Source organism: Paraburkholderia sp. WS6 (genome assembly GCF_030464835.1).
GTDB classification, from domain to species: domain Bacteria; phylum Pseudomonadota; class Gammaproteobacteria; order Burkholderiales; family Burkholderiaceae; genus Paraburkholderia; species Paraburkholderia madseniana.
Map to the genome: position 1 here is coordinate 57,672 of NZ_JALQCK010000009.1, position 115,343 is coordinate 173,014.

Below are 115,343 nucleotides of genomic sequence, written 5' to 3' on the forward strand. Positions count from 1 at the left end.
GTTGCGTCGCGGTTCTGCACGGGTTGCGTCGCGTAGGCGATAAAGCGCCACTTCTGGTATTCGTAGTCAGCCCAGAGCGCGTCGTACGTCTGGCGCACGTTCGGGCCGTCGCGCACGGAGATGAAACGCTGCAGGTCGAATGCCATCTCCTGGCGGCCGACACGAAACTTGAAGGTGCCGCCGCCGAGCGCGCCGGTGTAGGTGACAAACGCCTGTTCGAGATCGAGCGGGTTCTTGTCCACCGGGGTGACCACGTTCTTGCCCCACACGCGTGCATCCTCGATCTGCACGAAGAACTGCCAGTGCTCGCCGAGATGCGCATCGGCATGGACTTCGACGCGTTGCATCAGATACGTATCCGATTGCGTGCCGATGCCGAACAGCGGTGCGTTATTGGTTTCGACGCGCTCGCGCATATTCACGCCGAGCGACAGATACGATGCCGGGTCGCCGCCGAACGGAATGTACTTGAGGCCGTCGAGCGGTTCGTGCGGCACGCACGGATTCGCGAGCACCGACCAGTCTTCCTGCCAGCGGTTGAACATGACGACGGGCCGCTTTGCATTGCAGGTGCCTGCCGATGTGCTGCCGCTCGCAGGCGCTACCGTATCGGCGGCATCCGCCGCGAGGCTCATCCCGGTTGCGGGTTGCGCGACCGTATCCGCGAAGCTCGCGTCTGCACCCGTCAGCAACAGACCCGCGAAGGTCAGGGCATTGGCGGTCTTTTCGAATCGACTCCCCCGCATTGCAGTCGACACCATGGTTCCCCTCGCCATTGTCCGCGTGGGCTTATGTCCGGCCACCGCTCCGACTACGAATGCAACGCGTCATTGCGCCGATTTCGCGTGAATCTCGGCGATATAGCCGCCCGGGAACTCGACGATCGCGGCGTCGCGCCCGTCCGAAGTAAACGGCGGCACGAGCACCTGCACGCTCGCGGCCTTCGCCTTCTCCAGCGTCGCGGCGAGATTCGGCACTTCGTAGCCGGTCACTTCCCGCCCAAACGGATAGGGCAGACGGCCATCAGTCACGAGCACGGTCATCTTGCCGAAGCCCGACTCGATACGAATGCGGCGATACGTGTCGTTCGGCCGGCCGATTTCGATACCGGGCGCGTTGCCCACATCGGACACCACCCGGCCGTGCGAGAACTTCACGAAAGCGTGAACCAGCTTGCGCATGTTTTGCGGCGACACATAGACACGGTTCTCGGGAATGGTCTGCAGCGCATCGTAGTGCGGCGCCTGGGTATGCCAGTAGAGCTGCATTTTAAGGCCGCCAGGCCACGAGATGATGGCGTCGCGGCCGATCGGATCGGGGAACGTGTCGACGATCACGTCGGCGCCGAGCGCGCGCGCGGACTTCATCGCCGCGTCCATGTTGGTCACGAGGTAGCCCGTGCGCTCCTCGCCGAAAGGATACGGAATGGGCGTCTTGAAGCCGAACACGGAGATCGTGCCCGACGGCGTAAACACGAGCTGCGACATCGTCTGGCTCGGCGTTGGCGTGACCTGGAATACGCCCTGCTTCGACTTGTTGCCGCCAAACGTCGCGACGAAGCTATCGGTGAAGCGATCGAAGTCTTCCGCCGCAACGTACACGTGCGTCGTATCGTACTGCGGACCGACGGCGACGTACGGCGGCAAGACGGCCGGTGGGGGTGGCGTCGCGAACGCAACCGGCGCGGCGACAAGACCGCTCGCGATCAGCACGGCGAGCAACGCAGAGCGAATCGTTTTCATGACGGAATTTCCTTGTTGTTTCATCGTTCTGTCTGATCAATCAGGTGCGGCTGCCGCCGGCCGCACCTTTCGTATCGCCGAGCATGGTCGCGAGCACAAGCGCCGCGATCAGTCCCAGATGCTCGAAAAAACTGTTGAGCGCCATGAAGCTCGCGGCGCCGGTCTGGTTCCAGAAGTCGTTGGCGACCAGCATGGCGACGACGGTCAGCACACCGAGGCCGCCCGCGCCAATCCACGTGAAGCGGCGAAATACGACGCATAGCGATCCGCCTATCTCGACCGCGACCGCCAGCGCTGCCCAGAGCGCGGGCGGGTGCAGGCCGAAATGCGCCTGCTCCGCGATTGCACTGTCGAAATGCAGCGCCTTGTTAAAGCCGCCGATCAGCCAGGCCGATACGAGCGCGAGGCGCACGAGCGGCCCGACCCATGCCTGCGCAAGCAGCGTGCGGACCCATGCCGGGTCGCTGCGGCCGGAGAATGCCGTCACGTCAGATGGCCCAGCAGGAGCAACCGAGCGCGCCCCAGAAGCCCTTCGCATCCGCGGTCGGCAACGCGCGGCCCCATGCGCGCGCGTGTGCGTGGCCGTGCACATTGCACGCGCTCGCGCATCCGCACATCGCCGCGGTGGCCGCGCGCTGAAGCGGCGCGCCTTCGCGCTGCTGACTTACATCCCCACGACCCCAGCCGCCAAAGCCGCCGTACTGCCGCACCGGCGACCAGTCCGGCATCGCGGCCGGAATCGGCGCATCGTGCTGCGAGAACGGGCCCGCGCCCCAGACAATCTTGCCTCCCACCACCGTGAGCAACGCGGTGGTGCCGGCGATGTCGTCCTCGGCGCATGCGAAAAAGTCGCGGTCCGGCACCATCAGGTCCGCGAGCTGGCCGACTGCGATGCGGCCTTTCCTGCCTTCTTCGTTCGAGAACCAGGTGACGTACTCAGTCCACATGCGCAGGGCCGTCTCACGGTCGAGCAGGTTGCGCTGCGGATACATCCGCAGACCCGCGACCGTCTTGCCGGTCACCAGCCACGCAAGCGACACCCAAGGGTTGTACGACGCCACGCGCGTCGCATCGGTGCCGGCCGAGACCTTGATGCCCTTCTCCAGCATCTTCGCGACGGGCGGTGTGGCTTGCGCCGCCTCTGCGCCATAGCGCTCGACGAAGTACTCGCCCTGGTAAGCCATCCGGTGCTGCACCGCGATGCCGCCGCCGAGCGCCGCGATACGATCCATCGAACGCTCGGAGACGGTTTCCGCGTGATCGAAGAACCAGTTGAGGCCGGCGAGCGGAATGTCCTTGTCGACCTTCTCGAACACGTCGAGCGCGCGGCTGATGGTTTCGTCGTAGGTGGCGTGCAACCGCCACGGCCAGCGATTCTGCGCGAGCACGCGCACCACGCCTTCCAGTTCGCCCTCCATCTCGGGCGCCATGTCGGGTCGCGCCACGCGAAAGTCCTCGAAGTCGGCAGCCGAAAAGACCAGCATCTCGCCTGCGCCGTTGTGGCGGAAGTAATCCGTGCCGTCGTGATACCGGGACATGCTGGTCCAGTTCACAAAGTCTTCCTTCTCGGCCTTCGGCTTTTGCGTAAACAGGTTGTATGCGACTCGAACCGTCATCTCGCCCGCGTCGTGCAGCTTGCGGATGACTTCGTAATCCTCCGGGAAGTTCTGCGAGCCGCCGCCCGCATCGATCGCGCCGGTCACGCCAAGGCGGTTGAGTTCGCGCATGAAATGGCGCGTCGAGTTGTACTGGTACTCGGGCGGCAGCTTCGGTCCTTTGGCAAGCGTCGCGTAGAGAATCGATGCATTTGGATTCGCAAGCAGGAGGCCGGTGGGATTGCCCGCGCCATCGCGCAGGATCTTGCCTCCCGGCGGCTCCGGCGTGTCCTTCGTATAGCCGACCACACGCAGCGCGGCTGCGTTGAGCAGCGCTCGGTCGTACAAATGCAGGATGAACACGGGCGTATCGGGCGCCACCGCGTTGAGTTCCTCGATGCTCGGCAGGCGCTTCTCCTCGAACTGGTGCTCGGTAAAGCCGCCCACCACGCGCACCCATTGTGGCGCGGGTGTGATCGCGACCTGCTGCTTGAGCATTTCCATCGCCACGGCGAGCGAGCTCACGCCGTCCCAGCGCAGCTCCATGTTGTAGTTGAGGCCGCCGCGGATCAGATGCAGGTGATTGTCGATCAGGCCGGGCAGCGCGGGCCGGCCGCCCAGGTCGATGACCCGGGTCGAGCCGCCCGCGAGCGGCATCACATCGGCATCGCTGCCGACCGCGACGAAGCGGCCATCGGTCATTGCCACCGCGGTGGCGACCGGGTTCGAACGGTCCAGCGTCGTGAACCGTCCGTTATGCAGAATGAGATCGGGTTGGGTGCCGGTAGCGCTCATGTGCGTCTCCTCACTTCGCTCAATTCGCAAAATTCGTTTGATTCAATCAAAGACCGAGCAACTGCTTGAGCGTCGGGACGGCCAGAGCGCCGATCAACATGCCGAGCAAGCCGATGAGGGCAATCAGCGGCGGCGCAGGCGAGCGGACCTTGATCACGCTATAGATCACGCCTATCAGCACGCCCGCACCCAGTGACACCAGATACGGTTTCATATGATCACTCTCTCTGACAAATTAGCGTGCGGAACCGGGCGGTTCAGCTGTCCGGCGAAGCCAGGGCCGGCGCAAGCGAGGCGTCTGTGCTCAGGTGCTCGAGCCGCACGGCGTCGTGCGCATGAACACCCCGATGTCGTTCGGGTTGGACATGTCGCACTGCGCGCGTCACGGCGTTGCTCGACCTTCTCGTTGAGCATCTCGCTCACGTTCCGCAGACGGTGCGTGAGCGCGTCTTACTTCGCCGGCACGGCCGGCAGCGCCTCATGCGGCGTAGCCGTGCGCTGCGGCGCCTTGTGGACCATCGTGTAGGCATAGTCGATGCCCATGCCGTATGCGCCCGAGTGCTCCCTCGCGATTGCCATGATTTCGTCATAGGTCTCGCGGCGTGCCCAGTCGCGCTGCCATTCGAGCATGACCTGTTGCCACGTGACCGGCACGACGCCGGCCTGGGCCATGCGCTGCATCGCGAAATCGTGCGAATCCTTCGACATACCGCCCGACGCATCGGCCACCATGTAGATCTCGTAGTCGCCTTCGAGCATCGCGCAGAGCGCAAATGTCGTATTGCAGACTTCCGTCCACAGACCCGACACGATCACCTTCTTGCGCCCGTTCGCGGCCAGCGCGTCACGCACTTTCTGGTCGTCCCACGAGTTCATCGACGTGCGCTCGAGCAGCTTCATGCCCGGAAACACGTCGAGCAGTTCGGGATAGGTAAACCCCGAGAAGCCTTCCGACTCGACGGTCGTGATCGTGGTCGGAATCTTGAACACCTTGGCCGCCTTGGCCAGCCCGACGACGTTGTTCTTCAGCATCTGGCGGTCGATCGAATGTACGCCGAAGGCCATCTGTGGCTGCTGATCGATGAAGATGAGCTGGCTGTTCTGCGGGGTGAGTACTTCAAGCTTCGGATTGCTCATGACATGTATCTCCTTCGGTGCGGAGAAAACAAAACCTCGCCTCGCCGGCGTGACCGCGAGGAGTCCGATATCCATTGCGCTGGGGCATGCGTCGTCCAGCGTTAACATTTAATACTAAACCCGGCAAAAGAACACCCCGAAAAATGAGTGCGATTCCGAGAATTGCACCTTTAAGTGAACTTAACTACTCTTCCCTTACTCGATCAGACCCGAAACGCTTGTGAACAATCTGTTGAGCTGCGCCTGTCGCCGGCCGACCGTCAAGGAGACTCGCATCATGAAGCCGTATATCCTCTCGTTCCTTGCCGGAATTCTTGCCGGTATCGTTTACAGCGCGATCGGCGTGCAGTCGCCGGCGCCGCCCACCGTGGCACTGGCGGGCCTGCTCGGCATTCTGGCCGGCGAGCAGATCCTTCCCGTCGCACGTCGAATGCTATTGGGCGTCAAGCTCAAAGCGGCATGGAGCGAAGCGAAGTGCAGCCAGCACATGTTCGGCCCACTGCCCGGCGGCCACGTTTCCGATGTAGCCGCAAAGGACAAGCAACCATCTTGACCCATCATCCTTCACACAATTCCGTGCTGCACAATCTGCCTGCACGTGGATGAGCAACGTCGAGCTCTTTCATTACCTGCTGTTGTTGATCTGCGGCGCGGGCGCACTCACCTGGCTCGCCGAGCGCGTTGCGATCCCGCCCGCCTTCGTGCTGCTGCTCGGTGGCTGCGTGATCGCGGTCGCGGGCAAGCGCGTGCCCGAGATGGACCCGAACCTGATGCTCGCGGCCGTGTTGCCGCCGCTCTTGATGTCGAGTTCGTTCTACACGGCATGGAAGGAATTCCGCGAGGAGCTCGGCACGATCGTTTCTCTTGTGCTGGGCGCAGTGAGGGTCACGACCGCCGCGGTCGCCGTTGCCGTGCATGCGTTCAACCCAGGTCTGCCCTGGGCCGCATGCTTCGCGCTCGACGCGCTCGTCTTCATCCTGATCGGCCTCGCGCTGCACGGCATCCTGGCGCGCGTGAATTACGACGTCGCCGTCTTGATGGCCGGCTTGCGTGTCGCGCTGCCTGCAACAGCGGCTGCGATTGCGGTCCGCCTCCTGTGGGTGTGTGCTGCAATCTGGTTGCCGAGCCGCATGCTCGCGAAGCGTACGGGCAACCCGCCGTGGTCGGCCGGCGAAGCCGTCGTGCTGGGATGGTCGGGCATGCGCGGCGTCGTGAGTCTCGCGGCCGCTCTCGCGTTGCCAGGCAATTTCCCGGGCCGCGACCTGATCGTCTTCAGTACCTTCCTGCTCATCATTGCGACGCTCGTCGTGCAGGGCGGCAGTCTCGCGCCGCTCATCCGTCTGCTGAAGCTGCGCCCGGTCGCGCGACAGACCATGTCCGAGCACGAGACGCGTGCGCGCACCTTTGGGGCTTCGCTCGCCGTACTCGAAGAGATGGGCAAGCACGCGTCCGGCATCGAACGCGCAGCGCTCGAGCGGCTGCTCGCCGAATACCGGATCCGCGTCACGGCGAACGAAAACGCGCATGCGCTGGGAGTGGAACGGATCGAAGACCGCGCGCACTTTCTGCGTATCGAACTCAAGCTGGTCAGCGTGTCGCGCGAGGCGCTCCTTGGCCTGCATCGCGACGGCAAGGTCGACGATGGGGTCTTGCATCGCATCGAATCCGAACTCGATCTCGAAGAGCTTCGCCTGTTGCGCCTGCTCGAACCGTAAAGGCTGCGCGCCGGGCGCGTCGCCTTCGAAGCTTCAATTCACGGCATCCCGATCGATGCGCGATCCGCCACCCGTTCAACCCGCCGCACCTGATTCGAATCACCTGAAGCGAGAAACAAAGCAGCTTTGGCAACTTCGTCGGCTTCCCCCATGCGTCCCATCGGGATGGTAAATAAAATCCTCGCAATAGCGTCCGCAGGCTGCTGGCCAATGATCGGCGTATCAATTGGCCCCGATGGCCCTCACGGCTTCGTCGAGCTCTTTCTGGCGACGGCCGGTGATGAAGACGTAGGCGCCCTCGGCGACAAGGAACTTCGCGTGGGTCAAGGAAATCGCCTCAATGAAACGAGGCGAGCCTGGGAGCCGCGAATATCCGCTTGTCATATCGGTCACATCGTTAAAATAACTTTGCCAAACGGCCGATCCTCTATCAGGTGACGCAAGGCTTCGCGCGCTTCAGCGAGGGGATAGACCCGCTCGACGATCGGCTTGACTGATCCGCTTACGACTAACGGAATGATGTGCTGCCACGCAGTGGCGATCGCGGCCGGTGACTGGGCGAACAGGGAGAAGCCGGCCATCCGCGCGCGCTTCCAGATGAGATCCGTGACATCGATCGTGGTTTTGCGTCCTGCGGAATAGCCCAACGTGATCAGGACACCGCCGTGACCCAGGCTGCTCAACGCCTCACTCGTCACAGCGCTGCCGATGCTCTCGATGACGATATCGACGCCCTTGCCGGCCGTTATTCGACGAACGCCGTCAGCGAGACCTTCCTCGGTGAGGTCAATCACATCCTCAAAGCCAAGCTCGCGCGCTCTCGCGGCTTTCGCCGCGCTGCCCGCCGTGGAGATCACCTTGCCGGCGCCCTGCGCCCGTGCGAGCTGATAGGTCGCGTTGCCGACCGACCCGCCGATTCCTGGAGCCAGCACCGTCATGCCCGGCTTGAACCCGGCGTCGGTGAGGCTGATCTGTGCGGTCAGATAAGCCACCGGCATGCTGGCCGCGACGACGTCGCCGATCGAGTCAGGCGACGCCAGATGTTCCGGTCTCACCAGCAGCCATTCCTGCCATGCGCCATTCTCGCTAACGCCGTAGGGCCCGGTGAACATCACGCGGCTTCCCACCGCGAGCCCGGAGTCGCCTGCGTCCTCGACGACACCGACGCCCTCGTTGCCGAGCACCAGCGGCGCCTTGGCTCGAGGGTGTCCACCCGACAGGAGCGTGTATTCGAGGGGCGTGACACCAGCAGCCGTCACACGAACCAGCACCCTGCCCTTCGCCGGTTGCGGCTTGGGTAATTCAATCTGCCGCAACCCGTCATAGCCCGAAAAGGTTTCCGCTTCGATCACACGCATTGGTATATCCTATAAAGTAACAGACCTGTAACTTCATACTAGGTACCGATCTGTTACTTTGTCAACCAGAAAATCGAATCAAAGGAGTTTGCGGATATGAAGGCAGGAGCCAGACCTCGGCGGGGAGCCCCGCCCAAGGGCGAAGTGAGCGCGCGCGAGCGGATCCTCGCGACGGCAAGCGATCTGTTCTACCGCGAGGGCATACGTGCCATCGGCGTCGACACGGTCGTCGAGCAATCCGGGGTGTCGAAGACGAGCCTCTATCGCGTATTCGACTCCAAGGACGCTTTGATCTGCGCTTTCGCCGCCGAGAAAGATCGGTTGTTCTGGGCGTGGTGGGATGACGTTGAAAAGAAGCACGCCGATGACCCGCGCGCTTTGCTGCAGGCGCTGCTATCTGGAATCGCGAAACGGATTGCGCACCCCGCCTTTCGTGGCTGCCCCTTTCTTAATCTGATGGCGGAGTTTCCCGACGACAACCATCCTGGCCGGGTTATCGCCCGAGACAACAAAGAGGAAATGCAGGCGAGGCTCGCAGCGATCGTCGCCAAGCTGGGTGTTAGTAATCCCAACCGCACCGCGTCTCAGATAGCACTGGTCATCAACGGCGCGTATGTCACTGGTTCGATAGCGGAGTCGGCCAATCTGAAGGGCGACCTTATTGATGCCGCCACGAAGTTGTTGGCCTAGTCGAACGCCATCACTCGCTGGAATCGGTTCTTGCCTCGAATGCGTGAACGACGGCCGCCATGTCGGATTGCCCGTGCCCCAACGCCAACGTCTCGCCGAATAGCGCGTAGCAGACATCCAGTAGCGGTGACGCGACTCCGCCTGCTCTGGCCGCATCCGCAATCAAGCGATTATTCTCCAGCACATTGACGATCGACGCCTGCACTTCTTCGAAATCGCGTGTCACCAGCTTGTGTATTTTTACGCGCGAGATGCCGCTCGCCATCTGACCGGCGTCGACGATAGTGCGGAACTGCTGCATGTCGAGGCCATACCGTTCGGCAAAATGAGCCGCTTCCGCAAGGCCGGTGACTGTGGTCATTAGAAACAGGTTCACCGCGAGCTTCATGAGAAGCCCGTTCGGAACCGGACCGCACACCATTGTCTGCTGGCACATTGGCTCGAGCAAAGGGCGGACGCTTTCGATGGCCGCGTCTTCGCCTGCCAGCATCGCCAAGAGCTGCCCCGCTTCGGCGGGCTTGCGCGAGCCCGAGACGGGCGCTTCCACGTAGCTGCCGCCGGCTTTGCGAATGTCGGCGTCGAGTCCGCGCGAGTAGTCGGGCGAGGTCGTCCCCATGTGGACGATCGTGTGGTGCGCAACGTTCGCGCCGAACTGCGATGTGCCGCGGCCGAGGACGGCGTCCATTGCGTCGCCGTCGACCAGCATCAGGAATACCACGCGGCTCCGTATAAATATCTCGGCAGGAGTCGTCGCGACGGTTGCGCCCGCGGCTCGCAAAGATTCGCATCTGTCAGCGGAGCGATTCCAGACAATGAGTTGTGTGCCAGCGCGGGCCAGATTGAGTGCCATGGGCTGTCCCATGACGCCTAAGCCGATGAAACCGATGTCCATGAATATCCCGCCTTCCGGTATCAAGACGAATGGTGTTTCCGGCGCGGCACAACCATGTTCACGACATGCACGAGCACGGCCTCGTCGTCCTGGTTCAGCGTGGTCGTTCGGAGCTTGATCAGGCCCTGCTCCGGACGAGACTTTGACGGTCGCACCTCGATCACCTCGCACTCGACGCGCAACTCGTCACCGGGGCGCACGGGCCGGGGCCAGCGGCACTCGTCGAGGCCGGCGCCAATGAAGCCGCCAGCCGGCTTGAGTTCGGTCTCGATCATCAACCGCATCGTCACGGCGGCGGTGTGCCAGCCGCTGGCGGCCAGACCACCGAAAATCGAGTGGCGCGCCGCCGCCTCGTCGAGATGGAAGGGCTGCGGATCGAACTCGGCAGCGAACGCGAGGACCCGCTCCTTGTCGATGCGTAGCCGCCCTGAGCCGAACGTCTGCCCCACTGCAAAATCTTCCAGATAGCGCTGCTCGTTCAACTGATCCATGACCTGCCCACAATAAAGCGACTAACCTGTAACTAATTTTAATATTACGGACAGGTCTGTCACTTTGTCAAGCGAGAAATCGGAACGAGGGAGCATGCAGGCATGCCCTCTCCTGCCATGCCCAAAACGCATGCCGCCCTGCTTACAAGGTCTTTGTCGCACCCGTCACGGAAACCTACAATCGTTGCAGCAACATACATCGAACATTTGTACTGCAAATCTATTTTTTGATTCAGTGACGCGGTGAATCGCTCACGCATACTCCAGGAAATCAAATGTCTGAATTAGCCCAAAAAGTAGCACTCGTTACCGGTGGCTCACGCGGCATCGGTGCGGCAATCGCGAAACGTCTGGCCGCGGATGGAGCGAGTGTGGCCTTTACATATGCGAAGGACGCCAGCGCGGCATCGGCGGTGGTCAAAGAGATCGAACTCAATGGCGGAACGGCTATCGCGATCCAGGCGGACGCTACTGACGTCAAAGCTGTCGAAGCCGCGGTCGAAAAAACTTTTGCGACCTTCGGCCGGCTGGATGTGCTGGTGAACAATGCCGGCACGGCCATTCCGAAACCGTTCGAAGACACGACACTGGAGGAGATGGATAGAGTAATCGACATCAACATCCGCGGCGTTTTCGCTACGACCAAGGCGGCGCTGAAGCACCTGAGTGATGGTGGGCGCATCATCATGATCGGTTCGGCGGTGGGCGAGCGTGCTATTGCGCCCGGGCTGGTGCCCTACGCAGCCACGAAAGCGGCCGTCAGGATGTTCACCCAGGCGCTGTCCAGAGAGCTGGGAAGCCGGGGCATCACGGTCAACAACGTCCAGCCGGGACCGATCGATACAGACTTGAATCCCGCCTCAGGCGATTGGGCGGTGCCGCAGAAGGCCGCCACAGCGCTCGGCCGCTACGGGCGCGCTGAGGAAATCGCCGCAATGGTAGCGTTCGTCGCCGGCCCAGAGGCCTCGTACGTTACCGGGACGAATCTTACGGTTGATGGTGGGATGAATGCCTGAGCGCAATCAATTACTCGACCTACGGATTTGAAGAAGGTCAACGTCCGTGTGGACGCAACGGAGAGTTGATGAGCTAACGCAGTCGGCTCTCCGTTAAAGATCCCGCAAGGTGACCAGGCCGCGCCGATGCAGGTCGCAGGCGCGACCTGTGTCTGAGTCGCTTATCGCGAGACATGAGTTGGACTCAACTAGCGAGCACCGTGTTTGTTCACCCGGAAGATATCATTGTGGCCTTGCGGGGGTGCACGCCAGTATGACGGCGGTGCGTCGACCGACCCACCAAGAGCAAAGGCGGCGTGCCATGGCCATCGCGGATCGTAGAGCATGCCCCTTGCAAGTGCCACAAAGTCTGCCTCGCCATTACTAATGATCTGGGTGGCCGAATGAGGATCGGTGATAAGGCCAACTGCGATCGTAGCTATCCCGACCTCGCGTCTTATCCGCTCAGCGAAAGATGCCTGATAGTTCGGCCCTACCGGGATCTTCTGCTTCGGCGAGATCCCGCCAGAAGAGGCTGTGATCCAATCTGCGCCGCGCTCTTTAAGGCGCTTGCCAAGCTCGATGGTTTCGTCGACGCGCCAGCCACCCTCTACCCAATCTGTCGCCGAAACTTTAACGCCGACAGGTTTTTCGTCTGGAAAGGCAGCACGGACCGACTCGAATACCTCAAGTGGAAATCTCAGCCGATTGGCAAGCGCCCCGCCATAAATATCTTCGCGTCGATTGGATACCGGAGATAGAAATTCATGCAACAGATAACCGTGCGCGGCGTGAATCTCCAGTCCGTCGACACCGATCTCGGCGGCGCGTCTGGCCGAATCGGCGAAAGCGCGCGCAATCCTCTCGAGCCCCTCAGGACACAGTGCGTCTGGCACTTCTTCGCCGTCGATCTGCGGCAACGCAGAGGGCGCAAAGGTCGCCCAGCCGCTGTCAGCCTTCGATATCTGCTGACCGCCGTTCCACGGCTCACGGCTTGAGCCCTTTCTTCCTGCATGGCCAATCTGGAGGACGATCTTCGTATCGAAGGTTTTCCTGACGAACGAGACGACTTCTTCAAGAGAAGCCTGTGTTCTGTCGTCCCAGAGACCCAGGTCGCCGGGAGTGATACGTCCGGCTGGTTCGACAGCGGTGGCCTCTAAAAACAACAGGCCCACGCCAGAGGCCGCCATAGTGGCGTAATGAGCCTGGTGCCACTCGGTGGCCTGCCCGTCCTTTGCGACGTACTGGCACATCGGCGAAACAGCAATGCGGTTGCTGGCCAACACCCGTCTGAATTGATATTTGGAGAACAATGACGTCATAGCCATTCCTTTTCAAAGACTCAAAGCGACTTACACCTGGTAGCCACTCGCTCAATCCGCTCGCCGTTCTGCATACCTGCGGAACACCGGAAATGGGCGCGAGGCAGAGAGCCAGAAACTAACGAACCCGAGCGCGACGATGGTGAACGACGCCGTTGTAACAGCCTCGGCGAGTCCCCAGGTCCTCGCCATCCCGCCCAATACAAGGGCGAACATACCCATCGAGAGATACCCGATCAGATAAAACGCGGAAAGAATGCCGCCGCGATGCTCGGCCGGCGCGGAAGAGTTCAATACAGAAAGCGCTCCCATGAACAGGAGTGCATAACCGCCTCCGGCGAGCGACGTAGAGGCGAGGAGCATCGACAAGCTGACCCAGCTCACCGCGAGCCACAACAGGAGTAGCCCAAGTGAAGCCGTTATCGCCCCCAGAAGGAGCAGCAGCCTGGGGGACAGCTTTCTGCAGAGAACTGTGATTACAGCAGATACGATTGCGAAGCTTGCCAGGATCGCACCGTTCGTGAATGCGTTGACGGACCCTACCAGGTCATGCGCCACCTGGCCACCGAGGGATAGCAGAATCGCGCCCGATGCGAACGCAATGACAGCAGCAAGCGATGCGATAGCGAAAGCGTTCCGGCAATCTGCGGGAACGCGCGGCATGCGCACGGACCATCGCGTGTCTTGTCCGCCATGACGTGGCATGAACCAGACTCCGACGATCAGAACGACGATGACGACAGCAAGCACAAGGAAGTTCAACTGCAGAGGCCACGGCGCATACTGAATCAGCGCTCCCCCGAGAAGCAGGCCCGTCGCGAAGCCAATACCCTGAGCGATGTTGGTCGCCGCAGCCGAGCGCTCCGGATCTTCGTCAGAACTGAACTCTAAAATGGCTGCAGTTGACGAACCACTGCCAAGTCCGACACCGATCCCCATCAGCGCGCGTCCAACGAGAAGCCATCGGATATCGGGCGCGACGGTCATGACGAGCACACCGACGAGCGAACATGTGAGGGCAATCAACATCGTCATGCGACGACCGACCTGGTCGGACAAGCCACCTAGCAGAACGAGCGTACTAACAACGAAAATGGGATAGATGGTGAATACCCCGGCGGTGTCCACCAGCGAGAGATTCCACTTTTGCGCGTAGAGCCGATAGCTAAGCGCGGGTGCCGCACTCGTCCATAGCGTATGAGTGCTGACACCAAACGATACCCAAAAACTCGCCCTGCGATCCAGAGTTCGGCTACGTCGAGCTGCGGTGTTCTGCACATGTCCGTCACTGGCCTTTGATCTGATCACTCGAATCATCCTATTCACTCGCACTGAAGCTTGTTGTGTCGACATGGCCGTCGATCAGCGCGAACCACAGCTTGTAGCCGTCAGGCCTCACTTTCCTGCGTATTAGCCATGACCGATATAGAACTTCCCAGTTGGCTTCGAGATGAGCAGTCGGCAGCGCGCCGAGCAGGCTCGCTGAATATACGAGTGGGAACCCGGTGTTGAAAAAGACTTTGTTTATCTACCGCGATGCCTCAGAGGCATGCAATTGGCTCTGGCGGAAGACAGCATTTCGCGCGCGTGTCGAAACATCCGTCGGCGCCGGAGGGCGAGCTTTGAGTTCTGAAGGGAGCGAAAATGCGTATGAGCGAGCGTCGCTGTGTCGTGGCAGCTATGCCACGGATGCTTGATTTTCGGCCGCTATCGATCTGCAGCGGGCGAGTAGATGGTCGATTCTGGAAAGAAACAAACTCAATATCGGCGAAGTGTTGGCCCGGCTATAGCCGATGACCAGGTCGATAGTCGGCGGTTCAACAGCAAGTGGACGGCTTGTCACCGACGAAGGAAGGAAATTCCTGGCGTAACACGGAAGCAACGCGAGACCGCGCGTCGATGCCACCATTGACACCGCCATCGCGAGGTTATCCACTTCGTAGCTTGCACGTATGTCGAGGCCTGACTGCAGGATAAACTCGTCGATGACGGTCCGGACAGTAGGAGCCGTGTGCGAAACGGTGATGAACGTCTCGCCGATGAACTGCTGAAGAGCGATCTTTTCGCAAGCTGCGAGAGGGTGATCACTTGGCAAAACCACAAACAATGGCTCCTTGACAACAAGCCGGTACTCCAGGTCCGGTACGTTTGGCTCCGGTCGCATGAATGCGAGGTCGAGATCGCCTTTCACCAGGGCATCGCGAAGCGACGGCGAGTATTGGCTGGAGACCGTAACCTCAATTTTCGGGAGTTCGTCGCGGAGAACCCGCATCGCCTCCGGCAACCACTCTATCTCCTGCCCAGTAAGGAATCCAAGCGCAAATACGGGCTTTAAACGGTGCGCCGCCCGTCGAGCCGCTTCAATGGCGGACTGCGCTTGCGCTAACGTTCCACGAGCGTGCTCGAGGAAAGCCTGACCTGCCGCTGTCAATTCAACTCCGCGGGCGCCGCGTATCAGCAAATCGACACCCACCTCCTCTTCAAGATCGCGGATCTGACGGCTGAGGGAGGGTTGGGCCGTATGCAGCCGCTGTTCGGCCGCCGTCGTGAAGCTACCCGTCTCCGCGACAGCGACAAAGTAGCGAAGATGTCGAAGCTCCATTGTTCTCTCCCCATGCCTGCCGAATATGGCTCCAGATATACAAAGTCTTATTCCGAGCCGCCGAAACATTCTACGCTTAAGCCACATCTGAGTTTCAACCCAGAATTGACCGCGAATTTGGCCAGGTGACGCCATGCGAACCCGAGCAACAACGGTCAACCCATACCTCTGAGGACTTAACGTGACGAATCGTGTTGTTCTAATTACCGGCGCCCTGACGGGAATTGGCCGGGCCGCAGCGTTCGCTTTTGCGCAGGATGGGGCACGGGTGGTGATTTCCGGTCGCAGGAAGGCCGAAGGCAAAGCGCTGGAAGAAGAATTGCGCCGCCTCGGTGCCGAGGCCGAGTTCGTCATTGCTGACGTACGTCGCGAGGACGAAATGAGCGCCCTCGTTGACAGGGCGGTGACGCGCTTCGGCCGGCTCGATGTCGTCGTCAACAATGCGGGCGTCGAGGGCAAGCCAGGCCCTGTTACCGATGTATCTGCCGACGCCTACGCAGCTTTGTTCGACACCAACGTGCTGGGAACGCTATGGGGGCTCAAACACGCTTTACGCATCATGCAGCCGCAGGGCAGCGGGAACGTCGTCAACATCTCATCGACGTTCGGAGAGCGTGGCGCCGCCAACTTCTCGCTCTACGCGGGCAGTAAGCACGCTGTGGAAGGAATCACGAAGTGCGCCGCGATCGAGGCCGCGGCTTACGGTGTCCGCGTGAATGCGGTGGCTCCTGGGCCGACCGAGACAGCAATGCTGGACCGCCTCACTGGTTCAACCGAAAAGAGTGCGGCGTTCTACTCCGCCGTACCGCTCAAGCGCGGCGCCACGCCTGAGGAAATCGCCGATGCGGTCGTCTTTGTCGCGTCAGACAAGGCAGCCTTTATCACCGGACAAATCATCAGAGTAAACGGCGGCAAGACGGCGAGTTGACGATAATCGATTCGATTCTGACGCGCCTGGAAAGCGTCGCTGCCAACGTTATTTACAGGAACTTGTATGTCAAAGCTTTTCTCACCGATCCGCATCGGCGCGGTCGAACTGTCGCACCGTGTGGTGCTTGCGCCGCTTACGAGAATGCGGGCAGACGTCCCCGGCAACGTGCCAGGCGACCTGATGATCACATACTACGAACAGCGTGCATCTCAAGGAGGGCTTCTGATAGCGGAGGCTACGTTCATCACGCCAGCAGGGAATGGGGGTTATGGATCACCTGGAATCTATACCGACGAACAGGTGGCAGGATGGCGGAGAGTTGTCGACGCAGTACACGCGAAGGGTGGACGGATCTTCCTGCAACTTTGGCACGTTGGGCGACAATCGCATGTCGATCTTCAGCCAAACGGCCAGGCACCGATTGCGCCGTCCGTGACCCATGCCGAAGTTCGGGCCCTTCTGGCGAGCGGCCCTAGTGCCGCGTCTGTTCCGAGAGCAATCGAACTCTCCGAAATACCGGGGCTTGTCGACGACTATCGTCAAGCGGCCCGACGAGCGAAAGAGGCCGGCTTCGACGGTGTAGAACTACACGCCGCGAATGGCTATCTCATCGACCAGTTTCTTCAGGACAACTCCAATCTACGTACAGATGCATACGGTGGCTCTGTAGAAAATCGCGCCCGCTTTCTCCTCGAAGTTGTCGATGCAGTGGCAAGCGTCTGGGGTCCTGATCGTGTCGGTGTTCGCATTGGACCAAGCAACAAGTTCGGTGGCATGGGCGACAGCTCACCCGCAGTGACTTTCCCTTACGTTGCCCGCGCGCTATCGGCATATGGGTTGGCTTATCTTCATGTCATTGAACCGCGGGTCACAGGAAACGTCTCAGACGACTCGCAGAGCCCTGTGGCGGCCGGGCAACTCCGACCTCTATTCGGTGGTCCGGTGATCGCCGCTGGCGGCTTTGACGCAACCGGTGCTGAAGCAATCATTCGAGCGGCCGACGCGGACCTTGTCGCGTTCGGCAGGCACTTCCTCGCAAATCCGGATCTTCCCGAGCGGATGAAGCGCGATCTCCTACTCAATCCCTACGACCGCGACACGTTTTACTACGGTGGGAAAAAGGGCTATGCCGATTACCCGATATACGAGGCCAAACATTGACCAAGGAGATCAGATGCGTCGGCTTTCGCAAGCTCGCGGCACGCGACGCCGACGCCGACGCACCTGGATCAGAAACTCGAGCGTGGCCCGAGTGTGACCTTGGCCAGATGCCCTGGAACTAGAGAATGATCTTCGATCACCGTACTTACACCATCAAGCCGAACCGGCTCGCCCGATTCCTGGAGACCTACGAGCGCCTGGCGTTGCCGCTTCAGCGAAAATATCTCGGCGAGCCCTATGGTTTCTTTGTGACCCATATCGGGCCGCTTAGCCGGGTTGTTCATCTCTGGCAATACGATAGTTTGGCGGATCGCGAGCAACGCCGCGACGCCATGGAAGCAGATCCGGAGTGGCAAGCATACCGGCGCGTCGCGCTAGAAGAAGACACGCTTGTCGATATGGAAAATCTGATTCTTAAGCCTGTTCCCTTCTTCCAACCTCGTTCAGTCACAAGTCAATAGCTGGCCTTCTCCGACTATATCGTCGCCCCCGACGATGCAACTTCAGTATGCCGAAATGGACCTTTCCATGGTGCACGACTTCGACCCACCAACGTCCGTTACCTCATCAGACATAAGGGATTGACAAAATGCCAATCGAAACACCTCTCCTGTACGAGTCTAAAGGCTCACCAAACGCCCGTCGTGTTCGTGTCTTTGTCGCCGAGAAGGGTATCGAAATTGCACAACGAACGATTGATCTTGGTAGCAGAGAGCAATTTTCAGACGCTTTCAAGGCGGTGAATCCGCGAATGCAGGTTCCTGCGTTGCAACTCGCCGATGGAACAGTAATCACTGAAGTGCCCGCAATTTGGCGCTATCTTGAGGAAACCTATCCACACAAGCCCCTTCTTGGTGCGACAGCCAAGGGCAAGGCACTCGTCACCATGTGGGAGCGACGCGCGGAGCTGGATGGTTTCGCCGCGGTCATGGAAGCCGTTCGAAATGCTCTGCCCGGGTTGAAAGGACGAGCATTGTCTGGGCCGCACGATTACGAGCAGATTCCCGCATTGGTCGAGCGTAGCAAGCAGCGCGTGTTGAACTTCTTCGCAGATTTCAATGCACGACTCGAAAGTGCCCCGTTTGTCGCTGGCGACGAATTCTCAGTAGCAGACGTTACGACCCTCGTTACCGTCGATTTCGCGGCAAATGCTCTGAAAATGCCGATTCCCGAATCTCACCAATCGTTCAGGCGCTGGTACGAAAGCATCTCGTCCCGGCCGGCTTCGAGCGCATGATCGCGACATCGCCGACAGTTCAGATTCAGGGCAAGTTCGTGCGTAAGCCTCAATTCTGAACACTACTCGAACGTAGAAATAATCCTTTTACTTTGTCAGTGTTGCGTAAGTCCTCCTGGGCCAGTATGGGATTGCTGAACGCGGTCCGCTGGCCGCCTCTTTCGTGCCTGAGCGTGTTCTATTAGTCAGTCTGACGACCTTAGGCCAATGCTGCATCGACTTGCTGCGGACTGAAGGTTGACCGGGTCCCGTGGCAGCCGAAATCGTCGCCGCTTCCTCAAACAATCAACAGGAAATCTCCATGCGTTTGAAAGTCACCCCAAACGTCAGCGCCAGATACTGGGCGGCGATCATGCTTGCGAGCATCTGCGGAACGAACTTGGGTGACATCATTCCCGACGTCCTCAAGCTGGCACCGGCCAAGGGCCTGATCGTGCTAGCGCTTATGTTTGCGATATTGGTGCTTGTTGAGCGTGCAAGCGCCAAAGGCAGCGAAGCCTTTTACTGGATCGCCATACTCCTTGTGCGAGCGGCAGCAACCAATATCGCGGATTATTCGATAGACCACGCGCATCTCACCTACTTCGACGTTGTTACCGCCTTGGTGATAGTCTTCATCGGAATTGTGATGCTACGACGTCGATCGACACTCGAACAAACAAAGGGCGCATTGCAAACAGACGGCTTTTATTGGCTGACTATGCTGATCGCGGGAACCCTTGGAACAGCAACTGCGGACGCAATTGGCCACGCCTTCGATTCAGTCAGGATCGGCGTTCCAATATCCGCGTCAATCGCAACGCTAGCACTGCTTCTGATCCTGATTGCGAGAACACGCTTAATGAAGTTCGGTGCCACAAGCTACTGGGTGGCTGTCGCCGCCATCAGATGGTGGGGCACCAACGTCGGCGACATTTCGGCATTTTTTCTTTCGCTGATCCCAAGTGCTGCAATAAGCGGGTTTGCGCTCTGGGCCCTGTTGTCAGCTTCGGCCATCATTTCTTCAGTCGCGACCAGGCGCGAGATCGAAGAGCATTCGTAACACGCCCGCCATCGTCCGGATCAGCAGTGGGTGCAAGGATTGCACACGCCAAAATTACACGCGGGAGCTTACTTTAAAGATGGAAACAGTCTCGTCGAGGCGCGTCGCCTGTTCGTCGAGCGATTGCGCAGCGGCCGCCGCCTCTTCGACCAGCGCCGCATTTTGCTGTGTAACCTGATCGATCTGACCGATGGCCACGTTCACTTCCTCGATGCCATGACCCTGCAAATCCGACGCCGCAGCGATTTCTTCGACAATGCCTGCGACCCGGCGTATCGCCTGCTGCACCTCAGCGGTAGCGCGCCCCGCCTCTTGCGCCTGCTGCGAGCCCGATCGAATCGTTGCTACTGATTGCTCGATTAGATCCTTAATCTCCTTCGCAGCAGACGAAGAACGTTGCGCAAGACTGCGCACCTCCGCCGCGACAACCGCGAAGCCCCGCCCTTGTTCGCCCGCCCGCGCCGCCTCAACCGCCGCATTCAATGCGAGAATGTTGGTCTGGAAGGCGACTCCTTCGATCATCGATATGATTTCCGCGATCCGCGAGGAACTCGACGCGATTTCATTCATCGTGTCGACCATCCGTTCGACCGCCATATTTCCTTCATCAGAGATTCGAGTCGTGCTGATAGCAAGCGCGTTGGCCTGGCGCGCTGCGTCGGCGTTTTGCTGCACTGTTGCCGTGAGTTCGCCGAGGTTGCTGGCCGTCTGTTGCAGCGACGCGGCCTGCTGTTCGGTACGCGAAGACAAATCGAGGTTGCCGGCGGCAATCTGTTTCGACGCCACACCGACCGCATCGCTCGATGAACGCACCTCCGCGACGACGCCGGCCATCTGCTCAAGCAGGCTGTTCAATGCCGTTGCCGTGTGACCGATCTCGTCCATTCGCACAACGCTTGCACGCTGCGAAAGATCCAGTGACTGGCTGACCCGCTGAAGCGTTTCCTGCATCTGGCGCATACCCTGGCTGATAAGCGCATAGAGGCGGCTCCCCAGTACCCCGGTCACCACGAGTGCTGCGCCTGCAACGGCGAGCATCAGGCCGAACGCGAATCGGTAGGCATTTGCGTTTTCTTCGCGCACGAGGTTGCTGCGAGCGATGTCCTCGCTCAGATGCTCGTGCAGCCCATCGTTCAGCGCCAGCGCAGCGTTATGAACGGCGCCGCTGTCGTGAAGCATCGCGAGGGCGCCATCGCGCTCGCCCACCTGCATCTTCTCGAAGAACGTTTGACGGGCGTCGCGATACGCGGCCATGCGAGTGCGATCCGCTTCGAACAGTTTTCGATCGACGTCGTCGGAGACTTGGTGAGCCAGCGCGCGAGCAATCACATCGTCAAACTGACGGTCTGATTCGGCAATTTCCCGTTTCATGCCTGACCGGCTGGCATCGTCGACGCCGTCGACCACATAGCGGTAAACGGCAAGCCGCATTGCGGCAACGTTATCAAGCGCGGCTGATATCGATTTCAGGCTCGGCACCGTGCGCGTCTCCAGCCCTTCGATACGCTGATAGGATGCGCGAAGTTGCATTAATCCGTAGCCGCTGACCACCGCCAGCGCGAGCAACGCGCCACCGAGTGTCATAGCGAGCCAGCGAACAATCGTCATTTTTTTCATTATCCTTACGCCCCCTGCGATTGCGTGCGGTGGATCCCGAGAGCATCGTTGTATAACGGCTCACCGCGGACGATTATTCAGCGCTGCCGGCATCAAATTAATCAAAAGGCGCGATAGATAAAAGTTATGTGTTGCGCACGAGCGGGCGCTGCTGCACCGGTATCAACTTAAACCAACCCGTCTTCACGATTCCCGGGGCGGTGCAGTTGGCAGCAGGTCAGGCGGCAACGCCTCATTCGCCTGTCGTTCTGGCGATGGCGTCCAGTTGATAGAGTTCCAGCTTGCGATATAGCGTGCTACGCGAGACACCCAATGAGCGGGCCGCCTGGGCGAGATTGCCGTGAGCATCCTGCACCGCCCGGACGATGGCCAAACGCTCCGTTTCCTCCAGACTGCCCGATTGCTTGTGCACAGGCAGTACAACGCCGGCGGTGCCGGTTTCGTCGAGCAGCTCAGCAGGCAGCTCATCGAGCGTCACCGCCTCTTCGCTGGACGTCAGGAGCAGATTTTCGATGACGTTGCGCATCTCCCTGACATTGCCGGGCCATGAATAAGCGCGTAGCACCGCCATGATTTCGTCGCTTAGTCGTCGCTCGGGCACTGCGTGGCGTTGCGCGAGTCGCCGGTTGAAAAACGCGACGAGGAGATCGATGTCGATGTCCCGTTCGCGCAGCGGTGGAATGCGGATGCGCGTCACGCTGATGCGGTAATAGAGATCGCGTCGGAAGTGGCCCGAGTCGACCTCTTCGCGCAGATTGCGATTGGTCATTGCCAGCAGGCGCACGTCGACGCGCCGCGGCTGAGTGTCCCCTAGCCGGTAAATGACGCCCTCCTCGAGGGCGCGCAGCAGGACCGGTTGAAGTTCGAGCGGCATCTCTCCGATTTCGTCGAGACATAGCGTGCCGCCGTGAGCCAGTTCGAATCGGCCCGGCCGCCCTTCGGCAGTCGCGCCCGTAAAGGCACCACGCACGTGACCGAACAACTCGCTGGCGATCAGTTCTTTCGACGCCGCTCCGCAGTTGTACGCGACGAAAGGCCCGCCGCCTCCTTCTTCGCCATGTATGGCGCGCGCGAAGAGTTCCTTGCCGACCCCGGTTTCGCCCTCGATCAGAACCGGAACACGCCTGCGGGCAAGTTGACGACCCCGGTTGATGGCGGCCAGCATTGCTGCACTTTGCCCCTGGATCTGCGCGAAGCAACTGCGCTGCGGATCGGCCTCGCCACTGCGCTCGGCGATCCGGGCGTTGATGGGTTGCGATCGCACGGGAACAACGAGCATGGCGCCGATCGTGTTGCCATCGACCACAACCGGGTTGAGCCAATCGGCATGCAAGCCTTTGGGCAGATGTTGCGCCCAGTCCTCCACCGCGGAGGTCTCATCCATACCGGGGAAGCGTTCTCCGATGCTGACCGGCAATGGCACCCGGCCGGTGGTATGCACAAGCCGCCCGGCCCGATCAATCGCGATCATCCCGGTTGCATCGGACGACGACAGGCGCTGCAGACAGAAGGCCAAGAGGCGCATATGCTCGCGAGCCGCCTGCTCGGCCAGCACCATTTCAATCTGACGCGCGGCCGTTACCGCCAAGGTGAGGTTGTTGATCTGATAGGTGGAAGGCGGCCCGGAAATGTCGAGCACGCCGAGAATCTTGCCGGTGCCAGGTTCGCAAATCGGCGCCGCCGCGCAACTCCACGACTTGATCCCTTCGCAGAAGTGCTCGGAGCCGTGGATATAGGTGGGGTGGCCGGTGGCGAGCGTGGTGCCGATGCCGTTGGTGCCGGCCTGGCCTTCACGCCAGTCGCCGCCCATCGTCAAATGAATTTTTTCGCCGGCCGCCAACGTCCGCAAGTCTCCCGCGGCCTTGAGAATCACGCCATCCTGATTGGTGAGCAGCAGGATCGAATGCGAATCCGCAAAGAGATCAGCGGTCACGGTGAAAAGACGATCAGACGCCGCCAGCAACTCCCGGTGCCGCCAACGCAGCGCCTCGACTGCGTCGCCATGAACCGCGAACGGTGCCGATCCCGCAGTGGGATTGACCCCGGATTGCAGACTGCGTCGCCAGGAGTCGATCAGGGCCGAAGGCGCGGACGTGGACGGCTCGCCCGCGAGAAAACGCTCCCAAGCGAGCATCGTGACTCTGTCCGAGTGACGGTCGTTCGCACGCTGCGCGTTAGCCACTACCCGGCGCATAGCGGCCTGATTGCCAAGACCCGACATGGTGCTGAGCTGCTGTCTCGTCACAACTCTCCTCCTATGCGATGGGTCAGCCCGGAACCTGCTCTGCGGCTGGCTTCGGCGTGACTCGCAAGTATGTCGCGGCGTGCTTTTTTGTTCGACTGTCAGTCAAACCCAGCGGCGCGATCGCTGATTAGTATATGCCTGCAACGCGAATTCAGCCTGGCAAGCCAGGAATCTCGACGCCGAACGTTTGCAGTATCAACACGACATTGAACAATAAGACCACGAATGCCGCCAGCGTGGCGATCACGGCGATGAACGCGCGATTTTTGTATATGCCCATCACGTCCTCGTGGCAGGTGAACCATAGCAACGCGGCCATCGGCAGCGGCAACGCGAGGCTCAATACAACCTGACTGAGGACGAGCGCCTGAGTCGCATTGACCCCAAGCGCTACCACGACAAAACTCGGCACCATCGTGACGGCCCGGCGCAACCATAACGGAATGCGAAAGCCCACGAACCCTTGCATGATCATCTGACCCGCCATCGTGCCGACCACGGAACTCGATATGCCCGAAGCGATCAGCGACAACAGAAAAATCCCTGCCGCCCCAATGCCTAATAGCGGCGCCAGCGTGTGATAGGCCGTTTCGATCTCCGCCACCTCAGGATGCCCGTGATGAAATGCACCTGCGGCCATGATAACCATCGCCATATTGATGAGACCGGCGATGGTCAATGCGATAACGACCTCGATATTCGAGAATTTCAGCAACGTTGCCCGCTCGCGCTCCGTTCTCGCGGGTGCTCGCCGTTGCGTTAGCCCGGAGTGCAGGAAAAGCGCGTGCGGCATCACCGTTGCACCCACGATACCGACGGCGATCGTGAGCGCATTCGCGTCGGGCAATTGAGGGGAAAACGTATGGACTAAGACACTCGGCCATGCGATCGGCGCAATGAACAGCTCGGCAAGGTAGGACAACCCAATGATGCCGACGAGTGCCCCGATCGCCAGTTCAAGGGGACGGAAACCGGCGCTCTCGAACAACAGCAGGCCGTAAGTCACTACCGCCGTGACCGCCATACCGGCGAGCAAGGGCATATGAAACAGTAACGAGAGTCCGATCGCGCCGCCGAGAAATTCGGCCAGATCGGTTGCCATCGCGGCAATTTCGCTTACCCCCCACATGATCAGCAAGACAGGTTTCGGAAACCGTTCGCGGCATAGCTCCGCGAGGTTTCGCCCCGTGACGATGCCGAGCTTCGCCGAGAGTGCCTGAAACAGCATCGCCACAAGGTTTGCCAACAGCACCACCCAGAGCAACGTGTAACCGTATCTGGCGCCCGCCTGAATATTCGTCGCAAAGTTGCCCGGATCCATATAGGCAACAGAGACCACCACTGCCGGTCCAGCAAACGGCAGCAGCATCAGTGCGCCGCGCCGGCGGCCTTCCAATACCTCTCTGACCGCAAGCGTTGTGCGCTCGGTTCTCGTCGCCGGTCTGGCTGCCTTACGAACGCGATCATCCAAGCTCTGGCTCCTTGCTCATGAAAATGACAGGCGTGCCCGATTTAACGGGCAGGCATGGCATTCACGGCATCGCACTGCTGATTGCACCGAATATGCCTCGCAACAGCGGAGCGGCCGCCGTGCCCATATCGGACACAATAATCAATGTACCGCAGAATGTGATTGTCCCCCCCGACGCGAGCTTGAGCAGGCGAATCGAGGACATTGCACCAAGGTACCGAGCCGCCATCGCGACGGCATTGAATCGGGGAGTCGCGCCGATATCCATTGTTGTCTCCGTCTATTGATGGCCGCCCGAAACACGCCGGCAGCGGCCGTTTTTTTGCCGGTCCTCGACCCGACGACCGGTTGTAGTGTCACTATTTCCGGCCGAGCAATTCGGCGCCGGCGCCAAGCGCCGGGCCGGCGGTCGGATCGATCGTGTCCGGCTTTTTGGCAATCAGTGTCTGGGTGGTCAGAATCAAGCCGGCGACCGAAGCAGCGTTGCGTACCGCGCTATAGCTGACCTTGACCGGATCGATGATGCCCGCCTCCATCAGGTTGACGAACTTGCCCGTGCGGGCGTCTAGACCCACGCCCGGTTTCGCACGCACCGCCTCGGACACGATCGCCGCGCCGTCAAGGCCGCAATTGGTCGCGATGTGATAGAGCGGCTTCGCCAGCACGCGCTGCAGCAATCTCGCACCCTGTTGCACACTGCCGTGGGTCCGCGCAATCACGCCTTCGAGTTCGGCGGACACGCGCAGCAGCGCCATCCCGCCGCCTGGCACGATGCCCTCGGCAATCGCCGCGCGTGCCGCATTGATTGCGTCCTCGATCAGATGAAGCCGGCGCTTCTGTTCGACCGGCGTGGCGCCGCCGGCGAGGATCATCGCGGTACCGCCGGACAGCTTGGCGAGACGCACCTGAAATTTGTCGCGCTCGACATTCTCCGGGGCCATCTCATACTGACGCGCGACCTGCTGACGGCGTGCGGCAACGGCAGCCGGATCGCCGCCGCCAGCGGTAATGATGGTCTGGTTCGACGAGATGCGTACCTGCCGTGCGCTGCCAAGATCGCGCAGTTCCGTGGCTTCTAGCTTGCCGCCCAGATCACGGGCGATCACCCGCCCGCCTGTGACGATAGCGATATCCTCGAGCATGGCCTTGCGCCAATGGCCGTACTCCGGCGGATGAATCGCCGCCACCGGCACCCCGCCGTTGTCCCGCCACGCCAGCAGGGCCATGACACAGGCGGGGGCAACCTCCTCCGCAATGATCAGCAGCGGGCGTTTGCTGTGTGCCGCAAGCGCCTGTAGCGCCGCCACTTCCTCTGCCGACTGCAGCCGCTGATCGGTCATCAGAATGAGCGGATTGTCGAGCACCACCTGCATTCTCTCGATGTCCGTAACCATATGGTGAGAGAGGTAGCCGCGATCGAACGCCATCCCATCGACCACTTCGAGACGGGTTTCGACCGTCGTGCCGTACTCGACGTCGACGATGCCATCGGGACCCACTCGCTCGAGCGCTTCGGCCACCATCGCGCCGGTGACCTCGTCATTGGCGGCGACCACGGCCACGGCGCGCACCTCTTCGCTCCCGCGCAGCGGTGTCGCTGCCCGCCTGAGCGCCGCGATCACCTCGTCTACCGCGATCTCCAGCCCCTGAACCAGTTCAACGGGGTTGGCGCCGTCTGCGAGACTGGCGAGACCCTCCTGGACCAATGCATCGGCCAGCACGGTGGCCGTGGTGGTGCCGTCGCCGGCGACTTCATTGGTCTGCTTCGAGACTTCGCGCACCACCTGCGCACCGATGTTTTCGAACGGATCTTCCAATTCGATCTCGTTGGCGATGCTCACACCATCGCGCGAGATGATCGGCGTGCCAATCGGGCGGTCGATGATCGCATTCATTCCGCGAGGGCCGAGCGTGCCTCGTACCGCTTTGGCCAGTTTGGCGACACCGCGGCCGAGCGCCATGCGGGCCTCGTCGTCGTGCAGCATGATATTCGGCATGATTCATCTCCTCCTGTTGGAATATTCTGGATTGCTACATTTCGAACTGATACCGCAGTGTTGCCGAATTACGCCGGCCCGACGGCCCTCTTCCAGTCGCCGACAGGCACGAAGTGCACGGGCTTGATCTCGACTTGTGGCGCGGCTGCGGCTGCGTCCGCCTCGCCGTACCGCGCCGCCAGCAAGCCGCGACACAAAGCACTGTTGAATTCCGCATTGACGCCGACCCGCCGCAAGGCACGCAGGTAGGCGCCAAGCCCATCCGCATCGAGCAACGCACCCTGGCTGTCGACGAAAGCTGCTTCGTCGGCGTGGGCGGCACCATTGGCACAGCCTCTGACGACGAAGCGCCGCTCCAGGTAGCGTTCCACGAGTCGCCGGCTTACCGAATCGTCAGGCAAGCCAGCGAGTTCAGCCACGCTCATGCGCACGAGCCGCGCGGGTTCAAGGCCGCGTTCGAGCAGTGACGTCAGGAGCGCTTCCTGTCGCCGCTGAAAAGCCTTGACCATGAAGGTCCGGCGGATGTCCTCGAGTTCGCCGCTGGCCTCAGCGCCAAAGGTGTCCTGGAATGACCGCCCGGCCGCCACGCCACGGTTGATCTCGTCGGCATACATATGTTCGCCGAGTCCGATCGTCACCTTCGTCACCCACGGTAAGCCCGCGACAGCAATGCGCATGTCGTCGGCCATCAGGAAGGCGAAGTTGGCGGCGCACCAGTAAGTCGGCAAGCGGAAGCCAATCTGCACGCCGCCGCCTGCGTCCACCTCCACGCGGGTGACGAAACCCAGCTCGGTCACCGATTCGTCGAGTTCAGGGTCGGCGACCGATGCGAGTTGCGCCCACACCTCGGCGGTCCGATCGACGGCGGCCGTTGCGGCTTTCGCGTTCGTGGCGGCCATGGTATTCATGCCCCGACCGCAGCCGGCTGCCGGACATCCTTCAGCAACTTCTTCTGCGCCTCGACGTCAATACCGTACAACCGCGCCGCGTTGAGCCCGAGAATCTTCTTCTTCGCCGTCAGCGACAGTTGCACACCGGTTTCCTTGCTGACGGACTCCGGCAATTCGAAGGCCATGAACTTCTCGATCAGCCATTTGGGCGACCAGATGCCATAGTCGCTGCCGTACAGGATCTTGTCTTCGCCGATCCAGAACAGCAGCTCCGAGATCACATGCGCGAAGTACTCCGGACGCGTGTGAATGAACGGCAGCACCACCGCAAGACCGCCGTAGACGTTCGTCTCCTGGGTCGCGATCCAGCAGAAATCGTCCAGTCGCGGCAGACCGCAGTGCTCGACGATGAAGTTCAGGTTCTGGAAGCTGGTCGCTGCGTCGTCGACATCGGCAACGTCGAAAGCGTCGCGATTCAGCGGCAGGATCGTCGGACCCTTGTGGACGTGGATGTTCTTGATGCCGAGCTTCTCGCAGCGTTCCAGGTACTTCTGCACGCTGGGGTCCGACAGCTTGTAACCCTTGCTGTCACCGCGCCACTCCGCCGTGTAGAGCTTGACGCCCTTGATCCCGTACGTCTCGGACAGCTCGTCCAGGTAGTCGAGTCCCGCCTCGCCGTCGCGCGGATCGAACGCGCCATTGACGATGAAACGGTGCGGGTGTTTTTTCTTCAGCTCGTAATTTTTCTCAGTCGTGTTGAATCCGTTCTTGTAAAAGTCCGTGAGGTAAGTCGGCTGGCAGATCGCCATGTCGTCGTAACCTTTGACGAACAGGTCGTCATACATGGCTTCCGGGCCGTAGTTGTCGAACTTCTCCTTCGGCCACAAATACTCCTTGGGACTCAGGTTCGAGTGATACGCGTAAAAGCAATCGATGAACTGCTGGCCATGCACGTTCTTCAAGTTGGCCTTGCTGCCGTCCCATAGATGGACGTGTCCGTCGATGATGAAGATGTCTTCACCGTCCGTGGTTCGATACATGGCATGTGTCTCCGTGGTTGTTGCGAGGGGTGGCCACCCGTCAGGGTGGCCGGACGCCTCATCAGATAGCAGGCTGCACGATCATTCGTAGGCCATCGCGTCGTCCATGTTGCCGAACAGCACGACGGTCTCGTCATCGACCATCACCATCCGCCCATAGTGAGTCGAGGTGGATATCTCGAACAGATGCGGGGTCATCTCCCGGCCCAGCGCTTCGCTGATCTCGCCCATTTTGAATTCGATCTTGCCCTGCCCATCGATCCGGATCATGGCGGGCAGATAGGTCACCGTGATGCCGGGCTTATGGGTCATCAATTCGGCGATAGCACGAGCCTCGACGCTGTCGTTCATCGTGACGCCGCACTGATGGGAAATGGTCTGCTCGAAGCGAACATCTTTCATCGACTTGAAAATGTTGTCGTTGTGCACTGACATTGCGTACTCCTCTTCGCGGTTGGGTTGTGCGGTTGGGTTATGCCGTTAGCTTGCGCGGTTGGATCAACTGGGCAAGGAACCCGTCAGGCCTGGAGTGCCAGCGGAAAGTGGACGCCAATCTCTCTGGCAATCATCTCCGCCCGCTCGATCGAACTGTTCAGGCAGTCATTGAACTGCGCCGTCTTCACATGCGGAATCGACCAGATCGGCTGCAGGTGCTTCGCTGCTGAGGCGGCAAGCGCACCGTGCTTCTCCAGCCACTCGCCGAACAGCTTCCGATTGGCCTCGCCGTGCCTCGGATCGTTGGCCAGCATGTGAAACAGTTCAACCGCATTGGCCAGATTGCGCTCGTAGTCCCCCTCCGCTGCGGACACGACCGTGGGCGTCAGGAAGTCGTTCTGCGAAGCGGCGACCTGCATGATGAAACCGCTGCGGAACAGGTCCGCCACCATCGGCTCGAACACGACATTCACCGCAAAGTACTTTTCGAGGAAATCGGTGGCGCCGCCGATAGCCTCGACGGCCCGACGCGTTTCCTGCCAGATGGGATCGTTCAGCCAATGCTCCTTGCCGGCGTCTAGATCCATATTCGCCAGGTCCAGTGCGATCTCACCCAGGTAGAGCGTCAGGTCCTGAGCGAAGCGCAGCTTGTAGGAGGCGTTGGTCAGGATCGCGCTATTGATCATCTGCGTATAGCCGTAGCGCTGGGCGTGCATGGTGGCGGTGCCGAGGCCGAACTCCGCATGCTTGTACGCGCCAAGATGCTGCTCCAGCACCTTGACCCAGGTCTTATCGAAGCGCTTCACCGCGCCCGAGCGCCGCGCGTTGTTGACGGCGCCGGTGATCATGCCAACGATCGTCGACTGACGCTGGTAATGCGTGCGTTCCCACTCCTCGTCGACCGCACGGAATTTATGCCAGTCCGTGCTTTTGACTGCCGTCCACGTTTCCGAATAGGTCGGCGTACCATCCGCGAACGCGAGAATCCAGTCCTGAAGCAGATAGCGCTTCGGGTCCGGCTGGACATCGACGGTCATGTCCTCGTAGTGGGTCGCCTTGCGTCCCTTGGGTTCGAAGTAGTTGTATTTGCGGCTCTCCGAGCCCGCAAACTGGGCCGCGCCGGCTGCGCCTGACTTCAACGGTGCGACTTCCTGTAGCGACGTGCTCATGTTGCTCCTCCTTCCTCTTTCGGTTATCGGACTTTCGATCTGGCGCGATGCCTTGGCTTCCGTCAGCGAATAGCCTGGGTAAATTTGTCGAAATAGAGCCGCTCGGGCGCGACGCCCGCCATCTGCAGGACCGGCATCACTGCGTCGATCATCGGCGTCGGACCGCATGTGTACGCGTCGATCTCACCGTCCAGCGATTCCTCGCGCAATGCGCGGCCCAGCACTTCGTGAATGAAGCCGGTCGCGCCGGTCCAGTCATCGCCCGGCTCGGCGTCGGAAAGCGCCGGAATAAAGCGGAAATCAGGCAGCCGGTCCTCCAGTTCCTCGAAATCGTCGAGATAGAACAGATCGCGACGGCTGCGAGCGCCGTAGAAGAAACGAATCGGTCGTTCTTCGCCGCTTTGCACGTGATCGTTGAGGATCGACCACAGCGGCGACATCCCCGACCCTCCGCCTACCAGCACCAGTGGCCCCGGTTGGTCCTCGCGCCGGAAACATGTGCCGTACGGTCCCTTCGCCACCAGCCTGTCGCCCGGCTTCAGACCGCCGTCCAGTTGCGACGAGAAGGCGCCGTTGGGATACTTCTTGATGATGAATTCGAGCTTTCTCTGACCGTTTGGCGTGCTCGCCATCGAGAACGATCGCGTAATGCCGAGGCCCGGAATCGTCAGGTCCACATACTGACCCGCCCAGAAGCGCAGCGGCCGGGACAACTCCACTTCCAGCAGCCTGATGTCATGCGTCAGCGCGGTGATCTTCGTTAGCGTTGCGTCGTATTCACTCACGGCTATCGAACGGCGCATGAGGTCTTCGTCGTAGTTCAGCAGTTCGACTGTCAGATCGCTGAAGGCGAGCGCCCGGCACAACAGGATGTGATTGGTCTCGCGCTCGTAGTCAGGCAAAGCGAAGGTCGAGTACTTCTTCATTTCGACATCGCCCTCGATCAGCAAAGACTTGCAACTGCTGCACTGCCCCTCCTTGCACCCATGCATCACCGAGATACCCTGGCGAAAAGCGGCATCGAGCACGGTCTCGCCCTCCTCAACCGTCATCTCCACGCCGACCGGTTCGAATCGCACGGTATGAAGTACCTTGTCCTCTTCTGCGTCCGGCATGTCGGCCCTCTTCTCTTGCGTGTCACTCATGTCCATGTCGCCCACCTCACGCTTTTCGTTCGTCCGGGGCAGCCGCACCGCTGCCGCCGGACGACATGGCCTCGTCAGTTCACCGGATTGATCTTGAAACCGGCGCGATACTCGGCGATGTGCTTCTCGCGCTGTTCCGGCGTCATGTTGCGCAGCAAAACGATCGGGCTCTGGATCGTGTGGCCGCGAACATCGTCGAGCGTCCACATGTTCCTGTCGTCGAACCGCAGATGCGGCTGTGGCACCAGCGTCTTGCCGTCACTGCGCACGAAGCCGAGATCCTTGATGCAATCGGCCAGATCCCAGCCGTGGTAGCACTCTTCCCATTCGCGGCGTCCGCTGAAGCGTCCCATTGCCGGAGTCGGCCGCCCCTCGTATTCCGAGGCGAACGCCACCTTGTGAGTCCAGCGGCACAACTCCGAGCAGTACGTATAGAGCTGACCATCGACCTCGTCGACCACGAAGTCTTCACGGATCAGGCACGGCACCAGACAGCTCCAGCAGCGGTGCGGATACACATAGCCGTTCTCCTGGTCGAACAGCATGTTGGTCTCGCCGGGCACGCTCTTCTTCGCGTACCACTTCCAGAAGTCGCCGAATTCGGCGTACCAGCCCGGGTACTTGTGCTCGAACCACTCGAAGTCTTTTTCGGTCTGCGCTTCGATGCGCCAGAAGTTGACCGGCCAGCCCACGGCAAAGAACTGCGCGACCTTGTGGACATAGTTCTGTTTGACGATCCGATCCCACGCGGCGGCGACATCGTCGTGATGGATCTTGATACCGTACTTTTCCAGCGGCAGCATGTAGGTACGGTAGTAATCCTCATAGATCCACCGGTGCCACAGCTCGGCATACGATTCCTTGTTCTTGTCGCGATCCGCGGTGCCGTATTCGATGAAGGTGCCGATGGCCGCGTCGACGATCGCGTGGTTTTGCCAGAAGGCGTAGCGCAGGTCGCGCTCGAGCAGCAGGTGGTTGTCCGGGTCGTTGATGATCGACATCACCAGCGAATGGCCATTGCCGATGTGCCGGCTTTCATCGGACTGCACCGAAAGAAACACCGTCGGCAACGCATAGTCGCCGTTGCGTGCCGCTTCCGACGGCATGGCAACAAACAGCGTATTGGTGAATGCCGTTTCAGCGACCACCTGCAGAAACACGTTGGCCGCCGTGACCGCATCGCCGGTGAGGAAGCCTTCGGCGAACTGACGGCCGATGGTGGTGGCGTAGCATTTGCCGAATGCCGCCTCGGTAATATCGAACCCGGCGGGGTCGATATAGTTCTCCATGTACCACTTCTTCAGATTCATCTGGATCGTCGAGTGCCGGAACTCGTCGACCATCTGCATCGTGAAGCCGGTTCGCAGTTCTTCGCCGGGCGCGAGCCGTCCAAGCATCGCCATCGAACGTGCCGCCGAGATTTCCGGGAACGGGATGATCGCAAGGAACAGCTTCATCCACTCGACCCAGCGCGGCTCGACATTGCGGAACATGTCGCCGCGCAACGCCGCGTCGAGTGCGCCATAGACGCGGTTATCCTTTTCCTCCTGCATCGGAAAATACGAGCGCAGCACCTGCTTCATCGGGTCGCGCGGCGCCTTGCTGATCTTGTAGTCGGTCGGGAAGGTCATCGCTTCCTGGACGTAACTGGGTGTCCAGCCGAGATCGGCGACGCGACGGGCCGCCTCGCCGATACTGATCCCTCGCTGCGAGGTGATCTTGTTTAGCGTTAATCCATCAGACATTGGGCTCTCCTTGTTCCATTTCACGATAACCGTCGTACGGCGACGCTTCGGGGCAGGGCTGGCTCGTGCCGCGGCCAGAGTCAACAACGCGGGTGTAGTCGAACCACGCTAGCGAAAATTGGCGGGAGCAATGCTGAAGGACGTATGTCCAGATTCGTTCTTCATGAACGTGTCTCCTGCCATTTCTGCTTTGCGCTTCGGGACTGCAACGCTTTCCTTGTGACTTGCCTTAATAGAGCGATAAGCGTGCCAGGCAACGTTGGCTCAGGGTTGATGAGGCTGAGCCGTGCAAACAGGTCTTTGTGAAGCCATCAGCGCAAGTGTTCTGTTGTGTTATGCGACATTCTTGTTCGACGGACCTGTCCGATATTGGGACGCATCCTCTGCCGAATAAATAATCTGGTGTACTTATCTAACTTCGTGAATGACGGCCAGAGGAACCGCAAAAAATTCAGGTGCGAACTGCTACTACAGGCCGATCCCCCCGTGACTCTCGCCCTTATAGATCACGCTGGGAGAGTTATCGCCAGGCGGCTTGCCCTCGGCGACAAAGCGCGCGGCGAGGATCATGGCGCCCATGGCGAAATCTTTGCCATAGGCCGCGATCATCGCGTCTGCGAGCGAGCCTAACCGCTCGAAGAACTGGTCCTTGGACGGGTATTGCTCATTCATAGCTGCCTCCTTCCTGGCATGTGATGAATCTCGTTACACGCTCATCCCGGACTTCTGAAGCGGAATAACAGGTCCGGCAAGAACACGAGCGCAAGCTCGCCGGCCTCCGTGCCCAACGCCAACCGTGCGCCGTCAGGGGACCATGCAACGGTGCTGACCGGACTGCTGCCGGAATGCTTGATGACCAGGACATCGCCGCTGCCCGGCTGGCACAGCAGCACCGCACCGCTGTGGTAACCCACTGCAATCAGCGGATGCGTGGGATGGCAGGCGACCTGGCTGACCGGCGTCTTGCTGGCCACGCCGCATTCGTGCGGCTGGTCATCGCCGCCGGGCGGATCGAACCGCCAGCAGACGGGCCGCAGACCACCGCTCGTCGCAAGAAACCGACTGTCCGCGGAAAAAGATAGCGATCGGGGTTGCCCCGGGTACCCTCCCATTTCGATGTCGCCACCGTCGGAGAGCCGCCAGCCGTGCAGCGCGTTTTCTTCCATACCGCTCACCAGATAGCGGCCGTCAGGGCTCCACGCGACGGTGCGGTGATAACCGGGCCACGCCAGATGACGTTGTTCATGGGTGTCAGCGGACCATAGCGTGACTCCGCCCTGATGCGAGATCGCCACTTGCGTGCCGGTGGGATCGAAAGCGAGGGCCGTCGCAGAGCCGGGTAGTGTCAGACTGCCGGGCTTCGTCCCCAGCAAGTGGACCCGGCGGCCGGTTGCATAGGCGCGGACGCCTGCAGGACTCGCGGCGACCAGGTCGATCCACTCGCCGGCCTTGTCCACGAGGACTTGGCTGGCGCCATCGACGGCCAGGTGGACTAGGCGGCCGTCGTCTCCGCCGCTGAGAAATCCTCCTCCGGGGTCGGCGGCAAGCCCAAGGCAGGTGCTCTCGTGGACGCTAAAGCGCGCCAGTGGCGTGGGCGGCGCTTGCGCCTGCACGAACTCGACACCGCCGCTCTCGCGCGGCGTGAGCCGTGGCCCGCCTTCCCATGTGCCGGTTGCGAGCGCCAGCGTGCCGTCACCCAGCGCGAAGCCGGCGTATAGCCCGGTGGCATCCCAGACGGCCGCGACGACGGGCGCCTCCGCCACCCAACGCGCGCCGAGCAACTCGATCAGAGGCGGGGGCGCATTCATGAGTCGATCTCACAGTGTCGGATGCTCTCGCGCAAGCCGCGCCGATCAAGATTGCGCCCGATGAACACCAACCGGCTATCGCGATGTTCGTCCACTCGCCAGGGCCGGTCGAAGTCCGTGTCCATCGTCATGTGCACGCCCTGGAAGACGAAGCGGCGCTCCGATCCGGCCAGATCGACGATGCCTTTCGCCCGCAGCAGATCCTGGCCTTGCTCTACCACCAGTTGCTGCAGCCACGAGAGGAAGCGGGTGCGCTCGAGGGGCTTGTCGACGCGCAACGACACGCTGTCTATGTCGTGACTGTGCCGTCCGCGATGGATGGAAGCGCGAGAATCAACGCGAGAGTCGACGGGAACATAGCGATAGCTGCGGTCGCCACGCGGCAACGCGCTACCCTCGTCTTGCGACGGGGCGAGATGCATACGCTTGAGATCGAACGCACCGCGATCGAGCAGCGTAGCGAGTGGCACCGCACATCTGACACTGGGTAGCAGTTCCGCGGTCGGGTTGATGCGCCGGATTTCCTCCTGTATCGCCGCGAGCCCAGCCATGTCGACCAGGTCGGTCTTGTTGAGCAGCACGATGTCCGCTTGCGCGAGTTGCTCCGCAGCCTCGCGACTGTCGGAGAGGCGCGCTTGCAGGTGGCAGGCATCGACGACGCAGATCACGCTGTCGAGACGCGTGTGCTGCCGGATGAGATCGTCGATAAAGAATGTTTGCACCACGGGCGCGGGGTCCGCCAAACCGGATGTTTCGATCAGGATTCCATCGAAACCGCCCTTGCGTCTGACGAGCCCCGACACCACGCGAATCAGGTCGCCCCGTACCTTGCAGCAGATACAGCCGTTATTCAGCTCGACAACTTCGTCTTCAGCGCCCACGACTAGATCGCCGTCGATACCGATCGCGCCGAATTCATTGACGATCACCGCATAGCGCCGGCCATGCTGCTCACGCAGAATGCGATTGAGCAGCGTGGTCTTACCCGCGCCGAGAAAACCGGTGAGAACAGTGACCGGGATTCGATTCATTGCCAGCCCCCCTGGTTTGCGCCCGGAAGCGTCGCATCGAGATTGACCAACTCGTCTTCGAGCCGGGCGCGCTCGGATTCGATCGCCTGCAACGCGCGTTCGGCGTCGCTCAGCCGTTCACGCAATTGCGCGATGTTCCGCGTTCCATCGGGTGAGACGCCGTCGCGCTTCTCGCTTGCCAGCGCGCACGCCAACTCGATCTCGGCGCCCGCACGCCGGCTTTCGCCGCGCAAGTGGTGGGAGTTGACCTCAGTCAGTGCGATGACCAGTCGCATGCGCTCAAAGAGCCGCATTGCGTCTTGCTGCGCCACGGTGTTCTCCCTTCCGGCCGAAGCCGATCCGCTACGGAATCAGCACCGCACGGCCCTTGATCTTGCCGTGGTGCAGATCCTTGAGCGCCTGGTTCGCGTCGCTCAAGCGATATTCCCGGGTCGCCAGATGAACCAGTCCACGGTCGGCCAGCGCCATCAATTCGACCAGCTCGGGATAGGTGCCGACCAGATTGCCGACAATCGTTTTCTCGCTGGTGATCATGTCGATGGTCGGCAACTCGATCTTCCCGCCATAGCCGACGATGTAATAGAACCCGGCGTTGCGCGTCATGGCGAGTCCCTTGGCGATCGCGTCGCCTTCGCCGACAAAATCGATGACCGCCTCCGCGCCGTTGCCGCCAGTCAACTCAAGCACGCTCTCGACTTCGTTTCCATCGCCCTTGACGGTATGGTGCGCGCCGCATTCCTTCGCAAGCTGCAGCGCGGTCTCAGACCGATCGACCACGATGATTTCCGCCGCGCACAGTGCGTTCAATACCTGAATGCCGATGTGACCCAGGCCGCCGGCGCCGATCACGACCGCGAACTGGCCGGGAAGCAGGTGGCGCGACGCCTTTTTTGCCGCGCGATACGCCGTGAGTCCGGCGTCGGTATAAGGTGCGACGTCTTTAGGCGCGAGCGACTTCGGTAGCTGAATCAGCGAGCGTTCGCCGGTCAGCAGATACTGGGCATAGCCGCCATTCGCATTGATGCCGGGAAACCGGCTGTCGGTCGCGTGCATATCGTCGCCACGGCGGCATGCAAGACAATGGCCGCTCGTCACCAGCGGATGGCAGATCACCGGATCACCCACCTTCACGCTTTCGACGCCGCGTCCGACCGCTTCGACCCAGCCGGCATTCTCATGGCCCATGATGTAGGGCAAAGCCACGTCGACCTTGCTGCGCCATATGCCTTCAACAACGTGAAGATCGGTGCGGCACACACCGGCGCCTCCGATACGGACGATCACGTCGGTGGGGCGTTCGATTTTCGGATCCGCGAACTCTTCGTAGCGCACGAATTCGTCGCGGGACAATGACTCGTCGTACTGATGCAGCACTGCGGCTTTCACGTTTCGCCTCCTCCAATCGTTGTGTTTCGAGTTCGAGCATGTGGCCGGCCACTGCACGACTCGCCTCGGACGCTTGCGACTTTTTCTATCTCTTTCTGAGCAAGCCCTGTGCCAATGATCCTGAAATCACCAGGAGTGGGCGCAGTTTGCGTGATGGACAAGGAGGGACTGCTGCGCGCAGAACATAACGCCGATCGTGAACGGCCCGTACTGTCGCAAAATCGGACATAGGGTTAGAGACAGACCGCCGCGTCTGTTTCAAAATGGGACATATCGCTTTTGCTGAAGTGCGCGGCTTTTCAAGGCATCGCGCGGCGGAGCCAAGCGCATGGCGCACCTGGCAGGGCCGCGCGTGTACGCCCAGCGCCGAACGTTCGCTCGTTCATCTCGAGTCGGTTCGGCGCTGAGCCATCTCACTGCGCGCGAACTTCGATAGAAACCCGCCTGTCCGGTTGAAGGCAAGCGATAACTGCCCTGCTCTCGCCGACTGGACATTGGGTTGTTGAGTCACGAGAGCCCACTCCCGTCGCGTGAATCACCTCACCGTTCAGCCCATGATTGACCATGTATTCCCGTATCGTCTCTGCACGGGCCAGTGACAATGGCTGGTTGAGCGTTTCCGGCCCGAGGCGGTCGGTATGGCCGACTACCGAAATGGATTGAATACCGCTTCGTTGCTTGATACGCGCGATGACCTGCTCGAGGTTGGCCGCGCCGCCCGGCAAGATCGAAGCCAGACTGGACTGCCCAAAGGCAAACAGGGTATCGGTTTGCAGCACGAACTGGGCGACCGTTTGCTCGGACGCGCCCGGCTGCGCGGCCGCTGCAGGCGCGGTATCAGGCGCTCCACCGCACGCGAAGGTGAGTCGTCGCGTTACATCGGCGTCGTCATTATCCGCCTGGAGGCGCCCGACCTTCTGCACCGCTCGAACAGGTTCTCCGCGGCATATCTGCTGGGCCACCTTCATGCATGTGGCAGGCCCCTCGAAGAGCCCATGACATTCGACCTGATGAAGCCTCGTACCGTCCTCGGCCGTGACCGTGTAAGCATTAAACGTCGGCCCAGAGGCACTCGAACATCCGGCAAGCAAAGCAAGGCTCAGCGATAAGCCCCATCCAGAAAGCTGCTTCATTGTGTTCTCCATACTGTTTTTCGTACGTCCGGTTCGGAGCACGATCATGTTGTCCGCACTTGAGCGAGGGCGTCTGCGCTTTACCATTGCATGGCCGCGCCCATCCCGAAGGTCGTGCCGCCGGGACTCATGCCCACACCGGCTTTCATCTTGATGTTCTCGGTGATGCGCGCGGTTCCGCCCAGCGCGACGGCCTGATAGCCGCGAAAACCCGCCGTGCCGACGCCAAATGACAAGGTTCTGTCCTTGTCGACCTCCGGAATCATCGTCAATGCCGTCGCTGCGGCGATACCGGAATAAGCGTTGCGCGCGACGGAGTTGATGCCCGATTGCAACTGGTCCACCCGTTGATCGGTATAGGCATTCGCCTGCGCGAGCCCGGCATTGAGCTGGTTCACGTTGACTGCATCCGTCCCCTGCGTACCCGCCGCCACATTCGCCACCTGCCGCGTATCGTTAAGTGCGCCGACGGATACCACGTTGCTGCGGCCCCCGTCCGTGCTATTGGAACCCAGCGCCACCGAGTTATTCCCGCTCGCGGCTGCGCCGACACCCACAGCGGTCGCGCCATTCGCGCTGGCTTGCGAACTGTTGCCGACCGCCGTGCTATTCGAGCCGGAAGCTACCGAGCCCTGCCCGCCCGCCGAAGAATTCGATCCGGTGGACGCGGGTGAAGAACCAGGAGTGGACGAGAAGGGGGCACCGCCGCCCCCGTTTTGATTATTGATCAGCGTGGTCAACTGCGTGGTGACTGCGGCAAGCTGGCTTACGTTCACCGCGTCGGTGCCGGCCTTGCCGGCTGCCACGCCGGTGATCTGCCGATTGCCGATATTGACCTCGCCCGCGGACGACTGCGGACTGCTCAACCCGTACGCGATGTAGTTGCTCAACGCGCCAACCGTCGTCACCGATCCCGCGCCTAGCGCAACGCTGTTTGCCATCGACGCGCTCGCGCCTGAACCCATCGCGACCGCATCGATGGCGCTGCTTTGCGCACCCGAGCCGATAGCAATGCCACCTGCATTTGCAGCCTTTGCGTTCGCTCCTTGCGCGATCGACTGGGCGCCGCTTGCGATGGAGCCGCTGCCGAGCGCAATTGCGTCGGCCTGTGCCGCATTCGAGCTTTCGCCGATCGCGACGCCACCCGGTGCCGTCGAATCGACGATTGCCCCGTTGCCGATGCCCACGCCGTTGTCACCGTTGACCACCGTCGTCGGTCCGACGGCAATCGACTGCGCGCCGACCGCGAGCGAATCCGCCGCCGTCGAGTTCGCGTGAAAGTACATCTGTCCGCTAACGGCGAACGACGACAGCGCGCCGGCAAGCTGCCTGATGGTCACCGCATCCTGCGCCTGCGTGCCGTCCGCGACGTTGGTCAACTGGCGATACGTATTGCCGGCCGCGCTGCCGAAAGACACTGCGCCGAGCAGCGTTTGATCCGACGTGTTGAAGGGAATCGCATGGGTGCCGTTGGCGATCGAACCGATGCCGGAGAGAACCGCGCGGTTGGACACCGAGCCAGAGCCGATGGCGACCCCGCCGGCCACCGATGCGCTCGACAGAGCGCCCAGTGCAAGCGCGTTGTCCGCCTGTGCGGCAGCGCCGTTGCCGCCGGCGAAGCTGCTCACGCCGCTTGCGGTTGCCCCCACGCCCGCCGCCAGTGCGTTGGTACCGGTGGCGCCATCGTTGTTGTAGTTGCCGCCCTGCGTGCCGCCATCGTTGACGCTGTAGTAGTGCGTCTTGCTGGCCGTCACTACGCTGGCGAGGCTGCCGACCGCCTGATCCGTCGCGTAGAGCTGCGAGCCGTTCACCGCGTCGGTACTGGCCGCACTCACCCGGCCAGCCGCCACGTTGGTCACCGTACGCTCGTTACCTGCGCTGCCCACGCTCACCGTGCTCGTCGGGGCAGTCCCTGCGTACGTGTAGGCCGTGCCGTTGATCGTGTCGCCGGTCGTTACCACTGCCGCAGCCGTGGTCGAACCGCTGCCCAGCGCAACGGCATTGGCGTTATTGGCCACCGCGCCCTGACCCAGGGCCGTGCTGTTGGCGCCGGCCGCGGTGGCGGCCACGCCCGCCGCAAGCGCGTTGGTGCCGGTGGCGCCGTCGTCGGCGTAGTTGGCACTCTGAGTACCGCCGTCGTTGACGCTGTAGTAGTGCGTCTTGTTGGCGGTTATCGTCGTTGACAGACTGCTGACTGCCTGATCGGTCGCATATAGCTGCGAGCCGTTCACCGCGTCGGTACTGGACGCGCTCACCCGGCCTGCCGCCACGTTGGTCACCGTGCGCTCGTTGCCTACGCTGCCCACGCTCACCGTGCTCGTCGGAGCAGTCCCGGCGTACGTGTAGGCCGTGCCGTTGATCGTGACGCCTGTCGTCGGCACCGCCGCGGCTGTTGTCGATGCGCTGCCCAGCGCCACGCTATTGGCAAACGTCGAGCTCGCCCCTGCTCCAAGCGCTACGGCGTCCGTGGCGCTACTCTGCGCGCCGGAGCCCACAGCAACGCCGCCCTGGTTAGCGGCATTCGCGTTGGCACCTTGCGCGATCGACTGCGCACCGCTCGCGACTGCGCCGCTGCCGAGCGCCATGGCGTCGGCCGCTGCCGAATGCGTTTGCTGGCCGATTGCGATCCCACCAGGCGCCGTCGTATCGACCACTGCCCCGTCGCCGACACCGACGCCGTTGTCTCCGTTGACGACGGTCGTCGGTCCGACAGCGATCGACTGCGCGCCCACGGCCAGCGAATCGGCCGCCGTCGAATTCGCGTGAAAATAGTTCGTGCCCGTCACCGAGAACGATGACAATGCGCCCGCGAGTTGCCTGACGGTGACTGCGTCTTGCGCCTGCGTGCCGTCGGCGACATTGGTCAACTGACGGTAGGCGGTGCTACTGCCGACGGACACCGCACCCAGCAAGGTCTCGTCGGAGGTATTGAACGGAATCGCGTGGGAGCCGTTGGCGATAGATCCGACTCCGGGCAGAACCGTGCGATCTGAAACCGATCCCGATCCGATCGCCACACCGCCGACGATCGAAGCAGTCGCTTGCAGCCCGAATGCAGTTGCGTTGTTCGCCAGCGCCTGGGCACCGTTGCCCAGCGCCGTGCTGCTTACCCCCGAAGCCAGGGCGCCGACACCCGCAGCGAGGGCGTTAACGCCAGTGGCGCCGTCGTCGGCATAGTTGGCGCCCTGTGTACCGCCGTCGTTGACGCTGTAGTAATGCGTCTTGTTGGCGGTTACCGTCGAGGAAAGAGTGTCGACTGCCTGATCGGTCGCATACAACTGCGAGCCGTTCACGGCGTCGGTACTGGTCGCGCTCAACCGGCCCGCGGCAACATTCGTCACGGTGCGTTCCGCGCCCACCTTGCCGACACTCACCGTACTCGCCGGCGTGGTGCCCGCAAACGTGTAGGCGGTGCCGTTGATGGTTGCCCCTGGCGTCCCCACCGCTGCGGCCGTCGTGCTTCCCGCACCCAGTGCCACCGCGCCGGCATTGGTGACCGTGGCTCCGGATCCGATCGCGACACCTTGCGTCGCCGCGGCCGACACCGTAGCAGCGTCGCCGAACGCAACCGAACCGGCATTGTTCGCTTGCGATGCATTGCCGAGCGCGACAGCGCCCTGCCCAGTCGCTGTATTGGCATTGCCGAGCGCCACCGCGCCCTGGCCGTTGGACGTATTGTTCGCGCCCATGGTTATCGCACCGGTCCCGATCGCCGAGTTCGGATCGCCGATGGCGACCGCGCCATTGCCGCTGGCAGTATTGCCAACGCCAATCGACACGGCCTTGCCACCTGTCGCCGTTGCCGTCTGACCAATCGCTATGGCACCGGCCGTGTTCGCGGTTGCCCCGGTACCCTGGGCGATCGAATCGCCGCCCGTGGCTTGAGCCCCGTTGCCCAAGGCAATATCGTTGGCCGTCGTCGGCGCGCCATTCACGCCGGCTACCGCATTCAGGCCCTGGGCGATTGAATCGTTGCCGAAAGCATTGGCAGCCGGCCCCACGGCAATCGCGTTGGTGCCAGTTGGAACGCTGTCCGCCAGCACCGAATTGGTGTGGAAATATTTGATCCCGGCGCCATTGTTGATGTTGGAGATCGCCGTGGTATTGACCGTTACCTGCTGGTTGGTTGCAAACAGCTGCGAACCGTTCACCGCGTTCGTGCTCGTGGCGCTCAGTTGCCCTGCCGCCACATTTGCAATCTGCCGGTCAGCGCCTGTCGTGCCCACGCTCACGACACCTGCCGGCGCACCGCCGGCAAATGTATAAGCCGTGCCGCCAATGATCGCACCGGTGGTGGCGACAGCGCCAGTTGTCACAGTGCTGCCCTGGCCCAGTGCAACATTGCTGCCGGTCGTGCCAGCCGAAATGCTCGCGCCCTGGCCCAATACCGTCGCATCGGCATTACCGTTGTCAGTAGACTGGTTGCCCAGCACCGTGGAGGATGCACCCGTCGCACTCGCGCCGAAACCACCGGCACTGGCATTGGCTCCGCTCGATACCGGTTGTACTGCCGTCACACTGTTGTTCGATACAAATGGACCAGACTGGCCGTTGACGATAGACGTCAGATTCTGGTTCGTTGCAAACAATTGCGACCCATTCACAGCGTCCGTGCTCGTTGCGTTCAACGCAGCCGGCGCCATGTTGGTAATCGTCACCGGGGACCCGGCTCCCACTCCGCCAGTCGCACCGAGGGTGATCTTCGTACCACCAGCCGCGTCGTATTTGACCGCGATATTCGCCGTGTTATCGATATTCGTGTTCAGCGCAGTCAAAGCACCCGCAACCGTCGTCTGCGCCGAGGGTCCGGTTACGGCTCCGGTACTGCTGACGCTGTTGATCGGCTGGCTAAAGCCAGTGAGATTGCCGGTAGCTGCGCTATAGCTGGCGCCGCCGCCCAATGTGCTCGCTGTCGACGTGCCCAGGTTATTGACGCCGGTGACGACAGTATTCAGCTGCGAGCCGTTGATAGCATCGGTGCTGGTCGCCGAAATCACGCCTGCCGCCACATTCTGCAGTTGCCGTTCCTGCCCGGCAGAGCCGACCGACACCACGCCGTTGGCCGCGCTCGCGATGCCGGCCGCGGTGCCGCCATAGAGCGCAGTGGTACCCGCGTGCGGCGCTGCGGTCGTACTTCCCGCACCCAGGGCAACGTCATTCGCGTTGCTGGCCGACGCGTTCGGTCCGATCGCGACACTGTTGGCGCCCAGCGCCTGGCTGTCCGGTGCACTCGAGTTAGCGTGGAAGTACTTGATGCCCGGCGTCGTGCCGCCACCAGTCAAGGCGTTGACCAGATTCTGCACTGAGGTATAGGTATTGCCGCCGTAGCTCAGGCTGGTGGTCAACGCACCGGTCGTGGTGTTATAGGTGCTGCCACCGCCCAGGCTGGAGGCCGCACTGTTGCCCAGACCGGTCACCTGGCCGCTCAGCGTATGGCCGACGTTGTACAACTGGCTGCCATTCACCGCATCGGTGCTGGTGGCGCTCACCTCGCCGTCGGCCAGTTGGGTAATCTGGCGCTGACCGACCGCCACCGCACCGTTGGTCGGCGCCTGGTGTACGGTGAAAGTCTGGCCGTTCACCACGGCATTGGCCGTCGTGTAGGTGGTGGTCGCGTCCGCTCCGTTGCTGGTCGTGCCGTTACCGAGCGCGACATCCCCCGCGCCGTTGGCCACCGCCCCCGAACCCACCGCTGTGCTGTTGGTGCCGGTCGCCGTTGGCGCCGTATATGTGGTCGGATTACCGGTGATCCACCTGTTTGCCGCCGAGGTGGTCGAGCTGGTCAACTGACTGACGTTCACCGCATCGGTTGGATTGACCCCCGCGGCGAGGTTGGTGATAGTGACGCCGCCCGCGGGTGCGCCCACGCCGCCGGTCGCACCGAGGGTGATCTTCGTGCCACCCGCCGCGTCGTACTTGACCGCGATATTTGCAGTGTTATCAATGTTCGTGTTCAGCGCAGTCAAAGCACCCGCAACCGTCGTCTGCGCCGTAGGTCCGGTCACGGCCCCGGTACTGCTGACGCTGTTGATCGGCTGGCTAAAGCCGGTGAGATTGCCGGTGGCTGCGCTATAGCTGGCGCCGCCGCCTAATGTGCTTGCTGTCGACGTGCCCAGGTTATTGACGCCGGTGACGACAGTATTCAGTTGCGAGCCGTTGATGGCATCGGTGCTGGCGGCCGAAATCACGCCCGCCGCCACGTTCTGCAGTTGCCGCTCCTTCCCAGCCGAGCCGACCGACACCACGCCATTGGCCGCGCTCGCGATCCCGGCCGCCGTGCCGCCGTAAAGCGCAGTGGTGCCCGTATGTGGCGCTGCCGTTGTACTGCCCGCACCCAACGCGACGTCGTTCGCGTTGCTGGCTGACGCGCCGGCACCCAGCGCGATCGCACGGGCCTGGTTGGCCACCGCCGAATCGCCAAGTGCCAGCGCGCTCGCGCCGTTCGCGTTGCTCGCGTTGCCCAGCGCGACGGCGCCTTGACCATTGGCGGTATTGCCGTTGCCCTGCGCTACCGCGCCATCGCCCGTGGCGGTATTGTTCGCACCCACAGCGACAGCACCATTGCCGGTCGCGGTATTGGGATCGCCAATCGCGACCGCGCCGTTGCCGCTGGCGGTCTGCGCCTGACCGAGCGCCACTGCGCCCGTCCCGCCGAGTACCAGTGAGTTGTGCCCGCCGGCGAATGAACCCGCGCCGGCTGCGGCAGCGACGGTGCTGCCGTCGCCGATGGCAACCGTGGAGGCGGCGAGCGCACGTGCGCCATTGCCTATGGCAGAGGCATTGGTCGCGTTAGCCGTTGCTGAGGTACCCATGGCGACGGCATCGGTATTGGCTCCCGTCTGAGCCGAATCGCCTATCGCAATGGACGAGGAGCCAGCCGAGCTCGCGCCAGAGCCAATCGCAATGGCGCGGATGCCCGACGCCGCGGCGCCCGCCACCGTCGCTGGGGCAGACGCGCCGCCTTCCGCGACAGAATCCGCTCCGCCCAACGCTATCGCATTAGCACCACTCGCATTGGAGCCGTTCATCATGCCGAGCGAGTTGAGCCCTGAGGCGGCGGCGCCCGCCCCCAATGCCACCGCATTCTGTGCCGTGGCTTTGGACACTGTGCCGGCGGCCAGCGAAGAGGGACCGGATGCAGTCACGTCCGTGCCAATGCCAATCGCACCCGCCGCCGTTGCGCCCGTGCCTGCGACGGCACGCGGCCCAAGATAAACGGCGTTGAGGCCGCTTGCGATGGATTGAAAACCGACTGCGACAGCATGCGTCCCGGAGGCTGTGGCGATATAACCCATCCCGACGGCTCCAGGCCCGCTCACCACCGCCTGGAAGCCAATCGCGGTGGCATAGTCAGCGTTCGAGGTAACGTCGGTGCCAATGGCAATGGACGATATCCCCGTCGAACCGGTACCCGCGACGGTGCGCGCTCCCAGATAAACGGCGTTGACACCAGTGGCACTGGCTCCCGAGCCAACGGCTACACCGTTGGTTTGCGAACCGGTGGCTCCGCTGCCCAACGCGACGACGCCCGACGCGGCAGCGTTGGCGCTCGCGCCCAGTGCAACGCCGTTATCTCCAGTTGCTTTCGCCAAGGGGCCGACGGCAGTCGACTGGTTGCCGCTCGAGACGACGTCAAGGCCAACACCGATGGCCGACGTTCCGGTAGCGGCGACATCCGTGCCAATGGCAATCGCCGACTGTGCGGTCGCGCCGGTACCCCCGGCGCTGCGCGCACCCAGGTAGATAGCGTTGGTAGCACTGGCAATGGCTTGAAAGCCAACGGACAAGGCATTAAGTCCCGTACTGTTGGCGGCATAACCTACCGCAGTGGCTCCGCCTCCAGAGGCCGTGGACTGAAAGCCCACGCACGTGGTGCTGCCGCTATAGAAGTTGAAGGGTGCCGTAGCGCAGCTCACCTGCGCCTGCGCCTGCGCGGCCCACCCCCCCAAACCCATCAACAACAGTACGGTGACGACACGCGGACTGGAACCGTGCAGCGCCGAAGCACCATGTTCACCGCTGCGCCCATCGCATAGGGAGGCAGCCGCTCCTGACTTTCCCTTGCCGCGCGACGTGTCCAACTCCGAAGCGGCTACGAAGGCGCCCAGCGCCTTGTTCCAGATGGTCCGATATGCTTTGTTCATGTCGTTGCCTCACCAGATAATTGAAATGAGAAGTTCATAAGCACGAGCGTGTGCATGCACCCTATTTACTAAGGATGCCTATTTATAGTGTTTAAGACGTCTCGCTACGGCGCGAGTTGCTTTAGCGCTGGAGCTTCGGCAAGTTGTTTCCGCCCTCGGTGAATGACGAATTCTGAGCGCGAGCGAATACCCACGCAGACGATGTAATTCGCATGAGTAATTAGGCGATGAGGGTCGGTCCGATGGCCGGCTTTCGGCGGAGCTGGCCGCTGATGCGTTCGACGAATGTCTGGGTTATGAAGGTCCGAAGGGGAGACGTAGAGGAAAGGCGGTCGCGTGGCGGAGCGCCAATTGCCGGCCAGACTGATGCGCTTTCTTCGCCGAGCCAGTGCCCGGCTCTGTTCCGACTGGGATATTCATCGTTACTGCCCCTGAGTAGCCTGTTGCAACGTTCCCTCGGCTCGTGGCATGACAAATAGTCTTGCGCCAGGCTACACGCACCGCTTTTCTTTCTCGCAACATTTTGAGCACTATGTGAGACGAAGGCCGCCAAGCTATTCGCATCGAATGCGACATCTCTCTTTATTAAATCGTGTAATGAAAAGAAAGTTAAGTGCTCGCGGGGAACTTTCTCATAGGTCTTTTAATTTGTCTACAAAAAGCCTTTGCGACATCTGGGCATTGCAAAATTTAACAATTGGTGAGCCATGAACCTATTGCGAATTCGCCTTTGGACTGCGTCACGCTCGACGCGGCATGGTGTTTGCATTGCGGCCATAAATCGCTGCCAGCGGGCTGCCGGGCCTTGCTGCGAAAGTCATCGATGCGCGGAACGTAATTTATTTCATAATCCTTTCAACGCCATACAGATTAAATACGCATCGGGATTTCCTTACGGAAAACTAAGGATTTCCTGTACTTTTCCCGGTATTTTTTAAGTCAGTTTTGTGAAACAATTCTTATTAATTAAATTCATGCAAGACAGATAACGAAGACTCTTCCAGTCTCGCCATTGTTCTCACGCCCTTGTGAAAGCCAGGGAGTGAAAATGAAATGGAAATTCATTCGATACTGCTGTGTTCCCAGCCGCTTCTACTCCTTCAACGTCCGCCCGCGCCGACTGATTCGTTTTTCGCAGAAGCAGGAGCGGGATTGATCGACGCGTTTTCATTTCGTGCCACTTCGCACTTTTATTAACATGCTCTTCCTCTGCAACTTTCCCCGGCGCTTCGCCCGCTGCCGCGACACAAGGGCGGCGGCAGCGGGATACCGACAAATTACTTACCAGCGATAGCCAACGCCCGCGCCTGCACCCACGGAGCCGTGACCAGAAACGCCTGTTGTAATCGAGCCTTTGACCATCCACTTTTGCGTCGCGACCGACAGACCCAGAGCCATCGCAGACTGCCCGCCGTAGTTGCCGGCTCCGAGTGCTACAACCTTCTCACCCGGCAACACAGCTTGCGGCAAATTCGCCATGGCGATTGCGGACGCTGTACCCGCGCTCGCGTCACGGCGATATTTCTGCATGTCATCGCGAACGCTGTTGATTGCACCATTCAACTGTCGCACGTTGACTGCATCAGTCGGAGCCGTACCGTCTGCAACGTTGGTAATCTGACGCTCAGCACCCGGCGCACCGACCGAAACCGTGTTGTCCCGGTCTGCAACTGAATTTGCACCCAGGGCAACCGAATTATTCGCGGTGGCCTGGCTGTTGGTGCCGATTGCGGTCGAATCCGTGCCTGTGACTTTGGAATTCGTGCCGATGGCGGTTGCACGCAAAGCCGTGACTGTCGAGTTCGTGCCGATTGCCGTACCATCTTGACCCGAGACATTCGAGCCGTTACCAACAGCCGTTCCGTTGGGAACGGATACGACTGAATTGTTACCAACTGCCGTACCTGTCGGGTCTGCAACCGTGCCATTCGAGCCGGATGTCGAGATCTTGTCGACCGTGGTGGTGATTGACGCCAGATTGGTCGAGAGTGCCGAAACCTGCGAAGCAATCGAGAAAAGCTGCGAGCCGTTCACCGCGTCCGTACTCGTTGCGCTAATCTGCCCTGCGGCGACATTTTGCAACTGATGTTCCTGACCGACCGCGCCGATACTCACGACACCGGTCGGCGTCGCGCCTGCGAAGCCACCGAAGGTGACACCGTTCAGCGTGACGCTACTCACGTTCGTCGCCGCACGCGTGACCGCTCCGGAACCAAGCGCCGTCGATTCAGCGGTCGAAGCCGCGGCTGCGTTACCGATCGCGATTGAATTTGCGCCTGTCGCTTGCGCGAGAGTGCCCAGCGCAACCGCATTGGCCGATGCGGCGTTCGCATTAAATCCAATCGCGACAGAAGTAATTGCTGATGCGGTTGAAGACTGACCAATTGCAATAGCCGATCCCCCGCTCGCCAAGCTTGAGTTGCCGAGCGCCGTCGCGCTGCCGCCGCTTGCCGTCGCTAAGGGACCAACTGCCGTGGCGCTGTTGGTGGTTGCGTTCGACCCGGCCCCTAACGCTACGGAATTCACATCAACTGCCGAGGCATTCTCACCAATAGCGATTGCGTTCTGGGCAGTTGCCTGTGCGCGGGAAACTGCAACGCTACCGATCCCGGATGCAACGGAATCCACACCTATGGCCGTAGCGTCACCTGCACTCGCGTTCGCCTGAAAACCCACCGCCGTGCCGCCCGCGGCTGAACTATTGGTGCCGACCGCCGTTGAGAACTGAAAAGTAGTGTGTGCCTGAGCACCAATCGCAGTCGAGTTAGGATTCGCCGCGCTCGACCCACCGCCGAAAGCTACTGCTTGGTTGCCGGTTGCGACCGAATTTGCGCCAACTGCCGTGGCATTCTGGCCGCTTGCAGTTACCGTATCACCCAGAGCGGTTGCGGCCCCGCCCTGCGCTGACACATTAACGCCAACAGCAGTATTCTGGCTTGAGCCGTCGGCACCAGCCGCAGCAACGAAACCACCTCCGCCAGTACTGGCGACCGGCGCCGTTGCACCACCAATCGTTACGACGGTAGTTCCGGTTTCACCGCCCACTGCAAGGTTGTCCGCATGCGCATATCCCGCCGACAGCATGAGTGCTGTCAATACAGCCAGCGGCACTTTGGACGTGAGCGGACTACCACCCTGCCCCATTTCCGTTTGTCCCGCTTCGCCCTGCACGCCGCGCTGCGTCTCGGCTGCCGCGACCAGCGCGCCAACTCGACGATTCCAAACCAACTTATATCTGCTTTTGTTCATTACGTTCCGCTCTCGCTTGTCTGATGATCAATAAAGGGATTCATATCCGGTCTCCGTCACGCTCAATTTGATGAGTCTTTGGCTTGCCCGCGCCGTCTGTTTTTCCCGGCGTGCCGTTCGATAGCGCCTGTCGCTACAAGGCGCCGATCGCCGCAGTCAAACCGCTGATGTCCACGGCTACAAATGTTTGAATTAGCAACTTTGTGTAAGGACGCGAGGAATTATGGGCAGCGTTACTGCCGCAATCGTTTTGCTCGAGGGACGAAATGCTTTGCCGGAGGGAAAATTCTTTTGCTATCCGTGTGGAAACCGCTCGATTTAAATTGAATTAACAATCTGGTACGCTTCGCGGCTTTATGCTGGCGACCGATCCCCGCGAGCCTCAAGCTGAGCAATCAGCCGCCGTTAACCAGGAACGTACCCGTCAGCTCCTTTCGCCTACACGATGTCGCCCCGAAACACTGCCCTCACGGATGCCCATCTTCTTGTGGTAGACGACCAGCCGGACCAGCTTCGATTGTTGATTGACGTATTGCGCAATGCTGGATGCCGGATCAGCGTCGGATTCGACGGGTCACAGGCTTATCAACGAGCACTGGCGATTTCACCCGACCTGATCCTGATGGACGTACGGATGCCGCGGATGGACGGATTCGCCGCCTGCCGGCTGCTTGCCGCTGACCCCCGCACCTCTGCGATTCCCGTCATATTTCTGACCGTGGCTGGGGACCTTCACGATCGGATCAACGGTCTGGAAATCGGTGGCGTGGACTACGTACTCAAGCCATTCGAGGCGGACGAGGTACTTGCACGGATTCGCGTACACCTCGCCCGGACGCGCGGCAATCGGCACACCGACGATGAGGTATCCGCTTCGGACTTCACAGGCAACAGCGTCATCGTTCGCGCGGCCATTCGACATTTGTCGCAAAGGCTGAACGATGCGCCAACGGTCGAACAACTCGCCCGCCTCGTGGGGACCAATGAAAAACGACTGTCGCGTGCGTTTCGGGACAACCTTGGCCAAACAGTATTCGAGTATCTCCGCGACGAACGCTTGCGGATTGCACAAAAGCTATTGAGCAGCACGCCGTTGAGTATCGCCAGCATCGCCGAAGAAATTGGCTTTTCCAGTGCCGCGAATTTCGCCACGGCGTTTCGCGAGCGATTTGGTATGCCCCCGTCAACCTATCGGGAGGAATTTCGCAGTCGGGATCTGGCTGATACCGTGGAAACCGCCCTCGAGGCAGAGTAACGACATCATGACTACGACTAGGTGGCTCCGCTTACTGTGCTTATGTCTGAGCTGGTGGGCCACTCACTCGTTGGCCGTCGGTCTCGACGCCACTGGGAAACAGACACAACGGGTCCCCACCCTGGACCAGGTGCAGGTATTCGAAGACGTCTCGGGCAAGATGAGATTGGACGACATACTCACACTGTCCGCCGGAGCCACGCAAGGCTTCCTTCCCATGCAACGGAGTCGACTGAAACCAGGTTTCACCCACTCGGCATGGTGGCTCCACGTGTCGGTGAGCAACCACAGTTCAACAGCCCTCCCGCTCGTTCTCGTGCTCCCGGACGCGCGCCTCGAGAACGTAGACTTTTACACCGAACGCAGCGGCCACTGGACACATGATCGCAGCGATCCCACCAGCCTCGCATCCCAGCCCTTTTCGTCCCGGTATCCGTTGGCGGATTTCACGCTCGCTCCCGGTGAACAGCGCCTGTTTCTCATCCGGGTGGCCAGCGATACCGCAATCACGCTCGAACCGAGGCTGTATTCCGCAGCGGCATATGACGCGCTGGAGAAACGCGCAGCGCTCTGGGACGGAGGATTGATCGGCGGCACACTTGCACTGGCGTGGTGCGCGCTGCTCATCGCCTATTTTTCCCGCAGTGTCTCGTTTCTCGTCCTGACAGCACTGTGTGCCATGACGGCGCTGTTCGAAGCTGCGGATCGCGGCTATACGAAGCTATATCTGTGGCCGTTCGCAACCGAGTGGAGTGCGAGAAGTGTGACGGTGCTCGGATGTACTGCCGTGCTGCTGTTCATTGTCTTTATCCTGCGCATCTCTCACAGCGAAAAAGCAAACCTGCCAGCACGCTACATACTGTTCGGGTTTGCGTTGCTGGAGTGCGTTGCCGCAATAGGCGCCGCATTCGGCAATCTGTTCGTGTTCGCGCAAGTCGGCGTGTATGTCAATGCGCTGTTCGGTGTCTTCACGGTGATTATCGCTGCACGCCTCGCGCGTCAGTCGACCCCCACCGCGCGGATCATGCTGCTCGTCATGATCTTCTCGCTGTTCAGCTTTGCGTTGCGCATGCTCGAAACGCTCGGGTCCTTGCCGACAGCTCTCGCCTGGCTGAAGTCCGACATTCATCCGAACCCGGTCGTTGCAATTATTGGCCTAGCCACCAACCTTATTGTGCTTGCAGCGTGGATAAACCACGTCGGAAAGCAGCGAATAGCGGCAAGGACAGAACTTGCGGACTGGCAAAGAAGCGAACACGAGCGCCTACGCGATCAGGTTGCACAGCGCACATTGGAGCTGAACGAAGCATTGCTTTACGCCGAGGAGAAAAACCAGCAACTGATCGAAACCTTGGGTTATGTCAGTCATGACCTCCGTGCGCCGCTCGCTACGATTACGGGTTACGCCAGACAGCTACGGGATCTGGCGGATTCGAAGCAGGTGCGACCGATCCAGGCAATCGAGCGCAGCGTGAACTATCAACTCGGCCTGATCGACGAACTGGTTGGGTACGCGAAAACTGAGTTGCAGCCGTTGGATATCGCCCCGGTCGCAACCAACCTGCCTGCACTTCTCGACGACATTGCCGAATACGCGCTCGCACTCTGCGCGCAGTTGAACAACCAGTTCAACTATCAGGCACTGACGTCGTTGCCCCGTCGACTGACGATCGACGGCCGCCGGTTGCAACAGGTATTGCTCAATCTGCTGTCGAACGCGTCCAAGTTCACCCGCGACGGCTTCGTCACGATGACCGTGAGCGCGCGCCTGCAGGACGATCAATGGCACATGAGTTTTGAGGTCGCCGATACCGGCATCGGTATCGACATTGAAGCGCAATCGAAACTCTTTACGGCTTTTCGCCAGATACAGGCGGTGAACGGTAGCACTGGCCTCGGCCTCATTATTGCGCAGCGCATTGTCAACACAATGGGCGGCGACTTGCGCGTTTCAAGCGCGCCGCAACGTGGCACCTCGTTTTCTTTCGGACTCATCGCTCCCATTACGGAAGATACGGATGCTTCGCCGTCGAACGTCGCACAGTATTCTTCCGGCGGCTCTGCTCATATCCGCCCACAACGCAAACACGGGTTCGCCGTTTCCGCTCCTCCTGAGAGCGACCGCCAGGAACTGGCAGTTCTCGCGAAGGACGGACGCCTGACGGACATAGAGCGATGGATAGAAAACATGATCAGGATTCACCCCTCGTGCGCAGCGTTTCTGACTGAAATGCGGCGCTGCCTCGAAGCGCTGGATTTCGCAGGCATCGAGGCTCTTGCTCTCGCACCGCACGAAACAAACGATGTCTCGCGCCCCTGGTAACGTAACAGGATGCTGTCACCGGTGTTGGCCGCGCAACCTGGAATGGGAGCGACGGCCGGACGGTTGTCGCTCATTGAAAAACGGGCCGGCCGAGCAGGCGGCCAGCTAGATGGAGCAACAGAAGATGGGGTGGGCAACGGGCACGGGGCGACGTGCGATCACGGTTGCTGCGAGGGGGATATTTTGCGCAGCGGCTACCGGCCACGCGCACGCGCGGGTGACGCAACCAGCGAATGATGCGCAAGCGAAGGACACCGCGGTACAGGCGGATGTTGCGCCCGGCGTCACGCTGTCGGAGATAAAAGTGAAAGACGTGGCGAACCTGTCGTCACTCGGGCTCGTCGGCAAACGCACCACAACCGGCACGAAGACCGACACGCCGATCACCGAGGTTCCTCAAACGATCAACGTCGTCACTGCGCAGCAGATCGAAATGACGGGCGCGACCGACCTCAACCAGGCGCTGCACTACGTGCCAGGCTTCGCATCGTTTGGGTCCGACAGCCGCACCGATTTGTATGCAGCACTACGCGGCTTTACTCCGACTTTGTTCGTCGACGGATTGCAAGCGCCGAATACGACACCCATCGCGAATTGGCGCGTCGACCCGTATATGATCGACAGCGTCACTGTGCTACGCGGGCCAGCGTCGGTTCTGTATGGGGCCGGAGATCCGGGCGCGATCGTCGACGTGCAGACGAAGCAGGCCGACGGCGAGCGCGTGCGCGAGGTTGGCGTGCAGATCGGCAACTACGCGCGCAAGCAGACGATGCTCGACATCGGCGACAGGCTCGACGACGACGGCAAGTACGCGTATCGCTTCGTTGGCGTCGCGCGCGACGGCAATGCGCTGAGCGGCCCGAACGCGGACCAGCGCGTCGCGCTGGCACCGTCGCTCCGCTGGCGGCCGGATTCTGACACCTCGTTGACGCTTACTGCGACCTACCTGCAGGACTGGAATGATATTTCACACAACTTCCTGCCCGCGCAGGGCACCGTACTGCCAAACCCGAATGGTCAACTGTCACATGACGTCTACACGGGAGAGCCGACATTTAATGACTACCGGAAGAAACAGTGGTCGCTCGGCTACCAGTTCTCGCACGATCTGAATTCGATCTGGACGTTGCGCCAGAACCTGCGCTGGATGCACTTGTCGCTTGACGACGCGTCGGTCTTCGGCGGCGGTCTTGCCGAGGGCAGCACGACCGACATTACTCGTTACGCAGGGCTGTTTCAACTGAACTACAGCCGCTTCGACATCGACAACAACGCGCAGGCGCGTTTCGGCACGGGGCCGCTCGAACATTTGCTGCTGCTCGGCTTTCAGTACAACCGGCAAACGACGACCGACAGCGTATGGCTTGCGCTGGCGCCGGACCTGAACCTCTACAACCCGGTCTACACGCCGGTCACGACCGCGATCTTCTCGGGCCCGACGTCGTTCGGCCGCCAGGACCTGCACACGGCAATGAACACGTTCGGCGTGTACGCGCAGGACCAGGTCAAATGGAACCGCTGGGCCTTGACGCTCGGCGGCCGCGAGGATTGGGTCAACATGCAGCAGGACGACCACGAGGCCAGCACACAGACGAAACAGGATGTCAGCGCGTTCTCGGGCCGCGTCGGCCTCACGTACCAGGGCGACTACGGGCTGTCACCGTACGTCGGCTATTCGACCTCGTTCAATCCGGTTATCGGTGTGAGGATGTTCGGCGGCGGATTGCCCGAGCCGACGCGCGGCAGGCAGATCGAGGCGGGCCTGCGCTGGCAGCCGCCGCGCAAGAACCTGATGTTGAGCGCAGTCGTCTATCAGATCAACCAGACGAACGTCGTGACACCGACACCGACGAATCTCGACCCGACCGGCACGTCCTCCGTGCAGACTGGCGAGGTGCGTTCGCGCGGTATCGAGCTGAACGCGGTCGGAGATGTGTCGCGCGAACTGTCGATTATCGCGTCATACATCTATCAGGATGTGAAGAACGTAAAGGCAAACGACGCGTCGCTGAACAACTGGCCGGTCGACGTCCCTCGCCCTCGCCAGATGGCGTCGCTGTGGACCGACTGGACATGGCATACAGGAGCGCTCGCCGGCTTCGGGATCGGTGGTGGGATCCGCTACCAGAGCGCGTCCGCGGGTGCGCCGGACAACTCGCTGACGGTCGCAAGCTATACGCTGTACGACGCGGCACTGCACTATCACACCCGCAATTGGCGTCTCGCACTGAACGTGGCGAATCTGTTCGACCGTCACTACATCAGCGGCTGCCAATCGTACTCGGTCTGCGCGTTCGGCAACGAGCGAACCGTGCTAGCCAACGCGAAATACACCTGGTGATAAAGCATCCCCGATTTTGCGGCAGCTTCAGATAACGGAATTTAAACCACGCCAAGCCGTCAGCCACGACTGGCGGGCAAGACCGCAAAGGCAAAAAAACCTATCGAGCTTTGCCAGCCCCACCCCAGTTGAAACCAGAACTGAACTGCAGCGCCGGCGCCCACTTCGCGCATGCCTGAAAACTCAACGCAGCACCGCCGACGGCAAACAAAACTGGAATCAGAAAGTCGTGGCTCACCCGGGTAAATTCAAAAACGAGCACCACAGCCGTAACCGGCATCTGCATCGAAGCAGCCAGAAACGCCGTCGCGCCGACAACGGCAAACGCGCCTGAAGAAGCGCCCGGCCAGAACAGACTCCAGGCCCCGCCGAGCACCATCGCCAACAACGCGCCATTCGCAAGCCCGGGCGTCAACAAGCCGCCTTCAGCACCCGCACGCAAACTACTCGCGGTGATCACCACCTTCAGCACCAGCAGCATGGCCGCGAGCGCCATCGTCAGGTTGCCGTCGAACGCCAGGCCCGCAGGCCCTTTGCCATTGCCGAGCAACTGCGGAAAGTGCATCGCCAGTACGCCGATGATCGCGAAGTTCAACAGCGACAACACGGGCAAACGCCAATTCCTGGGCGCCTCTGCACGCGCGCGTTTCGTCAGCTCCGTAAAGCCCCACGCAGCAGCACCGAAAATCGGACCGCACACCACAGACCAGACGACCAGCGAGGTACTCACCGTCAACGACGGCACCAGATACTGATGCTCGTTGCCCAGACCGAATTGCGCGACCAGCGCCGCGACGGCCGATGTCACCAAGGCAGGCACCAAGGCCTTCGAGCCAAACGTGCCCAACAGAACCTCGAGCACGAACACCGCACCACCGAGCGGCACGTTGTAGACGGCGGCCAGACCCGCACCGGCACCGCACGCGACCATGATCCGGCTCTGCTCAACCGATAAGCCCGCGCGGTGCGAGAGCCGGCCGGCCAGCGCCGAACCGATCTCGCGCGGCGCGACTTCGCGTCCGAGCGGCGAGCCGAGCGCCACCGTCACGATCTGCAGCAGCGCATGCACGGTGGTGCTCACCACAGGCATACGCGGATCGTCGGATTTGACGGCCTGGCGAATGCTGACGAGCGGCCGCCCGAAGCGATACAGCAACCACCAGCCGAGCCCGGCCACCAGTCCGCACATCGTCAGGACGAGCACACGCCGCTCAGGCGTCGCATCGGTGACACCTTCCAGGAAACTCTCGCTGCTGATGACGTGCGTCACGCTGTAGCCATATGCGAGGTGCTGAATGCCGTGCAGCAGCAAGGCGAGCAACATGCCGCCGAGACCGGCGCCGATCCCCGTCAGCAACGTGACGACGGCCAATGCTGCAAGTGGATTGCGCGCGCGGCGCCGTGGCTCCGAAGTGATTGATTTGACTGACATGGTGCGTCGACAGAGGCGGAATTAATGGGATAGCGATCATCTTATTCCGCGTCGCAACATGAATCAAATTGCTTTTTCTACTCGACTGATGCGTTATACGCATAGGCGGCACGCACCCGCTTTCTGCAACGGAAACGTAAGCACTTGAGCCCGTCCGGATCATGAGAGCGGACGACGCATGCAGTTGTCGGTCCCCCACCGCTCGTCTTACTTCAGTTCACCGACACGGAAAATACATTACGAATAACAAACAATTTATCAAACGCGGTTAATACAATAATTACATTAAGCCGACATCCGCCATGCATTGAGATTCGCACCGGAATTCGCTCCAGGGATTAATACGGATAAACGCGGCATCAACCATGCAAGCGTTTAACGCTCGGCGTACACTCGCTCGAAGCCCGCACCACGGGTCGCACGGGGCTGCAGAGCCGCCCGTCGTCAAACACGGGTTATTGGAGACTCAGGAGAACAATCAATGAGCTGGACACGGGAACAGAGAAACGTCACGATCGCCGCCTATCTGGGCTGGACTCTCGACGCATTCGATTTCTTTCTAATGGTGTTCGTATTGAAAGATATCGCGGCGGAATTCAATACAAACATCCCGACGGTTGCCTTCGGCATTATGCTGACCCTGATAATGCGTCCAGTCGGCGCATTGATTTTCGGCTGGCTCGCTGACAAGTACGGTCGCCGTCCGACGCTGATGGTCAACATCGCGTGCTTCTCGCTGCTGGAATTGCTGTCCGGCTTTTCGCCTAACCTGACCACCCTGCTCGTGCTGCGCGCCCTGTTCGGTATCGCGATGGGCGGCGAATGGGGCGTGGGCGGCGCACTGACGATGGAAACCGTGCCGCCCAAGTCGCGCGGCATCGTCTCGGGCCTCCTGCAGGCCGGCTATCCGAGCGGCTACCTGCTCGCCTCCGTCGTGTTCGGCGTCTTCTATCAATACATCGGCTGGCGCGGCATGTTCTTCGTCGGCGTGCTGCCGGCGTTGCTCGTGCTGTACGTGCGAGCACACGTGCCGGAGTCGCCGGCCTTCAAGACGCTCGAGAAGAAAGTGCGCCCGGGTCTCGTCGCCACGTTGAAGCAGAACATCGGCCTGTCGCTCTACTCGATCGTGCTGATGACCGCGTTCAACTTCTTCTCGCACGGTTCGCAGGATCTGTATCCGACCTTCCTGCGCGTGCAGCATGGATTCGACGCGCATACGGTGTCGTGGATCACGATCACGCTGAACATCGGCGCGATTTGCGGCGGCCTGTTCTTCGGCTGGTTCTCGGAGAAGATCGGCCGCAAGCGCGCGATCTTCATCGCCGCCTTGATCGCGTTGCCGGTGTTGCCGCTGTGGGCTTTCTCCACCACGCCTGTGCTGCTCGCGGCCGGTGCCTTCCTGATGCAGATCTCCGTACAAGGCGCATGGGGCGTAATTCCGGTGCACCTGAACGAAATCTCGCCCGATGAAATTCGCGCGACGTTCCCGGGCCTCGTGTACCAGCTCGGCAATCTGATCGCGTCGGTGAACGGCCCGCTGCAGGCGAGCGCTGCCGAAGCACACGGCAACAACTACGCACTGGTCATGGCCGTCGTGATCGGTATCGTGGTGGTGGTGATCGCCGCGCTGATTCCGTTCAGCCGCGAACGCCGCGGCATCGACATGACACAATCGGCGAAAGAGGTCGCGGCAAGCACCTAAGGAAGCCGCCTCGCGGCACAGCTTCAAGCGTTCGAACTAAACAGCTATTTCGCCGGCGCGTTATCGGGCACAATAGCTACAAAGGCGGCTCGAACCGCCACAATGCAGCGCAAGCAGCAATGCAGGCGCCGGGCAAACGCAAAGCAGGAACGCGCGAACCCGGCGTCAGAAAACAAACGCAAGGCCAAACACAGGTAGCAAGCAATACGAGGCCGTTCCGATTTCTATCGGAACGGCCTTTTTTATTTCCGCGCGGCTTGACGCGCCCGCGCGCATTGGAAAAACGGACCTTCGTCAGGTCTTCTAGAGGAGTTAGTCCACACCGAGCCCTTGATCGCAGTCCCGATCCTTCTTTATCCTGAAAAAAACGGCTGTTTCAAATAGTCATTTGAATCGCTTGTTTGCGGGCCGGATGCCCGGCAACTGGGAGACGCAAAATGGCAGTTCGCACAACAGGCCGGCATGCCGGCGACACGAAGTCCCGCATCCTCGACGCCGCCGAAACACTGTTCATCGAATGCGGCTATGAAGCCATGTCCCTGCGCCAGATTACTTCGCGGGCCGAAGTGAATCTCGCGGCAGTCAACTACCACTTCGGCAGCAAGGAATCGCTGATTCACTCGATGCTGTCGCGCCGGCTCGACCGGCTCAACCAGGAGCGGCTCAAGCTGCTCGACCGCTTCGACGAAATGCTAGGCGCGCGTCTGACCTGCGAGCACGTGCTCGGCGCCATGTTCATTCCGGCGCTGCGGCTGTCGCGCGATCCGCGCATCGGCGGCAAGGCGTTTTTGCGCCTGCTGGGGCGTGCCTATACCGATCCGTCGTCGTTCATTCGCGACTTTCTGAATGCGCATTACGAGTCCGTTGCGATTCGCTTTTTCGATGCGTTCCAGCGTGCGCTGCCGCATCTGCCGCGTGAAGAACTCGGCTGGCGTCTGCACTTCGCGATCGGCGCGCTATCCGGGGTGCTGGCCGGCACCGATACGGACAGCCTGATCTCGGAGTTCTCGCAGGGCAAGTCGATGAACGACCTGCAACTGATCGCGCGTCTTGCCTCGCTGATGGTGGCCGCGCTGAAAGCGCCCTTGCCCGACGGCTCGCAACTGGCCACGTTTGCCGCCGTGCTGGGCGACGCCACCGAAGGCGGCGCCGAAGGCCAGATGGAATGCGCGAACCCGGCGGCGGGTACACAGCAGGCCTCAGGCGGATTTGAATCGTCGGGACCCGCAGTCTCGGACGGCGAACAACGCGGCGGCAGCATGGAGGCGAGTCCGTTTCAGCCCGCGTTGCACGGCACGGCTTGATCGGAACTGAAGCTGATGCGGGCGGTGCTGCGATGGGCCGTCCGCGTGTAAAAACATGAATGAATACCGCATATCCGAGCAGCACGTCTAAGTCCCGCACCTAAACAACGTCACGCTGTCGAATTGAAAAAACGACACGAAGAACGCAGCAGGGGCGCAACGCAAAAGCGCCCCGGGCGCGCGACGCAGCAGTAACACCGCCAGTCAGAAGACCAACAGAACGCGAGCCGTCCGCGACCCGTGGATGCGTTCGCACGCACCATCGAAACAGGAGGAAACGTTATGTCGTGGTTCACCCTGGTACTCGTCATTGCCGCTCTCGCGCTCGTCTACGTTCAGGCGCGCGCCTCATGGTGGCTTGCTTTCATGATCGTCTGGGTGGCGGCCGCGCATATCAGCGGAGCGGCGGGGCCAGTGGCGACAACGTTGCTCGCGATCGTCTTCGTCTTCCCTGCCCTCGTCCTCACGATCAAACCGCTGCGCCGTACGTGGCTCACGAAACAGGTGCTCGACATTTTCCGCAAAATCCTGCCGGAGATGTCGCCGACCGAGCGCGACGCCATCGAAGCCGGCACCGTCTGGTGGGACGCCCAACTGTTCTCCGGACGCCCACATTGGGACACGCTGCTCGGCTACGGCCCGGCTACGCTCACCGCCGAGGAACAAGCGTTTCTCGATGTCGAATGCGAGCATCTGTGCGATCTCGCGAACGACTGGGAAACCACCATGGTGTGGCAGGACCTGTCGCCGAAAACCTGGCAGTACGTCAAGGAGCGCGGCTTTCTCGGCATGATCATTCCGAAGCAGTACGGCGGCAAGCAGTTCTCCGCTTACGCGCATTCGCAGGTCATCATGAAGCTCTCCACGCGCTGCTCGGCCGCCGCCGTTTCGGTGATGGTGCCGAACTCGCTCGGCCCGGCCGAGCTGCTGATGCACTACGGCACCGAAGAGCAGAAGAACCACTATCTGCCCCGCCTCGCCCGCGGCGACGATATCCCCTGCTTCGCGTTGACGAGCCCTTACGCGGGTTCCGATGCGGCGGCGATTCCCGATGTCGGTATCGTCTGCAAGGGCACGTTTGAAGGTCGCGAAACGCTGGGATTTCGCGTCACGTGGGACAAGCGTTACATCACACTGGGACCGATTGCGACCGTGCTAGGTCTCGCTTTCCGCGCGCTCGATCCGGACCATCTGCTTGGCTCGGACGAAGAGCCCGGCATTACCTGCGCGCTGATTCCGACCGACCATCCGGGCGTCAACATCGGCCGCCGTCACTGGCCGCTAAACGCGGTGTTCCAGAACGGTCCGAACTCGGGCAAGGACGTCTTCATTCCGCTCGACTGGGTGATCGGCGGCCGCGCGCAAGTCGGCAACGGCTGGCGCATGCTGATGGAGTGTCTCGCCGCGGGCCGCGCGATTTCGCTGCCGTCGTCGAATGTGGGGATGGCGAAGATCGCCGTGCGCGGCACCGGTGCCTATGCCGCGATACGCCGCCAGTTCCGCACGCCCGTCGGCAAGTTCGAGGGCGTGCAGGAAGCGCTCGGCCGCATGGGCGGCAATCTCTACGTGATGGACGCCGCGCGCCGCCTGTCCGCGCAGGCGGTGGACCTCGGCGAAAAACCCTCGGTGATTTCGGCGATCGCGAAGTACCACATCACCGAACGCGCCCGCATGGTCATCAACGACGGCATGGACGTCGCCGCCGGCAAGGGCATCTGCATGGGGCCGTCGAACTTCCTCGCGCGCGCCTATCAGCAGGTGCCGATCGCGATCACCGTGGAAGGCGCGAACATTCTCACGCGTTGCCTGATCATCTTCGGCCAGGGAGCGATTCGCTGTCATCCGTATGTGCTGAAGGAAATGGAGGCCACGCGCGAAACGGATCGCAGCAAGGCGCTGCGCGATTTCGATGCGGCCTTCTTCGGTCACGTCAGCTTCACGCTCTCCAATGTGGTGCGCAGTTTCGTTTATGGCGTCACGGGCGGCGCGTTCATCACCAAACCGCGCACGGCGTACGCCCCGCTGCTGTCGTACTACCGCGCGGCCACTCGCATCTCGACGGCTTTCGCGTTGCTCGCCGACGTCTCCATGTTCGTCCTCGGCGGCGATCTGAAGCGGCGTGAGCGCATCTCCGGGCGCCTCGGCGATGTGCTCTCGCAGCTCTACCTGATCTCCGCGACGCTCAAACGTTTCGAAGACGAAGGCCGTCAGGAAGAAGACCTGCCACTGGTGCGCTGGGGCGTCGAAGATTCGCTGTACAAAGCGCAGCACGCGCTCGACGGTGTGCTCGCGAATTACCCGAACCGCCTCGCCGCGGGTCTCGTGCGCGTGCTGGCATTCCCATTCGGCCTGCCGTATCGCGAGCCGTCCGATCGCCTCGGCACGGAGATCGCGGAGCTGATGCAAACGCCGGGCGCGGCACGCAACCGCCTCGTGTCCGACTCGTACGTGCCGCATCCGGATGTCGACGCGCTCGGCTACGGCGAGCTGGTGTTCGAGTTGAACCCGCGCTTCACGCAGATCGACCAGAAACTGCGCGACGCAGTCAAACAAGGCCTGCTCGAACCGATGCCGCAGAGCCTGCCGCAACTGGCCGCGTGGACCGAGACGGCGCAACAGAAAGGCCTGATCGACGCCGACGATCGCCGCGTGCTCGAGGACTATGCGCGGTATGGCGCGCAAGTCGTGAAGGTCGACGACTTCCCGCCCGACTTCGACATGCTCGCCAATCTGCAAAAGCGCAAGGACGCGCTCGAAAAAGCGCTGGAGTTCGCGGCCTGAGCGCCTTGAAAAAAACATCCAGGCGGGGCTCACCCAGATGCCCCAAACTGGGTGCACACTGACACACGTTTGAAGTCCCCGATGGGACTTCCTTCGGAGCGTGGCCAGCGGAGCAATCAATAATATGAAAGACTCTTACCTGAACTTCGTCAACTCGCCATTCGGCGCGCGCCTCGCGCGCTCGTTAGGCTTACCGAAGCCCGAGGTGCTGCACCGTTATCGCGCGGACCGGCCTGAGTTCGACGGACTGATCGCGATCGGGGCGGGCCGCGAACCGCGTCTGCTCGATGCGCTCGCGAATCTCGTGACGAGCATCGGCATGACCAGCGTGGCCCATGAAAGCGCGGCGCTATGGGTGCCGCTCGCGAATCGCCATGGTTTGATGACGGGCCGTTTCGAACCGGCGGAGTCCGGTTCGCACGGCAAGCTCGCCGCCCTGCTGTTCGATGCGAGCGGTATCGAAGACAGCAGCCAGCTCGAACCGCTGCACAGCTTTTTCCACGATACGCTGCGCTCGCTCGGCAAGTGCGGCCGCATCATCGTACTGGGGCGGCCGCCGGAAGCCTGCGCGAGCCCGCGCCAATGGACCGCGCAGCGCGCGCTCGAGGGCCTCACGCGTTCGCTCGGCAAGGAAGCACGGCGCGGCATTACCGCGAATCACATCTACGTGGAGCAAGGCGCCGAGCACGGCATCGAGGCGACGTTGCGATTCTTTCTATCGCCGCGCTCCGCGTATGTGTCGGGCCAGGTGGTGCGCATCGGCGTACACGCCGGTGCCGATGCCCTCCCGGCATTCGACTGGATTCAACCGCTCGCAGGCCGGCGTGCCGTGGTCACCGGCGCCGCGCGTGGCATCGGTGCATCGATTGCGAGCGTGCTCGCCGCGGAAGGCGCGCACGTGATCGGCATCGACATTCCCACGGCGCGCGAGGCGCTCGACTCGACCATGCGCCAGTTGAACGGCACCGCCCTCGCCTTCGACATCGCCGCGCCCGAAGCGCCCGCGCAGATCGCCGCAGCGCTCGACGAACAGGGCGTGAACATCGTCGTGCACAACGCGGGCATCACGAAAGACAAAACCATCGCAAAGATGACCGACGCCGCGTGGCAAAGCGTGATCGACATCAACCTGTCCGCGCAGGAACGGATCGACGACGCCCTGCTCGCGGCGGGCATTCTGCGCGACGGTGGCCGCATCATCGGCGTGTCGTCGATCAGCGGCATTGCCGGCAATCTCGGCCAGACCAATTACGCCACATCGAAAGCCGGTGTGATCGGCCGGGTGCAAAGCATGGCGCCGCATCTGCGCGCGCGCGGCATCACGATCAACGCGGTGGCGCCCGGCTTTATCGAAACGCAGATGACCGCGAAGATTCCGTTGACCATCCGCGAGGCCGGCCGCCGGATGAACTCGATGAGCCAGGGTGGCCAGCCGGTGGATGTCGCGCAGGCCATAGCGTGGCTCGCGCATCCGGGATCGGCGGGCGTGAGCGGCCAGATCGTGCGCGTGTGCGGACAAAGCCTGATTGGAGCGTGAGCATGAGTGAGCCGGGTAATCCGTTCACGAGTGGCCACGCAGCGAGCGCGGCCCGTCCGAAGACCGTCTTCATCGAGCAGTTGCCTGCGCCGGCGAAACTGTATGGGCGCGCGTTGTCCGGCATCGTCAAACGCGGGCGCGACACACACCTGCCGGCGTTGCGCCTCGTGCGCCCGGCAGTCGCCCTCGACCCGGGGCCGATCTGGCGTTATTCGCGGGTCTGCGGCTTCATCCCCGAGCACGGCGTGCCGCTCACGTATCCGCATCTGCTGGCCTTCCCGCTGCATCTGCTGATGCTCACCGACCCGGCGTTTCCCTGGCCCGCGCTCGGCCTCGTGCATCTGGCGAACCACGTGCGGCTGCGCCGGCCGCTCAATTACAAGGACATGTTGCGCGTCGAGGTGGAATTCGGCGCGCTGCTGCGTCACGACAAGGGCCAGGCGTTCGTGCTGCATACCCGCATGTACCGCCGCGGCGAAGCGGTTTGGGACGGCGACAGCGTCTATCTGAAACGCGGTGTGCCGGCGAGCGGCAGTCCGCTCGATCCGTTGGAACTCGGGCACGACGCGCTGGAACGCATCTCGCGCTGGCAATTGCCGCCGCAACTGGGCCGCGACTATGCGCGCGTATCCGGCGACTACAACCCGATCCACCTGAGCGCGCTGTCCGCGAAGGCATTCGGCTTTCCGCGTGCGATTGCACATGGCATGTGGACGCTGGCGCGCGCCGCCGCCGCGCTGCAACCGCCGAAACCGCTCGCCGAGGCTACGTTGAGTGCCGAATTCAAATTGCCGATGCTACTTCCGGGCGAGGCGTCGCTGTGGAGCGCATCGCCCTCGCTGATCGAGCGCGACATCGAGGTGCGCGACATTACCGGAGAAAAACCGCATTTGCGTGGCCGTATGCAGTGGAAGCTGCTTTGAGGCACGCACAGGTACGCGCATGTTTTCGTCACAGTACAGGACTCACCATTCGTATCATTCGCACCGTTCAATAACCAGGGAACGACCCAAAGGAGCCAAGCATGTCCAACCCGCTGCCCGCCGTGCGCCGCGTCGCCATCATCGGCGGCAACCGGATTCCGTTTGCCCGCTCGAACACCGCTTACGCGACCGCGTCGAACCAGGACATGCTGACCTTCACGCTGCAAGGCCTGATCGACCGCTACAACCTGCACGGCGAACGTCTTGGCGAAGTGGCGGCCGGCGCCGTCATCAAGCATTCGCGCGACTTCAACCTGACGCGTGAATCCGTGCTGTCCACCACGCTCGCCAAGGAAACGCCCGCCTACGACGTGCAGCAGGCCTGCGGCACCGGGCTGGAGGCGGCCATTCTCGTCGCCAACAAGATCGCTCTCGGGCAGATCGAAGTGGGCATCGCGGGCGGCGTCGATACGACCTCCGATGCACCGATCGGCGTCAACGAGCGCATGCGCAAGATCCTGCTCGAAGCGAATCGCGGCAAGAGCACCGGCCAACGTGTCGGTGCGCTCGCCAAACTGCGGCCGGGCATGTTTTTCAAGCCGCTTTTGCCGCGCAACGGCGAGCCGCGCACCGGGCTTTCGATGGGCGAGCATTGCGAGCTGATGGCCAAGCGCTGGAACATCTCGCGCGAAGCGCAGGACGTGCTCGCTTACGACAGCCATCGCAAGCTCACCGAGGCGTATGCGCGCGGCTTCGTCAACGATCTGATGACACCGTATCGTGGCCTTGCGCGCGACAACAATCTGCGTTCCGACCTGACGCTCGAAAAACTCTCCGGTCTGAAGCCGGTATTCGATCGCGACGCGGGTACGCTGACCGCAGGCAATTCGACGCCACTGACTGACGGCGCGTCCGCCGTGCTGCTCGCAAGCGAGGAATGGGCAGCCAAACATGGCCTGCCAGTGCTGGCGTATCTGAGCTGGTCCGAAACCGCCGCCGTCGACTTTTTTGACAAGAAGGAGGGCCTGCTGATGGCGCCCGCCTACGCCGTGCCGCGCATGCTCGCGCGTGCCGGGCTCACCTTGCAGGACTTCGATCTATACGAAATTCACGAAGCCTTCGCGGCGCAAGTGTTGTGCACGCTCGCGGCGTGGCAGGATGACGAGTATTGCCGCACGCAGCTCGGGTTGCCTGGGCCGCTCGGTGCGATCGATCGGGCAAAATTGAACGTGAATGGCAGCTCGCTCGCCACCGGCCATCCGTTTGCCGCCACGGGCGGCCGTATCGTCGCCGGACTCGCGAAGATGCTCGCGCAACTCGACAAGCCGGCCGGCACCGCGCGCGGACTGATCTCGATCTGCGCGGCGGGCGGCCAGGGTGTGGTGGCAATTCTGGAACGCTAAGCGTCGCGCTTGCCTCAGCGCGTGTTTCAATGAATGCCTTGTTTCGAAGGCTGCAGCAATGACCGCTTTGATTGCCGCCTTGATGACTTCAATGACTGGCTGCAAGACCAGCATACAAACCGATGAAGCGACTGCTTCAGGAGACGACCGATGACCCAGCCCACGCAAGTCCCGCTCTCACCCGCCGCCGGATCCACACCGCTTGCAAATGCAGCGGACCCGGTGCCCAGTCAGGCGGCGAATCGCGCGCCCAACACCGACGGCATCTGGTACGCGTCGTATCCGGCAGACGTTCCGCATGAGATCGACGTCAACCAGTACGAATCGGTCGTGCAGTTCTTCGACGAATGCATCGCGCGGTTTCGCGAGCGCGTCGCGTATGTGAGCGTCGGCGCGAACATGACGTATGGCGAGCTCGGCCGCAAGGCCGCCGCGTTCGCCGCGTATCTGCAAAGCATCGGCGTGAAGCCCGGCGAGCGCGTCGCGATCATGCTGCCGAATACGTTCCAGTATCCGGTGTCGCTGTTCGGCGTGCTCAAGGCGGGCGGCGTGGTGGTCAACGTGAATCCGCTCTACACGGTGCGCGAGCTCGCGCATCAGTTGAAGGACAGTGGCGCGCAAACCATCATCGTGTTCGAGAACTTTGCGAAGACCGTCGAAGACGCACTGCCCGGCACCAAAATACAGAACGTCATCGTGACGGGTCTCGGCGATCTGCTCGCCGACGGCCTGAATCTGAAGGGACGTCTGCTCAATTTCATGCTGCGCCATGTGAAGAAGATGGTGCCGGAATACAAGCTGCCGAAAGCGGTGCCGCTGCTCGACGCGCTTTCGATCGGTTACACGCGGCCGCTGACGCCCGTGCGTCCCACGCACAACGACATCGCGTTCCTGCAATACACCGGCGGCACCACGGGCGTGGCCAAAGGCGCGATGCTTACGCACAGGAACATTATCGCCAACCTGCTGCAGGCGAAGGTCTGGTCCGAGGGGCAGTTGAGCGGCGACATCGAAACGGTGCTCACGCCATTGCCGCTCTATCACATCTATTCGTTGACCGTGAACGCGCTGATCTTCATGGGCCTCGGCGGACGCAACATCCTGATTGCCAATCCGCGCGACATGAAGCGCGTGATGATGATCATCCGTCACGAGAAATTTACCGGCATCACCGCGGTGAATACGCTCTACAACGCGTTCCTCGACAACGAAGAATTCTGCAAGCGCGACTTCTCGAACCTGAAACTCGCGATGGCCGGCGGCATGGCCACGCAGAAATCGGTCGCCGATCGCTTCAAGGCGGTCACCGGCAAGCCGATCATCGAAGGCTATGGGCTGACCGAGTGCTCGCCGATCGTGTCGATGAATCCAGTGGACCTGACCAATCTTCGCGACTTCGAAGGCTCGATCGGTTTGCCCGCGCCGTCCACGCAAGTACGTTTCAGGAAAGACGACGGTGCGTGGGCAAACATCGGTGAGGCCGGCGAACTGTGCGTGAAGGGTCCGCAGGTGATGAAAGGCTACTGGAATCGTCCGGAAGAAACCGCCAAAGCAATCGACGATGACGGCTGGCTCGCCACCGGCGACATCGGCGTGATGGATTCGCGCGGCTTCATCCGCCTGATCGACCGGAAGAAAGACATGATCCTGGTGTCGGGCTTCAACGTCTATCCGAACGAAATCGAAGACGTGATCGCGATGCTTCCGGATGTGCGCGAAGTCGCCGCAATCGGCGTGCCCGATGCGGCGCAGGGCGAGCGCGTGAAGGTGTTCATCGTCAAGCGCAATCCGTCGCTGACCTCGGAACAGGTGATCGCCCACTGCCGCAAGAACCTCACGGGGTACAAGGTGCCGAAGCTCGTCGAGTTCCGCGACGAGCTGCCGCAAACCAACGTCGGCAAGATTCTGCGCCGCGCGCTGCGCGACGAGGAACTCGCGAAGCAAAAACCTGCCTGACAGGCAAGGCGCCTGGCACCACGCCTTGCGCCATCCTTTCGGAGAGATTCATGAAGCACAGCAAGTCCGCACGCTCACGCCGCTCGAGTAGCTTGAGCCGCTCGCGTAGTTCGAGCCGCTCGCCGGCCTTCATGCGCCTCGCCCGTTTTTCGTCGGAGACCGCCACGTTGGGCGCGTCTCTCGCCGCTTCATTGCGTGCGGTTTCGTCACGGGGACTTCTGATCGGCGCGCTGGTGGCCAGCGTCGCCGCGCTGGCACCGCCAGCGGCGTTCGCGCAGAACGACGACACGCCGCCCGCGCTCGACACCAACAGCGGCGTCAAGGCGCCCGCCACGCCGTCCTCGCAGGTCGGCAAGCTCACGCTCGACCAGCAGGTCAAGTGGCTGCGCGCCGCGCAACAGAGCGGCGCCATGGAGAAGCTCGACGACGCGCAACTGGTCGCGCTGTTCCAGTCGCTCGATCCGCTTGCGTTACCGCGCTACATCAAGGAAGGGCCGAACGGTTTTCCGTCATACGAGTTCACCATGTCGCGCTCGGAACGCATTCACGGCCAGTGGCCCGACAAGCCCGATCACATGCTGGTTCGCATCGCCCACGATCCGCTGCGAATCTACGCAAAGTGGCTGCCTGACGGTGCGCACGCCGGGCAGGAAATCATCTACGACGAGTCCAAACGCACCGACGAAATGTATGGCCACCTTGGCGGCATCATGAATGTGATGCCGCTGTGGACCGCGTTGAACGGCGCCCTCGCCCGTGCGCAATCGAACCACCAGGTGCGCGATCTCGGCACCGAGTACATTGCCGGTCAGTACCTCTCTGAATGCAAAAAATACATTGAGGCTGGCATACCGCGCTCGAATCAGGTGGAAGTGAAAACGATCGACGGCGTGCGCGTGGTCGCCTTCACCTTCGAAACACCGAACGGCCCGCCGCAGTTCTATGCGAAGAAAGAAACGCTCGGGCTGGATCTGCGGCATCCGTATTTCCGCACTGTCGAGTCTTATGACAACGACGGCAAGATCTTCGAGAAGATCGTCTTCGAAAGCATCACGCCGAAAACGCTCGACGACTCCACCTTCGATCCGAAGAACAAAGCTTATAAGTTCTAGGGTTCTAGCGGATAAGACGCGGCGTCAACGCGAAAGCGACATGCGCGACGGGCCCCTCGCCCTGCTCGTGGCTGTGCTCGACCAGGTGGCCTACGCGGGTGGCGAGTTCCCTGAGCACGAAGTAATCGGATGCGCGTGTGAGGCCGATCAGCGACGCCGGTGTTTGCGTGGGTGTCTGCCTGAAACGCGGCGCAAGTGTCGTGTACCAGAGGGCGCCGATGTCGTCACCAGCTTCGAATACGGGCAGCTTCATGCGTGCGACGTAGTCGGCGAATGCGGGGCCGCCCGCGAGGGTGGAATCGATCACGGCGAGCGTGTCGCGGCGAGCGGCTGCATCGGCGAGCCACGGCCATGCGCCCCCTGCCGCGGTCGAGAGCCATGCGCCGGTCATCATGAAAGCGCGTCGGTCCATTGCCTGTTCACCTCGCTCACTGACTCACTAACTCACTCACGCGCCTCACGTATAACCCCGCCGGTCGCGCCACGCTGCCGGCCAGATCCCCTGCTTGCCCGGCGCAAGAATGCCGTTCGGGTCGAGTGCGTCCTTGATCGTTTCCGAAAGCCGCAGCAACGCGCCGTCGTTGAAACTGTACTGCGCCGCCGCGAAATCCATATACGCGAGATGCGCGCGATATTCGCCGTAACCCGCCGCGCGCGCATCGCTCATCAGCGAACGCAATAAAGCGCCCGCCTGCTCGAGCTGATTCGGGTCGTCGCGGTCGAAGATCGCCGCGAAGATGTGATGCAGATGGCGCGCGCCTGCCGTAAAACCGCCGTAGTAATCGAAGCCGTATTCCGCCGCGCGCGCCTTGACCATCGTATATTGACGCAGCGCGTCGCGGCCGGTCGCTGGGCACACCGGCGCGAAGTCCACATGCGCGCCCGCGCCGCCGCGCCAGTCGAGCATGCGAAACGCGCTCATCGCCGGGATGCCGGCCAGGTTGCGATCGCCGCCCGCGGTGGGTTGCGCATCGCCCGTATAACGAACCGCCGAAAGTTTCGCCTGTGGCACGCGGGAGAACGCGCGCTGCACGATCGCATAACGCGCGTCGATCAATTCAGGCGTCCCGTACAGCGCGAAATGAAGATTCCAGCGGCCCACGTTCAGCTTGTCGAGCATGGCCGCCACCGCGCTTTCAGGCATCGCGCCTTTGCCTTCGTACCACTGCTGACGGGCCGACAGTCCCGCGGCCCGGCGCAAACCGCCTTCGATCACCGCATTGTTGCGGATCGTTTCATCGAGCCGCAATGGCCGCAAAATATCGACGATCGTTTCGAGATCCTCTTCGTGCCGGAACTGGATTTCGCCGAGCAGATACGCGGGCGGCGCGGGCATCAGCCAGACACCGAGCTTGGTGACGATGCCATAGTTCGACTGCATGAACATCGCATCGAACGAAGGCCCATAGCCCGGTTGATACAGTTGCCACGCGGTGCCGATTTCGATTCCGCCCATCCCGGTTCGCAACACGTCGCCGTTGGCGAGCACCACTTCCATGCCGCACTGCGTCGCCGCGTGATCGCCGTACGCGGTATAGCCGAAGCCGCGCTCGAGCGTATTGCCGACCACGCTGCCCCAACCCGCCGCGGGCGGATCGACCCAGAGCTTGTAGCCTTTTTCGCGCAAATGCGCGTAGAGATCGAAGTAGCTGACGCCCGGTTCGACCAACGCGTAGGCGAGCGTCTCGTTCACTTCGATGATGCGATTCATCCGCTGCAGATCGAGCACGACTGAACCCGCCAGCCGCGGCGCGGCGCCACCGTACGCGAAGTTGCGTCCGGTCGAGACCGTCCACAACGGAATACGAAATTGATTGGCAATCCGCAACACCGCGCGAATCTCGTCGACCGACGCGGGCAGCAGCGCGGCCGACGCGGAGAACGCTTCGCGCTCACCGGGCGCGAACGGATCGAGGTAGGAGGCGAGCCCGGCGGCCGAGGTCACCACGTGCGACTCGCCGACGATCGCGCGCCAGCCGGCGAGCGCGCGATCGAACCCGGCGGCGGAAACTTTTGGCGGCAAGCTACGCGTCAAGGCATCTCCTTTGCGGCGATACGTGTGTGCGGCGGCAAGCTAGCGGTGCATCCCACCGCCACCACCGCCGTGCGACATGCCGTGCGACATGCCGCCCCACATGTGCGTCGACCCGCCGCCGTGCCAGCCGCCGCGCCCACCCATTCCATACGATCCGTGCCCATAACGCACATGATCCATGTGATGAAAATGATGAAAGCGGTCGACGAAAATGACCGACACGCCAGCGAATGCCACCGGCGGCCCCCAGTACCATGGATCGTAGTAATACACCGGCGCCGGCGCCATGGCCTGCGCGGCGGCATCGTCTTCGACGATCTGCCAACTGCCGTCGGGCTGCAGGCACGCGCGACCGCTGACCTGCTGCATGACGCCGTCGATTTCCGCCTGACCCACCACGAAGCGGCAGGTCGACGCGTCCGTCGGCGGCGCATTCGCATCCGATTGCGCTTCGACCGGCGCCGCGTAAACGGCGCACAGGCACAGACACGCTACGCCGAAACGCAGCCCCGTGCCGAACTGATGAAAAGTAAGCATGATTTCGCTGCCTCGACGTGCCGGCGTTGCGACTCGCAAAAAGCGTGTCGACACCGTAAAGACCCCGTCGGTTTGCCTCGCACGAGACCATGCCGTCCCAACGCGCTTGCAAGGCGGGACAGCATGATCCTGCAGCGAGTAAACGTGGCGCCCCGCGACGCTATTCCGACGGCACGCGCGCGCGCACGGCGGTTTCTGTTACCACGTGTTGCAACGGAATCCGACGATCAGCGTTTTGCCTGGTCCGGGTGCTCGCCGCGCTTGCAGCGCTACTGCCAGGCCTCCGGCTTGCCGCCCAGCGCGCTGCACACTTCGATAGCAATCGAGCGCAGCTTGTCTTCCGAAATCGGCCCGGATAACGCGTAGCCCATGCGGTCGCTGACCCAGTAGAAGGTTCGGCGGTTACCGTCGCGGAACAGGCGGAATGCGGTTTCGTCGCGAGCGATTCCGGTGATGTACAGCGTGAGGCGCGCGCCGCTGGTATTTTCGTACATGAACTGCGCGGCCGGCCCTGCTTCGCCCGGCAACAGACGCCCCCCCACCAGCGAGTAACCGTATTCCTGCAATGACGGCACCGACAGCGGCCGGTTCAGGCGTTTGGACAGCCAGTTGATCAGATGCTCTTCCTCGTTCGCGGCGACTTCGACGGGATGACGCCGCTCGGGCGTGTACACCGCATAGGCGATATCGGCGCGCTCGGCAAAGCTCGGCGGCTGGCCGCCCAGCCCGTTCCACGCGCCGCCAGTCAGACGCGGGGCGAGCGGCCCCAAGGCGAGCGCGAGACCCGCGCCGGCCGCGAGCCAGCACGCCGCGAGGCCGACGCGTTGCCACCACGGCGTCGGCCGCCGCACCACGATGAAGGCCAGTTCGTCGTCCGCGTCGCTCTGTCCGACGCTCTCGCTGCGTTCGCTGCGCTGCGGCGCGCCGCACAGCGCCTGCAGCGCCGCTTTCTGCGCGCGCCACGCCGCCACTCTCGCGGCAGCCTGCGGCTGCTGCGCCAGTTGCGCCTCGATCGCGGCGCGCTCCGCAGGCGGCAATTCGCCGTCGACAAACGCCGACAGGGCTCGCAGATCGGGCCCCTCAGGCAAGCTGGAATCGTGCTCGTTATTCATCACGGATTTCTCACTACTTTCAACGGCGGGACTTTGCGCGCCAACCCCACAGCGTCCCCTTCAAGCGGCCCCTCCGTCATCAGCACGCGCATGTGTTCCCGCGCGCGCGACAGCCGCGACATCACCGTGCCGATCGGCACGCCGAGCGCTTTCGACGCTTCCTGATAAGACAGTTCCTCCACGCAAACGAGCAGCAGCACTTCCCGCTGCTCGACCGGCAGGCAATACAGCGCCCGCTGCAGATCACGCAACACCAGACCGTCAACCTCTCCATGCGGCGCTTCGAGATTGCGCCACGGCGCGCTTTCATCGTCGACGGCAATCTCGCGGCGGCCGCGCAACTGATCGATGTAAAGATGCCGCAGGATCGTCAGGAGCCACGCACGCAGGTTGCTGTTCGGACGGAACGCCGACCAGCGCGCGAGCGCGCGCTCCGCCGTATCCTGCACGAGGTCGTCGGCCCAGGCGCGGTCGCCCGTCAGTGCGCGCGCGTAGCGGCGCAACTGCGGGAGCCACGAAATCACTTCAGCTTCGAAACTCACCCGGCGTGGCAACGATCAGTAGCCGCCGCCGCTGCTACTGTTACCGCTGGCGCCCGAAGCGCCGCTGTCGGTGGTGCAGCCGCTCGTTGCGAGCGAGCCCAGCGCGAGCGCCAGCAGCACGAAGGTGGCGGAAAGAATGCGGGATACTTTCATGGTGAGTCTCCTGATGAGCGCCCGGCCGGCGCCTGCGAGCCGGGGATCCGATCGGCCACGTGCGAAATGCAACGCTGCCATGTCTGAATTAACGTGAGCGGGCTGTGATTTATTCCACGTACGGCAGCGACACGCACCATCTTTTTCCGCCACCCCGATCTGGCGTGCTCGAACGTGGCCGAAGAAAGCGCTATTCGTCGGCAGATTCGTAACTCAACGTTACAGCTAATAGTTATCAGATGCTTATGTCCGCGCAAGCCGTTATAGTGGACGCAGTTCGCCCGCCGACGCGTTCTGCCCCCACACAGGGTAGAATCGCGGCGAACAACCGTCTTCCTAACCTGAATTGTCCATGGCTTCCGCAGAATCGCATCCGCAAAACGACTTCATGAACGCTGCGCGCAAAGAACGAAAGCGCGTCGAGATCTATCTTGTCAACGGCATTCGCCTGACAGGGTGCATCGAGTCGTTCGATCAGTATCTGGTGATGCTGCGCACGCCTGTCGGCCTGCAAGGCATTTACAAGCGCGCGATCTCGACGATCCAGCTCGACACCGGCACGCGTCCGGCGCCTCGCGCCGGGGGGCGGCCTTCGCACGGCGAGCACACCACGCGTGGCCCGCACGGCTCGCGTGAACCGCGCGATCACCGTGAACCGCGTGAACCGCGCGAGTCGTATGGCGCGCCGTCTTCGGATCGCCCTGCGCCCGATCGTAGCAGCAGCACGTCCGACGGTCCGGTGGTCGTGACACGCCGCCGGCGTCTGTTCGGCACGGGCGGCGGCGACGGTGGCAACCATGGCGGCGGCAATCATGGTGGTAATGGTGGCACCGGCGGTGGCACCAGCGGTGGCAACGAATAAAACGCCGCCTTGGCGGCCGGCTACTCCGACGGATAGCCGAGCCGCTGCAAGATTTTCTCCAGCCGCATCACCTGCAAATCCGTCAGCTCGAATCCGCATTTGACCGCCAGCACGCGGCGGCGCCAGTAGACGGCGTCCAGCATGCGCAGCGCCGGTTGCCGTGTCGCCCAATCCAGATGCTCCAGTTCGGCTTCCACCACGTGTGATGCGTTGAAGCGCTGCGCGCGCGCCGGGTTTTTTCGGTCCATGTCGTTCGCTGCCTTGTTGTTCGCTGCTTCTGGTTGCTCCCCTCCCGAGCTTGGACGTTGCCCGTTCACGATATGCCGTGTTTTTTTGCCGGGCTGTGTGGCCGGCGGATGCTTTTTGTTGTCAGGCGACACTCGGAGAACGACTTGATGCGGGTTGGTTTTAAGTTTTGTTTTTTGCTTGTTGTTTTCTGATTTCAGTTTTTTTGGGGTTTGAAGGAAATGCTTATGGTGTGGGGGATTGGGTTGTTCGGCTGATGCTCTGCCTGGGGTTGCTTTGCGCTATGCTGAGTTGTCGAGTCTCTTCCAGTGGAGCACGTCATGACCAAGCAGAAGCAACACGCAACTCATCACAAGGAAGCGGTGCAGCCGCCCGCTGAGTCAGCCGATAGCCGTCTCGATGAGGCTCTTGAAGAAAGCTTTCCTGCTAGTGATCCGATTGCAGTCGATATGAGTGAGCCGCGGCACTCGGCTGTGGATGAAGTGCCTTCGGCGGGGAAGAAACGGCATTAGATTGGGGGCTTTTTTCCTCGCAGGGCGCGCGTTTTGGTGGGGCGCCTGGGGTGGTGCCTTTCCTTGATTTGCTAGTGGTCTATTAGCGTTGCCCCTGTGCGGGGCGGCACTTACTTTCTTTGCCGCCGCAAAGAAAGTAAGCAAAGAAAGCGGCTCAAACCGCTAATGCTAAGCGGGAACCGTGGCCTGCAAGTGGTAGTGGCTCCGTGGAATCCGGGCTCGTGCACCTTCCAGCGCTTGTGACAAAGGTGTCATCAGCTCCCACTCCGCACTACGTGCGTCGCGGACGGGTCTGCATGGGAAACCAGGGGGCGTGCGAGTGCCTGTTCGTGCGGCAGGGATGCTTCAGAAAAGAGCTTTCTACTGCGGGGATGGGTGACTTGCGTTACTAAACGGCTTGTACGTCAGGCTTGTACGCTGGGCCTGTGTGTCTGGTTCGTACGTCTGATGGGTGGGCGGCGCTTTCAAAGCCGCCTTGCCCGCCCATCTTCCGATATTCCGGCCGTCGCGTTCAGTGCGACGGCAGGCCGGTTTCCAGTTGGCGCTGCAGTTCGCGGACCTGGCGTTGTGCGGCGCGCAGTTGGTCTTGTGCGGCAGCCTTCTGCTGCGCCAGCGCCGTTGCTTCGGCGCGGGTCTGCTGCTGCTGGTTCGCAACAATCGTCTGCTGCTGATGCGCAACGTCGAGGTCGGCCTGCAAGCGGTTGGCCCGGTCCTGCGACAACGCGATCATCCGCTCCGTGAACGCCTTCTGCGCTTCCAACTGCGTGCGGCGAATCTCGACGTCCGACAGTTGCAGCGTCTGACGCATAAAATCCTTGTAGATCATGTCGGCACGCGTGGCGTCCTGCGTCTTGATGACGCGCCAGAAGTTCTTCTGCTGGAACAACGCCACGTAGTACGTCATCTCCTTGCCATAAAACAGCAAGCTCGCTCCATAGCTGCCGTTGTACGTCGTGCGCAATTCGCTCAGATCCGAACCCCGGATCATCTGCTGCAATTCCGCTACATTGCCCGCTGCAGACTGCTTGGCTTCGTCCGGCGTCAAGGCGCTCGTCTGCGCCTGAGTGGGCGGCAACGCCATCGTCGTGCCCGGCTGGGAAACGACGCCAGCGCTCGATCCGCTATCCGGCAGAGCCTGCGCATTCACGCCCTGCACGGCCCCCATCGCGATGATTGCAGCCAGGGCAATCTGCCGTAGTTTCGACTTTCGGTCCATGTAAATCCTGCTTGAACAGTTTTTGTTTTAGTACAACCGTCTCATTATTACTCACTTTCGCGTGTTTCGGGCTCTTCGTCAAAAATTTGGTATTTGCGCATCTTCTCCCACAAAACCTTGCGGCTGATCCCCAGATATAGGGCCGTGTCCTGCCGGCGCCAACCGTTTGCGTCGAGCGCGGCCAGCACGCGGTTGCGCTCGGCCATGTCCCATTTGCTGCGGTCCACCAGCACCTCGGCGGCGCTCTCGGCCGGCACCGGCTGGCTGGTGCGCGCCAGCGCGAGCAGCCGTTGCAGGCGCGCCGCGTCCCACGCGCCGATCTGGCGTACCGTCACGCCGATCCGTTCGGCCAGGTTGCGCAGTTCGCGCACATTGCCGGGGAAGTAGGTGTCGGCCACCGCGTCGGCGAGCCAGTATGGCAGGTCGGGCAAAGCGGAGAGACGCTCGCTGCCGACGATCTGCGCGATGAACGCCTTGAAGATCGCAATCTTGTCGACCGCGCCCCGCTCTTCGAGGGACGGAATCTTCAACTCGATCACTGCAAGCCGATAGTAAAGATCGGCGCGGAAGGTGCCGTCCTTGACCAGTTGCGGCAGATGCTTGTTGGTCGCCGCCACCAGCCGGAAATCGAGCTTCACTGGCGTGGCCGAACCGATTCGCGTGACCGCGCTGTCTTCGAGCACGCGCAGCAGCTTGACCTGCTGGTAGAGCGGCAGATCGCCGATTTCGTCGAGGAACAGCGTGCCGCCGTCGGACTGCTCGAAGTAGCCCTTGTGCGCGACCACCGCGCCCGTGAACGAGCCTTTCGAGTGGCCGAAGAACAGCGATTCGAACAGACCATCCGGAATCGCGCCGCAGTTCACCGCGACGAACGGCCCCTGGCCGTAGCGGGTATGTTTTTCGTGCAGCAGTTGCGCGATGCGCTCCTTGCCGACGCCGGTTTCGCCGTGCACCAGCACGCTCGTGTCGCAGTCGGCAAACGTGTCGACTTCGTGCAGCAGCGCCTGCATGCACTCCGAGTTGGCGATCATCGCATCCGACTCGTGCGTCTTGGCGCTGTGCGCGCGCAATTGCAGCACCAGCTTCATGACCATGCCGCGCAATTCGGCGCAGGTGAAGTCGAGCGGCAGGATGTGCGAATAGTCGGACGGGTAAGTTGCCGGATCATGGTCGCGCGGCGCGGCGCCGACCCACACGACGGGAATGCCGTGCGCGGCCTGCCAGTCGCGCATGAGCAGCGCGCCGCTGTCGATCACCGACACGCTGATGATCGCGAGCGACGGCCGCAGCGCTGTCCGTTCAGGCGAGATCGCGATATCGTCCGCGCGGATCACTTCGACGTCGAAGCTCGCCATGCAGCGCGCGACCCGGTCGACGATGTCGGCCTTGCCTTCCCAGACGTAGATATCGAGTTCCTCGATTTTGGGGTTGGTTCTCATAAGCGCGAAATCAATTGACCAGTTGTGCCTGACCGCAGGCAAGCCCGAGATCGTGGACCGTCGCTACGCCGATCTGGACACCGAGGAGTTGTAAAAGAGGAACGAGAAGAAGGTCGAGCGAATTCAGTACTGGCGTCAACAATGCCGCCAACGCGCCGGTCAGTGACGAGGCCGCTCCGGTGATATCCAGGCCGAGCAGCGTCGTCACATGCATCGAACCAGCCAGTCCGCTCGCGAACTGGCTGACGAGACCGCCCACCGCGGAGCCCAGACCGTTGGTATTGGTGGTCTGATAATCGTCACTGTCCCCCGTCACGCCATTGAACTTGAAAACCGTCGGCGTGAGCGGCTGCAGGCTCACATTAAAACCGCTTGCCGGCGAATTGGTCCCAACCGAGACATTCAGGAGGCTAAGGGCGAGCACCGGCACACTGACCGAAGTCAATGTCGCAGGTTGGTTGCAGTGCGTGGGCAGCGTGGCGTTGGTCAGGTTGGCTGACGCATCGCCACCGATGCACAACGCCGCCACTCCGGGCGTCGTCGATATCCAGCTGTAGCTACTGGATTTTTGCGTCGAACACTGCGTGGTTTGCAAATTGGCGGTACCCGGCGCAACCTCGAGGTAGATCGGCAGATTCAACAAGCTGACATTGACCAGGGATGGAAATCCGGAACCCAAACTCAGATTGACGTTGACCAACTGGATGTTCAGGTACAGCTGTACCACTGAGGAATGGGCGCTCGTGCGGTAAGTGACGCCGTCAGGGTACGTTCCCGCCTCGCCGACCGCGATCACTGGCGGCTGAATGACTTTGGCCTGCGCGGTGACGCTCGCGACCGGACTGAGATTGAGCGCCGCACCAAGATCAATGGCTGACGACCCGTGCGCAATCTCGGCAGCCACCATCAGCACGTCGAGTGCGTTGACTGTGGCCGTCGCTGCCGCCTGCGGGTCGCCGAGACCAATGGCCAGCAACCCGTTCTGAGTAGAAGTATTGCCCAGGTTGATTGTCGTGCTACTGGTCGACGCGCTCGCGATAGTGCTCAACGCGTTAGTGACGCTGGCGCTGACGACATTGCCCTGGCTCAGCACAGTTGCCATTGCGTTCGCAAGTTGCGCAACAGTGACCTGCGCCTTGAGCAGGTCACTCATCGAACTCACGCCAAGCGCGGTCGCCAGATCCAGCAGCTTGATTTGGGCTGTCGCCAGGCCTTGGTACGACCCGATATCCAGATTGAGGTTGCTGTTGAGCAAACCATTCAGCAGGCCATTTATCAGTCCGCCCGACAGGCTGGCCACCGAAGTGCTAAGTGAAAACGAACGGATGTTTGTAGCCTGCGCCGTCGCGGTCGCAGTCAGTGTGCGCGTCTGCCCCACGAGAAACAAAAACGACACGGGCTGGTTGACCACTACCTGCAGAGCATTAAGCGGCGTATTGGCCGCGACAAAATACGATGGCGCCGCGTTCGCCGACGGATCCCATCGGCCGCAGGTTGACTGAATCCCGCCGCTGCTCGACAAACCATTTGCCGTTGCATTCAATTGCGCTGAGGTCATCGCCGCGGCACAGCTGCCCGCGCTACCGATCGTCTGCACGCCCGCCGCAGCGGCCAGATCTGCGATGCGTTGCAAGTCGCGACGCACATAGTAAAAGTGGCCGATATCGATCGCAGCCATCGCTATAACCGCGACACTCACCCATACCGCCGCCAGAATTGAAACCGCACCGCGCTGCGAGCGTGACGACATACCGGCTACGCGGCGCACGCGCAATATGCGCAAGCGCCGGACGTAGGGGAGAGAGGCGATCCGTGACAACATATCAATTCTGCGGCAGTTGCCCGCTCATGCCGCCGCCCTGCCCGCCTCCGCTGCCTTGATTGATCGCCGATCCGTACAGGTCGGGGATTTTCGATTTGAACGACTCCATGTAGCGCCGATAGGCCAGACCGGCCTCTTCGCCAAGCATCGGTTGCTCCGGAGCGGCCTGACTATTACTGCGTTGCAGATCGAGCCATGCCGTCGTCGCATGACCGACTTCACTGCGCGTGACCGGCGCCGATACGGTCTGAGCGTGCGCAATCTCCAGCGTGCCGACTGCCAGCGCCGCGATCAACACCCCGCACGCCAGCCTCTGCACTCCCCTAGTTTTTCCGAGGTATTTCATATGGTCTCTCCTACCCGTCGGCACGTTATTGTGCGAACCGCTGCAGCAAACGCGGCGCGGGTTCCATTGTTCCCTGCGTGCTGGCGACAGTCCCTGGCAGGACCCCTTGCGACCGCCCCGCGCCCTGTGCCTGTGTGCGCGCGGCGGCGACGACTTTGGCCGCTTCATTGCGGATGGCCGCACGCACGTCAAGCGAAAACTTCTGCTGATTCATCAGCGCTTGCGACCGCTCCGTCCCTCCGTCGACGAGCAGATACAGCGCAATATTGCTGGCGATCTTCGGATTGTTCTGGTCAAGCTCCGCGGCTTTCATCAGCGGCACCCGGGCACCACTGATGTCACCGGCACGCATGCGCGCGTAGCCGAGATCCGATAGCACTGAGGCGTCTGTCGGCGCCAGTTGCGCCGCCTGCTGCAACTCGTCTGCAGCACGATTGAAATCGCCTGATGCGCCTGCAATCAACCCCAAGCCACGATGTCCGCGCGACGCGAGCGGCGTTTGCAGCAATCGTTCGTACGCGACCGCACTCGCCGCGGGTTGATCAGTCATACGTAGGGCGTCAGCGCGCAGCAGAATCGTGTCTGGCGTCACCCCATACTGCTTTTCATAGGCATCGATATGCGCGAGCGAGGCGAAATACAGTCCTTGCGACTGCATGCGGTCGATCAGCCCGAGATACATACCCGGCGTGTCAGGCGCCGGATCACGGTTGGCCTGCTGGATCAAAGCCTGGCGCTCCGCCTGCGGGCCGACGCCATAGCCGAGATCTTTCGCGCAAGCGCCAAGCAACACGAGCACAATGCCGGAAGCGACGCACTGCGCCGCCCGTACCAAGCCATTCGACCTAACATTTAACGTCATTGCCATGTCCCTACCGATTCATCGCTTTCAGCGAATGTGACACTGACAGTACGCCGGGACCCGCTGTGACGATCATCAACGCCGGAAGCAAGGTCAAGATCATCACGCCGGTCATCTTCACCGTCATTCGTCCAATACGTTCGCGCAACATCGCGCGGCGCGTTTCGCGCAGGCGATCGCCAAACTGCTTGAGCGGTTCTTGCACCGCCCCACCGTGCCGATCGACCTGAATCAGCAAACGCACCACCGCCTGCATATCCTCATTTTCGTAACTTGAAGCAAGCCGATGCAACGACTGCTCCCGGGTTCGACCGGCAGCAAATTGCCGCTGCGCAATCTCCAACTCGCTGGAAAGTACGGGCAATATGCCGCGAAAATCGTTGACCATCACCTGGAGACTCTGATCCAGCGACAAGCCGACACCTTGGAGCAAGCGCAAGAGATCGACCAGCATCGGCAGTTCATCAACGACGCCCCGGCGTCGTGCCGCCGCGCGTCGGCTCAGCACGACCTTTGGAATCATGACGCCGCACGCCATCGCGACAACCACTAGTATCACGTAGCGCGGCCCGTCGATACGACCGCTAGCAATCGTACCGGCGAGCAGCGGCAGCACGATTGCACCCGCGGTCCGGGCAATCAGAAATAGCCCGCGAGTACGCGCATCGACAAAGCCGCATTGCTCCAGCAGGCGGCGGTCCTCCTCCGCTACGATATGTCGGCCAATTGGCGTATCGAGCCAGCGGACACCGGTATGCACAAAGCGCTCAAACACGCCCCCCATGCCACTCGCAGGCGCGCTCGCGCCCTGCTTGCCCTGAGCACTGTCGGTGCCGCGCGCCGCCGCTGCGACAGCGTTTTGCAACGCGCGCTCGTCGAGTGCCTGCTTGAGCGTGCGGTCGCTCCGTCGCGCGGCCGCGATCCGCACGATCATAAGTCCCGCGATCAGGAGCAAAGCCAGCGCCACGAGACCGAGCGCAAGCGCGATGAGGTAGTTCGGTTGCATTGTCATGATTTGAGCCGAGCCAACCGGTACAACAAATAGGCGCCAAGCAGTTGTAGACCGAACGCGAGATACAGTATTTGCCGCCCGCTCGGATCGAACCACATCGATCCGAAATAGTTTGGGTTCGTCAGGATCAGAAACCCGCCAATCCCCACCGGCAACATACCGAGTACCCAGGACGACAGGCGCGTTTCCGATGACATCGCCACGAGCTCACGTTCGGCCTGTTCCAGATCACGCATGAACGACGACATCCGATCGAGCATCACGTCGGCCCGGCCGCCGTACTTGACAGACAGGCGTAACACCGCCCCCACCAGTTCCAGCTCGCGAGTGCCATACAACAACGCAACGTGAGAGAGCGCACGATCGATCTCCACACCGGAGCGCAGCATCCGTGAGACATGATCCAGGCATTCGCGCAGCGGGGCATCCGTGGTTTGCAATGCCGCCTGGAAAGCGGCCGGCACGCTGTTGCCAAGCGTAATCAGACGAACAATGCCATCAAGAAACGACGGCAATTGCCGAACGATCGCCTGACGGCGCTTGTTTGCGCGCATCGACAGCACGAAGTAGAGAAACACAAGGCATGCGACCAGCGTCACACCGGCCGCCAGTGCGCCCCCCTCATTTGCCGCCACGAGGCACAACGCCAGCCCGGTGCCTGCAACGATCAGTGGCAGCACGCGGGATGTTCTCAGGCCTGCGCGATTCATCAGGGTTGCGAATGAATAGCTGATTCGCGCGTTGAAGTACCGCAAATATTCACTCCAGGCCGCTCCGGGAGCCGGGGCCTGTGGTAAGAACGAAAGCGTAGGCGCCACCCGGCGCGCAGTCGCGGTACGGGACGCCGGCACGGACACGGCCGGCTGGGCAGCGACCATCCGACTGTCGATGAAACGCTCAGTACTTGCCTGGTCTTTGCGTTGTGCGCCGCGCTGCAATATCAGCAGCGCACCTGCAGCGCACAGCAGCGCGAGCGCAGCAAAGACCATGACTGCGCTAGACATTGAAGCCCCCGCCGAAACCACCGCCACCGGTGTCGAAGCCTCCTCCGCCGAAACCGCCCGCGTTCGTCGAACCGCCGAGCGCCTGTCGGAAGCGCGCCAGCTTGGGCGAATGCGGATGAATGCCGAGCGACACCCATTGATCCAGTTCTTCCCCATCCTGCGTTACCACAGGCTCATAACGATAGAGCTCCTGAGTCGCGATAATGTTGTCGGAAAGCCCTGTCACTTCGGTGATCGACAAAATTCGCCGGCGACCATTCGACAACCGGCCAATCTGCACAATGAAATCGATCGCATTGGCGATCTGGCGGCGCAAACTCGACTCGGTGCCCTGAAAACCAGCGAACCCCGCCAGCATTTCCAGCCGGTAGAGACATTCACGCGGCGAGCTGGCGTGGACCGTGCCCATCGAGCCGTCGTGACCGGTGTTCATCGCCTGCAGCATTTCAAGCACTTCGCCGCCGCGCACTTCGCCGACGATGATCCGGTCCGGACGCATCCGCAAGGTATTGCGCAGAAGGTCGCGAATCGTCACGACACCCGCGCCGTCGAATCCACCCGGGCGACTTTCAAGCCGTACCACGTGCGGGTGGTTTAACGACAGTTCAGCCGTGTCCTCGATCGTCACCACACGCTCCGCCTCGGGAATGTGAAACGCCAGTGCGTTAAGCAGCGACGTTTTTCCCGAACTCGTACCGCCAGATACCAGCACGTTGCAACGCGCGGCCACGGCCGCTTCGAGCAGCGCGCCAATTTCCTGGTTGTAAGTGCCATTGCCGAGCAGATCGTCGGGGCGCAGCGGATCCTTGCGGAACTTGCGTATCGATACGATCGGACCGTCGATCGACAGTGGTTCGATCACCACATTAACGCGACCGCCATTCGGTAAGCGGGCGTCGACCATCGGATTCGATTCATCCAGGCGACGGCCGATCGGTGCAAGAATTCGCCGAACAATTCGCAGCAGATGCGCGTTATCGGCAAAGCGCACCTGAATTCTGGTCAGAATGCCGTGGCGCGACACGTACACGTCGTTGTAGCCGTTGATCAGAATGTCTTCAACGGCCGTATCGTTCAGCAGATCCTCAATGGGGCCAAAGCCTGCCAGTTCCTTGGTAAGCGCCTCCGCGATCGCGCGGACCTCGGCTTCGTTGATCGGGATTCGGCGCAGCCGCACAAAGCTGTCCATTTCCAGATCGACGAACTGGTTGATCGCATTACGCGACCACCGGCCGAACTCGGAACCCAGTTCCTCGATGCGAGTGAGCAGATGTTCGTGCGCCGCGTTCTTGATGTCCTGGAACTGCTGGCTTTGCTCGAACGATGGCACGTCGTCGGCGAATTCGATCTCTTTTACCATCGTCTATGACCGCTTGGTGGAGGTTGAAATAAGGCGCTTGAGCGCGCCGAGCGCAGACTTGCCTGGCAACTGCGCTGCTGCACGAGCGGCGCCGCCAAGGCGTTCGATAAGCGGCTCAAGCGCACGCACGTACGGGTCGCGCGCCGCCGTTTCGACCAACAGGTGCCCTTGATTGGCAGTCTGACCGAGTGCCACGCGCCGTTCAGGCAAAGTAGCAAGTAATGGAATTTCCAGACGCTGGCCAATCTGGACGGCGCTCAGGCCGAGATCAGGATCGAACTTGTTGACGATCAGCCGCACATTTCCCAAGTCGATACCTTCTTCGCGCAATGAGTCGAGGACACCGACCGCCGATACAATCGACGCCACCCCCTGGTCGCACAGCAACCAGGTCTCGTCCGCGGACTGCACCACGTGCGCGATGAACTCGCTGCTGGAGAAGCCTCCGAGATCGACGATCTGCTGGTCGAAGAAAGCACGCAATCGATTCAGCAAACTGATTGACGATGCATACGACACTTCGCGCATCTCGGCGAGGTTCGGCGGTAGTGAGGTAAACGCGAGACCACTTGCGTGATGTGAAAGTGCTGTGTGCACGAAGGTCTGATCGAAGCGGCGTAAGTTGCGCACCGCTTCGACAAAATGAAACTCGCTGCGCGTGTTGAGCAACAATGAACCATCGCCGGCCGGCAAGCCTAGATCGAGCAACGCCGCCTGCCGGCCCTGCTCGACGTCGCGACGCTGCAACATGACCGCCAGATTCGTGGCGAGCGTGCTGACGCCCATACCGATGCGTGCGCCCACCAGCGCCGTCACATGGCCATGCCGGCTGACCGGCTCGACCAGATTGTCGATGACCTGATGCGTAATGCGTAGTGCGTCGGCAGCGGGAGCAGACAGATCGATAAAGTCGCGCACCCCGGCACGCAATGCGGCGATCGCACTCTCCGGCTCGGCAAGCGAACCTATGGCAACGATTTGCAGTCCCGGATAAGCTGCACGCACCGTGCTTGCAGCAGCACTCGCAGCGGCCGCCCGCCCGCCCGAAAAGTCGATGAATACCAGCGACGGATTAAGCACCGCAATGCGTTGCGTAAGCGTCGCCGGATCAAGCGTCACGGCTTCGACCCGCCCTGCTGCGATCAGCGTTTCGACAAGCCAACGCACGTGTTCGTCAACCAATGACGCGAACACGAAGGAGTCGGTGACAGCCCGTTCAGTCAATGAATGCGTTCTCGCGTTCATATTGGACATCCTGTTGCGGCATTGGCTGAAGCGCCGCCGCCTTGTACTGCTCGCCATAGCGCGCGACCTGCACCGAAGCGTAAGACGCTTCGTCGCAGTGCCGGAGCGCGCCACATGCTGAATGCTTGCGCCTGCTCACTTCGAGAACCCTGGTACAGCATCCGGGGACGCGAATCCACCGATCAACGCGCGCCACACGGGACCGTTGCGCTGCTCAGCCTGCTCGCCCGGAGTGGACGGCAACGTTGCACCCTTCGCAAGCGGAGACACAAGATGGGGCGTCACGATAATCACCAGTTCCTTATCGTTCTGCTGGTAGTTCAACTGCTTGAAGAACGCGCCGATGATCGGCAGGTCGCCTAGCAACGGCACCTTTGAAACGTTCGAGATCGTTTCGCGATCGATCAGGCCGCCAATTACGAAGCTCTCGCCATCGCCGAGTTCGACCGTCGTATCGGCGCGCCGGGTGGTGATCGCGGGAACCGACACGCCGCTAATCGTCACGGCATTGGAGAAATCCAGCTGACTCGCCTCCGGCGCCACTTTCAGCGCGATTCGCTGCGGGCTGAGCACGGTCGGCGTAAGCGTCAGGCCTACGCCATAGGGTTTGTACTCAATCGACGTAGTACCCAGCCCTTGGGGAATCGGCACCGGGATCTCTCCACCGGCGAGAAAACTTGCGCTTTGCCCAGACAACGCAACGAGTGTCGGTTCCGCGAGGACCCGTGCAAGATTGTTGTTCTCCAGCAGACTCAGGTTCGCGAACAGCCCATGCGTGGCGGAGTTAAAAATCAGGTTGAACGCCGACGATATCGGCGTCGTGGCCGTCGTTTGCGGCTGCTGCCCCGCGGTCGCGGAAACTGAGGTCAACGCCGATGGCGCAAACGAGCCAAACGAAAATCCGTTGTTCTGCTTGAAGAAGTTAAAGCCCACCTCCTTAAGCACTGAGCGGCTGAACTCGACCACCCGCACGTCGACCTGCACCACCGAGCGCGTAGCGACCGTCGACGTGTCGTACGTCGCGACACCTCCGCCAGCGTCGCCACCAATCCCGCCCGCACCGCCACCCTTACCACTCGCACCGAAACTGGCAGCACCGCCGGTGCCACTGCTACTGTCCCCGCGAGCCGCGCGCTGACGCGCCTCGATTTCCGCGGCCGCTACTGCTCGCTGGTGCTTTTCCATGGTCGGCGTCGCGCCGGAAATCAGCGCGGTGTCGCCGAGCACTTTCACAGAAGGCGTATCGGGTCCGAGCAGAGTCTGTGACGCGGCAGTAGTCACGTTGACCGTATAGGAAACCGGCACATCTTTACCCTGCTCCCACAGCATGACGCTGGTGGTGCCGGGTGATTTTCCGATCAGCAGCACGCCACCCGTTTTGTCGCCTTTGATGATCAGCACGTCTGCCACCGTCGGGTCGCCGATCGCGACACGTCGCAAGGTGTGGCCACTCGCGAGCGATTGCTGTGAGCCGACAATGATGTCGACATTCCGTGCGTTAGCGGCAGCATCGCTCACCGACGACACTGCGAGCGATGCCGCGCACAACATCGCCATAGTCCCGTATGCAAAAAAGCGTTCTTTCATTTTGTTTTGGGCGCGTTGGCCGCCTGCTCCCTGAAACTGCTATCGAGCGACCATTTCGGCTCGCCCACCCCGTATGACTTCAATCGCACCACTCGTATTCCCTGCAACCCTCGTCACGGGGGCGGCAATCCGCGGCGCTGCTAATGTTCGGCCGGTCGTGTTTCCTGCTGTGCCCGATAACGCATCGAGCGAAACGCCGGCGGCCGCACGTGTCGAATCTTTGAGATGCTCGCCGCCAGCTTGCGCCGATGTTTTCAACACCGCCGGTAGCGCCGCAAACGCGCTTGCATCGACGACTTCGGTGTCGTTCGAATTGCGCAACGCGAATACAAGACGACCGGAGGTTTCGGCGAGAGTCAACCGGTCGACGTCGGCGACGGGAACTGCAAGCACGGCGGTGCGCACCATTCCGTTCGGGTCTCCCGAATTGTCATTGCCAGCTGTGGCATTACCGAAAGCCAATACCCGCAGCTTCGAGATCAGGAGGCGCGCCTGCGAGCGATCGATCTCGGCGTTGCCACCCATGTTTCCGTCGCGCTTGAGCGTGAAGAAAACATCGACGAAATTGCCGGGCCTCAGCCTGTTGCCAACCGCATTGGACTCGTCGACGCGCACGGCAATCGCACGCTCACCCGGTGCGATGCGTTCAGCGATCCCGGACGACAGTTGAGCTTCCAGTATCGGTGTCTGCGCACCGACATCCGCATTCGGAATACGGCCTAGCAACTGCGTCGGATCGGCGAAGGCACCGTTCGGATTGATCGGCAACGACTGAACGCGCAAGCCGTCGGCGGTGATGGGCTGACCGGCTGGCAGCAGGCGTGTTGCCACAACCACAGGAAAACTTGCTTGTGCAACTGACGCTGCCGGCAGGGTTACCGGCCGGCGCGAAAGCGTTACCGCGAAAATGCCGAGCAACAGTGCCAGCACAATCAACGCGCCTGCAGCGATTTTTGTTAGTTTAGGCATGCTGGCTCGCTGAATGAGTCGATTGCGCCCACCCGCTTATGCACTCGGTAGAGCGAAGCAGCGCGGTGCGGTGAGGAGCTGGCGCGTAAGTCAAAGTATGTTCACCGGATTGAGTTGCACTGTTGCGGTACTGCTCAGGTTCTGTGGCAACAAAAGACCGAGACCGGGCAAGGTCGGTATAAGCGGACTGGCCGCGTAGCTATAGGTCAACGTTACGGCGATACAGGTCATGGTGGAATCGTAGTTACACGTAGCTTGAGCGGTTTGGCAGGTGGCGCTCTGAATCATCGGTGCAACCATGTTAGTAGCCGTATTGCAAGCCGCGGTAGCACGTAAGCTAACCGCACCAGACACACTGCTCGCCGACCGATAGTTCAACGCAGCGCGCGCGCCCTCCGCAGTGGCGAGCGTCAGGCTCTGCTGCGCAACGAAGATCATGCTGAACGTCACGATCACGTAAAAAATCGAAAAAAAGATCGGGAATACCAGCGCGAATTCGATAGCGGTCGCGCCGCGTTGCGCATCTCTTCGGCAACTGAGAGGTCGCGCCCGCTTGCGAGCGTTGCGTCGCGCCGGATACGTGATCATCGCGCGCCTCCGGCAACAACCTGGGTCGCCAACCATACGATCGTCGGCACGGTCAGGCATGCAACAAACGGCGTGGCGCGCCTGCCCGCCAACTCGAATGTCGGCGCTCGACGCTGCAGCAACGACGCGAAACGGGTACGAGTCGCGATCAGCAACCAGACTGCGTGAGCGCCAGCCGCTAGACTCGCGACCGCCCACAAACCGAACAGCGCGTGCACACCGCACCATGCACCGAGTACCGCGAACACTTTGACGTCGGCGGCGCCCATCACACCGATGGCAAAGAACGGCAGCAACGCGACCAGACCCACCGCGGCGCCAAGTGCAGCCTGCGCGATGGAAATGCCAAATGGATTCTGGCGCAGCAATGCGCAAGCCAACGCCGTCACCAAACCGGTAACGATTATTGAATTCGAAATGCGCCGACTACGGCAATCGCATACGGCGACCCACGCTGCCCACGCAACGAACAGAATTAGTGTGACGGACCCGTTCATATCAGCCTCGACAGGCGCAACAAAACGCATACAGACCATAACAACAGTCCGCATGCTTCCTATCGAAAAGGCCCCGAATAATTACCAAGTCAGCCGAAATGCACGCCGGCTTTCTCAACAAATGATTGCAGGGGCCGCAGCGCCCTATTAGGCCGCCACTGCTGGCAACAGGGCAACAATAGAATTGAATGCCGCGTTCAACTGAAGGCCCAAGGTGTGCACCGTGGTGCCAATGACGACGACGATAAGGCCTGCGATCAGCCCGTATTCGAGCGCCGTAACACCCCGGTTATCTCTCAGAAAGCGTTGTGTGAACTTTTTCATTTTTACCCTCGGACTTCATTTATTTCGTTTGTTTACGTGCTGCTTCGGATGACGGATTCTTCAGCGCTGCGGACCATTGGTCTCTCATTCCTGGTCCTGCGTGTTGCGCTGCGGAAGCACCGCCTTGCAGCCGGCTTCAATAAAACAGATGTCTATGAGCTGTCTGTTCGATTACGCACCTCCCCCGTCAATCCTTGATGCTTTCGGGTTTTATATCCGAACAATCATATTTAAGCAATTGTCCGCTGCCCCTAGCGCGGCACCGTATGCGTTTTAACGCCGTACTCAGGTTAACGGCAGTTCGTGCGTTGCAGCACATAGGACTAACCATGAGTTAGATTTGCTGCACTAATTATTTGTTTGAACAGAACGTTTCAAGCGTCCGGGACCCTCCCGCTGCGCTTGCGTTACGCCGTGTTTCGTAACGGCGCGCGCGGCTCGTTACGTTACAAAGCCCTCGCAAACGTTTAGCGAATTCATATTCTCGCGGTATATCTGAGTTAGCAGACACTCCACCAATTCTTCGCAAAGCCATATCACGTATGGCTTCAAGCCCTTTTGAAAAAAAATCTTCTGCATTAATCAGTCGAAATGGCACGGCTCATGCAGAGGGAGGCACGCAGCAACACCCAATAACACATGCGATGCGAGGGCGACATGAACATTCAAACGGCCAACACCACACTTCGAACAACCCTGATTGCGGCCAGCGTGGCAGCGATGCTTTCTCTTGGCGCTTGCGGAGGCTCCGGAACCCTGAGTGCCGGCACCGGCGGCGGTAGCGGCTCCTCCGGCAACGCACTTTCCACCACCACCGGCAGCGGAAGCGGTTCGATGGGTTCAGGCGGTTCCGGCACGAACACCAGCGGCAACGGCTCGGGAAGCGGCTCCGGCACAGGCACCGGAACAGGAACGGGTACCGGCACAACCCCGGTCGCGAATGCGCTCGGCACGGTCGTCGGCAACACCGGCGGCGTGGTCAACGATACCGGCTCGATGGTCTCGAGCATCGGTACCGTGATCGGTTGGCAAACCTTGCCCGGCGTGAGTTCGCAAACCACCCAGGCCGCCGGCGGCATCGTGCAGCAAGTCGGCTCGGCGGTCTCGACGCTCGGCACCGGCGTATCGCAAGGGCTCGGCCAGCTCGGCACCGGCGGCGACGCGGTCGGCACGACGGTCTCGAGCCTCGGTGGCGTGGTCGGTCATGTCGGCGGCGCTGTGACGGATGCAGGCAGCCTCGTGACGAGCCTCGGCAGCGGCCCGCTCGCGCCGCTGGCAGCCATCACGACGCCGCTTGGCGGCGTCGTCAATACGCTTGGCAATGCAGTCACCAACGGCGGCAGCACGCTCACCACCGCGCTCTCGACGGGCCCGGTCCAGCAAATCACGCAAACGCTCAGCACCGCGATCACGCCGATTACGTCGATGGTCGCAGCGACCACGCAGACGGTCGGCAACACGACCGGCCTCGGTGCACCGCTGAACGGCCTGCTCGCGACCCTCGGCGGCGGCCTCGGCCAAGCCGGCACGCTGATCAGCGCAAACGGCGGCAATCCGATCACGGCCTCTCTCGGTCATACGGTCACCGATACGGGCACCGTCGTCGCCTCGGTGGGCGGCCTCCTCACCGGCAGCACGGGCGGCAATCCGCTCGCTCCGCTCACCAGCGCGCTCGGCGGCCTGACGGGCGGCACCAGTAGCGGCCCACTTGGTCCGCTCACCAGCGTACTCGGTGGCTTGACCGGCGGTACTAGCAGCGGCCCGCTCGCTCCGCTCACCAGCGTGCTCGGCGGCTTGACCGGCGGCACTAGCAGCGGCCCGCTTGCTCCGCTCACCGGCGTGCTCAGCAGCGTAACAGGGGGTCTGGGCGGTGCATCGAGTGGCGGCAGCCCGTTGGCGCCTGTCACGGGTCTGCTCTCGAGCGTAACCAACGGCCTGAGCAGCGCGACCGGCGGCAGCAGCAGCCCGCTCGCCCCGGTTACCGGCTTGCTGGCGAGCGTCACCGGCGCGCTCGGCGGCGTCACGACAACGGCGGCCGCCACGCCGTCCGCGACGACGACCACCACCACCTCGAGCCCCGGCCTGTCGCTGTCGAGCACCAGCGGCAAAGGATCGGGCAGCAACCCGCTCGCTCCGGTGACGTCGCTCGTCGGCGGCCTGCTTGGTGGCCTGACGAAGAAGTAAGCAGCGCCGTCGAAAGAAGCGCAGTGACCGGCACCCGGAGTGCGGCCCGCCAGCCGTCCCCCGGCTCCGCCGGAACCTGAATGAAATTGAGCCGCGCCGCTCGGACACCCGTTGCACAGGCGCACGCAAACCACGCACACGACACCTAGAAGATACTGAGGAGCACCTATGTCCAGCCAACGTTTTTTTACTCTCCATGCGGCGTGCGCGACAGTGTCGTCGTTGCGCGCACCGTTGATCGCCGTTGCAGTCGCAGGCTTGCTCGCCGCGTGTGGCGGCAATGGCGTCACTGCGCCACCGAGCGTAGCCGCTGGCGGTAGCTCTAGCGGCGGGGGTTCGACGAGCGGCGGCCCGACCCCCAGCACGTCGTCGGGCACGACCGGCGTCGCCACCGCCGCCGCGCAGACCACCAGCGACCTCGGCAACACGATCGCCTCGCAGACCATTCCGGGCCTCAGCCCGCAGGTCACGCAAGGTCTCGGCAACGCGGTGTCGAGCACAAGCGGCACACTGAATTCACTCGCCAACGCAGTGAGCGGCGGCGTCGGGCAAATCGGCACGACCTCCAATCCGGTCGGCACCACGGTCGCCGGACTCGGCTCGGTAGTCAGTTCGACAAGCGGCGTCGTGCAAGGTCTGAGCACCGCGGTCGGCGGGCTCGGCACCGGCAATCTCGCGCCGCTGTCGCCGCTCACCACGCCGCTGGCAACGGTCCTCTCCACTACCGCCGGTGCCCTGAACGCCGGTGGCGTGACGCTCGGCAATTCGCTGGCCTCCGCGCCGGTGCAGCAGATCACCCAGCCGATCAGCACCGCGATCACGCCGATCGTGCAGACCGTCGGACTCGTGACGCAGACGGTCGGCACGCAGACCGGCCTCGGCGCGCCGGTGGGCGGCCTGCTCGCGCAAATCGGCGGCACGTTGAGTTCGACCAGCTCGCAAGTCGGCGCGGCAACGAAGAACCCGATCGGCGCCGATCTCGGCAACCTGGTCGGCTCGCTCAGCAACACGGTGACGAACGCCGGCGGCCTCGTCAATCCGAACGGCCCGAATGGTGCGAATCCGGTTCCCGGCTTGATTACGAGCCTCGTCGGCAGCACGAACGTGGCCGTCGTCAATGGGCCGCCTGCTAACGGCAGCCCGTTCGGCCCGCTGCAAAACTCGCTCGCGAGTCTCGGGCTCGGCAGCAACCCGCTCGGTTCCGTGTCGACGCTGCTCGGCGGCACACCGCTGGCCGGCCTGACCTCGGCGTTGAGCGGCACGCCCTTGAGTTCGCTGACTTCGGGTGGCTCGCCGCTGAGTTCGCTGACTTCGGTGCTGGGTGGTACGCCCTTGAGTTCGCTGACTTCGGGTGGCTCGCCGCTGAGTTCGCTCACCTCGGCGCTGGGCGGCTCGGGTAGCGCATCGAATCCGTTGTCGACGCTGACCGGCGCGCTCTCCGGCGTCACCAGCAGCGCCTCGGGCAGCAGCGGCAGCAACCCACTCGCCCCAGTGACCGCCCTCGTCGGCCAGTTGACCGGCACGCTCAGCTCGGCGGCAGGTTCGACAAGCGGCTCGGGTAGTGCGACGGGCGGCTTGACGACATTGCTCGGCGGCCTGGTGCCGGTGAGCCATAAGTAGTCCGCATAAGTCGCTCGTTGATGCCGCGCATAGAAGGCGTCCCGTTGGACGTCCCGCTATGTAGCGTGCATAAGCAGTCCGCCTCATCACGTGCTCCGCGCTTTTTGCAGCCAATGCTCAAGCCCCACGGAGCACGTGACGTTATACATGCAAGCATGGCAGTATGCGTCGAGCCACACATAAGCGATCGCGACCAGCCCGGCCTGGCGGCGCGTCCGCAAGACAAGAACGGCATACGAGGAAAATCCGATGAAACTCGGGTACGGTAGTAAATGGACCCTCCTGCTCGCGGCGATCGCGGCAAGCGGGATGCAAGTAGCAGCACACGCGCAGTCACGCCCAGCCGGCCCGAGCGTCGGCGGCAATCCTCTCGATTCGCTGCCGCAGATCAAGGCGCCCGACAAAGGCCCGAACGTGACCATGCAGGTCACGCCGCAAGCCCCCCAACTTCAGGAACTGCTCGCCCGCCATCTGACGCCTTCAAAGATCCAGGTCGAGGGCGTGAAGTCCATTCCGTTCGACGAAGTCGCGCAGCGCTTCACGCCGCTCGTCGGCAAAGACACCACCATCGGCGATCTGATTCAGGTCGCCAACGGCGTTACGAAGCTATATCAGGATCGCGGCTATGCGCTCTCGTTCGCGTTCATTCCCGCGCAGACGTTCGACGACGGCGTGGTGCGCGTGACGGTGGTCGAAGGCTATGTGTCCGCGGTCAAGGTGACGGGCAAGCCGGGCCCGGTCGAAGACAAGATCCGCGCGATCGCCGACCATATCGTCGCCGACCGGCCGTTGCGGCGTGCCACCTTCGAGCGTTACATCAACGTGCTGGGTCTGTTGCCCGGGGTAAAAGTCGCGGCCAACGTGGCGCCTCCGCAAAATACCGACGGCGCCACCACACTCGAGTTGAACGTGGATCGCAAACCGTTCGACCTCAGCACGGGTATCGACTTCAATCACCCCGGCGTGCAAGGCCTGTTGACGGCCACCGAAAACGGCCTGACCGCGCTTGGCGAACAACTGAGCGTGTCTGCGTTGCTGCCTAAGGGCCGCGACAACGTCACCTATCTCGCCGCGCACGCCACGGTGCCGATCGGCAGCAATGGACTGATCGGGAAGATCGATGCGTCGCACTATCGCGGCAATCCCACCGACAATCCCGGCCTGCCCTCCTTTATCGAGCGTACGGTCATCAACGATAAGGTCGGCGGCTCGCTGGCGTATCCGATCCTGTTGAGCAACAAGCAGAGCGTGATCGGCACGGCCTCGGTCTATGCGTCGCACGACGAAGATCGCTACAACAACCATAACACCGGCGCGCAGATCGGCTTTCGCTCACAGGTGCGGGTGTTGCAACTGCAGGCCGACTACACCAACGTGGAAACCGGCCAGGTGCGTCGCGCGAGTATTAATGTGGCGAAGGCTTTCGATATCCTTGGTGCGTCGAAATCCGGCGACTCGAACGTTCCCGGCACGACGGTCACGAATCCGGCGTCGATCAACTTCGTGCGGACCGGTGCAAGCTTTTCGCAAACCAACGAGTGGCCGCTGAAGATCGGCACCGCGGTTTCGCTGACCGGTCAGTACAGCGGCGTCTCGCTGCCGACGTCGGAACAGATCTCGTTCGGCGCGCAACGTTTTGCCCAGGGTTATGAACCGGGCGAAGCGTCGGGCGATTCGGGCTGGGGCGCGATGTTCGAAGTCAATCGGCCGTTCACGCCGGGTTTCACCTATCTGCGCACCTTCACACCGTATGTCTCGTTCGACATGGCCCGCGTGTATCTGCATGCGGGCACGCCCTCGCCGTCGAAGCTGTCGTCGATTGCGTTCGGCTTCCGGATCTCGGACGCGAAGTACTACAGCCTGGATTTGTCGGTGGCCAAACCGATCGGCGATGCACCGGTGGAAAGCGCGTCGCGCAGCCCACGCATCAACGCGACGTTCTCGTATCAGCTCAACTGAAGTTCGAAAGTGCCGCGTCCTGATTAGAGGTTCCACTATCAAACGACACGCGCACTTTCACGTATTCTGCGCTGACGGTGTGCGACCCGCGGCTCCCAGGTCGCGGGGGGCGCACGCCGATGTGGTCGAAGTGGAATCTGAGAGGCAATACCAGGCATCACGGCAGTCGGCAACTGAAGACCGCCCGAGATGCCAATAACGCCGCGCGACCATGATCGCGCCGTCTTTAATCAAGGAGGAAGACAATGATGCAATTCACTCAACACGCGCGCGCAATCGCGCTTCGCACAGCCAAACATGCCGCCCTCGCCGGCGTGCTGCTCGTCAGCGCCGTCACGGCAATGGCGCAGGCCGATTCTCCGGTCGGCACGTGGCAAACCATTGACGACAGCACCGGCCAGCCCAAGGCACTCGTGCAAATTGCACAGGACAGCAGCGGCTCGCTGAGTGGCAAGGTGATCAAGGGACTCGGTGCGAACGATAAACCGGATCGCCGCTGCACTGAATGTACGGACGCGCGCAAGGACCAGTTGATTCTCGGCATGACGATCATCAACGATATGAAAAAGGACGGCGACGGCTGGGATCAAGGGCAGATTCTCGACCCGGAAAACGGCAAGGTCTACAAGTGCAAGATGCACCTTGAAGACGGTGGGAACAAGCTGGTGGTGCGTGGCTACATTGGCGTTTCGCTGCTGGGCCGCTCGCAAACCTGGATTCGCCAACAGTAACGCCAGCAATAACGAGCGCGTCGTTCAGGCGCCAATGCCTGACGCGCGAAGCTGATGTTCCATTAAGGCCGCATCTGCTGCCAGAATGGAACCAGAAAAAACGGCCGACGATCGCTATCGTCCGGCCGTTTTTTTGTTTGCGTCTGGCTGGTTGAAGTTGTCATGCAGCGTGCTTGAAGGGCGACGTATACGCGAACGGCGAAGACGGTAACGGCTTGACCGATGCCGGGCTGTACGCCGGGGGCACTGCTGCGGGCACCTTTTCTGCGTCAACGCTCTTCTGTTCCGCGCCCACATGCGTGCGCATGCGCGCTTCCATCAGCTTGCAGAGTTCTTCGCTCGATGCGCCAAACAACTGGTCCATGATGCGCTTGAGTACGCCGGACTCGTACCATGCCTTGAAGCGGCGATGGCAGGTCTGATACGACGGATATTTGCGCGGCATGGCGGACCAGGTCGCGCCGCTATACATCACCCACAGCACGCCGTTGAGCACGGAGCGCGTGTTGGCGAGCGGCCGGCCACGCAGTTCGGAACGCGGACGCAGTTCAGGGAGCAACGGTGCAACACGTTGCCATTCTTCATCATTGATATCACGGTACGGATTCATGGCTTCTCCTTTGTCAGAACCATGACAAATAAGATATCCAGTCCTCCGCGGACGGAACATAAGACCAATCCGAATCTTGAAAATACGACTTCGGACTCCGCCGCTTCGACAAGCGGACCGTGATCTATCGCAAAAGCATCCGCGCCCGCGTCACGCGGCGGCTTAAGTCAGCGACGTATCGACGATCCGGCGCGGCGTGTCGAGATATTCTTTCGATTGCATTTCGACGATGCGCGAGACTGTGCGCGTGAATTCGTTGGCCATCGGACCGTCGACATACAACTGATCGGGCGGCACCGCTGCCGACATCAGCAGCTTGACCTTGTGATCGTAGAACACGTCGATCAGCCAGGTGAAGCGGCGCGCCTCCGAGGCCATGCGCACCGACATCTGCGGCACGCCGGACAGGATCACAGCGTGAAAGCGGCTCGCCAGCTCGAGGTAATCGTTCTGCGAGCGTGGGCCGCCGCAGAGCGTCGCGAAATCGAACCACACGACGCCGTCAGCGCGTCGCAGCGCCTTCAGCTCGCGCTTTTCAATGCGCAAGATAGGGCTCTCATCAGGAACTGCTGCAAGGCGCGAAAACGCGTCGCGCAATGCTTTATCCGAAGCAGCGCCAAGCGGCGTGTGATACACCTCGACCTGAGCCAGCGTGCGCTTACGGTAGTCGATCCCCGCGTCGACGTTAATCACGTCGAGCTTCGACTTGATCAGTTCGATTGCCGGCAGCATGCGGTCGCGATGCAGACCGTCCGGATAGAGCGTGTCCGGATCGTAGTTGGACGTCATCACGAATTGCACGCCGTTCTCGAACAGCTTGTCGAGCAGACGGTAGAGGATCATCGCGTCGGCGATATCCGAGACGTGGAATTCGTCGAAACAGATCAGCCGGTAGCGCTTGGCGATACGGCGCGCGAGTTCGTCGAGCGGATCGGCTGTACCTTTCAGCTCTTCCAGTTCGCGATGCACCTCGCGCATGAACTCGTGGAAATGCAGCCGCGTTTTGCGCTGCACCGGCACGATCATGTAGAAGCTGTCCATCAGGAAGCTCTTGCCCCGCCCTACGCCGCCCCACAAGTACACGCCACGTGGCAGATCCGGGTGGATGATCAGTTTTTTGAACGCGTTCGAGCGGCGCGATTTGTACTCGACCCACTCGTCATAACACCGCTGCAGACGGTCAACCGCCGCGCGTTGCGCCGGGTCCGATTGATAACCCCGCGTCTGCAGTTCTTTTTCGTAGTATTCGGTGACGTTCATTGTGTTGCTGCAAAAAGAAAGGCGGGAGGGAGTGAACCCGCCCGCCTTCGTGGTGATGCCAGAGTTGCGTTCAGTCAGGCGTGCGCGATTACATGTTCAGCGCGCGCTTGTCCACGGCCAGAGCCGCTTCGCGCATGACTTCCGAGAGCGACGGGTGCGGATGGCAAATGCGGCCGATGTCTTCCGACGCCGCCTTGAATTCCATCGCCACCACGGCTTCCGCGATCAGGTCCGATGCGTTTGCCGAGATGATGTGCACGCCCAGCAGCTCGTCGGTCTTCGCGTCGGCGATCATCTTGACGAAACCATCCGCCTTGTTGATGCCGAGCGCGCGGCCGTTTGCCATGAACGGGAACTGGCCCGTCCTGACTTCGCGGCCTTCGGCCTTCAGTTGCTGTTCGGTCTTGCCGACCCACGCGATTTCCGGTTCGGTGTAGATCACCCACGGAATGCAGTTGTAGTCGATATGCGGCTTCTGACCGTCGATGATTTCGGCAACCATCACGCCTTCGTCTTCAGCCTTGTGCGCGAGCATCGGGCCACGCACCACGTCGCCGATCGCGTACACGTTCGGCACAGCCGTTGCACAGTGGTCGTCGACGTCGATGAAGCCGCGCTCGTTCGCCTTCAGGCCGATAGCTTCGAGACCGAGGTTGTCGGTGTTCGGTACGCGGCCGATCGACACGATCAGGCGGTCGGCTTCGAGCGTTTGCGCGTTGCCGTCCTTGTCCGTGTAATTGATCGTGACGCTGTTGTCAGTGGTCTTGATTTCGCCGACCTTCACGCCGACGTGGATGTCCAGACCTTGCTTCTTGAATTGCTTGGCGGCTTCCTTGGCGAGCGCCTGGTCAGCCGCGCCGAGGAATTCCGGCAGCGCTTCGAGCACGGTCACGTCAGCGCCCAGACGGCGCCACACCGAGCCGAGCTCCAGACCGATCACGCCTGCGCCGATCACGGCGAGCTTCTTCGGCACGGAGTCGAACGTCAGTGCGCCTTCGTTGTCGGCGACGATCTTGTTGTCGACCGGAACGTTCGGCAGATGACGAGCCTTCGAACCCGTGGCGATGATGACGTTCTTCGCCGTCACGACTTCGGTTTCGCCTTCGCCGCTGACTTCGATCTGCACGCCGGCGTCCGTCTTGCCGGTGAACTTGCCATGGCCCTTGAGCCACGTGATCTTGTTCTTGCGGAACAGGAACTCGATACCCTTGGTCATCTTCTCGACGATGCCTTCCTTGCGGGCGAGCATCTTCGTGATGTCGAGCTTCACGTCCGACACGTTGATACCGTGATCGGCGAGGTGGTGCTGCGCGTTTTCAAATTCTTCCGACGACGCGAGCAGCGCCTTCGACGGAATGCAACCCACGTTTAGGCACGTGCCGCCGAGCTTCAGCGCGCCGGCCGGGTTCTTCCATTTTTCGATACATGCGACCGTCTTGCCGAGCTGCGCTGCACGGATAGCGGCGATATAACCGCCGGGGCCGGCGCCGATCACAACGACGTCAAATTCTTTGGACATGACAATCCTTTTGATGACGGAGCGACGCGCGGCCACGCTTCGTGGCGCGCGTCGTTCGAGTACTGCGGAATGCTAAAGACGTACTGCTTATATGGCGCCGACTTGTGCGATGACAAGCCGACGCCAGCCGAGCCAGTGCTTACAGGTCGAGCAGCAGGCGCGCCGGGTCTTCCAGCGCATCCTTCATGGCGACCAGCGACAGCACCGCTTCGCGACCGTCGATGATCCGGTGGTCGTACGACAGCGCCAGATAGTTCATCGGACGGATCACGATCTGGCCGTTTTCGACCACAGCGCGTTCCTTGGTGGCGTGCACGCCCAGAATGGCGGATTGCGGCGGATTGATAATCGGGGTCGACAGCATCGAACCGAACACACCACCGTTCGAGATCGAGAACGTACCGCCCGTCATTTCTTCGATCGACAGCTTGCCGTCCTTGGCCTTCTGGCCGAATTCAGCAATCTTCTTTTCGATTTCGGCGAGGCTCAGTTGATCTGCGTTGCGCAGGATCGGCACCACCAGGCCACGCGGCGATCCGACCGCGATACCGATGTCGAAATAGCCGTGATAGACGATGTCGTTACCGTCGATCGACGCGTTCACGAGCGGGAATTTCTTCAGCGCGTGAACAGCCGCCTTCACGAAGAACGACATGAAGCCCAGCTTCACGCCATGTTCCTTTTCGAACTTGTCTTTGTACTTGTTGCGCAGGTCCATCACCGGCGCCATGTTCACTTCGTTGAACGTGGTGAGGATGGCGTTGGTTTGCTGCGACTCGAGCAGACGCTCGGCGATACGTGCACGCAGACGCGACATCGGCACGCGTTGTTCCGGGCGGTCTTTCAGCCATTGGTCGGCCGATGCCGGTGCCTTAACGTCCGGCAGCGACGGCTTCGCAGCCTTCGGTGCGGCAGCCGGTGCCGGTGCCGCGGCCTTGGCAGCCGGTGCCGGTGCGGCTTGACCCGCGGTCAGCACGTCACCCTTGGTGATGCGGCCGTCGCGGCCCGTGCCGGCGACGTCGCCCGCGCCCAGACCCTTCTCGGCCATCAGCTTGCCGGCAGCCGGCGAAGCAGCGGTGTTCGCACCCGTTGCGGATGCAGCCTGAGCGGCCGGTGCAGCGGCCGGTGCCGGTGCAGCGGCCGGTGCCGGTGCGGCAACCGGAGCCGGCTTCACTTCGGCTTCGACAGCAGCGGCGCCTGCCGTGCCTTCGGTGTCGATCTTGGCGATCACCTGATCCGCAACGACGATGTCGCCGTCGTTCGAGATCACTTGTGCGAGCACGCCGGCGGAGGGCGCCGGCACTTCGAGCACGACCTTGTCGGTCTCGATTTCGATGAGAATTTCGTCTTGAGCAACAGCCTCGCCGGGCTTCTTCTTCCACTGCAGCATCGTGGCTTCCGAAACCGACTCGGAGAGCTGGGGAACCTTGACTTCAACAATAGCCATTATGAATATCCTGAATACGTATCGGGTGACGGCGCGCGATCTATGTACTCGACGACCGCCTGCGAACCATACCTGCCGGGAACGAACCACCATGGGGTGACTGAACGCGGCACGGGAAAGCGCAACGCGCTTTCCCGGTTCGTCTGTTTTCCTTATTTAGCGATCGACGCGCTCTTGAGGCGGCCGAAAGCGCCTTCGATCAGCGCCTTCTGCTGCTCGTAGTGCTTCGCGTAGTAGCCGACTGCCGGCGAGGCCGAAGCCGGACGTCCGCTGTATGCCAGCTTCTGCCCGTCCTTCATGCCTTCCTTCAGGTGGTGCTCGATGTAGAACCACGGGCCTTGATTCTGCGGCTCGTCCTGCACCCAGACCACTTCGGTCGCGTTGTCGTACTTCTTCATTTCCGCTTCGAACTGCTTATGCGCGAACGGATAGAGCTGTTCGATACGGATGATCGCGACGTCGTTCGACTTCGATTCACGGCGATGTGCCAGCAGGTCGTAGTACACGCGGCCCGAGCATGCCACCACGCGCTTGACCTTCTTCGGCTCGATCGCTTCGTCGATTTCACCGAGGATCGGCTGGAACGCGCCCTTCGCCAGTTCGGACAGATCCGACACGGCTTCCTTGTGGCGCAGCAGCGACTTCGGCGTAGCGACGATCAGCGGCTTGCGGAACAGGCGGATCATCTGACGGCGCAACAGGTGGAAAATCTGCGCCGGCGTGGTCGGTTGAACGACCTGCATGTTGTGGTCTGCGCACAGTTGCAGGAAACGTTCGATACGTGCCGACGAGTGCTCCGGACCTTGACCTTCGTAGCCGTGCGGCAGCAGCATCGTGAGACCCGACACGCGGCCCCACTTCACTTCGCCCGACGAGATGAACTGGTCGATCACGACTTGCGCGCCGTTCACGAAGTCGCCGAACTGCGCTTCCCACGCGACGAACGTATTCGGTTCAGCGGTCGAGTAACCGTATTCGAATCCCAGCACCGCTTCTTCCGACAGCACCGAGTCGATCACTGTGAACTTCGCCTGACCTTCGGCGATGTTCTGCAGCGGCACATACGTGCCGTCGTTCCAGCGTTCGCGGTTCTGATCGTGCAGCACCGCGTGACGGTGCGTGAACGTGCCACGGCCCGAGTCCTGACCGGTCAGGCGCACTGCATAGCCCGATGCGACCAGCGACGCGAATGCCAGGTGTTCGCCCATGCCCCAGTCGAGCTTCGCTTCACCACGGCCCATCGCGCGACGGTCGTTGATGACGCGCTCGACCAGCGGGTGAACCTTGAAGTTTTCCGGGATCGTGGTGACGCGCTCAGCGAGGCGCTTCAACTCAGCCAGCGGCACTGCCGTGTCGGCTGCGTCGGTCCACTTGCGGTTCAGGAACGGAACCCAATCCACCGCGTACTTGCTCTTGTAGTTCGAGAGCACCGGATCGATCGTGTGATGGCCTTCGTCCATCGCCTTGCGGTAGGCCTTGACGAATTCGTCGCCTTCTGCCGCCGTGATCACGCCCTGTTGCACCAGCTTTTCAGCGTACAGCGCGCGCGTGCCCGGGTGCTTCGCAATCGTCTTGTACATCAACGGCTGCGTAACCGCCGGCGTGTCCTGCTCGTTGTGACCCAGCTTGCGGAAGCAGACGATGTCGACAACCACGTCCTTGTGGAACTGCATCCGGAAGTCGATAGCCAACTGCGTAGCCAGCACGACCGCTTCAGGATCGTCACCGTTCACGTGCAGCACCGGCGCCTCGATCATCTTGACGACGTCCGAGCAGTACAACGTGGAGCGCGAGTCGCGCGGGTCCGACGTCGTGAAACCGATCTGGTTGTTGATGACGATGTGCAGCGTGCCGTGCGTGCCGTAACCGCGCGTTTGCGCGAGGTTCAGCGTTTCCATCACGACGCCCTGGCCTGCGAAGGCCGCGTCGCCGTGGATCTGCACCGGCAGCACTTGCAGGCCGCTGTCGTCGCCGCGGCGATCCATACGTGCCTTCGCCGAACCTTCGACCACCGGGTTGACGATTTCAAGGTGCGACGGGTTGAACGCGAGCGACAGGTGAACCGGGCCGCCTTCGGTCGAAACGTCCGACGAGAAACCCTTGTGGTACTTCACGTCGCCGGCCGGCAGGTCGTCGACGTGCTTGCCTTCGAATTCGGCAAACAGGTCAGCCGGCATCTTGCCGAGCGTATTGACCAGCACGTTCAGACGGCCACGGTGGGCCATGCCGATGACGATTTCCTGTACGCCGTTGGCGCCGCCATGACGCACGACTTCGTCCATCGAGGCGATGAAGCTTTCGCCGCCTTCGAGCGAGAAGCGTTTCTGGCCGACGTACTTGGTGTGCAGGAAGCGCTCGAGGCCTTCAGCGGCCGTCAGGCGATTCAGGATGTGCTTTTTCTTTTCATTGGAGAAGTTCGGCGTCGAACGGATCGACTCGAGCTTCTCTTTCCACCAGCGCTTCTGTTCCGGATCGCTGATGTACATGTACTCGGCGCCGATCGTGCCGCAGTACGTGTCACGCAGGGCCTTGACGATCTCGCGCAGCGAAGCACGCTCGAACCCGAAATACAGATTCGTGGCGCTGAACTCCTGGTCCATGTCGGCTTCGGTGAAGTCGTAGAACGCGGGTTCAAGTTCGGGGATAGCGGGACGTTCGCGGCGCTTCAGGGGATCGAGATTGGCCCATTGCGAGCCGAGGAAGCGATATGCGCCGATGAGGGACTGCACATAGACTTGCTTGCGGGAGGTAGCGAGATCTTCGCCGCCGGCCGCCGTGCGCGGGATGAAGGCATTAGCCTTGGCCCGTTGCGCAAACGATTCGACGATCGGGCCATGGGCCACGTCGTTGGCATTGCTGCCATCCGATGCAGGGACGTTCTGCAACGCGTCGAAATAGCTGCGCCAGTTCTCGGGCACTGACGCCGGATTATCGAGATACGCTTCGTACATTTCTTCTACGTACGGAGCATTGCCGCCGAACAGATAAGAGTTCGACTGGAATTGCTTCATCATTTTTACGCTCACCTTTCTTCGAGTTTCTCGAGAAATAGCGGGTTACAGAACCTTCCGCGACACGGCCTGACCGTTTAGCGGATTGCGCGAATCAAGTCTTGCTTGGAAGGACCTAAAACTTTGCACCCGGGGAGCATATCACAGAACGGATAGTGCAGATAGCAGACGGATTGCCGCTCAAGCCTTTTACGGCGGGCTTCCGGCCGGTTTTGCAAGCCTCGCAACAGACTTCTGCAAAAAACGGGGACAAACACGACAAACAGACAGCCAACCGCGAGCAATTGCGTGCAACGCGAATTGGGCGCCAGAAATGGCAAAGCCACCCGGAGGTGGCTTTTGCCTGACAGCATGCTGCTTACCCTGGATTAGGGCCGATGCTGATTTAGTCCACTGCGCCCTTACGGCTGGCGCTGCGGCGCTCGTGTTCCTTCAGGTAACGCTTGCGCAGACGGATGGATTTCGGCGTGACTTCAACCAGTTCGTCGTCGTCGATGAATTCAACCGCGTATTCCAGCGACATCTGGATCGGCGGCACGAGGCGCACCGCTTCGTCCGTACCCGACGAACGCACGTTGGTCAGCTGCTTGCCCTTGATCGGGTTCACGACCAGGTCGTTGTCACGGCTGTGAATGCCGATGATCATGCCTTCGTACAGCGGCTCGCCCGGCGACACGAACATACGGCCGCGATCCTGCAGCTTCCACAGTGCGTACGCCACTGCCGCGCCGTCGTCCTGCGAAATCAGCACGCCGTTACGACGCTCGCCGACACCACCCTCCCTGACCGGCTGATACGAGTCGAACGTGTGGCTCATCAGGCCCGTACCGCGCGTCAGCGTCAAGAATTCGCCCTGGAAACCGATCAGCCCACGCGCCGAGATACGATACTCGAGACGCGTACGGCCACGGCCGTCCGATGCCATGTCGAGCATTTCGCCCTTGCGGCGGCCCAGCTCTTCCATCACGCCACCCTGGTGGCCGTCTTCCATGTCGACCGTCAGGTTTTCATACGGCTCATGCTTCACGCCGTCGACTTCCGTCATCACCACGCGCGGACGCGACACGGCCAGCTCGTAGCCTTCACGGCGCATGTTTTCGACCAGGATGGTCAGGTGCAGCTCGCCGCGGCCTGCCACTTCGAACGTAGTTTCGTCGCCCGTTTCTTTCACGCGCAGCGCCACGTTGTGGTTCAGTTCCTTCATCAGGCGGTCGCGAATCTGACGACTCGTGACGAACTTGCCTTCGCGGCCGGCCAGCGGCGACGAATTGACGAGGAAGTTCATCGTCAGGGTCGGTTCGTCGACGGTGATCATCGGCAGCGCGTCCGGCTGCTCCGGTGCGCAGATGGTCACGCCGATACCGATTTCTTCGATACCGTTGATCAGCACGATGTCGCCGGCTTCTGCCGAGTCGACCTGCACGCGCTCGAGACCCTTGAACGACAGGACCTGATTGATCTTGCGGTTCAGGATCGCGCCATCGGGGCCCGAACGCACCGCGACGGACATGCCCGGCTTGATCGTGCCACGCGTAATGCGGCCAACGCCGATGCGGCCGACGTACGACGAATAATCCAGCGACGTGATCTGCAGTTGCAGCGGCGCCGACGGATCAGCCGGGCGGACCGGCACGTGTTCCAGCACGGCTTCGAACAGCGGACGCATGTCGCCTTCGCGCACGTCCGGCGTCAGGCCGGCGTAGCCATTCAGACCCGATGCGTAGACGATCGGGAAATCGAGTTGTTCGTCAGTTGCACCCAGCTTGTCGAACAGGTCGAACGTCTGGTTGATCACCCAGTCGATCCGCGCGCCCGGGCGGTCGACCTTGTTGATCACGACGATCGGCTTGAGACCGAGCGCCAGCGCCTTCTTGGTCACGAAGCGCGTTTGCGGCATCGGGCCTTCGACCGCGTCGACCAGCAGCAGCACCGAGTCGACCATCGACAGCACACGCTCCACTTCACCGCCGAAGTCGGCGTGGCCCGGGGTGTCGACGATGTTGATGTGCGTGCCTTCGTACTCGACCGCGCAGTTCTTCGAAAGAATCGTGATGCCACGTTCCTTTTCGATGTCGTTCGAGTCCATCACGCGCTCGACAACCGCCTGGTTGTCGCGGAAGGTGGCGGTTTGGCGGAGGAGCTGGTCGACGAGCGTGGTCTTGCCGTGGTCGACGTGGGCAATGATGGCGATATTGCGTAGGGCGCGAGTCATAGGAACCTGGAGACAGTTGAGTGCGCCAGCAGCAGCATTGTGTACGAAGCCAACAAAGCCCAAAGCGCACTTTTGGGAACCCAACATTATAGCACGCCCAAATGAAGCTTTCTGGTATTCCCTGATAGCCCCATCGTCTTCCACGCAGCGCCGCGTAAGAAACAGACCCACACGGCTTCGACGAAATCCTACGCAAATCCACGCGCATTGTGCCTTGAGCCGTAAAAGTTCCTTGCCTAAGCTGTAATAACGCTTGCCGCGTCAATCAACCGCTGCCTATAATCCTGCCTAGTCAACCATTGCATTCGCACGAGAATCATGACGGATCCGTCCTCAACACCCGGCTCAGAGATCAGCGAGTATCAGTTGGGCGAAAGCGTCGGCTATTTGCTCTCGCGGGTGAAATCGACCATGTCGAACCTGGTCACGCAACGCAGCATGGCCGAGTTGGGCATCACCAGCCAGCAAGGCAGCATCCTGTTCATGGTGGCGAGCGGCAAGTGCCTGCTGGCGGCCGAACTGGCGCGCGAATACGGCATCGACGCAAGCGCCGTCACGCGTCTGGTCGACCGGCTGGAAAAGCGCGGCCTGCTGACAAGAGTGCGCAGCAACGAAGACCGGCGGGTCGTGCGACTCGCGCTGACACCGGAAGGCCACGCGATCGCGGCCAAAATGCCGGCCATTTTCAACGGCGTGCTGGACGACCTGCTGGGCGGCTTTACCCCCGAAGAAGTGGGTTTTCTGAAGAGCATGCTGCGCCGCGTACTCATCAATTCCGGCGAACAAACGGGACTAACCCGTGATGCAGCAAGCAATTTTGACAGCAAATCGTAATAAATTGCTTGCAGTGTCCATCATTACATTCCACTCAAAGAGTCGAGCGATGAAATCCCTTTCCCTGTCCGCGCCCGCACTTTCGAGCCGGGCCGCTGTCGCCGCCGCGGTGGCGGCGCTCGCCCTCACGGGGTGCGCGAACTACTTCGGCATGAAGAGCGACAAGCAGATCTCGTCGCCGGCTCAGTACGAGTCCAGCCAGAGCCTGTCCGGCCAGGGCGGCCAGTGGCCGTCGCTCGACTGGGCCAACCAGTTCGGCGACCCGCAACTGCCGAAGCTGATCGCGGAAGCGCTGGAAGGCAGCCCCTCGATCGCGCAGGCGCAGGCACGCCTCGCCAAGGCTTCGTCGTACATTGAAAGCACGCGCTCGGCGCTGTACCCGAAGGTCGACGGCAGCTACTCATGGACCCGCGAGCTGTTCTCGGGAAACGGGCTCTACCCGCCTCCATTCGGCGGCACCTGGTATAGCGAAAACAACGTACTGGCGAGCGCGTCGTGGGATCTGGACCTGTGGGGCAAGAACCGCCAGCGCCTGGGCCAGGCCGTGTCGCAGGAAAAGGCCGCAGAAGCCGATATGCAGCAGGCGCGCGTAACGCTTGCCTCCTCCGTGGCGAGCACCTATAACCAGCTCGCCCAGTTGTACGCATTCCGCGACATCGCTGCGCGCGAAATCGCCAACCGCCAGGACATCAGCCGCATCACCAACGGCCGCGTAACCGCCGGGCTCGACACCAACGTCGAACGGGAAACCGCGAACGGCAACATCGCGACCAGCCAGGCGAACCTGACCGATCTCGACGGCCAGATCACCGTGGCGCGCTATCAGTTGGGCGCGCTGCTCGGCAAGGGTCCGGATCGTGGCCTGCAGATCGCTAAACCGGCCCTGACCACCGGCGATACGGTAGCGCTGCCGAACAACCTGCCCGCCGACCTCGTGGCGCGCCGCGCGGATATCGTCGCCGCGCGCTGGCAGGTCGAAGCCGCGATGCACGACGTGAAGGAAGCGAAGGCCGAATTCTTCCCGGACGTCAACCTCGCCGCCGGTTTCGGTTTCGATGCGTTCGGCTGGGGGCGTTTCCTGAAGTCGGGCAGCCGTCAGATGCAATTCGGTCCGGCGATTCACCTGCCGATCTTCGACGCCGGCGCGCTGCGCTCGCAGTTGAAGGGCCGCTACGCAGACTTCGACCTCGATGTGGCGAACTACAACCAGACACTGATCAATGCCCTCTCGGATGTCGCGACGCAAGTGTCGTCGATCCGTTCGATCGACCAGCAATCGGGCGACGCGCAGCGCGCGCTCGACGCGTCGACCAAGGCCTATCAGCTCGCGGTGATCCGCTACAAGGCCGGTTTGTCGCCGCAGTTGCAGGTGCTGACCGCCGACCAGAACCGCCTTGCCGCCGAACAGACGATAACGGGCCTGAAGATGCGCCGCCGCGATCTGCAGATCGGCCTCATCAAGGCGCTCGGTGGCGGTTTCGACGCAACGCAAACGGGCCTCGTGGTGCCGACCGATGCCCCGGCATCGGCCGCCGCGGCATCGGCCACCGCTGCGACCGCCGCTGCAAACTGAAGCCACATCGACGCGACCCACACTCGCATAAACATCCGAATAAACGACGACGCTTGAGAGAACCCGGAGCACATCAATGAGCACCACCCAACAGCCCGCGGCTACTACACAGCCGACTCAGCCGGCCCCGCAGCCGACGCAACCGGCACAACCGCCGGCGAACAGCGGCAAACGCAAGCGCATGATGACGCTGCTCGTCATCGTGATCCTGATCGCCGCGGTCGCCTACGGCCTGTACTACTTCCTCGACGCACGCTTCCATGAAGACACCGACGACGCGTACGTGAACGGCAACGTCGTGCAGATCACGCCGCAGGTCACCGGCACGGTTGTCGCCGTGAACGCGGACGACACGCAAACTGTGAAGGCCGGCGACCCGCTCGTCGTGCTCGATCCGGCCGACGCTCGCGTCGCGCTCGAACAAGCCGAAGCGAATCTCGCGCAGACGGTGCGCCAGGTGCGCGGCCTGTTCGCCGACGACAACCAGTACCAGGCGCAAGTTGCCCAGCGCCAGTCCGATCTGTCGCGCGCACAGGACGACTTGAAGCGCCGCCTGACGGTCGCACAAACCGGCGCCGTGTCGGCCGAAGAAATCTCGCACGCCCGCGATGCCGTGAAGAGCGCGCAAGCCTCAGTCGACGCCGCCCAGCAACAACTGGCGTCGAACCGCGCGCTGACCGCCAACACCACGATCGCCAATCACCCGAACGTGCAGGCTGCCGCCGCGAAGGTGCGCGACGCGTATCTGGCCAACGCGCGTAACAACCTGCCGGCGCCGGTCACGGGCTACGTCGCGAAGCGCTCGGTGCAGGTCGGCCAGCGCGTCTCGCCGGGCACCCCGCTGATGGCTATCGTGCCGTTGGGCGGCGTGTGGGTCGATGCGAACTTCAAGGAAGTGCAACTGAAGCACATGCGCATCGGCCAGCCGGTCGAGTTGACGGCCGACGTGTACGGTTCGTCGGTGGTGTACCACGGCAAGGTGGTCGGCTTCTCGGCGGGTACGGGTTCGGCGTTCTCGCTACTGCCCGCGCAGAACGCAACCGGCAACTGGATCAAGGTGGTCCAGCGTCTGCCGGTACGGATCGCGCTCGACCCGCAGGAACTTGAAAAGCATCCGCTGCGTATCGGCCTGTCGATGCAAGCCGACGTGAGCATCAAGGACGACCAGGGTGGTCAGCTCGGCCAGGCGCCGAACACGGTCTATCAGACCAATGTGTTCGACAAGTACGGCGATGAGGCGGATGCGGAAATCGCCCGCATCATTTCGGAAAATGCAGGTCCGAACGGCGGCTCGCAGAAGTCGGCTCAAGCCGGCGGCGCTGCCAAGCCCGCCGCGAAGCTGATGTAAGCGGCGCGACGATTCATAGAAGGTTTTATTAATGGCCCAGGCTCAGGCGCAAGTCCCTCATCCGCCGCTCGAGGGCGCGCAACTGGTGATCGGCACCATCGCGGTGTCGCTCGCCGTGTTCATGAACGTGCTCGACACGTCGATTGCGAACGTGTCGATCCCGTCCATTTCGGGCGACCTCGGTGTGTCGTCCGACCAGGGCACATGGGTGATCACGTCGTTCGCGGTGGCGAACGCGATCTCCGTGCCGCTGACCGGCTGGCTCACCGACCGTATCGGCCAGGTGCGCCTGTTCATGGCGTCGATCATCCTGTTCGTGATCTCGTCGTGGATGTGCGGTCTCGCCCCCACCCTGCCGTTCCTGCTGGCCTCGCGCGTGCTGCAAGGCGCCGTGGCCGGCCCGATGATTCCGCTATCGCAAACGCTGCTGCTCGCGAGCTACCCACGCGCCAAGGCGCCGATGGCTTTATCGATGTGGGCGATGACCACATTGATCGCGCCGGTGGCCGGCCCGATTCTTGGCGGCTGGATCTCGGACAACATCTCGTGGCCGTGGATTTTCTACGTCAACATTCCGGTCGGCGCGATCGCCGCGGTGGCGACGTGGACGATCTTCCGTAACCGCGATTCGGTCGTCAAAAAGGCGCCGATCGACGGCGTCGGTCTCGGCCTGCTGATCCTCTGGGTCGGCTCGCTGCAGGTGATGCTCGATAAGGGCAAGGACCTCGACTGGTTCTCGTCGACCACCATCGTCGTACTTGCGCTGGTCGCGGTGATTTCGCTCGCGTTCTTCATTGTGTGGGAATTGACGGCCGAGCATCCCGTGGTCGACCTGTCGCTCTTCAGCCGGCGCAATTTCACGAGCGGCACGATTGCGTTGTCGATCGGCTACGGGCTCTACTTCGGCAACCTCGTGTTGTTGCCGTTGTGGCTGCAGACCGATATCGGCTACACCGCCACCGAAGCGGGTCTCGTGATGGCGCCGGTCGGCGTGTTCGCCGTGCTGCTGTCGCCGATCACCGGCAAGATCTTGCCGCGTACCGATCCGCGCTACATCGCGACCTTGTCGTTCCTCGTGTTCGCGCTGTGTTTCTGGATGCGCTCACGTTATACGACGGGCGTCGATACTTATTCGCTGCTCATGCCCACGTTGATTCAGGGGATCGGCATGGCCGGGTTCTTCATCCCGCTGGTGTCGATTACGCTGTCGGGTTTGCCGGGAAACCGGATTCCGGCTGCGTCGGGCTTGTCGAATTTCGTGCGGATCATGTGCGGCGGTATTGGCACGTCGATTTTCCAAACCGCGTGGGATCACCGCACCATCATGCATCATGCGCAACTGGCCGAACAGGCGAGCGCGTACAACCCGGTGTTCGATCAGTCGATCCGGCAGATGGGTGCCGCGGGCTTCAGTCAGCCGCAGGCATATGGTCTGTTCAATTCGATGGCTACGCAACAGGCCGCGCAGTTGGGCGTGAACGATCTGTTCTTTGTATCGGCAGGGATCTTTGTCGCGCTGATCGCGCTGATCTGGATGGCAAAGCCGGAACGCGCCGGTGGTGATGCGGGTGCGGCAGCTGCGGCGGCGCATTGAGGTTCTGGTTTTAGTCCGCGACGCGGGCTAAGACGCGGGCTGTATGGAAAAAAGGCGGGACCGCTGGTGAGCGGTCCCGCCTTTTTTGTTGCTGCTGTTGACGGGGCGGCGCTGAACTTCTGCACTAGCTCGCTGCTGTGACCACAAGCCGTTCCGGCGCCAGCACACCCTCGCCTTGCTTCGCGACACCAAGCAGACGCCCGTCCGTTGCATACACGCGTACGCGCGGCGCATTCACCGCGTCGCCGGCGATTGTCAACTCGGAGAGCTTCAGGCGTTGCCCATGCAGGAAGCGACGGGTCGCGTCTTCGTCTAGTGTGACAAGCGGGAACGTGGACAGCAATGCATCGACCGGTTGCAGCCACGTATCACGCTCGCTCTCCGTCGCATCGGACAGCGCGTCGAGCGTCACTGAATTCTCCAGCGTCAGCGCACCGACACCGGTACGCCGCAACGCGACCAGATGCGCGCCACAACCAAGCGCTTCGCCGATATCCTCAGCGAGCGTCCGCACATACGTGCCTTTACTGCACGTCACGCGAAACGTCACGTCGGGAAACGCACAGGCCAGCATGTCGAGCGCGTGAATCGTCACCTGACGCCCTTCCCGCTCCACCGTCTGGCCGGCACGCGCGTATTCGTATAGCGGCTTGCCGTCGCGCTTGAGCGCCGAATACATCGGTGGGACCTGGACGATGTCGCCGATAAATTTCTGCATGGCCGCCTCTACCGCGGCCTGATCGCACGTCACGTCGCGCGTGTCGATTGCTTCGCCTTCGGCGTCGCCGGTGGTCGTGCGAATACCGAGGCGCATGGTCGCCTCATAGGTCTTGTCGGCTTCGAGCAGGTCTTGCGAAAACTTGGTCGCTTCGCCGAAACACAGCGGCAAAAGACCTGTGGCGAGTGGATCGAGCGTGCCGGTGTGGCCCGCCTTTTTGGCCAGGTAGAGACGCTTCGCGCGAATCAGCGCGTCGTTGCTCGAAAGGCCGAGCGGCTTGTCGAGCAGCAGCACGCCGTCGAGCGCGCGACGTGGCACGCGGGGGCGTTGAGGTGCGGTCATGTCAGAAAGACAGGGTCTTCGAAGTGTACGGAAACAGCGCTAAATGAACTGCTACTGAAGCAGTGCAGCCCGGAACGCGGATAACAACGCGCTCAGTCTTCTTTCGCGCGATTGGCGTTCGCCTCGTCGATCAGACGGGACATTTCGACGGCCCGTTCGATCGTCTGGTCGTAATGGAAATGCAGCGTCGGCACGGTATGAATGTGCAGGCGCTTGAACAACTGATTGTGCAGATGGCCGGCCGCGTGCTGGAGCGCTTCGAGCGTCTGCTGCGGGTCGCCGGTCAGCGTCGTGAAGTAGACCTTCGCGTGCGCGTAGTCGGGCGTCAGCTCGACACTTTGAATGGTGACGAGGCCGATGCGCGGATCCTTGACCTCGCGCAGCAGCTCGGACAGGTCGCGCTGGATCTGATCGGCGATCTGCACGTTGCGATTGGGAGAAGAACGTTTTTTAGGCATGGTGTTTGTGTGATCCGTTCTGACGGATGCAAAAAAGTTGTTCGCGCGAGCCGCGGCGGTGATTGCCCGGACGGCAATGAGCGGCTTGATAGCAACTTCAAGCCACCGCGGGGCGCAATGCGCGACAAAATGCGCGGGGCCCAAAGGCAACGGGCGGAGCGGGCGCTTAAGCCCGCTCCGCCCGTTGAGCCAATGCCGCGTGAATTACAGCGTACGCGCGACTTCGGTAACCTCGAAGACTTCGAACTGATCGCCTTCGACGATATCGTTGAAGTTCTTGATCGACATACCGCATTCGAAGCCCTGACGGACTTCCTTGACGTCGTCCTTGAAGCGCTTGAGCGAATCGAGCTCGCCCGTGAAGATCACGACGTTGTTGCGCAGCACGCGCACCGACGAGGAACGCTTGACGAAACCGTCCGTGACCATACAGCCAGCCACCGCGCCGATCTTCGGTACCTTGAAGACCTGACGCACTTCGACCGTACCCGTCACGACTTCGCGCTTCTCCGGTGCCAGCATGCCCGACATCGCAGCCTTCACTTCATCCACGGCGTCATAGATGATGTTGTAGTAGCGAATATCGACGCCGTTGCTTTCCGCCAGCTTGCGCGCCTGTGCATCCGCACGGGTGTTGAAGCCGATGATGACCGCCTTCGAAGCCGTAGCCAGGTTGACGTCCGACTCGCTGATGCCACCGACTGCGCCGTGCACGATCTGCACACGAACTTCGTCGGTCGACAGCTTGAGCAGCGACTGCACCAGCGCTTCCTGCGAACCTTGCACGTCGGCCTTGACGATGAGCGGCATGTACGCCACTTCGCCTTCGCCCATCTGTTCCAGCATGTTCTCGAGCTTCGCGGCCTGTTGCTTGGCCAGCTTGACGTCGCGGAACTTGCCTTGACGGAACAACGCGACTTCACGCGCCTTGCGGTCGTCCGGCATGACGATGACTTCTTCGCCAGCTTGCGGCACTTCCGACAGACCTTGAATCTCGACCGGGATCGACGGGCCAGCCGACTTGGTCGGCTTGCCGGTTTCGTCGAGCATGGCTCGCACGCGACCGTAGGCGCTACCTGCCAGCACCACGTCGCCGCGGTTCAGCGTACCCGACTGGACCAGGATCGTTGCAACCGGACCCTTACCCTTATCGAGCTTCGCTTCAATAACGAGACCCTTGGCCGGCGCTTCGACCGGTGCCTTCAGTTCCAGCACTTCGGCTTGCAGCAGCACGTTTTCGAGCAGATCGTCGATGCCCGCGCCGGTTTTAGCCGACACCGACACGAACGGCGAATCGCCACCGTATTCTTCCGGCACGACGCCTTCCGCGACGAGTTCCTGCTTGACGCGCTCCGGATTCGCATCCGGCTTGTC

General features: G+C 61.7%; 93 protein-coding genes (2 of these 93 cut by a window edge). 30 read left to right on the plus strand and 63 right to left on the minus strand.

The window, feature by feature from the left end; translation table 11 throughout:
* The 6 genes from M0D64_RS13275 to M0D64_RS13300 form a co-directional block, all read right to left on the minus strand.
* Positions 1-761, minus strand: the 5' portion of a protein-coding gene (locus M0D64_RS13275) for an alginate export family protein (protein WP_266258014.1). 745 nt of this gene lie to the left of the window's left edge; the window shows 761 of its 1,506 coding nt (coding positions 1-761); the start codon lies at positions 759-761; its stop codon lies off the left edge, out of view.
* A gap of 66 nt (positions 762-827) precedes the next feature.
* Complete coding sequence (locus M0D64_RS13280; RefSeq protein ID WP_171926429.1) at positions 828-1,742, minus strand: glyoxalase; 915 nt, start codon at positions 1,740-1,742, stop codon at positions 828-830.
* Positions 1,743-1,782: 40 nt separating this feature from the next.
* Complete coding sequence (locus M0D64_RS13285; RefSeq protein WP_266258015.1) at positions 1,783-2,229, minus strand: DoxX family protein; 447 nt, start codon at positions 2,227-2,229, stop codon at positions 1,783-1,785.
* Position 2,230: 1 nt separating this feature from the next.
* A complete protein-coding gene (locus M0D64_RS13290; RefSeq protein ID WP_266258016.1) occupies positions 2,231-4,132 on the minus strand; it encodes an amidohydrolase in 1,902 nt (633 codons plus the stop codon).
* A 46-nt stretch (positions 4,133-4,178) separates the two neighbouring features.
* Positions 4,179-4,346 carry a DUF1427 family protein gene (locus tag M0D64_RS13295; protein ID WP_171926426.1) on the minus strand — a complete coding sequence of 56 codons (168 nt, stop codon included), beginning with the start codon at positions 4,344-4,346 and terminating at the stop codon, positions 4,179-4,181.
* A gap of 236 nt (positions 4,347-4,582) precedes the next feature.
* Positions 4,583-5,269 (minus strand): hydrolase, encoded by a 687-nt coding sequence (locus tag M0D64_RS13300; protein ID WP_154561419.1) that lies wholly within the window; start codon positions 5,267-5,269, stop codon positions 4,583-4,585.
* A gap of 277 nt (positions 5,270-5,546) precedes the next feature.
* On the opposite strand from M0D64_RS13300, the gene M0D64_RS13305 reads away from it, so the two are divergent.
* Entirely contained in the window at positions 5,547-5,822 is a 276-nt protein-coding gene (locus tag M0D64_RS13305) for a XapX domain-containing protein (RefSeq protein WP_154561421.1), read from the plus strand.
* A gap of 49 nt (positions 5,823-5,871) precedes the next feature.
* Positions 5,872-6,984, plus strand: coding sequence for a cation:proton antiporter (locus tag M0D64_RS13310; RefSeq protein ID WP_266258017.1), 1,113 nt, complete (start codon positions 5,872-5,874; stop codon positions 6,982-6,984).
* Between the two features lie 38 nt (positions 6,985-7,022).
* On the opposite strand, the gene M0D64_RS44885 is transcribed toward M0D64_RS13310, so the two are convergent.
* Both M0D64_RS44885 and M0D64_RS13315 read right to left on the minus strand, forming a co-directional pair.
* Positions 7,023-7,211 carry a hypothetical protein gene (locus tag M0D64_RS44885; RefSeq protein ID WP_171926445.1) on the minus strand — a complete coding sequence of 63 codons (189 nt, stop codon included), beginning with the start codon at positions 7,209-7,211 and terminating at the stop codon, positions 7,023-7,025.
* A gap of 162 nt (positions 7,212-7,373) precedes the next feature.
* Positions 7,374-8,342, minus strand: a complete 969-nt coding sequence (locus tag M0D64_RS13315) for a zinc-binding alcohol dehydrogenase family protein (RefSeq protein ID WP_266258018.1) — start codon at positions 8,340-8,342, stop codon at positions 7,374-7,376.
* Positions 8,343-8,438: 96 nt separating this feature from the next.
* Here M0D64_RS13315 and M0D64_RS13320 point away from each other — a divergent pair, with 96 nt between their 5' ends.
* Positions 8,439-9,032, plus strand: a complete 594-nt coding sequence (locus M0D64_RS13320; RefSeq protein ID WP_171926422.1) for a TetR/AcrR family transcriptional regulator — start codon at positions 8,439-8,441, stop codon at positions 9,030-9,032.
* Between the two features lie 10 nt (positions 9,033-9,042).
* Here the strand turns inward: M0D64_RS13320 and M0D64_RS13325 are convergent, their stop codons facing one another.
* Together M0D64_RS13325 and M0D64_RS13330 are read right to left on the minus strand one after the other, a co-directional pair.
* Entirely contained in the window at positions 9,043-9,924 is an 882-nt protein-coding gene (locus tag M0D64_RS13325; protein WP_266258019.1) for an NAD(P)-dependent oxidoreductase, read from the minus strand.
* 20 nt (positions 9,925-9,944) lie between these two features.
* Complete coding sequence (locus M0D64_RS13330) at positions 9,945-10,406, minus strand: MaoC family dehydratase (protein WP_199203044.1); 462 nt, start codon at positions 10,404-10,406, stop codon at positions 9,945-9,947.
* Between the two features lie 284 nt (positions 10,407-10,690).
* Here M0D64_RS13330 and M0D64_RS13335 point away from each other — a divergent pair, with 284 nt between their 5' ends.
* Positions 10,691-11,431, plus strand: a complete 741-nt coding sequence (locus M0D64_RS13335; protein WP_266258020.1) for an SDR family NAD(P)-dependent oxidoreductase — start codon at positions 10,691-10,693, stop codon at positions 11,429-11,431.
* A 188-nt stretch (positions 11,432-11,619) separates the two neighbouring features.
* Here the strand turns inward: M0D64_RS13335 and M0D64_RS13340 are convergent, their stop codons facing one another.
* The 3 genes from M0D64_RS13340 to M0D64_RS13350 all read right to left on the minus strand — a co-directional run bounded on the left by M0D64_RS13340 (position 11,620) and on the right by M0D64_RS13350 (position 15,334).
* A complete protein-coding gene (locus tag M0D64_RS13340) occupies positions 11,620-12,732 on the minus strand; it encodes an NADH:flavin oxidoreductase/NADH oxidase (protein ID WP_266258021.1) in 1,113 nt (370 codons plus the stop codon).
* A gap of 51 nt (positions 12,733-12,783) precedes the next feature.
* Positions 12,784-14,085: an MFS transporter gene (locus tag M0D64_RS13345; RefSeq protein WP_266258022.1), complete on the minus strand. Its 1,302-nt coding sequence runs from the start codon at positions 14,083-14,085 to the stop codon at positions 12,784-12,786.
* A 325-nt stretch (positions 14,086-14,410) separates the two neighbouring features.
* Positions 14,411-15,334 (minus strand): LysR family transcriptional regulator, encoded by a 924-nt coding sequence (locus tag M0D64_RS13350; RefSeq protein WP_266258024.1) that lies wholly within the window; start codon positions 15,332-15,334, stop codon positions 14,411-14,413.
* Positions 15,335-15,515: 181 nt separating this feature from the next.
* On the opposite strand from M0D64_RS13350, the gene M0D64_RS13355 reads away from it, so the two are divergent.
* The 5 genes from M0D64_RS13355 (at position 15,516) to M0D64_RS13375 (ending at position 19,705) form a co-directional block, all read left to right on the plus strand.
* Positions 15,516-16,262 carry an SDR family NAD(P)-dependent oxidoreductase gene (locus tag M0D64_RS13355; RefSeq protein WP_266258025.1) on the plus strand — a complete coding sequence of 249 codons (747 nt, stop codon included), beginning with the start codon at positions 15,516-15,518 and terminating at the stop codon, positions 16,260-16,262.
* Between the two features lie 66 nt (positions 16,263-16,328).
* Positions 16,329-17,426, plus strand: a complete 1,098-nt coding sequence (locus M0D64_RS13360) for an alkene reductase (RefSeq protein ID WP_266258026.1) — start codon at positions 16,329-16,331, stop codon at positions 17,424-17,426.
* Between the two features lie 125 nt (positions 17,427-17,551).
* Positions 17,552-17,887, plus strand: a complete 336-nt coding sequence (locus tag M0D64_RS13365) for an NIPSNAP family protein (protein WP_266258027.1) — start codon at positions 17,552-17,554, stop codon at positions 17,885-17,887.
* 128 nt (positions 17,888-18,015) lie between these two features.
* Positions 18,016-18,663, plus strand: coding sequence for a glutathione S-transferase family protein (locus tag M0D64_RS13370; RefSeq protein ID WP_266258028.1), 648 nt, complete (start codon positions 18,016-18,018; stop codon positions 18,661-18,663).
* A gap of 250 nt (positions 18,664-18,913) precedes the next feature.
* Positions 18,914-19,705 (plus strand): hypothetical protein, encoded by a 792-nt coding sequence (locus M0D64_RS13375; protein ID WP_266258029.1) that lies wholly within the window; start codon positions 18,914-18,916, stop codon positions 19,703-19,705.
* A gap of 54 nt (positions 19,706-19,759) precedes the next feature.
* On the opposite strand, the gene M0D64_RS13380 is transcribed toward M0D64_RS13375, so the two are convergent.
* The 19 genes from M0D64_RS13380 to M0D64_RS13470 form a co-directional block, all read right to left on the minus strand.
* Positions 19,760-21,313: a methyl-accepting chemotaxis protein gene (locus M0D64_RS13380; protein ID WP_266258030.1), complete on the minus strand. Its 1,554-nt coding sequence runs from the start codon at positions 21,311-21,313 to the stop codon at positions 19,760-19,762.
* A 241-nt stretch (positions 21,314-21,554) separates the two neighbouring features.
* A complete protein-coding gene (locus M0D64_RS13385) occupies positions 21,555-23,567 on the minus strand; it encodes a sigma-54-dependent Fis family transcriptional regulator (RefSeq protein WP_323135762.1) in 2,013 nt (670 codons plus the stop codon).
* Positions 23,568-23,718: 151 nt separating this feature from the next.
* Complete coding sequence (locus M0D64_RS13390; RefSeq protein WP_266258032.1) at positions 23,719-25,038, minus strand: Nramp family divalent metal transporter; 1,320 nt, start codon at positions 25,036-25,038, stop codon at positions 23,719-23,721.
* Between the two features lie 61 nt (positions 25,039-25,099).
* The gene (locus tag M0D64_RS13395; protein WP_154561454.1) at positions 25,100-25,306 is read right to left on the minus strand and encodes a hypothetical protein; all 207 of its coding nucleotides are present in this window, start codon (positions 25,304-25,306) and stop codon (positions 25,100-25,102) included.
* Between the two features lie 91 nt (positions 25,307-25,397).
* Positions 25,398-27,035, minus strand: a complete 1,638-nt coding sequence (locus tag M0D64_RS13400; protein WP_171926415.1) for a molecular chaperone GroEL — start codon at positions 27,033-27,035, stop codon at positions 25,398-25,400.
* Between the two features lie 68 nt (positions 27,036-27,103).
* The gene (locus M0D64_RS13405) at positions 27,104-27,943 is read right to left on the minus strand and encodes a metal-sulfur cluster assembly factor (protein WP_266258033.1); all 840 of its coding nucleotides are present in this window, start codon (positions 27,941-27,943) and stop codon (positions 27,104-27,106) included.
* Positions 27,940-28,965, minus strand: coding sequence for an amidohydrolase family protein (locus M0D64_RS13410; protein ID WP_266258034.1), 1,026 nt, complete (start codon positions 28,963-28,965; stop codon positions 27,940-27,942). Before M0D64_RS13410 ends, M0D64_RS13405 begins: the two co-directional genes overlap by 4 nt.
* An 81-nt stretch (positions 28,966-29,046) precedes the next feature.
* Positions 29,047-29,400 carry an MmoB/DmpM family protein gene (locus M0D64_RS13415; RefSeq protein WP_093632508.1) on the minus strand — a complete coding sequence of 118 codons (354 nt, stop codon included), beginning with the start codon at positions 29,398-29,400 and terminating at the stop codon, positions 29,047-29,049.
* Between the two features lie 83 nt (positions 29,401-29,483).
* A complete protein-coding gene (locus M0D64_RS13420) occupies positions 29,484-30,569 on the minus strand; it encodes an aromatic/alkene monooxygenase hydroxylase subunit beta (protein WP_171926412.1) in 1,086 nt (361 codons plus the stop codon).
* 62 nt (positions 30,570-30,631) lie between these two features.
* On the minus strand, positions 30,632-31,714 hold the full coding sequence (locus M0D64_RS13425) for an NADH:ubiquinone reductase (Na(+)-transporting) subunit F (RefSeq protein ID WP_266258035.1): 1,083 nt from the start codon (positions 31,712-31,714) through the stop codon (positions 30,632-30,634).
* A 74-nt stretch (positions 31,715-31,788) separates the two neighbouring features.
* The gene (locus tag M0D64_RS13430) at positions 31,789-33,459 is read right to left on the minus strand and encodes an aromatic/alkene/methane monooxygenase hydroxylase/oxygenase subunit alpha (RefSeq protein WP_093632506.1); all 1,671 of its coding nucleotides are present in this window, start codon (positions 33,457-33,459) and stop codon (positions 31,789-31,791) included.
* Between the two features lie 468 nt (positions 33,460-33,927).
* The gene (locus M0D64_RS13435) at positions 33,928-34,131 is read right to left on the minus strand and encodes a hypothetical protein (protein ID WP_171926410.1); all 204 of its coding nucleotides are present in this window, start codon (positions 34,129-34,131) and stop codon (positions 33,928-33,930) included.
* Positions 34,132-34,172: 41 nt separating this feature from the next.
* A complete protein-coding gene (locus M0D64_RS13440; protein WP_266258036.1) occupies positions 34,173-35,267 on the minus strand; it encodes a WD40 repeat domain-containing protein in 1,095 nt (364 codons plus the stop codon).
* Positions 35,264-36,298, minus strand: coding sequence for a GTP-binding protein (locus M0D64_RS13445; RefSeq protein WP_266258037.1), 1,035 nt, complete (start codon positions 36,296-36,298; stop codon positions 35,264-35,266). The genes M0D64_RS13440 and M0D64_RS13445 overlap by 4 nt, the downstream gene beginning before the upstream one ends.
* Positions 36,295-36,609, minus strand: coding sequence for a hypothetical protein (locus tag M0D64_RS13450; protein WP_266258038.1), 315 nt, complete (start codon positions 36,607-36,609; stop codon positions 36,295-36,297). The genes M0D64_RS13445 and M0D64_RS13450 overlap by 4 nt, the downstream gene beginning before the upstream one ends.
* A 31-nt stretch (positions 36,610-36,640) precedes the next feature.
* Positions 36,641-37,684, minus strand: coding sequence for an NAD(P)-dependent alcohol dehydrogenase (locus M0D64_RS13455; protein ID WP_093632502.1), 1,044 nt, complete (start codon positions 37,682-37,684; stop codon positions 36,641-36,643).
* Positions 37,685-38,097: 413 nt separating this feature from the next.
* Positions 38,098-38,817: an OmpA family protein gene (locus M0D64_RS13460; protein ID WP_266258039.1), complete on the minus strand. Its 720-nt coding sequence runs from the start codon at positions 38,815-38,817 to the stop codon at positions 38,098-38,100.
* A gap of 80 nt (positions 38,818-38,897) precedes the next feature.
* The gene (locus tag M0D64_RS13465) at positions 38,898-46,961 is read right to left on the minus strand and encodes an ESPR-type extended signal peptide-containing protein (protein WP_266258040.1); all 8,064 of its coding nucleotides are present in this window, start codon (positions 46,959-46,961) and stop codon (positions 38,898-38,900) included.
* Between the two features lie 1,281 nt (positions 46,962-48,242).
* Entirely contained in the window at positions 48,243-50,210 is a 1,968-nt protein-coding gene (locus M0D64_RS13470) for a YadA family autotransporter adhesin (protein WP_266258041.1), read from the minus strand.
* A gap of 445 nt (positions 50,211-50,655) precedes the next feature.
* Between M0D64_RS13470 and M0D64_RS13475 the strand changes: the two genes are divergently transcribed.
* The 3 genes from M0D64_RS13475 to M0D64_RS13485 all read left to right on the plus strand — a co-directional run bounded on the left by M0D64_RS13475 (position 50,656) and on the right by M0D64_RS13485 (position 56,129).
* Complete coding sequence (locus M0D64_RS13475; RefSeq protein ID WP_154564865.1) at positions 50,656-51,465, plus strand: response regulator; 810 nt, start codon at positions 50,656-50,658, stop codon at positions 51,463-51,465.
* Positions 51,466-51,472: 7 nt separating this feature from the next.
* A complete protein-coding gene (locus tag M0D64_RS13480; protein ID WP_154564867.1) occupies positions 51,473-53,788 on the plus strand; it encodes a sensor histidine kinase in 2,316 nt (771 codons plus the stop codon).
* Positions 53,789-53,912: 124 nt separating this feature from the next.
* Complete coding sequence (locus tag M0D64_RS13485) at positions 53,913-56,129, plus strand: TonB-dependent siderophore receptor (protein WP_266258151.1); 2,217 nt, start codon at positions 53,913-53,915, stop codon at positions 56,127-56,129.
* Between the two features lie 100 nt (positions 56,130-56,229).
* On the opposite strand, the gene M0D64_RS13490 is transcribed toward M0D64_RS13485, so the two are convergent.
* The gene (locus tag M0D64_RS13490) at positions 56,230-57,561 is read right to left on the minus strand and encodes a chloride channel protein (RefSeq protein WP_266258043.1); all 1,332 of its coding nucleotides are present in this window, start codon (positions 57,559-57,561) and stop codon (positions 56,230-56,232) included.
* A 481-nt stretch (positions 57,562-58,042) separates the two neighbouring features.
* On the opposite strand from M0D64_RS13490, the gene M0D64_RS13495 reads away from it, so the two are divergent.
* The 8 genes from M0D64_RS13495 to M0D64_RS13530 all read left to right on the plus strand — a co-directional run bounded on the left by M0D64_RS13495 (position 58,043) and on the right by M0D64_RS13530 (position 70,279).
* Entirely contained in the window at positions 58,043-59,263 is a 1,221-nt protein-coding gene (locus tag M0D64_RS13495) for an MFS transporter (RefSeq protein ID WP_154564871.1), read from the plus strand.
* Between the two features lie 437 nt (positions 59,264-59,700).
* Positions 59,701-60,567, plus strand: coding sequence for a TetR/AcrR family transcriptional regulator (locus M0D64_RS13500; RefSeq protein ID WP_154564873.1), 867 nt, complete (start codon positions 59,701-59,703; stop codon positions 60,565-60,567).
* A gap of 282 nt (positions 60,568-60,849) precedes the next feature.
* Complete coding sequence (locus tag M0D64_RS13505; protein WP_266258044.1) at positions 60,850-63,348, plus strand: acyl-CoA dehydrogenase; 2,499 nt, start codon at positions 60,850-60,852, stop codon at positions 63,346-63,348.
* A 124-nt stretch (positions 63,349-63,472) separates the two neighbouring features.
* A complete protein-coding gene (locus tag M0D64_RS13510) occupies positions 63,473-64,885 on the plus strand; it encodes a 3-oxoacyl-ACP reductase (protein WP_266258045.1) in 1,413 nt (470 codons plus the stop codon).
* A 2-nt stretch (positions 64,886-64,887) separates the two neighbouring features.
* A complete protein-coding gene (locus M0D64_RS13515; RefSeq protein WP_266258046.1) occupies positions 64,888-65,808 on the plus strand; it encodes a MaoC/PaaZ C-terminal domain-containing protein in 921 nt (306 codons plus the stop codon).
* 101 nt (positions 65,809-65,909) lie between these two features.
* A complete protein-coding gene (locus M0D64_RS13520) occupies positions 65,910-67,211 on the plus strand; it encodes an acetyl-CoA C-acetyltransferase (protein ID WP_154564881.1) in 1,302 nt (433 codons plus the stop codon).
* Between the two features lie 150 nt (positions 67,212-67,361).
* Positions 67,362-69,167 carry an AMP-binding protein gene (locus M0D64_RS13525; RefSeq protein ID WP_266258047.1) on the plus strand — a complete coding sequence of 602 codons (1,806 nt, stop codon included), beginning with the start codon at positions 67,362-67,364 and terminating at the stop codon, positions 69,165-69,167.
* Between the two features lie 50 nt (positions 69,168-69,217).
* Positions 69,218-70,279, plus strand: coding sequence for a DUF1571 domain-containing protein (locus tag M0D64_RS13530; RefSeq protein WP_266258049.1), 1,062 nt, complete (start codon positions 69,218-69,220; stop codon positions 70,277-70,279).
* Positions 70,280-70,283: 4 nt separating this feature from the next.
* Here M0D64_RS13530 and M0D64_RS13535 read toward each other — a convergent pair whose 3' ends face one another.
* The 6 genes from M0D64_RS13535 to M0D64_RS13560 all read right to left on the minus strand — a co-directional run bounded on the left by M0D64_RS13535 (position 70,284) and on the right by M0D64_RS13560 (position 74,658).
* Complete coding sequence (locus tag M0D64_RS13535; protein WP_266258050.1) at positions 70,284-70,691, minus strand: hypothetical protein; 408 nt, start codon at positions 70,689-70,691, stop codon at positions 70,284-70,286.
* Between the two features lie 45 nt (positions 70,692-70,736).
* The gene (locus M0D64_RS13540; RefSeq protein WP_266258051.1) at positions 70,737-72,314 is read right to left on the minus strand and encodes an FAD-binding oxidoreductase; all 1,578 of its coding nucleotides are present in this window, start codon (positions 72,312-72,314) and stop codon (positions 70,737-70,739) included.
* Between the two features lie 39 nt (positions 72,315-72,353).
* A complete protein-coding gene (locus M0D64_RS13545; RefSeq protein WP_266258052.1) occupies positions 72,354-72,851 on the minus strand; it encodes a hypothetical protein in 498 nt (165 codons plus the stop codon).
* Between the two features lie 269 nt (positions 72,852-73,120).
* The gene (locus M0D64_RS13550) at positions 73,121-73,963 is read right to left on the minus strand and encodes an anti-sigma factor (protein WP_266258053.1); all 843 of its coding nucleotides are present in this window, start codon (positions 73,961-73,963) and stop codon (positions 73,121-73,123) included.
* On the minus strand, positions 73,963-74,505 hold the full coding sequence (locus M0D64_RS13555; RefSeq protein WP_266258054.1) for an RNA polymerase sigma factor: 543 nt from the start codon (positions 74,503-74,505) through the stop codon (positions 73,963-73,965). Before M0D64_RS13555 ends, M0D64_RS13550 begins: the two co-directional genes overlap by 1 nt.
* A 15-nt stretch (positions 74,506-74,520) precedes the next feature.
* Positions 74,521-74,658 (minus strand): hypothetical protein, encoded by a 138-nt coding sequence (locus M0D64_RS13560; RefSeq protein WP_166618265.1) that lies wholly within the window; start codon positions 74,656-74,658, stop codon positions 74,521-74,523.
* A gap of 352 nt (positions 74,659-75,010) precedes the next feature.
* On the opposite strand from M0D64_RS13560, the gene hfq reads away from it, so the two are divergent.
* On the plus strand, positions 75,011-75,520 hold the full coding sequence (gene hfq, locus M0D64_RS13565) for an RNA chaperone Hfq (RefSeq protein ID WP_266258055.1): 510 nt from the start codon (positions 75,011-75,013) through the stop codon (positions 75,518-75,520).
* A gap of 20 nt (positions 75,521-75,540) precedes the next feature.
* Here hfq and M0D64_RS13570 read toward each other — a convergent pair whose 3' ends face one another.
* A complete protein-coding gene (locus M0D64_RS13570; RefSeq protein WP_154564897.1) occupies positions 75,541-75,768 on the minus strand; it encodes a hypothetical protein in 228 nt (75 codons plus the stop codon).
* A 318-nt stretch (positions 75,769-76,086) separates the two neighbouring features.
* On the opposite strand from M0D64_RS13570, the gene M0D64_RS13575 reads away from it, so the two are divergent.
* Positions 76,087-76,278, plus strand: coding sequence for a hypothetical protein (locus M0D64_RS13575; RefSeq protein WP_154564899.1), 192 nt, complete (start codon positions 76,087-76,089; stop codon positions 76,276-76,278).
* Positions 76,279-76,789: 511 nt separating this feature from the next.
* On the opposite strand, the gene M0D64_RS13580 is transcribed toward M0D64_RS13575, so the two are convergent.
* The 14 genes from M0D64_RS13580 to M0D64_RS13645 form a co-directional block, all read right to left on the minus strand.
* Complete coding sequence (locus M0D64_RS13580) at positions 76,790-77,494, minus strand: DUF2968 domain-containing protein (RefSeq protein WP_266258056.1); 705 nt, start codon at positions 77,492-77,494, stop codon at positions 76,790-76,792.
* A gap of 47 nt (positions 77,495-77,541) precedes the next feature.
* On the minus strand, positions 77,542-78,933 hold the full coding sequence (locus tag M0D64_RS13585; RefSeq protein WP_093632485.1) for a sigma 54-interacting transcriptional regulator: 1,392 nt from the start codon (positions 78,931-78,933) through the stop codon (positions 77,542-77,544).
* A gap of 10 nt (positions 78,934-78,943) precedes the next feature.
* Positions 78,944-80,755, minus strand: coding sequence for a TadG family pilus assembly protein (locus M0D64_RS13590; protein WP_266258057.1), 1,812 nt, complete (start codon positions 80,753-80,755; stop codon positions 78,944-78,946).
* 1 nt (position 80,756) lies between these two features.
* Complete coding sequence (locus M0D64_RS13595) at positions 80,757-81,101, minus strand: DUF3613 domain-containing protein (protein ID WP_266258058.1); 345 nt, start codon at positions 81,099-81,101, stop codon at positions 80,757-80,759.
* Positions 81,102-81,126: 25 nt separating this feature from the next.
* Positions 81,127-81,963, minus strand: a complete 837-nt coding sequence (locus M0D64_RS13600; RefSeq protein ID WP_266258059.1) for a tetratricopeptide repeat protein — start codon at positions 81,961-81,963, stop codon at positions 81,127-81,129.
* 10 nt (positions 81,964-81,973) lie between these two features.
* Complete coding sequence (locus M0D64_RS13605; RefSeq protein WP_266258152.1) at positions 81,974-82,969, minus strand: type II secretion system F family protein; 996 nt, start codon at positions 82,967-82,969, stop codon at positions 81,974-81,976.
* A 2-nt stretch (positions 82,970-82,971) separates the two neighbouring features.
* Positions 82,972-83,979 carry a type II secretion system F family protein gene (locus M0D64_RS13610; protein WP_266258060.1) on the minus strand — a complete coding sequence of 336 codons (1,008 nt, stop codon included), beginning with the start codon at positions 83,977-83,979 and terminating at the stop codon, positions 82,972-82,974.
* Positions 83,972-85,339 (minus strand): CpaF family protein, encoded by a 1,368-nt coding sequence (locus M0D64_RS13615; protein ID WP_266258062.1) that lies wholly within the window; start codon positions 85,337-85,339, stop codon positions 83,972-83,974. The genes M0D64_RS13610 and M0D64_RS13615 overlap by 8 nt, the downstream gene beginning before the upstream one ends.
* Before the next feature lie 3 nt (positions 85,340-85,342).
* Positions 85,343-86,584 carry a fimbrial protein gene (locus M0D64_RS13620; RefSeq protein WP_266258063.1) on the minus strand — a complete coding sequence of 414 codons (1,242 nt, stop codon included), beginning with the start codon at positions 86,582-86,584 and terminating at the stop codon, positions 85,343-85,345.
* A gap of 135 nt (positions 86,585-86,719) precedes the next feature.
* Positions 86,720-88,171 (minus strand): type II and III secretion system protein family protein, encoded by a 1,452-nt coding sequence (locus tag M0D64_RS13625; RefSeq protein ID WP_266258064.1) that lies wholly within the window; start codon positions 88,169-88,171, stop codon positions 86,720-86,722.
* A gap of 39 nt (positions 88,172-88,210) precedes the next feature.
* The gene (gene cpaB, locus M0D64_RS13630; RefSeq protein WP_266258065.1) at positions 88,211-89,140 is read right to left on the minus strand and encodes a Flp pilus assembly protein CpaB; all 930 of its coding nucleotides are present in this window, start codon (positions 89,138-89,140) and stop codon (positions 88,211-88,213) included.
* 90 nt (positions 89,141-89,230) lie between these two features.
* Positions 89,231-89,728, minus strand: a complete 498-nt coding sequence (locus M0D64_RS13635) for a TadE/TadG family type IV pilus assembly protein (protein WP_266258066.1) — start codon at positions 89,726-89,728, stop codon at positions 89,231-89,233.
* Entirely contained in the window at positions 89,725-90,225 is a 501-nt protein-coding gene (locus M0D64_RS13640) for a prepilin peptidase (protein ID WP_266258067.1), read from the minus strand. The genes M0D64_RS13635 and M0D64_RS13640 overlap by 4 nt, the downstream gene beginning before the upstream one ends.
* A gap of 147 nt (positions 90,226-90,372) precedes the next feature.
* Positions 90,373-90,549, minus strand: a complete 177-nt coding sequence (locus M0D64_RS13645; RefSeq protein ID WP_266258068.1) for a Flp family type IVb pilin — start codon at positions 90,547-90,549, stop codon at positions 90,373-90,375.
* A 657-nt stretch (positions 90,550-91,206) separates the two neighbouring features.
* Between M0D64_RS13645 and M0D64_RS13650 the strand changes: the two genes are divergently transcribed.
* From M0D64_RS13650 to M0D64_RS13665, 4 genes are all read left to right on the plus strand, one after another.
* A complete protein-coding gene (locus M0D64_RS13650; RefSeq protein ID WP_266258069.1) occupies positions 91,207-92,733 on the plus strand; it encodes a collagen-like triple helix repeat-containing protein in 1,527 nt (508 codons plus the stop codon).
* A gap of 168 nt (positions 92,734-92,901) precedes the next feature.
* On the plus strand, positions 92,902-94,353 hold the full coding sequence (locus M0D64_RS13655) for a collagen-like triple helix repeat-containing protein (protein WP_266258070.1): 1,452 nt from the start codon (positions 92,902-92,904) through the stop codon (positions 94,351-94,353).
* 249 nt (positions 94,354-94,602) lie between these two features.
* Positions 94,603-96,312, plus strand: a complete 1,710-nt coding sequence (locus tag M0D64_RS13660) for a ShlB/FhaC/HecB family hemolysin secretion/activation protein (RefSeq protein ID WP_266258071.1) — start codon at positions 94,603-94,605, stop codon at positions 96,310-96,312.
* Positions 96,313-96,557: 245 nt separating this feature from the next.
* The gene (locus M0D64_RS13665; RefSeq protein WP_154565227.1) at positions 96,558-97,043 is read left to right on the plus strand and encodes a DUF2147 domain-containing protein; all 486 of its coding nucleotides are present in this window, start codon (positions 96,558-96,560) and stop codon (positions 97,041-97,043) included.
* 160 nt (positions 97,044-97,203) lie between these two features.
* Here the strand turns inward: M0D64_RS13665 and M0D64_RS13670 are convergent, their stop codons facing one another.
* The 6 genes from M0D64_RS13670 to typA form a co-directional block, all read right to left on the minus strand.
* The gene (locus tag M0D64_RS13670) at positions 97,204-97,653 is read right to left on the minus strand and encodes a transposase (protein ID WP_171926858.1); all 450 of its coding nucleotides are present in this window, start codon (positions 97,651-97,653) and stop codon (positions 97,204-97,206) included.
* Between the two features lie 162 nt (positions 97,654-97,815).
* Complete coding sequence (gene zapE, locus M0D64_RS13675) at positions 97,816-98,913, minus strand: cell division protein ZapE (protein WP_154565229.1); 1,098 nt, start codon at positions 98,911-98,913, stop codon at positions 97,816-97,818.
* A gap of 88 nt (positions 98,914-99,001) precedes the next feature.
* Complete coding sequence (lpdA, locus tag M0D64_RS13680) at positions 99,002-100,432, minus strand: dihydrolipoyl dehydrogenase (protein WP_266258072.1); 1,431 nt, start codon at positions 100,430-100,432, stop codon at positions 99,002-99,004.
* A gap of 139 nt (positions 100,433-100,571) precedes the next feature.
* Positions 100,572-101,879, minus strand: coding sequence for a 2-oxoglutarate dehydrogenase complex dihydrolipoyllysine-residue succinyltransferase (odhB, locus tag M0D64_RS13685; RefSeq protein ID WP_266258073.1), 1,308 nt, complete (start codon positions 101,877-101,879; stop codon positions 100,572-100,574).
* A 152-nt stretch (positions 101,880-102,031) separates the two neighbouring features.
* Positions 102,032-104,893, minus strand: a complete 2,862-nt coding sequence (locus M0D64_RS13690) for a 2-oxoglutarate dehydrogenase E1 component (RefSeq protein ID WP_266258074.1) — start codon at positions 104,891-104,893, stop codon at positions 102,032-102,034.
* Positions 104,894-105,275: 382 nt separating this feature from the next.
* Positions 105,276-107,102 carry a translational GTPase TypA gene (gene typA / locus M0D64_RS13695; RefSeq protein WP_154565233.1) on the minus strand — a complete coding sequence of 609 codons (1,827 nt, stop codon included), beginning with the start codon at positions 107,100-107,102 and terminating at the stop codon, positions 105,276-105,278.
* Positions 107,103-107,420: 318 nt separating this feature from the next.
* Here typA and M0D64_RS13700 point away from each other — a divergent pair, with 318 nt between their 5' ends.
* From M0D64_RS13700 to M0D64_RS13715, 4 genes are all read left to right on the plus strand, one after another.
* A complete protein-coding gene (locus M0D64_RS13700; RefSeq protein WP_154565234.1) occupies positions 107,421-107,936 on the plus strand; it encodes a MarR family winged helix-turn-helix transcriptional regulator in 516 nt (171 codons plus the stop codon).
* A 49-nt stretch (positions 107,937-107,985) separates the two neighbouring features.
* Positions 107,986-109,509, plus strand: coding sequence for an efflux transporter outer membrane subunit (locus M0D64_RS13705; protein ID WP_266258075.1), 1,524 nt, complete (start codon positions 107,986-107,988; stop codon positions 109,507-109,509).
* Positions 109,510-109,585: 76 nt separating this feature from the next.
* Complete coding sequence (locus tag M0D64_RS13710; RefSeq protein WP_266258077.1) at positions 109,586-110,857, plus strand: EmrA/EmrK family multidrug efflux transporter periplasmic adaptor subunit; 1,272 nt, start codon at positions 109,586-109,588, stop codon at positions 110,855-110,857.
* Positions 110,858-110,888: 31 nt separating this feature from the next.
* The gene (locus M0D64_RS13715; protein ID WP_154565236.1) at positions 110,889-112,451 is read left to right on the plus strand and encodes a DHA2 family efflux MFS transporter permease subunit; all 1,563 of its coding nucleotides are present in this window, start codon (positions 110,889-110,891) and stop codon (positions 112,449-112,451) included.
* Positions 112,452-112,575: 124 nt separating this feature from the next.
* On the opposite strand, the gene truB is transcribed toward M0D64_RS13715, so the two are convergent.
* The 3 genes from truB to infB all read right to left on the minus strand — a co-directional run.
* Positions 112,576-113,511: a tRNA pseudouridine(55) synthase TruB gene (truB, locus tag M0D64_RS13720; protein WP_266258078.1), complete on the minus strand. Its 936-nt coding sequence runs from the start codon at positions 113,509-113,511 to the stop codon at positions 112,576-112,578.
* A 92-nt stretch (positions 113,512-113,603) separates the two neighbouring features.
* On the minus strand, positions 113,604-113,969 hold the full coding sequence (gene rbfA, locus M0D64_RS13725; RefSeq protein WP_028199735.1) for a 30S ribosome-binding factor RbfA: 366 nt from the start codon (positions 113,967-113,969) through the stop codon (positions 113,604-113,606).
* A 204-nt stretch (positions 113,970-114,173) separates the two neighbouring features.
* On the minus strand, positions 114,174-115,343 hold the 3' end of the coding sequence (infB, locus tag M0D64_RS13730) for a translation initiation factor IF-2 (protein WP_266258079.1). Its footprint extends 1,794 nt past the window's final position; only the last 1,170 of its 2,964 coding nucleotides appear in the window; its start codon lies beyond the right edge, outside the window; its stop codon occupies positions 114,174-114,176.

Coding starts and splice junctions, on each gene's coding strand:
- M0D64_RS13280 (WP_171926429.1), bottom strand. CDS start 1,742: ATGAAAACGATTCGCTCTGCGTTGCTCGCCGTGCTGATCGCGAGCGGT.
- M0D64_RS13290 (WP_266258016.1), bottom strand. CDS start 4,132: ATGAGCGCTACCGGCACCCAACCCGATCTCATTCTGCATAACGGACGG.
- M0D64_RS13295 (WP_171926426.1), bottom strand. CDS start 4,346: ATGAAACCGTATCTGGTGTCACTGGGTGCGGGCGTGCTGATAGGCGTG.
- M0D64_RS13300 (WP_154561419.1), bottom strand. CDS start 5,269: ATGAGCAATCCGAAGCTTGAAGTACTCACCCCGCAGAACAGCCAGCTC.
- M0D64_RS13305 (WP_154561421.1), top strand. CDS start 5,547: ATGAAGCCGTATATCCTCTCGTTCCTTGCCGGAATTCTTGCCGGTATC.
- M0D64_RS13310 (WP_266258017.1), top strand. CDS start 5,872: ATGAGCAACGTCGAGCTCTTTCATTACCTGCTGTTGTTGATCTGCGGC.
- M0D64_RS13315 (WP_266258018.1), bottom strand. CDS start 8,342: ATGCGTGTGATCGAAGCGGAAACCTTTTCGGGCTATGACGGGTTGCGG.
- M0D64_RS13320 (WP_171926422.1), top strand. CDS start 8,439: ATGAAGGCAGGAGCCAGACCTCGGCGGGGAGCCCCGCCCAAGGGCGAA.
- M0D64_RS13325 (WP_266258019.1), bottom strand. CDS start 9,924: ATGGACATCGGTTTCATCGGCTTAGGCGTCATGGGACAGCCCATGGCA.
- M0D64_RS13335 (WP_266258020.1), top strand. CDS start 10,691: ATGTCTGAATTAGCCCAAAAAGTAGCACTCGTTACCGGTGGCTCACGC.
- M0D64_RS13340 (WP_266258021.1), bottom strand. CDS start 12,732: ATGACGTCATTGTTCTCCAAATATCAATTCAGACGGGTGTTGGCCAGC.
- M0D64_RS13345 (WP_266258022.1), bottom strand. CDS start 14,085: ATGTCGACACAACAAGCTTCAGTGCGAGTGAATAGGATGATTCGAGTG.
- M0D64_RS13350 (WP_266258024.1), bottom strand. CDS start 15,334: ATGGAGCTTCGACATCTTCGCTACTTTGTCGCTGTCGCGGAGACGGGT.
- M0D64_RS13360 (WP_266258026.1), top strand. CDS start 16,329: ATGTCAAAGCTTTTCTCACCGATCCGCATCGGCGCGGTCGAACTGTCG.
- M0D64_RS13365 (WP_266258027.1), top strand. CDS start 17,552: ATGATCTTCGATCACCGTACTTACACCATCAAGCCGAACCGGCTCGCC.
- M0D64_RS13370 (WP_266258028.1), top strand. CDS start 18,016: ATGCCAATCGAAACACCTCTCCTGTACGAGTCTAAAGGCTCACCAAAC.
- M0D64_RS13380 (WP_266258030.1), bottom strand. CDS start 21,313: ATGACGATTGTTCGCTGGCTCGCTATGACACTCGGTGGCGCGTTGCTC.
- M0D64_RS13395 (WP_154561454.1), bottom strand. CDS start 25,306: ATGGATATCGGCGCGACTCCCCGATTCAATGCCGTCGCGATGGCGGCT.
- M0D64_RS13400 (WP_171926415.1), bottom strand. CDS start 27,035: ATGCCGAATATCATGCTGCACGACGACGAGGCCCGCATGGCGCTCGGC.
- M0D64_RS13405 (WP_266258033.1), bottom strand. CDS start 27,943: ATGAATACCATGGCCGCCACGAACGCGAAAGCCGCAACGGCCGCCGTC.
- M0D64_RS13410 (WP_266258034.1), bottom strand. CDS start 28,965: ATGTATCGAACCACGGACGGTGAAGACATCTTCATCATCGACGGACAC.
- M0D64_RS13415 (WP_093632508.1), bottom strand. CDS start 29,400: ATGTCAGTGCACAACGACAACATTTTCAAGTCGATGAAAGATGTTCGC.
- M0D64_RS13420 (WP_171926412.1), bottom strand. CDS start 30,569: ATGAGCACGTCGCTACAGGAAGTCGCACCGTTGAAGTCAGGCGCAGCC.
- M0D64_RS13425 (WP_266258035.1), bottom strand. CDS start 31,714: ATGAGTGACACGCAAGAGAAGAGGGCCGACATGCCGGACGCAGAAGAG.
- M0D64_RS13430 (WP_093632506.1), bottom strand. CDS start 33,459: ATGTCTGATGGATTAACGCTAAACAAGATCACCTCGCAGCGAGGGATC.
- M0D64_RS13435 (WP_171926410.1), bottom strand. CDS start 34,131: ATGAATGAGCAATACCCGTCCAAGGACCAGTTCTTCGAGCGGTTAGGC.
- M0D64_RS13440 (WP_266258036.1), bottom strand. CDS start 35,267: ATGAATGCGCCCCCGCCTCTGATCGAGTTGCTCGGCGCGCGTTGGGTG.
- M0D64_RS13445 (WP_266258037.1), bottom strand. CDS start 36,298: ATGAATCGAATCCCGGTCACTGTTCTCACCGGTTTTCTCGGCGCGGGT.
- M0D64_RS13460 (WP_266258039.1), bottom strand. CDS start 38,817: ATGAAGCAGCTTTCTGGATGGGGCTTATCGCTGAGCCTTGCTTTGCTT.
- M0D64_RS13465 (WP_266258040.1), bottom strand. CDS start 46,961: ATGAACAAAGCATATCGGACCATCTGGAACAAGGCGCTGGGCGCCTTC.
- M0D64_RS13470 (WP_266258041.1), bottom strand. CDS start 50,210: ATGAACAAAAGCAGATATAAGTTGGTTTGGAATCGTCGAGTTGGCGCG.
- M0D64_RS13475 (WP_154564865.1), top strand. CDS start 50,656: ATGTCGCCCCGAAACACTGCCCTCACGGATGCCCATCTTCTTGTGGTA.
- M0D64_RS13480 (WP_154564867.1), top strand. CDS start 51,473: ATGACTACGACTAGGTGGCTCCGCTTACTGTGCTTATGTCTGAGCTGG.
- M0D64_RS13485 (WP_266258151.1), top strand. CDS start 53,913: ATGGGGTGGGCAACGGGCACGGGGCGACGTGCGATCACGGTTGCTGCG.
- M0D64_RS13490 (WP_266258043.1), bottom strand. CDS start 57,561: ATGTCAGTCAAATCAATCACTTCGGAGCCACGGCGCCGCGCGCGCAAT.
- M0D64_RS13495 (WP_154564871.1), top strand. CDS start 58,043: ATGAGCTGGACACGGGAACAGAGAAACGTCACGATCGCCGCCTATCTG.
- M0D64_RS13500 (WP_154564873.1), top strand. CDS start 59,701: ATGGCAGTTCGCACAACAGGCCGGCATGCCGGCGACACGAAGTCCCGC.
- M0D64_RS13505 (WP_266258044.1), top strand. CDS start 60,850: ATGTCGTGGTTCACCCTGGTACTCGTCATTGCCGCTCTCGCGCTCGTC.
- M0D64_RS13510 (WP_266258045.1), top strand. CDS start 63,473: ATGAAAGACTCTTACCTGAACTTCGTCAACTCGCCATTCGGCGCGCGC.
- M0D64_RS13515 (WP_266258046.1), top strand. CDS start 64,888: ATGAGTGAGCCGGGTAATCCGTTCACGAGTGGCCACGCAGCGAGCGCG.
- M0D64_RS13520 (WP_154564881.1), top strand. CDS start 65,910: ATGTCCAACCCGCTGCCCGCCGTGCGCCGCGTCGCCATCATCGGCGGC.
- M0D64_RS13525 (WP_266258047.1), top strand. CDS start 67,362: ATGACCCAGCCCACGCAAGTCCCGCTCTCACCCGCCGCCGGATCCACA.
- M0D64_RS13530 (WP_266258049.1), top strand. CDS start 69,218: ATGAAGCACAGCAAGTCCGCACGCTCACGCCGCTCGAGTAGCTTGAGC.
- M0D64_RS13535 (WP_266258050.1), bottom strand. CDS start 70,691: ATGGACCGACGCGCTTTCATGATGACCGGCGCATGGCTCTCGACCGCG.
- M0D64_RS13545 (WP_266258052.1), bottom strand. CDS start 72,851: ATGCTTACTTTTCATCAGTTCGGCACGGGGCTGCGTTTCGGCGTAGCG.
- M0D64_RS13550 (WP_266258053.1), bottom strand. CDS start 73,963: ATGAATAACGAGCACGATTCCAGCTTGCCTGAGGGGCCCGATCTGCGA.
- M0D64_RS13560 (WP_166618265.1), bottom strand. CDS start 74,658: ATGAAAGTATCCCGCATTCTTTCCGCCACCTTCGTGCTGCTGGCGCTC.
- hfq (WP_266258055.1), top strand. CDS start 75,011: ATGGCTTCCGCAGAATCGCATCCGCAAAACGACTTCATGAACGCTGCG.
- M0D64_RS13570 (WP_154564897.1), bottom strand. CDS start 75,768: ATGGACCGAAAAAACCCGGCGCGCGCGCAGCGCTTCAACGCATCACAC.
- M0D64_RS13575 (WP_154564899.1), top strand. CDS start 76,087: ATGACCAAGCAGAAGCAACACGCAACTCATCACAAGGAAGCGGTGCAG.
- M0D64_RS13580 (WP_266258056.1), bottom strand. CDS start 77,494: ATGGACCGAAAGTCGAAACTACGGCAGATTGCCCTGGCTGCAATCATC.
- M0D64_RS13585 (WP_093632485.1), bottom strand. CDS start 78,933: ATGAGAACCAACCCCAAAATCGAGGAACTCGATATCTACGTCTGGGAA.
- M0D64_RS13590 (WP_266258057.1), bottom strand. CDS start 80,755: ATGTTGTCACGGATCGCCTCTCTCCCCTACGTCCGGCGCTTGCGCATA.
- M0D64_RS13595 (WP_266258058.1), bottom strand. CDS start 81,101: ATGAAATACCTCGGAAAAACTAGGGGAGTGCAGAGGCTGGCGTGCGGG.
- M0D64_RS13600 (WP_266258059.1), bottom strand. CDS start 81,963: ATGACGTTAAATGTTAGGTCGAATGGCTTGGTACGGGCGGCGCAGTGC.
- M0D64_RS13605 (WP_266258152.1), bottom strand. CDS start 82,969: ATGCAACCGAACTACCTCATCGCGCTTGCGCTCGGTCTCGTGGCGCTG.
- M0D64_RS13610 (WP_266258060.1), bottom strand. CDS start 83,979: ATGTCTAGCGCAGTCATGGTCTTTGCTGCGCTCGCGCTGCTGTGCGCT.
- M0D64_RS13615 (WP_266258062.1), bottom strand. CDS start 85,339: ATGGTAAAAGAGATCGAATTCGCCGACGACGTGCCATCGTTCGAGCAA.
- M0D64_RS13620 (WP_266258063.1), bottom strand. CDS start 86,584: ATGAACGCGAGAACGCATTCATTGACTGAACGGGCTGTCACCGACTCC.
- M0D64_RS13625 (WP_266258064.1), bottom strand. CDS start 88,171: ATGAAAGAACGCTTTTTTGCATACGGGACTATGGCGATGTTGTGCGCG.
- cpaB (WP_266258065.1), bottom strand. CDS start 89,140: ATGCCTAAACTAACAAAAATCGCTGCAGGCGCGTTGATTGTGCTGGCA.
- M0D64_RS13635 (WP_266258066.1), bottom strand. CDS start 89,728: ATGATCACGTATCCGGCGCGACGCAACGCTCGCAAGCGGGCGCGACCT.
- M0D64_RS13640 (WP_266258067.1), bottom strand. CDS start 90,225: ATGAACGGGTCCGTCACACTAATTCTGTTCGTTGCGTGGGCAGCGTGG.
- M0D64_RS13645 (WP_266258068.1), bottom strand. CDS start 90,549: ATGAAAAAGTTCACACAACGCTTTCTGAGAGATAACCGGGGTGTTACG.
- M0D64_RS13650 (WP_266258069.1), top strand. CDS start 91,207: ATGAACATTCAAACGGCCAACACCACACTTCGAACAACCCTGATTGCG.
- M0D64_RS13655 (WP_266258070.1), top strand. CDS start 92,902: ATGTCCAGCCAACGTTTTTTTACTCTCCATGCGGCGTGCGCGACAGTG.
- M0D64_RS13660 (WP_266258071.1), top strand. CDS start 94,603: ATGAAACTCGGGTACGGTAGTAAATGGACCCTCCTGCTCGCGGCGATC.
- M0D64_RS13665 (WP_154565227.1), top strand. CDS start 96,558: ATGATGCAATTCACTCAACACGCGCGCGCAATCGCGCTTCGCACAGCC.
- M0D64_RS13670 (WP_171926858.1), bottom strand. CDS start 97,653: ATGAATCCGTACCGTGATATCAATGATGAAGAATGGCAACGTGTTGCA.
- zapE (WP_154565229.1), bottom strand. CDS start 98,913: ATGAACGTCACCGAATACTACGAAAAAGAACTGCAGACGCGGGGTTAT.
- lpdA (WP_266258072.1), bottom strand. CDS start 100,432: ATGTCCAAAGAATTTGACGTCGTTGTGATCGGCGCCGGCCCCGGCGGT.
- odhB (WP_266258073.1), bottom strand. CDS start 101,879: ATGGCTATTGTTGAAGTCAAGGTTCCCCAGCTCTCCGAGTCGGTTTCG.
- M0D64_RS13690 (WP_266258074.1), bottom strand. CDS start 104,893: ATGATGAAGCAATTCCAGTCGAACTCTTATCTGTTCGGCGGCAATGCT.
- typA (WP_154565233.1), bottom strand. CDS start 107,102: ATGACTCGCGCCCTACGCAATATCGCCATCATTGCCCACGTCGACCAC.
- M0D64_RS13700 (WP_154565234.1), top strand. CDS start 107,421: ATGACGGATCCGTCCTCAACACCCGGCTCAGAGATCAGCGAGTATCAG.
- M0D64_RS13705 (WP_266258075.1), top strand. CDS start 107,986: ATGAAATCCCTTTCCCTGTCCGCGCCCGCACTTTCGAGCCGGGCCGCT.
- M0D64_RS13710 (WP_266258077.1), top strand. CDS start 109,586: ATGAGCACCACCCAACAGCCCGCGGCTACTACACAGCCGACTCAGCCG.
- M0D64_RS13715 (WP_154565236.1), top strand. CDS start 110,889: ATGGCCCAGGCTCAGGCGCAAGTCCCTCATCCGCCGCTCGAGGGCGCG.
- truB (WP_266258078.1), bottom strand. CDS start 113,511: ATGACCGCACCTCAACGCCCCCGCGTGCCACGTCGCGCGCTCGACGGC.
- rbfA (WP_028199735.1), bottom strand. CDS start 113,969: ATGCCTAAAAAACGTTCTTCTCCCAATCGCAACGTGCAGATCGCCGAT.